Source organism: Agaribacterium haliotis, from assembly GCF_002312815.1.
Lineage (GTDB): Bacteria > Pseudomonadota > Gammaproteobacteria > Pseudomonadales > Cellvibrionaceae > Agaribacterium > Agaribacterium haliotis.
Genome location: NZ_NKQJ01000012.1, coordinates 1 through 115,343, shown reverse-complemented (window position 1 = coordinate 115,343; position 115,343 = coordinate 1). Strand labels below are relative to the sequence as shown.

The window sequence follows — 115,343 nt, the reverse complement described above, 5'->3', positions numbered from 1 at the left end:
ACGTGTTCGAGTTGGCCCGGGGTCAACACTGTTAACACATATCGGAGCGATGCCTTCAAGCTCGTGAGCTAAAACTTGGCGCAAGTTGTCAATACCGGCCTTGGATACAGAATACGCACACGAATAAGCTTTTGCGTCGCTTGCACAGGCATCCGTACTAAAAACAATGCGCCCATGCTCCGATTTCTTTAAAAGTGGCAGCAGAGCGCGGCAGAGCATAAATGGCGCTGTTAAGTTAACCTGCAACACCTTGGCCCAGGTTTCACTTTTGTAGTGCTCTACGGGCGTCCGTTGGCCCAGTTCGGCGGCGTTCAGTAACAGCCCGTCGAGTTGAGTAAATTCTTGTTCAAGTGCATCGGCCATAGCGCTGTAGTCGTCTGGCCCCGCGCTATCTAAACTCAAGCAATAAATAGCGGCTTGCGGCAGGCCCTCCTCTTCAATTTCGTCGTAGAGCTCTTCTAATTTTGCGTTGCTGCGCCCGTGCAGAATCACTGTCGCCCCCGCTCTTGCGTAGCTAAGAGCTGCTTGGCGGCCAATACCTTCGGTGGCGCCGGTTACAAGAATGACTTTGTCAGTGAGCAGCCCGGCGCGAGGTGCGTAGTCTGCGGGAATGGTGTGGCTGGTCATAAATAAGCTAAAAATATTTTGATGTTTGTTGGAGCGTTTCGAAACACGAGTGCGTCGTTTTTGTCTTGAGTCGGTCAGCGCAGATAACTAGAGGTAGCGTTGTACGATGGGCCAGATTTCGTCGGCGCTATCGACATAATGGTCGGCTTGCCATTGGCGGCTATCCTCGTCAGCGGGAATATAACCGTAGTTGACGGCAATCGTCTTCATACCGGCATTGCGCCCACATTCAATATCGCGCAAGTGATCACCTATATAGATCGCTTCAAACGGTTCGCAGCCAGTTTGTTTACAGGCCAGATACAGTGATTCGGGATGGGGCTTGCGCTGCTGAACGTGCTCGGGGGCCAATACACAGCTGGGTTCGCTGGCAAAACGAAACTGCTTTACCAGTGGTTCGGTCAAAGGCCAGGGTTTATTGGTTACTATGCCCCAGGCGAGCCCTCGGCTTTGCAGGCTGTCGATAAGCTGTTCTATACCGGCAAATGGCGTAGTGTGTTGATTGAGCTTAGCCATGTAGTGTTCTAACAGGCGCTGGCGCAGGGGCTCGATACGCTTGTCGTTATCGTTGAGTTCGTAGCCGGCTTTGACCAGTGCATAAGAGCCTTCACTGACAATGTTGCGCGCAATGTTCAGGGCAAGGGGCTCGAGGCCATCTTCTTGCATAATACTGGCAAGCGCTGCGCTCAAGTCCTGTGCGGTATCGAGCAGGGTGCCGTCCAAATCAAAAAAAACTGCTCTTAAAGCCATTTAATAAGTCTCTTTTCGTGCGCGGAGCACGTAGTTTACGCTGCTGTCTTCGGCGTTGAGGTAGAAGCTTTGCGAGAGCGCCCGATAACTTATGCCACTGATATCTTCAACGCAAAGCCCGGCTTGGCGAAGCCAGCAACAGAGCTCGGCCGGCTGAATAAACTTGCTGTATTCGTGCGTGCCTTTGGGCAATAGCTTGAGCATGTACTCGGCGCCGAGAATGGCAAAGGCATAAGCTTTTGGGTTGCGGTTAATGGTCGAGAAATACAGGTAGCCGCCGGGCTTGACCAGGGCGCTGCAGGCTTTAATGGTCGACAGCGGATCGGGTACGTGCTCAAGCATTTCCATGCAGGTCAATACATCAAACTGTTCGGCGTGCTGTTCGGCAAAGTCTTCAGCGGAGCATTGCTGGTAGTTAATGTCGAGCTGGCTTTCGAGCGCGTGTAAGCGGGCGACTTCAAGCGGCGCGCCGCCCATGTCGAGCCCGCAGACTTTAGCCCCGCGCTGGGCCAACGCCTCGCTGAGCAGGCCGCCACCACAGCCGATATCGATAATACGTCGGCCCGCGACGGGGCTGCCCGCATCGACATAATTAGCTCTGACGGGGTTCATTTGATGCAGAGGCTTGAATTCGCCTTCCGGGTCCCACCAGCGACTCGCCATACGTTCAAATTTGCGAATTTCTTGAGGGTCGACGTTTTGTGCGCTCGAGTCAGACATTGACGACTTTCTCTCTCCATTGTTGAGCGGTATTGACTAGCTGTTCTTGATTGATACGTGTGAGCACGCCGTTTTCTAGCAGCCTCTGACCCGCGACCCAAACATCACTCGCGCGGCAGTGACTGTAGACAATTTGGCTGACCGGATTATACATAGGCTGTTGAGCGAGACCGCTTAAGTCAATAGCACATATATCCGCCGCCTTGCCTAGCTCCAGCGAACCGCAGACTTTGTCCAGGCCCAGCGCTTTAGCGCCGGCCATGGTGGCCATGTAGAGCGCCTGGTGAGCGTGTACGGCGCTGGCGTTACCACTTTCAACTTTGGCTAACAGCGCCGCTTGGCGCATCTCGCTGAGCATATTTAGGCCGTTATTACTCGCAGCGCCATCGGTGCCGAGCGCGACGTTGACGCCCGCGTCGAGCAGCCGAGTGACTGGGCAGGCGCCGCTGGCAAGCTTCATATTTGAGTTCGGGCAGTGGATAACATGCGCACCGCTGTTTTGTAGCAGTGTTATATCCCCGTCATCGACTTGTGTCATGTGCACACACTGGCTCAGCGGCGATAACAGTCCCAGCTCGGCGAGCCGTTGACTGGGCCTCATGCCGCTGTGCTTGAGGGCTTGCTCGACTTCGTCAGCGGTTTCGTGCAGGTGAATTTGTAAAGGTATTTGCAGCTCTTCGGCAAGTGTTACCACCTTGCGCAAGCTTTCATCGCCAACGGTATAGGGGGCGTGGGGGCCAAACGCGACGCCGATGCGATCAGACGAGCGGTAGCGATCGTGCAAGCTCAAGCCCTTGTGTATCGCTTCTTCAGGCCCGGATGCCCAAGCGGTGGCGAAATCGAGAATGGGGAAGGCAAGCTGGGCGCGAATACCGCTTTCCCGAGCGACTTCTGCTGCCACTTCGGGGAAAAAGTACATGTCACTAAAGCAGCTGGTGCCACTTAATAACATTTCGGCAATGGCTAATTCGGTGCCGTCGCGGACAAACGCCTCACTGAGCAAACGCGCTTCGGCCGGCCAAATGTGTTGTTCAAGCCAGGGTTGTAGTTGCAGGTCATCGGCGTAGCCGCGCAACAAACTCATGGCAGCGTGGCCGTGAGCGTTAACTAGGCCAGGTATCAACACGTGCTGTTCTAGCTCAACCAACTCGTTCACATGGTAGCGTTTGGCTAATTCTGACTGCAGAACAATGTCGATGATCTTGCCTTGGTTTATAATCAGCGCGCTGTTCTCAAGGGTGCGCCCTGTGGGAACAACGGGAATGATCCAGCTGGCGCTGACGGCGAGGTCGACTTGGTTCAAGCTCATGGCTGTCGGACTGTCTCTACTGCGTGAAGGCCCGCAAGTATACCTGAATGTTTAATGTGAGCGCGCTTCATGTCCAAGGTTATTGCTTTTAAACGCCCCAGTCCCAAAGACAAACACAAAGGCAAAACACTCTGCCGCAGTGGTTTTCACAAGTGGAAGGTTGAGACCGAGCAAAAATTTGACGTTAAACAGGGCAAGTTGGTGACGGTACTGCTCTGTACACGCTGTGGTGAACGCAAACATAAGTTAATTTGATGACTACTGAAAAAAAAGAAACAACCGGGCTTGGTGAGGATTTAAATCAAGGTCTTAATCGCGAGTGCGCCAAAATACCGTGGGCCGAGCTGCAGCGCTTTTTTGCCTCGGGTATTGCTGTGCAAGTTGATAAAAGTCTTGATCTGATTGAGGTCGCAGCGCTGATCCACCAAGACCGGGCGAGCGAGGTAGAGCGCTTAATGAATGATGGGCTGCTGGCCCAGGTCAGCGATACTCAAGCTCAGGCCTGGTTTGATCAACAGGCAGAGGTTTGGGCCATTGTCATCAAGCCCTGGGTACTTGTGCAAGGCATATAGTGCCGAGCATAAGCCCTCGTTGGGCGCCGCTTGGCGGCAAGCTTCAAGGCAGCTCTTGGTCTGCTGTGCTATATAGAATTAGGTCGTTTCTTTATAAGCGGCGAGTAATTCAGTGCGGGAGTAGCCAGGCGCAATGTCGCGTTTTAATCATCGGGGCAGCGATGCATCGCCCCCAAATCAATCGGATAAAGTGCTTGCAGGCGGTACAAATACCGATGAGATAGCGCAAGCCTCGGCCGCTATCTGGAATTGGGATTTGCTGAAAGGCGTGCTGTCCATCAGCGACGCGCTAGCGACAATGCTCGGTTACCGTGTTGCTGAGCTATTGCCGCTGGGGGCACGGCTCCGCTCGGAACTTTGTCACCCCGAAGATAGGCAAGCACACCAGCTCAGTTTAGATACAGCCCTGAAAAGTGGTGCCTACCAGTGTGAGCTGCGTATGCAGCACAAACTAGGGCACTGGCTTTATGTCAGTGAAAGTGCTGTTGTCAGCAAGCGAGATGAGCAAGGTCAAGCCATACATATTATCGGCTCTGTGCTCGATATCAGCGCTCGTGTGCAGCAGCAGAGGGCCTTGCTGCGCCACCGGGATCTGTTTGAAATCATGAGTGAGCACGGCCGCATAGGTGGCTGGGAGCTCGATCTTGTTGCGCAAAGTATCTACTGGTCGCCGATGACCCGGCGTATTCACGAGGTTGACGATAACTTCGTGCCCGAAGTCGAGACTGCCATTAATTTTTATAAAGCGGGGCAAAGCCGAGATACCATACGTCACTTGGTTGATATTGGTATCAATCAAGGCAAACCCTGGAGTGTTGAGCTGCAGCTGGTGACCGCAAAAGGCCGAGAGATTTGGGTTGCTGCCACCGGCGCGGCAGAGTTTGACCAAGGCCGCTGTGTTCGACTCTACGGCTCGTTTCAAGATATCGATGAACGCAAACGCACTGAGCGTGCGATTTTTGAAGCCAAGGAGCAGGCCGAGCAAGCAGCGCGCGCGAAAAGCGAGTTTTTAGCGATGATGAGTCACGAGATTCGTACACCGTTAAATGGCGTGCTGGGCATGCTGAGCCTGTTGCAGCGCAGCAACTTAGACTCCGAACAGCAGCGAAAAGCTCACATCGCGCGCAATAGTGCAGAGAGCCTGCTGCAAATAATTAACGACATCCTCGATTTCACCAAGGTTGATGCTGGTCATCTCGACTTGGTTGACAAAGATTTTGACTTAAGCAACTTACTCGACGACGTATGTGCGGGTATGGCGCTTCGCGCTGCGGAGAAAAAACTAGAGCTGGTGATCGACCAGTGTGAAGTAGAACAAAGCTTGGTGCGCGGCGATGAAGGGCGCCTGCGCCAGGTCTTGGTTAACTTAATAGGCAACGCGATTAAATTTACCGCTGAGGGTGAAATTCTGCTGCGTGCGCGCCTCAACCGAGCCGGGCAGAGTTTGCTGCTCGATATCGATGTCTGCGACACAGGCATAGGCATTGCTAAAGCTCAGCAAGCACACTTGTTTCAGCCTTTTACGCAAGTAGACAGTTCGCTGACACGAGCCTACGGAGGCACAGGGCTGGGTTTGGCAATCAGCTACAAGCTGTGTCGCTTAATGGGCGGCGATCTCAGTGTCGATAGCGAAGAGGGCAGTGGTGCAACCTTTAGTTTCAGTGTTGAGCTAAGAGCTGCCGAGCTCGAGAGCAAAACGCAGGCTCAGGTCGACTTGCAGCTGTGTGATGTGCTGTTAATTCTTGCCAACCCGCGTGCGCGATCGACCCTGGAGCGTCAATTTGGTCTGTGGGGAGCCAGTGTTACCGCGGCGGATTCTTATGAGCTGGGCCTGGCTCTGGCGACTGCGATGGGGCGCAAACAGCCTTATGCGTTGGTCTTGGTTGAGGGCAGTTTAAATGACGGCAGTGCGGAAGCGTTTGCTTACAAGTTTCGCCAGATTGAGTTTTTAAAAAGCTCGCCGCTGGTATTGCTTAACCCCATCAACGACGGCTTTGCTGAAAAGCACCTCGAGGCGATGGGCTATCGCATGCACCTGCCCAAGCCAATTACTCGCCGCGACCTGCACAAAGCGCTTGCCTTGATTGATCTAAGCGCGCCAACCCTGCTGAGCCCGGAGTCAACAAGCAGTTTTGATGAAAACATCCTGCTCGTGGAAGACAATCACGTCAATCAAGAGGTTGCGCTGATGATGCTCGAAGACCTGGGCAAGAGTGCAACGGTTGCGCAAAATGGTCGCGAGGCCCTGGGTTTGATGCAGGGCGCAGACGAGCACAGGCCCTATACGATGGTGCTGATGGACTGTCAGATGCCGGTGATGGATGGTTATGAGGCAACCAAAGCTATTCGCGGCGGTGAGGCCGGCGAGCGCTACCGCCGCGTACCGATATTAGCGATGACCGCCAACGCAATGAAAGGCGACAAAGAGAAGTGCCTAAACAGCGGCATGGATGATTATCTGGCGAAACCATTTGATGAACAAGAGCTTGCTGAGTTGATCTCGCGCTGGTCAACACCCGCTTCAATACATGACTGACCTGTCATTAGTTACTTGGGTGTGTGCCTCGCCGTCATAACACCCGCCGCCACTGCATCGACACCACGTTTATATGCTTTCTCTTGTTAGATAAATCCAGCACAATAATGATAAGCTATGAGGTACATAGGTTTTTATAGCTGTTGTTAATTTAGCTGCCAGCTTATAGTGAATTCACTGTTTCTTACCACGAAGTCTAGGAGTTTAAGATGTTGCAGAACAAAGAAGGTCAGCGTGTTCCCGTTTGTGCTTTTCCCGTGCGAGTTAACAATGAATGGCAGCAGTGGACAAGCGATGGCTTGTTTGCAGGAAAAAAAGTCATTGTCTTTGCGTTGCCCGGCGCTTTTACGCCAACCTGTTCGTCAACGCACCTGCCGCGTTACAACGAGCTTGCGCCAGTGTTTAAGCAACACGGTATTGACGAGATTATCTGTTTAAGTGTCAATGACACCTTTGTTATGAATTCGTGGGCCGGTGATCAACAGGCTGACAATATCCGTTTTCTGCCCGATGGCAATGGTGATTTTAGCGAGGGCATGGGCCTGTTGGTCGATAAGAGTGATATAGGTTTTGGCAAGCGCAGCTGGCGCTACTCTATGCTTGTGAACGACGGCGTGATTGAAAAAATGTTTATTGAGCCCGAAGAACCAGGCGATCCGTTTAAGGTAAGTGACGCCGACACCATGCTGAATTATCTGGCGCCTGAAGCCAAGCTTCCCGCTCGTATCTCGCTGTTCACCAAGCCGGGTTGTCCGCACTGCTCACGTGCAAAGGATGCTCTGGCTGCCAGGGGGTTGAAGTACGAGGTCATCGAGCTCGGTCACGATGGTCTCAGCTATAGCTCGCTTGCTGCCGTGACCGGGCAGGGCACAACCCCTCAGGTTTATGTCGATGGTCAACGTATCGGCGGCGCTGATGAGCTTGAAGCCTGGCTCGCCGAGAACAATTAAACACGCTGCGATTCTCCCGAGTAAAAAGCCGGCAGCGGCTGCGCTGCCGGCTTTTTACTGTGCCGGGCTCTGGCTATAATGTCATTTTTTTAATGGGGTTAGGGGCCTGCAATGGCGAAATCTTTACAAGAGCAACTGATGGGCGCAGGCCTGATCGATCAAAAAAAAGCCAAAAAAATCAAAAAAGATCAGAGCAAACAAGCCCATGCCAAGGTCAAGGCCGGGCTTAATCAAGAGAGTGATGCCCAGCGCAACGCGCGCGAAGCTCAAAAGCAAAAGCAGCAAAAAGATAGAGAGTTAAACGCCGCGAAGAAAGCAGAAGCGGAGCAAAAGGCCATCTTTGCTCAAGTTAAGCAACTGGTCAATCACTACAAAATTAAAGACCGCAAAGGCGAGTTGGAGTTTAATTTTGTCGATGGTTCGACGGTTAAAAAACTCTTGTTAAACCGCGATAGTTTTGAAAAGTGCAGCCGGGGATTAATCAGTGTTGTGAGCCTGGATGGCCGCTATGAGCTGGTGCCAAGACCCATCGCTGAAAAAATTCGCGAGCGCATGCCGGAACTAATCATCGTTGATAATTATCGAGCGAAAGAGTCGGCTGGCACTAACGTTGCCGCCACTGGCACTGCGTCGCCGGAAAGCGATGCAGGTGAAATAAGTGACGAGGATTATTACGCGCAGTTTGAGATCCCTGATGATTTAATGTGGTAAAACCTGGGTTCGCAGTGTGTTGGCCTAGCTTTGTCTGGCTTTAGCTTAAGTAAGAGAGCTTAAGTTTAGTGCCCAGGTTTTAGTATTTTTAGTTGTTTTTAGTTGTTTCTTTGACTTCTTACAGCTCGTATCGGCGTATTTGCGCTAGTCTCGTTAGCCTTTCAGTAAAAAAGAGTTGAGGCTTCATTGGCGTTTTCATTAAAACAAGCGATTGCTGCGACGCCCACGCCTTTGGCGGGCCTTGCTCTTGGTATTGTGGCTTTAGGTTTTGTTGTCGAGCGGCGCCTTGCGCTTAGCGCAGCTTATCGTGCCTCTGCCGAAGGGTTTGTGCAACACAGCGCCGCGCTGATTTCGACGGCGCTAATTGCTTTGATCGTTATTAAGTTTCTACTTAAACCTCGTTTGTTGAGCAGTGAGTTAGCACACCCAATTATCGGTAGCGTGGTGCCGACCCTGGCCATGAGCTTGATGTTAATCTCCGCCGCAGTCGGGCATTTTTGGCCCTGGCTTGCGGTGGAATTGTGGTATAGCGCAGTCTTTTTACACTTGCTTTTGCTGCTAATTTTTTTGTGGCATCAGCTGCGCGGTTTTTTATTGAACAATATGGTGCCGAGCTGGTTTGTACCGCCTATTGGTGTGGCCGTAGCGGGTTTGACTTGCCCGAGTCCGGCCGAGCAGGAGCTGGCGCGATACATAGTCTATTTTGCGATGGCTTGTTTTGTTGTCATGATGGTACCCATGCTTCACCGCTTAATTTTTGCCGAAGAAGTGGTTGATGCGGCCAAACCGACCATCGCCGTATTGGCCGCGCCGGCAAGTCTACTGCTTGCAGCATATTTAAATGTTGAACCTGAGCCGTCTTTGGTCTTGGTGAGCTCTCTGCTCGGTATTGCCCTGCTGATGACCTGCTTAATTTATCTCGCATTTTTCCATTTGTTGCGCCTGCCATTTAGTCCGGCCTATTCAGCGTTTACCTTTCCAATGGTGATCAGCGCCAGTGCTCTGCAAGCCGCTGCGGCCTATGTGCATACTAAAAACCCAGCCGAAGCCGAGCTCTTGCAGGTGTTGGCGGATATCGAGTTGTTAATCGCCGTCGCTGTAGTTGTTTATGTGGCTGTGCTTTATTTAAGAGCTTTTTGCCTGCAACTTAGCCGTGGTTTAAGTTTTGAACCCAAGTGAAGGCTTTAACAAAAGATTTAGTGTTGATAAAAAGCTAGTAACAGTAGCGACTCGCTGTATCCGCTTTGCGGTCTCAACGCGAGTTTTATCTCTGATATCTGCTTTTAGTCATTAGAGGATTAACTGGGGGTGGTTCGATGTTAGTGAAAAAAATAGTGGTGTTGTTATCACTGTTGCTGGTTTGCAGTGTCAGTATTGCTCAAAGCTCGGTGTGGAAAGTCGAAAAACCTGGCAGGGTTTTGTACCTTGCGGGCACGATGCATTTATTAGAAGCGAGTGATCACCCGTTACCGTCTTCTTATGAAAAGGCCTATGCCGCCGCAAGCGTTGTGGTGTTCGAAACGGATCTGACTCAGGCAAATAGTGCCGAGGCTCAAATGAAGATAATGCAGGCACTGATGGCCAGGCCTGGAAAGACGCTTGAACAAGTACTCAAAGCTAAGACTTACCGCGCAGTTGAAAACTATTTTTCCGAACGGGCTTTACCGCTGGCTTCGTTCACGGGTTTGAGCGCTTCGGGTTTGAGTTTGACAATGATTTCACTCGAATTGCAGCGCCTGGGCTATCAGGCGGCTTTTGGTGTTGATCAGTATTTTCAGGACAAGGCAATCAATGATAATAAGATAAGCATGTCTTTAGAGAGCTTGGATTTTCAAATTGGCATGCTGGCTAATTTGGGAGAGGGCAAGGAGGATGAGATCATTGAATATACCCTGTCCGATTTGGCTCGTCTCCCCGCCTATGTTGCCGATCTAAAGGCAGCGTGGCGCAAAGGTGATTTAGCGGGCATCGAAAAAGAGAGTATTGTCGAGCTGCGAGAGCAATTCCCTGACATCTATAGGCGGCTACTACTTGAACGAAACCAGCACTGGCTGCCTCAGATTCACGCGATGTTAAATACTCAAGAGGTCGAGTTGGTACTTGTTGGCGCTGCCCACCTAGCAGGCAGCGACGGCTTACTTCAGGCCTTAGAGCGTTCGGGAGCCAAGCTCACTCAAATGCCTTAGAGTATTTGCCTGCTTTCGACGGGCCTCATTATTCCTCTTAGTGAGACCCGTTACTTTAACAGCTTGCCCTAAGGTGGCTGCAAAGAGCATAAAATAATACTTATTAGAATGCTTACAGCGCGGCAATTTTTTCTTTTTGTTCGCCAAGCTTGGCAAAAGCACTTTCCTGCTCTGCCAAACGATCGCGCTCTTTCTGCACAACTTCAGCCGGCGCATTATCAACAAACTTCGCGTTGCTGAGTTTGCCTTTCAGGCCGCCGATATTTTTCTCAAGCTTGGCCAGTTCTTTATCCAAACGGGCAAGCTCGGCGTCTTTATCGATCAGGCCGGCAAGTGGAACATGAACTTCTAAGTCACCAACCAAAGCTGTCGCAGAAAGCGGTGCTTGTTCACCGCTGCTTACCCAGGTGACGCTTTCGAGCGAAGCAAGTTTGCTCAAAAACGCTTCGTTGCTTTCGAGGCGGCGTTTGTCTTCGCCTGAACCATTAACAAAATAAACATTCAGCTGTTTGGAAGGGCTAACATTCATTTCGCCGCGAATACCGCGAATACCGACAATGACATTTTGCAGCCATTCAACATCGGCGAGGGCTTGCTCGTCAATCTTCGACTCGTCGGCCTCGGGGTAGGGTGCAAGCATCAGCGTATCACCTTCAGCGCCAGCCAGGGGTTTAACACGCTGCCAGATTTCCTCGGTAATAAATGGCATTAGCGGATGAGCCAGACGCAAAGTGGCTTCCAGTACACGCACCAGTGTCTGACGAGTACCGCGCTGAACCGCTTCGCTGGCATTCTCATTCCACAGCACTGGCTTGGTCAGCTCAAGGTACCAATCGCAGTAATCTTTCCAGATAAAGTCGTACAGAGCCTGACTGGCAAGGTCGAGACGATAGCTGCGGAAGCCTTCGTGAACAGCTTTTTCAGCTTGCTGCAGCTTGGCCATAATCCAGCGATCAGCCAGAGTCAGTTCTACTTCACCACCGTCCTGACCGCAGTCTTTATCTTCGGTGTTCATAAACACGTAGTTCGACGCGTTCCACAGCTTGTTACAGAAGTTGCGGAAACCTTCGATACGGCCAACGTCGAAGTTGATGTCGCGACCGGTAGAGGCGAGTGAATAATAGGTGTAACGCAGGGCGTCAGTTCCGTAACCGGCGATGCCGTCCGGGAACTCTTTGCGTGTTTGTTTTTCGATTTTGGTCTTGAGCTTCGGCACCTGCATGCCTGCGGTGCGTTTTTGTACAAGACTCTCAAGGTCGATACCGTCGATCAGATCGATCGGGTCGAGTACGTTGCCCTTGGACTTCGACATTTTCTGACCGTGACTGTCACGCACCAGACCATGCACATAAACCGTGTCAAAGGGCACTTCTTTTTTGAAGTACAGGGTCAGCATAATCATGCGTGCAACCCAGAAGAAAATAATATCGAAACCAGTCACCAGTACTGAAGACGGGTGGAAGGTCTTTAGGAAGTCGGTATCTTCCGGCCAACCGAGGGTACCGAAAGTCCACAGGCCCGAGCTAAACCAGGTATCGAGAACGTCGTCGTCCTGCTTTAATACAACGTCATCGGCAATGCTGTATTTAGCGCGAACATCTTGTTCGTCACGGCCAACATAAACTTTGCCGTCTTCGTCATACCAAGCCGGAATACGGTGACCCCACCACAGCTGACGGCTGATGCACCAATCCTGAATATCGCGCATCCACGAGAAATACATATTCTCGTACTGCTTCGGTACAAAATTAATATCGCCACCCTCAACCGCTTTAATCGCTTCGTCGGCCAAAGGCTGGGTTTTTACATACCATTGGTTAGTCAGGTAAGGCTCAATCACAACACCGCTGCGGTCGCCGCGCGGAACTTTTAATTTGTGATCGTCGATTTTCTCGAGCAGGCCGAGCTCTTCCAGGTCGGCAACAATCTTCTTACGCGCATCAAAACGATCGAGGCCCTGATAAGCTTCAGGCACACTCTTGTTCATGGTGGCGTCGTCGGTGAAGACGTTGATCATCGGCAGGTCGTGACGCTGGCCAACTTCGTAATCGTTAAAGTCATGCGCAGGGGTGATCTTCACACAGCCGGTACCGAACTCTGCATCGACGTAGTCGTCGGCAATAATTGGAATTTCACGGTCGGTTAAAGGCAGTTTAATAAACTTGCCAACGAGATCTTTGTAGCGCTCATCTTCAGGATTCACCGCAACCGCAGTATCACCGAGCATAGTTTCAGGACGAGTGGTTGCGACAACGAGGTGACCACTGCCATCGGCAAGCGGATAGCGGAAGTGCCACATATGGCCGTTTTCTTCTTCGCTAATGACCTCAAGGTCGGAAATTGCAGTGTGCAGTTTCGGATCCCAGTTTACGAGGCGCTTGCCGCGATAAATCAGGTCGTCTTCGTAGAGACGAATAAATACTTCTTGTACGGCTTTATAAAAACCTTCATCCATCGTGAAGCGCTCGCGGCTCCAGTCCGGAGAGGCGCCGAGGCGGCGCAGCTGACGGCAGATATTGCCACCGCTTTCTTCTTTCCACTTCCATACACGGTCGATGAATTTGTCGCGACCGAGTTCGTGGCGATTGGTGCCTTCGGCATCAAGCAGGCGCTCAACAACCATTTGCGTGGCGATGCCCGCGTGGTCAGTACCGACTTGCCACAGGGTATTGCAGCCTTTCATACGGTGGTAACGAATCAGCGCATCCATGATGCTTTCCTGGAAACCGTGACCCATGTGCAGGCTGCCTGTCACATTTGGTGGGGGGATCATGATGCTGTAGGGCTCTCCTTCACCACTTGGGGCGAAGTAGTTTTTCTCTTCCCATTGCTGATACCACTTGCTTTCAATCGAGGAGGGCTGGTAGGTCTTGTCCATCGTGTACTGACTTTTTAAATGTAATTTAAGCGTAAATAGTTAACACAGGCGACGCCTCTGGCGTTTACCTGCAAAAAAACGGGAAATTATAGCACGGCCTAGCGCATGTGCTGCCGGGCTGTGTTGCAGATTTATCGCAAATTTCTAGCTGTTAATCTGCAGCAAAGCCCCCATTTGTAGAGCTTAGTTTGGCGTTGGCAGTTGCATCCAGGCGTCTAAGAAGCGCGCTTGAAGCTGTTCACTATCATTTGCGCTGGTTTGCATCCATAGGCACGCAAGGGTCTCGGCGTCGGGTAAGGCTGCTTTGGCGCCTTGCTGAAGTTGTTGCATCTGATATTGCATGCGCAGGTTGCGGTCACTCTCTGGGCTTTCGTTGCCGGCGAGAACTTCTGCCTGAATGCACAAAAGGCGTACATCGTCCACATTGTTTTCAGTCGCTGGTTGCGCATTGAGCCAAGTTATCAGGGCATTGCGGGCCGTTTTGGGCAGCTCCGAGTTTGCCGCGAGTGTCTCTTTGAAATCGTGCAGTTTTTGTTTGTCTTCAGTCGCCTCGGCGAGTTGATTGGCCTGCTGCTTGAGCTCAAACATTTTTTGCCAGTGGTGCAGCTGTTTACTGTGTTTGTCTTGGTTTAGGCGCTGCTCAATGTTTGAGCATGCTGTGTTAAAGGCGGCCTGGAGCTGGCGCTCAGAGCGGCCATCTGCGTGTTCAATCGTTTGAAATTGTTGTTGCAGGGCATCGAGTTCCTGGCTCTTTTTAAGCAGGGCCTCGGCGTCGAGCTCTAGCCATGTTTTGATTTCATCAATTAATGCTTGAGCTTGCTGGCGCGCCTCTTTCTCTGCTTGTTTTTTATCGTCGCGTTCGGCATTGCGGCGCTCAAAAATACGATCGCAAAGCGCGCGAAATTCCGCCCATAATTGGCGCTCATCGCGCTGCGCGCAGCGGCCCAGCTTTTGCCATTGCTTTTGAAAAAACTGGGCTTTGTCGATGGCGCCGGCCAGGTCTTCTTGTTCCACCATTGGCGCAAGCGCTTTTATTAGTCGCTCTTTTTCAGCTTTGTTCTGTGCCCACCACTCGTTCAGCTGTTGCTGAATAGGCTCAATGGCAAGCTTAAATACTTGTTGCAATTGCTTGTGTTGCTCGCGCGGTAGTGGGCGCAAGGCGCGTTCACTTTGTCTGGCGTTGTTCAGTAATTTCTCTACCGCTGACCAGTCGGCGCGCTGCCAGTCATATTGCTGATAATAAGTTTGCAGCTGTTCGCTTAAGGCTTGGTGCTCTTTGGCTTTTTGCTGGCGTTCGGCATCAAGCTCGCCGTAGTGTTTTTTGCAAACCTCGTAAGCTTGGTCTGCTTTTTCTTTAAACGTTTCCCACAGTTCTTGATACTGACCGTCACTGCCTTTGCTCAGGCTTTTCCATTGGTTTTGCAGCTGGCGAATTTTCTCGGCTTGTTGCTCAGCGTTTAACGGTTGTTCCGCCAGAGCACCAATCTGTTCACACAGCGCTTCTAATTTGGGGCGCGTAGTGTAGGCGTGCCAGTCGGCGAGCTTGCTTAATTCCTGTTCGACTTTTTCTATTTGTTTGCTTAAGTAGCGAGAGTAGGGCCCAAACGTTTTTGTGTACTTTTCTAGCTCGCGTTCAGCTTCATGGTGCAGCGCGTTGGCGCGTTTTAGCTGGCCGTTGCGCGCGGCGCTACCGCATTTACGCAGGGTTTTTAAAAGCTCGTCTTCGGCGGCGTGCTTCAGCTTTAATTGCTTTTTTTGTTCTTGTTTGGCTTGTTTTTGCTCAAGCTCTTTGGCAGCCGAAGCTTGCAGGTCTTCGCTGTCGCTTGTCTCGGCGGTGTTGTCGTGCGCTGTTTGTTGCGCGGTCTCGGCGTTTTCTTGTTGCTGTTGTTGAGCAAGCTTGGCGGTCTCATTTACCTGTTGCTGCGCCTCGAGCTCTTCTGCCGTGCTCAAGGTGTTTTGACATTGCTTAATTAGCTCGTCGATGTGCTGCTCGCTGGTGCCGGCTATGCCTAACGCTTGCAGTTGGCTAAAGCGCCGCTGTAAGCGCTCAAGTTCTGCGCGGTAGTCTTTGCCAAAGCTTCGTTTTGTGTGAGATTCCAGCTCTGCGATCAATTTTTGAATATTGGCCTGGTGCTGGGTGTTTTTTTTCTGTTCGCTTTTAATGGCGTCCAGTTTGTCGCGAACCTGGCGGAAGTGCTGCTTGTCATGGTTGCGCAGGTGTTTTTCGAGTTGACGCAGCAAGTCGTAGTTATTGACTTGCTCAATTAATACCGTGCGCTGCGCGCCAGCGTTGCTCAGGCACAATTCGTAGCACGTTTGTTCGGTGAGTTTTTCAACGCAGCGACGAGCCGGTTCGTCATTTTTACAAAGCGCGTAAATGGCGAGTTTTTGCTCAGTTTTTTCCAGGCCTTGACCCACAAAGTCGGCAGTTAGCTCGCCGCTGTCAATCTTGTTGGCGAGTATCTTGCGAGCATGTTTTTGTTGTGCGCCGCTTGTGCAGCTGTGCTCGAGTAGCGTTTGATCACTGAGAGGTTCAACCGGGGCGACAGTTTGTTTAGCTGTCTGGGGCTTGGCTGTTGTCGTTTGAACAGTTTTTTGCCCGAATAGTCGCTTGAGTAGTTTCATTGGCGTAAAGCAGCGTTAGTAAAAGTGAGCACGAAGCATACTTATTCTTTTCGGGCTTTCCAATACTTCACTGCTTTAGTCGCTTTTTGTTTGCTTCTCTTGTATGCGCTGTAACAGCAACTCGCGCAAACGGCGCTCGATTACGGGCATAAATTCAGTCACAAGCTGGTCGATGACTTCGTCATGATCGTGATTGACAGTTTTTTCCGCGATATTGAGTTCGCTATAGTTGTTGGCTTGCTGCCCTTGAATCTCGTTGATGATGTCCCGGTGTTTGCCCAGGCGTTCGCGAATATGCGGCGGTAAAAAAGGGTTTTCTTCCGCGGCGGGGCGGGCATCGCTGCTGCTTTTGGCGGCTTTGTTTATAGCGCCAAATGTGGTGGTGACACTTCGGGCGATTGGGCTCATTGCTTGGCTGGCATCGTCAAATATAGATACTTGTGTTTGCAGATCACCGTCAGGGCCGGTTTTTTGTATGTGGGGGGGCATAGCGAGCTTGTCGTCTTGAGTTTTAGCTGGCCCGCCCCGCGCAACAAGATCGGGTGCCTCGTCGGCTGATTCGGCGCGAGCTAGGCTGTCCAGATCGAGCTCGTCTTTATCTGCGCGAGTGAGCCGCTCGAGTTCGGATTCGAGTTCGGCGTCGAGGCGTGCCTTTTGCTCGTCTGTAGTTTCGTCTGCAGGCTCTAATTCCAGCTCGAGGTTTTGTTCTTCAAATGCGCCTTGTGTGGCGAAGCTGTTGTCACCATCTTCACTGTTGTCGGCAACCGCTGTCAGCGTAGGAATGGCATCAATATCGGCGTCGCTGCCGAGAAAATCTCGGATGGATTCAAGCTCTTGCAGCAGCTCATCTTTGGAAGGTTTGTTTTTGCTCATCTAAACGTGTGGTCCCTGCGCGAAGTGATGTTATAAAGCTCGCCGACACGCAACAGTTTGTTGCTGCCTGGTGCGCACACGGCCGTGTGTGGCGTCGGGCTTATTTGTTGATCATCGTGTCAGTGTTTGCGTTAGCCGCCCCGGTTAGAGGCTTGTTACTACTTTTATCTTACTGCAAGTTTAGTAATTCAGCTTGTTAGTCTCAATAGGGTAGCCGCGCTCTTTAAAAAAGCCGTAGTGTTTGCGGGAGGCTTGCAGCAGCGCTGGCTGTTGATTGACGACTTGCGCAAAGCGCTTGAAACGCGCAAACCACGGCGGCAATTGTGTGGCTAAGTTCAGCAGCACATCGTGGTGCTGCTCGCAGTCCGTTGCGCCGCAGCTGATGGCGATGGGCAGCTCGCCGAGTTCATCGTCGAGTTCACCGCCAACAATGGCATGAGGCAGATAGGCCTCGGGTTTAAAGCTCCAGAGTAAATCGTCGATTTGCTCGGCGTCGGCGGCGGAGTCAACGTGTACTAAAACACGGTTGCCCTGATTAACGGCTTTCTCAATCAGTCGGCAACTGAATAATAAACGCTGTTGCTCTTGTTCCGAGCTCAATATATAGAAACTAACTCTGGTCATTCTCTCTGGTCATTCTGTATTTTAATGCTGCTCTTATTTGTTGGTACGGCGCGTGTTTATTTACGCGTTTGCCAATAAATAGTTGATCAGCAGCTCAACGGGGCGCCCGCTTGCACCTTTGTTGCCGCCGCTGTTCCAGGCTGTGCCGGCAACATCCAGGTGAGCCCAGGCGTAGGCTTCAGTGAACTTGGCGAGGAAGCACGCGGCGGTAACGCTGCCCGCTTCGCGGCCACCGATATTAGCCATGTCGGCAAAGTTACTTTTCAACTGTTTGCCGTATTCGTCCCAAAGGGGCATTTGCCAGGCGCGATCACCTGTTTGCTCACCCGCTTCGAGCAGCTGCTCGGCGAGTTTTTGGTCGTTGGCGTAAAGGCCGCTGGCGTGGCTGCCCAGTGCAATGACACAGGCGCCGGTGAGTGTGGCAATGTCAATGACGGCTTTGGGTTTAAAACGCTCGGCGTAGGTCAGCGCGTCACAGAGAATCAAGCGGCCTTCGGCATCGGTGTTTAACACTTCAATGGTTTTGCCGCTCATTGAGGTGACAACGTCGCCGGGTTTGCTGGCATTGCCTGCAGGCATGTTTTCTGCGGCGGCAACTATGCCAACTACGTTCACTTTGGCATCCATAGCCGCCAGTGCTTTGATACAACCAAAAACGGATGCAGCGCCGCACATATCAAATTTCATTTCATCCATGCCGGCGCCGGGCTTAAGGCTAATGCCGCCGGTGTCAAAGGTGATGCCTTTGCCGACTAATACGCTGGGTTTACCCGTGCTTTTGCCTTTGTACTCAAATACGATAAAACGCGGCTCTTCGCTACTTGCTTTGGCGACCGATAAAAACGAGCCCATTTTAAGGCGCTCAATGGCTTTAAGGCCGAGTACTTTAACGCTGAGTTTACTTGAGCTCTGCGCAAGTTCTTTGGCTTTGTCACCGAGTATTGCCGGCGTGCAGTAGTTGCCGGGCAGGTTGCCGAGCTCGCGGCACAAGTTTAAGCCCGAAGCCAGGGCCTGGCCCTGCTGCAAGCCGCTGCGTAATTCGCGGGTTTGCTTGGTATTGTGGCTGGCCAGTACGACTCGCTTTAGATCGGGTGCGGGCGCGCTTTTACTGAGCGTGCTGTCGTAATTGTACGCCGCGTAGTCAAGGCTCTTGCTCAGCGCTGCAGCGAAGTGGCTGTCGCCGCCGAACAGGTCGATGGCGGCTTGGTCGGCAAATACCTGGATTTCTTTGCTTGGGCTTTTTACTAAAGCGGCTGCGGCCTGGCTTAACGACTGGTTTAATTTAACTGGCGCGACGGTTTCGCCGCCGACAGAAATAAGGCACAGATGCTGGATTTTGCCCTGCTCAAGCAAACTAAGTTGCTGGGGCTTGCCGTTTTTGAGTTTTTTCTGCTTTTGCAGCTGGCCAAAATAGCCTTCGGCCTTAAGGTCTAGCGCCTTACTTTGCTCGCCAAATTGTTTGCCGGCAGTGATAACAACCACGCTCTCGGCCTTAGTGCTATCAATGTTTAAGACCTTAGTGCTGTACACAAAACTCATACTTGTCTCCCTAAAGATTTAGCGGCGCAGCATACCACAGTGACTAAGCCCGATATAGAAAGTGTTTTAGCCATTTATTTTATAGGGCAGTGGCCCTAAAATAGCGCACGCTGCACGCTTGCTTCAGGGCCATCCGTTGATTATTTTTCGTTATCTCGCTAAAGAAGTGCTGGCCTCAATGTTTGCGGTTAGCCTGGTACTTTTACTGATTATTATCAGTGCTCGTTTTGTTAGTTATCTTGCCGAAGCCGCCGCCGGTGGTTTGGATGCCGGCATCTTGCTCACGCTTATGGCCTTTCGCCTACCTGCGTATCTTGAATTGATTCTCCCTTTGGGCCTGTTTATTGGCATTATGATGGCTTATGGGCGCATGTATATGGACAGTGAAATGACTGTGCTGAGCGCCTGTGGTGTGTCCGAAAATCGCCTGCTGTGTTACACCTTAATCACCGCATCGCTGGTTGCGGCGCTGGTGGCTATTTTTAGTTTACTGCTTGGCCCGGAAGGTGTTCGCGCTTCAGAAACACTGTTAGCTGAGCAGCGCAACCGCACCGATTTTGAGACGATTAAACCGGCTCGTTTTCACGAGCTGGATATTGGCTCGGGGGTTAGCTACGCCGAATCCATCAGCGCCGATAAAAAACGCTTGAGCAAGGTGTTTATGGCTCAGCTGCCGCCTGAGGGCAGCGGTGAAGCGCCGAGCATCGTTATGGCCGAAAGCGGTGAAACCATCGTCGATAGAGAGCTCGGGCGCAAATACCTGCTGTTAAAAAATGGCCGCCGTTATGTCGGCAGCCCCGGTGATGGCAATTATGAAGTGGTGGCTTTTGATGAGTTTGCCCAGCGCCTGCCGGATCAGGACTTCAGTGTAAAAGCGCAAAAAGACACCGACGCGATGACAACCGCCGCGCTGTGGCAGGCCGATAGTGCCGAGGCCAAGGCGGCGCTGCACTGGCGCTTGAGTTTGCCTGCGCTGGTTTTGGTGATTGCGTTGATGGCTGTGCCTCTGAGTCGCACGGCGCCGCGCAAAGGTCGCTATGGCAAGTTGGTGCCGGCGATTTTGTTGTACATGATTTACCTTGTGGCGGTCAATGCCGCGCGCGGTGCCAGTGAAAAGGGCGGTGACGCATCCATTGCAGCGCTGTGGCTCGTGCACTTTATATTTCTGGGGCTGGGTTTGTTGATGTTTTTTTGGCCGCGCTTGCGGCTGTTGGCGAAAACCAAAAATAACAAACATAGTGTGGCCGCTAGCGGAGAAAAGCAGTGAAACAGTTAAGTCGTTATGTCGGCCGGGTTGTGTTTGCGGCCATCGCCGTTGTACTGTTTGTGATTTTATCACTGGATTTAATTTCCGATCTGGTCGATCAGCTCGGTAATTTGCGGGGCAACTACGACCTCAAGGAAGCGATTATTTATGTGCTGCTTTATGTGCCGTCGAGCTGCTATGACTTTATTCCGCTGTCGGCGCTGGTCGGCTGTTTAATTGGCCTCGGCACTTTGGCAAGTTCCAGCGAACTTACCGTAATGCGTGCCGCCGGTGTCAGTGTCCGGCAGATTGTTTGGGTGGTGTTTAAGCCGGTACTGCTGGTGATTATCTGCGGCAGCTTGCTCGGCGAGTTTGTTGCGCCCTATACCGATCAATATGCCGATAGCCGCCGGGCGCTCGCTCAGGGCCATCAACGCGCTTTGCAAAGTGAAAAGGGCCTGTGGAGCAAAGAAGGGGACGAGTACATTCATATCAACGCCGTGCTGCCCAATGGCAAGCTCTACGGCATTACCCGCTTTAGTTTTGATGACGACGGGCGCTTGCTGTCGAGCAGTTTTGCCGATGCGGCAATCTATCAGGGCGATCACTGGTTTGAACAAGATGCGCAGCTGAGTCGTTTTGAAGGCAATCGTATTCAGACTAGCCGTCTCGACAGCCGTATTTGGCACAGTGAATTGAGCCCGGCGCTGCTGAATGTATTGGTGCTTAAGCCCGACGAATTGCCGATGAAAAAGCTCTATGACTACAGTGTTTATCTCGAAAAACAAGAAGTTGACGCCAGTGAATACCGCCTCGCTTTTTGGCAAAAGGCCCTGCAACCGCTGGCGACACTGAGCCTGGTTGTTATAGCAATATCGTTTATTCTCGGCCCGTTGCGCCAGGTGACTATGGGTTTTCGGGTGTTTGTTGGGGTGCTGGTGGGTTTGATTTTTCAAACCTCTCAAAAATTGCTTGGGCCTACCTCGATTATTATGGGTTTTTCACCGGCCTACGCGGTGCTGGTGCCGATACTTTGTTGTTTTATTTTTGGCTGGATATTGCTCAGGCGGGCGAACTGACCGCTTTTGAATGCTGCCAGTTATTAATCTCACTTTGTCCTAACTCAGCTACCTTTAGCTAGCTGGACCACTCGGGTATTGCTGATTCTGTCGTGCAGGCAGCAGCCATCTTTGTCGATCAGTGCCCAAAGCCAACCCAAACCAAAGGCGGCCAAGCCTAAAAAACCGGCGAGCGCGCGAATTAAGCAGGTGCTTAGTGTGAGTGTTTTGCCGTCTGCGCGCTTTAATTTTAGCCGCCAAGCCTTCATCGCGACGGTTTGTCCCACTCTGAGCCAAAAAAAACAATAAAAACCCAACACGCTTATCAGCCAGCCCAGTTGAACAATAAGGCCACCTGCGTTCGGCTGGAAATCTTTGGCTTCGCTGCCGAGTACGGCGGTAAAAATAAAAGTGACCAGGGCAAAATAGAGCAGGCTGACTGCGCACAAAATAAGGCTGTCGTAGAGTGTTGCGCACAGGCGTTTCCAGAGCTTGGCATTGCTCGGTTCGGGCGTCGGGGCGCCTTTTTGCTCGGTGGTTTTTTTGTCGCTCATAATGCTTTCAGTGAGATGCGTGGGCGCACATAGTAAAAAAAAACACAGCAAAGCGGGAGGCCTAATATTAAGAGCCCTATTAGGTTTGAAATAATGGGGCGGGGCTGCACTGAGCTGAGCCCGCGAGAATAGGCTTGGCTGCGCTTAGTTAAAGTGATAGCTGAATTTCAGTTCAACTTCGTCAGGGCCGAGACTAAGTGCGTAGTTATTGATATCGAAAAGGGCCGGGTTGTCTTTATTTGACGCTGCTGCAGTGTTTTCCGATCGCCCTTTGAGCGGGTTGAACTTGTCGATGCTCAGTTGCATTAACTTGCGCACAGCAGCGAAACCATTTAAGTGTACTTTGCGGTAGTTGCTTAACCAGAGCCTGTTTGCGTTTTGCTGAGCCGGGCTCAAGCTGTCATCACGCATCGCCTCGGCGCTTAAAAAGAGCTGCTCGTTATCCATTAACTGGGTTGGCGTTAGCGAAGCCGTGTTGCTGGAGTCTGTATGGTCAAAAGCAAAGCCAAGCGGGCTTAAGCAAAACAAGCTGATTAGAGCCAGCTGCTGTAGAGCACTGGTCAGCATTTTTTGTAGAGCTCGGCAAAGCATGTGTTTTCCTCAAAGAGTTGATGCTTTTATGCTCGGCCAAAACCCTGTTCAAAAAAAGAGCAGTACTTATATCGCTTTCTTCTTTGTTGTTCGCTCAAGGTGAGATCTTTGTCACGTTTTTCTTTGTCTTTTGTTATGCTTATGGCTGGCGAGGCTTTCGGCCGAAGTTCTTACTAACTTTTAGGGCAGTGCCGAGATTCGCTGGCACGTTTTATATTCTTTTGCTGTTTCGTGTGGCGTGTAAATATACGTATTTGATCTAACTTATTGTTGTACTTAAGCCCGGTTTTTAATGCAAATCCGATATAAGACGAGCGTCTTATTTTGTTATTTGTTTGTAAAAATCTTGCACGGCCTGGTTGTCAGCTTGGTAACTTGTGAGCTTGACGGTATAGCTTGAGCCATCTTCTTCGATATGACGAATTTGAGCGATTTGATAATTGAGTTCGGGCAGCAGGGTGATAAAGCTTTGTTTTTTATCGGGCTGATTAATGCGCTGCAGTTCAACACTCTGATAGCTTGTGCCGTTAAGTTTGTATTCGCCAGGCCCTATCACTTCAAATTGCAGATCTTTGACGCGGCTGTCTTTGGCAAATACTAGCTTGAATGTGTTTTTGCCTGCGGCCAACTCCTGTTGTAATTTAAGTTGGTAGAGCGAGGGGTCGAGAGTGCCTTCAACAAGGGCAAAATCCTTGTTTTTGTGTTTTTTGTCACTGCGGCGATAGTGGGCAAGTTGGGCTTGCCAGTCAAAGTCGATGCTTTGCTTGCTTTTTTTACCGAATACCTTGCGCTCGTAAACGTAGCGTTCGGGTTTGATGGCGCCGTTCTCAATAGAAAACTCACTGAGTTCGCGAATATAACCAAGAAAATTTGATGCATTAGCGCTTAAGCGCCAACCGTTGTCGCTTTGCTGGAGTTCGCGGGTGAGCTTTATGTTTAAACCGCTGTGTTTGCCTTCGTAGACGGCAGTAAACAGCGCAGGCTTGTCGCTGGCTGCTACATTTGCGCTGGTGAGGCACAGGCTGGCAAAACTTAAAAGCAGAGAAAAACGAAGATAAAGCGGTATAGTAAAAAGGCGCATAAATAATTTACTTGTGCTGATGTCCATGCAAGTTTGGCGTGTTCTAACTGAATTGTCGATGAACACTAGCTTGTTATCGTAAAAGGCTTGGCAAGTGCTGCGAGCGGATTAAACTGGGCCGGTTTTTTAACCTTTCTTTTGTCAATCAAGTGAGCCAGGTGAATTAAGTTCATGATCATTTTAAAGCACAGGCAAATTGCGAGCTTTCTATATATGTTGTTGTTTTTTGTTGTGGCAAGCGCAGCCCGTGGGGAGGCAGCATCACCTGGGCTTGAGTTGTATGACAAGTTGATTCAGGGGGCAATGGTTCGCGGTAAAACTGACGCCAGCGAGCTTGAAGTTCTCGGGCATACATTGAAACCGGACGAGCAGGGGCGCTTTGTTTTTGGTCTTGGTCGCGATGCAAAGCCGAGCTTGAAAATCAAACTTATCGACGCATCGGGTGCTGCGCTAAGCAGGGAATATGCTGTTGAGCAGCGCCAATACAGTGTGCAGCGCATTGACGGTGTTGAAAAAAAGTATGTTGAGCCGCCCGCTGAGGTGTTGGCGCGTATAAAAGATGAAGCTGCACGCGTGCGCCAGGCTCGCACGCTAAACAGAGATGATCGCGCGTACCAACAGAGTTTTATTTGGCCATCGGCGGGGCGAATTAGCGGTGTTTACGGTTCCCAGCGCGTTTTTAACGGCGTGCCCAAACGCCCCCACTTTGGCGTTGATGTGGCCGCGCCAACAGGTACAGCGGTGCTGGCGCCAGCTGATGGTTTGGTGAGTTTTGCCGATGCCGACCTTTATTATTCCGGTGGTACCTTAATTGTCGATCACGGCCGCGGCATTAGCTCAACATTTATTCACCTGAGCAAGTTGCACGTCAAAGACGGCGATAAAGTTAAGCAGGGGCAGCTGCTTGCCGAAATCGGCGCCACGGGGCGAGTGACCGGGCCCCACCTCGACTGGCGCATGAATTGGTTTGATCAGCGCCTGGATCCTGCGCTGTTGTTGGCGCCTGTTACGATGGGGCAAAGCGTGGGGCCGGTGGAGTAGCGGCGCTCATAAGTGTACAATCGCCGCTTTTGCGCCGAGTTGGCTTATGATCGATAAAAGTTTACTTAGTATTTTGGTTTGTCCTGTGACCAAAGCTCCCGTTGAGCTGGATGCAGATAAGGCTGAGCTCGTCTGTGTCGCCAGTGGTCTTGCCTACCCGATTCGCGACGGTATTCCGGTCATGCTTGAGTCCGAAGCTCGAGTGTTGAGTGACGAAGAAAAAGCCCAGTTTAAACACTAAGCACTTTGCGCACGGAGAGCCCGATGTCAGAGCCCAGCATATTCAGCCGTATTATGGCCGGTGAGATTCCGGCCGATATTCTCTACGAAGACGAAGACTGCATTTGCATCAACGATATTCAGCCTCAGGCACCGACTCATGTGCTGATTATTCCGCGCAAAGCGATAGCGCGCCTGGCGGATGCAACGGCGGAAGATAAAGCGTTACTTGGTGCACTGATGCTGCGTGTTGGCGATATCGCGCGCAAGCTCGGTGTCGACGATGCCTTTCGTGTGTGCATCAACAATGGTGAGCGCGCCGGTCAAACGGTGTTCCACTTACATATTCATCTACTTGCCGGAAAGAGCTTTAGTGAAGGCTCTTTGTCGATGCAGTAACTATTTAACTAAGAGTATTAGAACAATCAATGAAAAGCGCTGAGATTCGCCAGGCTTTCCTGGATTATTTCCAGTCTCAAGGTCACCAGGTGGTAGCCAGTTCTTCGCTGGTGCCGGGCAATGACCCGACTTTGCTGTTTACCAATGCCGGCATGGTGCAGTTTAAGGATGTGTTTCTCGGCAGCGATAAACGCAATTACAGCCGGGCGGCGAGCTCTCAGCGCTGTGTGCGCGCAGGGGGCAAACACAACGATCTGGAAAATGTCGGTTATACCGCGCGCCATCACACCTTTTTTGAAATGCTCGGCAATTTTAGTTTTGGCGATTATTTCAAGCGCGATGCCATTCGTTTTGCGTGGGAGTTTTTGACAAAAACCCTCGGCTTGCCTGAAGAGCGTTTGTGGGTGACGGTTCATATCAGCGACGATGAGGCCGCTGATATTTGGTTAAAAGAGATGGGGGTTAGTGCCGAGCGCTTTTCCCGTCTCGATGAAGATAACTTTTGGCAGATGGGGGATACCGGCCCCTGTGGTCCGAGTTCGGAGATTTTCTACGATCACGGTGCCGACGTACCAGGTGGCCCCCCGGGTTCTGAAAACGACGATCTAGACCGCTATATCGAGATATGGAACCTGGTGTTTATGCAGTATGAGCGCCAGTCCAGCGGTGAGCTTATTGCACTGCCTAAGCCGTCGGTGGATACCGGTATGGGGCTTGAGCGCATTGCTGCAGTGATGCAAGGTGTGCACAGCAACTACGAAATCGATTTGTTCCAGGCCCTGTTAAAAAGTGCGGCGAGCATTGTCGGCTGTCACGACCTTGAAGAAAAATCACTGCGTGTGATTGCCGATCATATTCGCTCGTGCTCATTTCTTGTGTGTGACGGGGTCTTGCCTTCGAATGAGGGGCGCGGCTACGTTTTGCGCCGCATTATTCGCAGGGCCATTCGCCACGGCAATAAACTTGGCCAGAAAGAATTATTTTTTCACAAGCTTGTCGGCGAGCTGGTTGTGCAAATGGGTGAGGCTTATCCAGAGCTTAAGGCGGCTCAGGCGCAGATTGAAAAAGTATTAAAAGCCGAAGAAGAGCAGTTTGCCAAAACCCTGGATAAAGGTATGGCTGTGCTCGAAAGTAAATTAAAAGATGTCGACGGCGATGTCATTCCCGGCGATGTGGTGTTTACGCTCTACGATACTTACGGTTTTCCGGTTGATTTGACCAACGATATCGCTCGTGAGCGCAAGCTCAGCCTCGATATGCCGGCGTATGAGCAGTTGATGGCCGAGCAAAAACAAAAGTCGAAAGAGGCCGGCGCGTTTAAAGTCGACTACACCGAAAACCTGCAGCTCGATGGCGATACGGAGTTTTCCGGTTATCGACAGCTTGAAGCTGATTCGCTTGTCGGCGCGCTTATTAAAGGTTCGGACAAAGTTGAAACATTAAGCGCCGGTGATGAGGCTGTTGTTGTGCTTCAGCAAACGCCTTTTTATGCAGAGTCCGGTGGTCAGGTTGGCGACAGCGGCTGGCTCAGCAGTGATGGCGGCGCGCGTTTTGAAGTGCTCGACTGTCAGAAAAGCGGTAGCAATCATTTGCATATCGGCCGTTTGCTCGAGGGCGAGCTCGCCGTGGGTGATACGGTGCATGCGCTAGTGGAGCCGGAAGTGCGCGCGTCCACCGCACGCAATCACAGCGCTACGCACTTGCTGCACGCCGCGCTTCGCGATGTGCTCGGCGAGCACGTTACGCAAAAAGGCTCGTTAAATGACAGTGAGCGCCTGCGTTTTGACTTTAGTCACTTTGAAGCGCTCAGCGCTGCTGAGCTTGAGCAAATTAGCGATATCGTCAACGATCAAATTCGCACAAATACGGCAGTAGAGACTGAGCTGTGCGATATGGACAGAGCCAAACAAAAAGGTGCGATGGCGCTGTTTGGTGAAAAGTATGGCGATGAAGTGCGCGTTTTAAGCATGGGCAAAGATAATTTTTCTGTCGAGCTTTGCGGTGGCACGCACGTTCTGCGCACCGGCGATATTGGTTATTTTCATATTGTTGCTGAAAGTGGTATTGCTGCGGGTGTGCGTCGTATTGAAGCGGTAACCGGCGAGCAGGCGCTCGCGCAGGTGAAGTCCTTGCAGCACAACAGTCAGGCGATTGCGGCCAAGCTTAAAGCGAGCCCGGATAAAATTATCGCCAAGCTCGATGGGCTTTTGACTCAGAACAAGGCGCTTGAAAAAGAATTGGCGCAACTTAAAGCTAAGTTAGCTTCGGCCTCGGCGGATCAGTGGCTGAGTGAGGCGACGGAAATCAAAGGCGTTAAACTATTGGTTAAAACCCTTGAAGGGGCCGATAACAAAGCGCTTCGAGATACGGTTGACAAGCTTAAAGACAAACTCGGCTGTTCTGCGGTGTTGTTGGCCGGAGTTAACGACGGCAAGATCGCTCTTGTGGCTGGTGTCAGCAAAGATGCGACCGGCAAGATAAAAGCTGGTGACCTTGTTAAACACGTCGCTGCGCAAGTTGGCGGCAAGGGCGGTGGTCGGCCCGATATGGCTCAAGGTGGCGGCAGTGATGTCGATGCGTTGCCCACGGCTATGGCTGGTGTCGCTGCTTGGTTTGAGGCGCTTTAGTCTCATTTCTCAGCTTGATGCTGAAGATTGGCAGCCTTTACTTAACTTTTTATAGCTTTTCGTGTTTAATTGGCGCCCATTTTTATGGGCGCCGCTGGTCTTTGCCGGCTTTGCGCAAGACCTGCCGTCTGATACGGCTTGCAAATATTGAGAAGCTCAGCGGATTAACAGACAAATGAGTTTGATTGTTCAGAAGTTCGGCGGCACCTCCGTCGGCACAGTAGAAAAGATTCAAAATGTCGCAAAAAAAGTAGCGGGATTTCGGGGTCAGGGTCACGATGTGGTGGTTGCGGTTTCAGCTATGAGTGGCGAAACCAATAAGCTGATCGGCATGGCTCACCAGATGCAGGCGCAGCCAGACCCGCGTGAAATGGATGTGTTAGTAAGCACCGGTGAGCAGGTGACCATTGCGCTTTTATGTATGGCGCTGAAAGATCTTGGTTACGATGCGCGTTCTTACACTGGTGGCCAGGTTCGTATTCTGACAGACAATTCGCACACCAAGGCGCGAATTCAGGAAATCGATGATCAGCACATTCACGCCGATTTAAAAGCTGGGCGTGTTGTTGTGGTTGCAGGTTTTCAGGGGGTTGATGAGTACGGCAACATTACCACGCTCGGCCGCGGCGGCTCCGATACAACCGGGGTTGCACTCGCTGCAGCTTTGCGCGCTGACGAGTGCCAAATTTATACCGACGTTGACGGTGTCTATACCACGGACCCCCGTGTTGTTCCGCGCGCACAGCGCCTGGAGCAAATTACTTTTGAAGAAATGCTTGAAATGGCGAGCCTCGGCTCGAAAGTACTACAGATCAGGGCGGTTGAGTTTGCCGGCAAATACAATGTGCCGCTGCGTGTGCTCTCTACGTTTGTTGACGGCCCCGGCACTCTGATCACTCTTGATGAGGAAAATTCGACTATGGAACAACCCGTTGTTTCCGGTATTGCGTTTAACCGCGATGAAGCCAAAGTTAGTGTGCTCGGCGTTCCCGATGCTCCCGGCGTAGCGGCACAAATTTTGTCGGCTGTTGGCGATGCCAACATTGAGATCGATGTGATTGTGCAGAATACGTCTGCAGATAAGCAGACCAATGATCTGACTTTTACGGTTAACCGTACCGAACTGGCAAAAGCAAAAGAAATTGTCGATAAAATTGCATCTGAATTAAACGCGGCCTCGGTTGAGGTTGACGATAGTATTACTAAAGTCAGTGTTGTTGGTGTGGGCATGCGCTCTCATGCCGGTGTGGCGTCGACCATGTTTAAAGCGCTGGCCGATGAAAATATTAATATTCAGATGATCAGTACTTCAGAAATTAAGATATCGGTTATCATCGATGAGCGTTATCTGGAGTTGGCTGTGCGTGCTTTGCACACCGCTTTTGGCCTTGATATGGAAGCAGAGGCTTAAGCAGCGGAGAGCTGCACAAGGGAAGCAGGGGGCCCTGGAACTGGCGCGGTTGGAGGAAAATCATAGGCCGTGCTACAACTAAATTAACCTCTGCTTGTTGAGACTCTACTCGCATGCAGTGATAGCACGGATGTGCTGGCCGGCTCAATTGGCCGCTGCGTTCAAAAAAGAACACAATTAAGGAGCCCCAGATGCTAATTCTGACTCGTCGTATTGGTGAAACCCTGATGGTCGGTGATGATGTCACTGTAACCGTGCTAGGTGTGAAAGGTAATCAGGTGCGTATTGGTGTGAATGCGCCCAAAGAAATTGCCGTTCACCGTGAAGAAATTTATCAGCGCATACAGGCTGAAAAGCAGGGTGGTCAGGGAAATAACGGTAACTCTTAAAGCTCTGTGGGGCAGGGTTTGTAGTCAAAATTTACACGTTCTGCCTGACATTTATTCAGCTTAAAAGTGACTTATAAAAAAAAGCTGATATCGCCAAAATATCCGTTGATCTTTTAATTTTTGCTGCTATTATTCGTGACCCTCTGAGGCGCTAGCCCAGTTTTGATGGAGAGGTGGCCGAGTGGCCGAAGGCGCTCCCCTGCTAAGGGAGTATACCCTAATCCGGTATCGAGGGTTCGAATCCCTCCCTCTCCGCCATTTTGATATGAATAAGGGCACCCCATCTTGGGTGCCCTTTTTCGTATTCACTCTCGATATTCCCACCGCCAGCGGTAATACCCCTCCCTTAATGGTCATCTTCTTTGGGTAGACCGTAATCTCCTTGATTACGGACGTTAATAGCGCCTTAGTTGCCTCTCGGTCTCCCTTGGCAATTACGTTGATGGCAGCTTCTGCAAATAAGCTTATGTGTCGTTGACCGAACTTCTTGATTGGGAGTGCTATTTTCTCTTTTAGGGATCGCTCCTCGGATTTGATCTGCTCGAGCTTTCTCTTAAAGCCTTCTAGTGTTTCTCGAGTGGTTTGGTCGAGGGTAAGTTGTTCCGTAGACAATAGCTCCAGCAGCGTCTTGTATTGCTTCTCGGTAGCTGCTGAGCTGACTTGGAGGCTAAGTAGGTGCTGCTTGTCTACTTTCACAGCAGCTTTGTGCTTGGCTTTAAGCGTAAGAACGTACTCCGAGAGGCAGTCCTCGCTCAATACTCTCTCGGCTACAGCTTCGACTACGGATTTTTCGATGAGTGGTTTAGGGATGTTTGGGCAGTTACAGCTTTTTGCATCTACCTTGATTTTTCGGTTGCACCGATAGTATTCATATTGACCACTTTTCCCGGTGATAACGACAAAGTTCGATTGGCATTCGCTGCATTTCACCAGCCCCGTAAGTAGTGACTTGCTTCTTTGTGCCTTAACCTCTCGTTGCTCTGGGGCCCGCGATTTAAGCCCCTTCTGAACTGAGTAGAAGGTGTCTTCATCAAGGATTTTGGGGTTCCGGTAGAAGATTGGAGCTATATCCTTATGCTTTTTGCGGAAATCGGGGCGGTATTCTCTTAGCCCTATGTATATGGGGTCAGTAAGAATGCGGTGAACGCTGTTGGTGGTCCAGTGGGACGAATTTGGCTTAACTCCTTTCTCATTTAAATGCTGTCCGATTCGTTTTACTCCAAAGGGCTGGCCGTGCGTCCCTTCAAGAGCTAGTCGAAATATCTCTTTTACAGCGGCAGCTTGGTCTTTTTGAATAACGAGGATTTTCTTCCCTTTAATCGCATCTGGTGCGGGTACAGACATATATCCGTAAGGAGCTCGACCTCCAGTAAAAAAGCCTTTTTCAACCGCGTCCGCCTTTCTATCAGATACCACTCTAGCGTTTTGTCGGCTTTGATGCTCATTAACGGATCCGAGCAGGCTCTTCATTAAATGTGCTGTGTCTGGATCGTCAGGAAGGTGTTCAGTAATTGAGTGAAATGATAGGCCAGAGTTCGTGATCACTTCATCGAAAATATGGCGGTTTTTTTCCTGTCTAGCGAATCGTGAAAGAGAGTAGACGACGACACCTTCGAAATTAACCTTCCCTAATTCAATATCAGCGAGCATTTGGTCCATGGTGGGTCTGTTTCCTCTGAACGCGGATTTTCCCTCTTCTATATAGTATTTAACGATCTGGTGGTCGTTTTGTTTTGCCCATCTCATAATGGCTATTTTCTGACCGTCGAGAGAGTCGTTTTCGTTGGCTTGTCTGGATGTGGAGACTCGGATGTAGGCGGCTAGTTTCATAGGTTGCCTCTTTGTATTAATTGATTGGTGGGGGCTAATTGAAATACTTTGATGGTGTTCGGCTTGATTCTCTCCTGTTGGTTACTTTTGACGTTAAGGGGATATAGCTTTTTTCGGCTGGTTTATGAGCGAAATTTGGTGAGGCGGGCCTATAGCGCATAGGTTGGTTTATTGTTCGGCGCAAGCTTTCCTCAGGGAGGTTTGTGGGCGCGCAATTTCTGAATTCGTACTGTGGGAGCGGTTGGCTCTTGTAGAGCGATACTCCTTTAAATCCTTTTAGGTGTTTACCAAGGTTGTGAACAAGCTTTCGGAGTGTTGGTGTGGGACCGATAAGCGTGCTCTCAATTTGTCCAATGTATAAGTGATCTATTTTTTGGTGAGAGTCATTGAGCCAATCGTTAATGACTCTCCATTGTTTTATGTGGACAGCTGTATTTGTACTGGCGTTTGAAGGCTTGATTTGAATGTGCGTGACTATATTCATTGGCTTTTTCCAGTACGTATTGGTCTTTCTGCAAGACTCAGTTCTTGGGTTTGTCAGGGGTGTCAATTGTTGTCGTCTCACTCGCTTTTGCAGAAATAAGAATCCGATTGAATTCGTGGATTATTTCCAAAAGGTGCAGATCGATTAGCTGGTGTGGGGCTTCCTGTCCACGAAGAAATTTGATGGAGATCGATGTTGATTCATTTAGCTCAAGCTTCATGGTGGCGTCCTCAATTTGAATTTTGGGAGTGCTTAGGCTCGTGCCATTACCGGGTCAGGCTATACTCGTGTTGAGGTGAATTAAACGGGTGCGGGAATATGCAGGCCTACATGGGGTTGAGTCGCGATTTATGTTAATAAGTGTAATAAAAACAATGGATTAGAAGGGTTTTTTGCCAATCCTTCTTGTGTGGTTCGTCTTAAAAAAATACCAAACTTATTTTGTTTTACTTAGAGTGGATCGCTATGAAGGATCGTGCTGTTAGATGTATTTCAACTATATTGTGGGTTCGTGAGTTGCAGGTGATGTTTGGCGGGGTGAGTCTCGGCGAGTTGGAGCGTCAGATATTGGCATGCCAAGGACGTGACATTAGCGACTTTTGGGTGAACTATTCAAAACGGTTTAGACATTACATCTCGGGGCGACGAACCCCAAGTAGCTCATTTATAGAATTTATGGAAGGCTTGGCGCCACGGTCTTCAGCAATCTTCGATCACCCCCTTTGGGATATTCTCCGGTCACCTATGGCAAGTGCAGATCAATTACATTTAATTCTACTTCGCTTAGCTCCTAATATTTATCGAAGAGTATTTCGTGGGAGCAAGCGTTCCGGGTGTGAGCTTAGGCGTATGATCCGTGGGGTTCCTTATTTTGAGGGTATTGGTAGAGAAAGTAGTTTGGACTCGCTGGCAGCTCTGCTTGTTTTGATAAGAGAGGCTGAGATTAATGACGATTATCCCAATTTTGTTGATGCTCAGTGGGAGGCCAGAGATTTAATTTCTCGTCTATCTTTAGTGCGTCATTTTAATGAAATTGCGGTTCAACTGAATGAGCTTGTGGATGCCCGTTTTTTACGCAGAACATTACCGTTCCCCCCTAGATTTCCATGCTCGTTCTTTGACGAAGATTCAGTCGGCCCTTTAGCCGTAGGCCCAAAATACAAACTAGATGTCATTTTAGTGTCAAAGCTTTTTCGAGATTCAATTCGAGAGTCGCCACACATTTACGCGACATGCGCGACAGGTCTGGAGGTGATTCAGGTGTTTCATGCGGCTAATTGGGCGACAAAGAGAGATGATAATTTACCCAAGATCAAAGAGGATCAGTTTGATCTGTTTCCTGCAGAGCTTAAATCTGAACGTAAAAGGGTTATTTATCAGTACAAGTATGGAAAATCGGATAAAGAGAAAGGTAAGCTGAAGAACTCTTATCGTCTTCAAGTTGAATCATTGGCTCGAGAGTACAACTTGAAAGGGATGTTGAGTTCTTGATCTCGGGTGTAGTTGCTCAGACCTAGTCGGACAGCTGAGGTTCGGTGTGTGGCAGCTGACCTGACAGTCGCGAATCGGCCAGAAGCGGACTATCACGGAATTCCCCAAAGCCGAAAGTGAGTGCCTGCTTTTCTAGAGGAGCTAAGAGTAAAAACACCACTAATCACTTACCAGAAGAATATCAGCAAACAAGGATGGAACTACCACCTTCGCGCCAACGATCATTATAGCGAGCCTTACCCCACTACAGCCAGCGCCGAACTTGCAGACAATACTCCGCGTATTTTGAGCCATGCAGTTTCGTTAAATACTCTTCTTCCATCGCCACCTGTATTTGAATCAATGCAATATCAAGCACCAAGATCGCTAAAGTAATGGAATTTGGAAGCAGAAGAAAATAACCAAGCGATATAAGAATGACACCCACAAAAATCGGATTTCGTGAACATTTGAATACACCACCTTGAACAAACTCCGTTTTCTGTTCATGATCTATTCCGATCCTCCAAGACGCCCCCATCTGCGATTGAGCAATCACAACCCACATTAAAGCAATAGTCATTACGCCCATACCCAACCATTGATAGACAGCCTTATTGACCAGCTCAATCGGCCCTATCAGTTGGTACACATCAGGAAGTAGCACAAAAACCATAAACACCCCAACAGACAACGGCGGAAGAATTTTAAAATAGACACCCGTAATCGACTCAGGCCCATCCTTTTGATTCAACTTAAATACGTTAATTCCAGTACTTTTTGAAACTGCATAGTTCCGCCACAAAACAGCGACACCGAAAAACACTACAAAATAGATTGACAAAAAACAGATAATCAATTGATTCATTTAACTACTCCCTCCCTATTAAGTAGGAGACTCCTTTACGATTATTTAGGTTCGTTTCGGTACATCCACTGGTACAAAACCGGAAGTACTAGCAGCGTTAAAATTGTCGATGAAATAATCCCGCCAATCACTACCGTTGCGAGCGGACGCTGCACTTCGGAACCAGTACCGGTATTCAAGGCCATGGGTACAAAACCTAGGCTAGCCACCAACGCGGTCATCAGAACCGGCCGCAAGCGTATCATGGCGCCTTCTATGATTGATTCATTTAGCCGCCCTGTTTCATGCCAGAGCTGACGAATAAAGGCGAGCATCACTAAGCCATTGAGGACGGCCACTCCGGAAAGTGCAATAAAACCAATACCTGCTGAGATAGACATCGGCATGCCACGTAAATATAAAGACAACACACCGCCCGTGAGCGCGAGCGGCACACCACTGAAAATAATCAAAGCATCTTTGAGCGAAGAAAATGCCATTACCAATATGCCGAGGATTACCAGAAGTGTAAGCGGCACGACGATAGACAATCGTTGGCTGGCAGACTCCAACTGCTCAAAAGTGCCACCGTAATCCAGCCAATACCCAGGAGGTATGTCCGCTTTTTCTCGAATAGCTTCCTGAACTTCTTTGACGAAGCTGCCCAGATCTCTACCCCGTACATTCGCAGTGACCACGATCCGGCGCTTGCCGTTCTCGCGACTAATTTGTGCCGGTGCAGGCGAGATATCTAAAATTGCGATTTCTTCCAGAGGAACATAGTCGCCGTTTTTGAGTGGGACAGGCAGAAACTTCAATCGATCAATATCTCGGCGCGTGGTCTCTGGCAAGCGTACAATGAGCTCAAAACGTCTATCGCCCTCATAGATAATGCCTGCGGATTCACCGCCAATGGCTGCGGAGACCCAGTCTTGCAGTTCAGCCACATTTAATCCATAGCGACCTAAGGCTGTGCGATTTGGAATAACCGAGAGCGTGGGCAAGCCGGTTACTTGCTCGACACGCGCGTCCGCTGCTCCTTCAATGTCATTCACAATCTTAAGCACGTCGTTTGCGGTCAAAAGTAACTGATCCAGATCATCACCAAACATCTTGATTCCCAGATCCGCGCGCACACCCGAAATTAATTCGTTGAAGCGCATTTGAATCGGTTGGGTAAACTCGTAGTTATTGCCCGGTAATTCTTCTAAAGCACGCTCCATCTCCTCAACAAGTTCATCCTTGGTTTTGGTGGTGTCTGGCCACTCACTTCTTGGTTTAAGGATCACAAAGTTATCCGCTACGTTGGGCGGCATTGGATCGGTTGCCACTTCCGCTGTTCCTATGCGTGCAAAGACTTTGTCCACTTCCTGAAAGGCTTTAATTTTCTGCTCAAGAATCTCCTGCATTTCCACAGCTTGCTCAAGGCCAGTGCCAGGTATACGCATAGCGTGCAGCGCTATGTCACCTTCGTTAAGTTGTGGAATAAACTCGGAACCTAAAGTCGAAGCCAGCCACAAACTAAGCACCACTAAACAGCTCGCGAAACTCACTACGGCCCAACGGAATTTAAGCGCAAGTTTAAGGAGCGGGCGGTAAGCCAATTTGGCCTTGGTGATGACAATACTTTCTTTTTCACTGATCTTTCCGTTCATAAACACGGCAACGGCAGCTGGAACAATTGTGAGCGAAAGTACCATAGCCGAAAGCAATGCCATGACGACGGTTGCAGCCATCGGGTGAAACATTTTTCCTTCAACCCCGGTGAGGCTGAATATTGGTATGTAAACGATGGTGATAATGGCCACACCAAACAAACTTGGGCGAATGACTTCTGAAGTTGCTTCAAAAACGGTGTTTAATCGTTCACGTAAATCTTGTTGGCCGTTTTTATGTTGGTGCTCGGCCAGGCGGCGAACACAGTTTTCAACAATAATCACGGCGCCGTCGACAATCAAACCAAAATCCAATGCGCCAAGACTCATTAAATTGGCCGATACCCCCGTTTTCACCATACCGGTAATGGTCATCAACATGGCTAAGGGAATGACCGTTGCTGTAATTAAAGCCGCGCGCAAGTTTCCTAATAGCAAAAACAGTACAACGATGACCAGTAGTGCTCCTTCCATCAAATTTTTGGAAACGGTGGTAATTGCTTTATCGACCAATGCCGTACGGTCGTACACCGCTTCAGCGACTACTCCCTCGGGCAAAGAGGCTTGTATATCATTGAGCTTGCTCGCGACATCTTGAGCGACCGTACGCGAATTAGCACCGATCAACATCATCGCAGTACCCAAAACGGTTTCTACACCGTCTCGTGTTGCGGCACCTGTACGCAACTCGTTACCAATACCTATATCGGCCACGTCTTTAACTTTAATAGGCACGGTGTCATGTTCGGTGATAATGACATTCCCAATGTCTTCGATCGAAGCAAGCTGGCCAGGTGAGCGCACCAGTAATTGTTGACCGTTACGCTCAATGTAGCCCGCACCGCGGTTGTCATTGTTGGTTTGTAGTGCTTGTACGACATCTTCGACACTGACCTTATAAACGAGCAACTTTGCGGGATCCGGCATCACGTGGTATTGCTTGTTGTATCCGCCAATACTGTTGACCTCAATAACACCTTTCACCTGCGCAAGCTGCGGTTTGATAATCCAGTCCTGGACTTCCCGCAATGCCGTTGCAGTATAGGGTTCGCCTGTGGCCATTTTGGCGTTGGGTTCGGCCTGAACTGTGTACATAAAGATCTCACCCAAGCCCGTAGAGATAGGCCCCATCTCAGGCTCAAGCCCCGGCGGTAGGACACTTTTTATTGCGCCAAGTCTGGCGTTTATCAAGTTGCGCGCAAAGTAAATGTCTGTACCTTCCTCAAACACCACGGTCACTTGCGACAAACCGTAACGTGAAAGTGAGCGTGTGTATGACAGATTGGGTAAGCCAGCTAACGCGGTTTCAACGGGATAGGTAATGCGTTGTTCCGATTCCAGTGGTGAGTAACCCGGTGCTGCCGTATTAATTTGCACCTGGACATTGGTGATATCTGGAACGGCATCAATAGGGAGCTTTTGATAACTCCACACACCGACACCAACGATGACAAAAATAAAACATAAAATTAGTAAGCGCCGCTCAATCGCGAGGCGCAAAATAGAATCCATCATATTGTGCCTCGATTAGTGTTCGTGTCCTGCTTCGGATTTTTCGATGTCAGCTTTTACCAAATAGCTATTTTCACTGACATAATGACTGTTCGCTTCAAGCCCATCGATAACTTCATAGAAATGATCATCACTTCTACCCAGTACAAGTGGTGTAAAGCGATATTCATCCCCCGCCTTAACAAACACACCCTGGCGCCCCCCCAGCGTTTGCACCGCATCTTTTACCACTGCCAAAGGAACCGAAAAGCGGCCGGTCTCTACATGTGCTTCTACCATTGAACCCGGAGATAAACCGTGATTGTTATTGGCCAGTTCAACGCGCGCCACCAGATAAGGGGATTCCATTGACGGTACAATATGGTCCACTGTGGATTCCACACTAGCATTGCTTGCTTGTACGTGAACCGATTGACCTTCGGTGACCGAAGACTGTTGCGCGGGATAAACACGGAGTTCCGCCCAAACCGTGTCAAAGTTGGCGATGGAAAACAGGACTTGGTCTTTTGTCACTTCACCGGTATTGGCGTGACGCTGAACAATTCGTCCAGCAATGGGTGAACGGATTGCATACGTTTTCAGGCTTTCATTGGATTCAATTTCAGCTAGTACATCACTGGTTTTTACACGATCTCCAAGCGTGACTTTGACTGACTTAACCATACCCTCAAAACGCGCGCGTACGTGGCTCAGTTGTTCGGGTGCTGACACGATCGCACCGTATACCGTAATAGTCTGATGAAGCTCTTGCGAACTCGCCATAGAGGTAACGATACCCACTTGTTTGGCCATTGAATCTTCTATACGGCTAGAATTAGCCTCACCGTGCCGGTGCTCATCTTCTTCTGCATGAGCACCGTGATCATGACCATGTCCACCATCATGATCCTCAAGGCCCTCGTGCTCGTGCTCGTGCTCGTGCTCGTCATGATCTCCTTCTTCATGGTGTAGTGCATGTTGTTCTGATCTTTCATGCTCGTGATCGTGATCTTCCTTCGACCAGACATTTAATGGAGAAATACTGAAGAACAGCATCTGGGAAAAGAGCGCAACATAAACCAATTCTTTCTTCTTAATTCTTTTGTTAGGGAACAATATTGGTAAGGTCTTCATTATATGTCTCCCTTTGTTTCTTCTTTTTTATCATGCACGTAATCATGATCATCATGGTGTTCTGACCCCTGGCCTTTGTGATCTATATGATCGTCGTGTTGCGCATAATCGCCTTCAGCATAACGTTCTTTGTGTTTTTCGGAATGCTCATATTTATGGCCATGGTCGTCTGCGGCGAAAGCAGACATATTGAAAGCAAAAATAAATACAGCCAGTAATGTGATAGATAAGGTTTTCATAGACATAGATTCCTAAGGCCTGATAAGGATCAGGCCTGAATAAAACGGTTTAGACACTAAGGGTTGAGTGCTTCACTTGTTAGCTTTTCAATGACAGCCTGACTTACGAGAGCTGTTGTGGCGGCATCGATAAGCGACTGCTTACTGGCGAGCAATTCTTTCTGGGCGGCGATTAAATCAAGGTAGCGATAACGCCCATTTTCGAAACCCTCTGTAGTCAGCTTGAGTGCTTTTTCCAAAGCGGGAATAGCAGATTTTTGGGTAAGATTAACGGCAGCAATACTTTGTTTTCTTAGCGACCAGCTCTCAAAAAGCCGTGCATGCAATTGTAGAAGTTGATCTTTTTTTGCGTAATCCACAGCATTCCGTTGAGCAAGTGCGGTCTCAACTTCGCCGCTGTTGCGCTTACCTGAGAACAGGGGGATAGAAAGCCCGGCGACAAATGCCGAATCCCCTGTTTCTTCAAGGCGTTTTATACCAACTCGCCAGCTTAAATCGCTGCTACCGTTCGCACGTGCTAGTGTTATCTGCGCATCTCTAATGCGCGCCTCACTAGCAAGTACCTGTATGGCGGGAGATTTTTGAACACGTGCGTAAAGCTGCTCAAAACTGGTGGTGGCTCCAAAATTAAAAAGACTGCCCTCCAGCACGTCAAAACTTACGCTAGTCTCACCCCAAAATCGTGCAAGCAAGATTTGTTGACGTTCAAATTTCGCCTGCAGTGCAGCGAGCCGAATCTCGGCCTGCGTGAGCGCCGCTTGGGCTCGCATCACTTCCGCTTCCGGTGTGGCGCCTCGTGCAGACCGTGTTTTCACTGTCTTCAGCAGTGATTGGGATAAGACCAAAGATTCTTCGGCCAATTGAATGTTGGCTTGCGTCGCCAGCCCTTCGATATAAAGCTCGGCTAATTTTCCGAGTACGTCGAGTGTTTCGGCTTGTTGCTCCCACTTGGCTTGATTCAAACGGGCATCCGCATAGGAAAGTCGCGCTTGGCGTTTGCCTCCGAGCTCGATCACTGATGACAGTGCGAGAGTAGTTTCCGCCGAATCAAAACCTTCATAGCCCTTTGAGCCAGCAAAATTTTCGACCTCTAACTCTAGCGCTAATGCTGGGCGTAAGGAGTTACTTTGTTTTTGCGCGGTCAATGCTTCTGTCGTGAAGCGGTATTGAAAAAGTTGAGGATTGTGCGCCAGAGTTAATGCCAGTGCTCGCTTTAGAGTTAGCGAGTCAAGGTTTTCTGTAGATAGAGCTGTAGCTGGATTACAGAGCAAAACCACAAGGCAGAACCAAGTGCACTTACACCTGGAAAGTAAGTTATTTCGCATGGAAAAGTCCTAATTAAAGTCGTGATTTCCGCTAGAGCGGGTCAATACATTAGTAAAAGGACTTAAGCTTTGGGGGGACGCAGAAAAGTTTCGATAATGTCTGTGATGGCGTTGTCAGAGTAATCTGGCACAGGAGAAGGTATCTTGTTTAAGTAAATGCGATCAAAAGCTAATGCTAAAGCCGGAGAGGAATGCCCTTGGCAATGACAACAATGGTGGCAATCATGCTCTCCGCTTTCATGTTGCGCAATAGAGTCCGTAAGAAGCTCGCCTTCTGGGTGCTGATGATCATCAAAAGTCAGATGCTCTAAGCCCGATTGGTGTGCCGCATGAATATCAGCCACACCTGCCGCTGACTGTACAGTCATAAGCAGGAGTAGTAGATAGGTAAAGGCACGTAATTTCACGGGATTCAAATCAGTTGAACTAGTTGATGAAGCCAGTATAGACTCTATAGCTAGTATAGAGTCAAGGATTTGATAGTGAAAATTGGTAGATTAGCTAAATCAAGCGGTTGCTCCATTCAGACCATTCGGTATTACGAAAAGGTGGGACTTATCGCAGCCTCCTCACGTACTGAGGGAAACTTTCGCCTTTACGATAGTTACACCCTTGAAAAACTTCAGTTTATTAAGCATTGCCGCTCTCTAGATTTGACCCTCAATGAAATCAAGCAGCTAATCGAACTAAAAAGTTCACCTGAATCAAATTGTGAAGAGGTCAACCACATAATCGACAACCACCTGCACCTTGTGGAGTCGCGTATCGAAGAACTTAAAAAGCTCCATCTTGATTTGAACGTCCTGAGGCATCGCTGCACGAGCCCAAAAAAGGTCGGGCAGTGTGGGATTTTAGAGGGTCTTGCTCCTGGCCTCATCTCCAAAAGCGGACCATCGAAAAATACACCTAGCGAATAAATCGGAGGACCGCTTTGGGTCGTTTAGCGACTGTCAGACCAGTTACCAACCTTTAATTCGGGAGCCATTGATTCAACATCGTGTCAAATCTATCGAAGTCTTGTTGGTGGAGCAGTGCGATTGGGATGAATGTTGGTTCAAGCCTACTCTCATCAATCTGCTGAATTGCTTCTAGTAATTCACCCTGTGATTTGTAGTCTAAAGGCCTTCCAGCCACTGCTGGGCTGATAATCTCTGAGGGGCTTACAAGCCAGTCAAGAATTTCCCACGAGGAATACCCTGTATTCAGGGCTCGTTTAAGGAGGTGTTGTATTTGAGGAAAGACTGAAAACTTTTCCTTACAGATCTGTTCTTTTGGAAACAACCTTCCTCCGTGTCGAACAACGTATAGTACGCTCTTCTCGTCGCACATGTTTTCAAGTAGGCTCGAGTCGTTTATAGCTAGCTCGAAGGTCCCTTTGGCTTGCCTTATAAACTCTGAAGAATTTAATAGGGTGCAAGATTCAATTAGTGCCCGCTGCCTCATGGCAAGCCTGTACATAAGCACCAATCTAGATTCTTGGATTGGATGAATTGGTAGTTCACTCAGAGTTTCAATGCAGAGGTCGATTCTATCTTTATCGGAGATGGCCATAGTTTCTTACCTGTTTGCACCGGAAGTCTCATTGCGGTGGCACTGCGGCTCGCATTGTTTGTGCCTCCGAGGGCGTGTACCTAAAATAGGTACACCTTGAAGTGTACCGATATTGGTACATGTGATCAAGATTGTACACCTCATTGTCGATGGCTTGGTGCCTATTCGTAGGGAAGGCTTTTGGGTGTACCGAAATTGGGTACACCAACTGGTGTACCGATAATGGTACGCATGATTAAGACCATCTCATCCGCCCGATATCAAAGCCTCATTTCATGGTTGAAGGAGGCTCGTGCGGCTAGAGGGTACAGCATGAGAGACCTTTCTGACATATTGGGGGAGAGCCATAGCTTGGTGCAGAAAGTTGAATGCCTAGAGAGAAGGTTGGATGTTTATGAATATGTTCAGTACTGTAAAGCGCTTGATATAGACCCTGAGCAAGGGTTAAAGCTCCTGAAATTCACAGAAGATTCAGGAGCTTAGGTCAATAAGAGGTGGTTGATGGACCTACTTTAAAGGAAGGTCAATATCGATCTCCCAGTGCCCATATTCATCCCATGCGCTCCGCCATCATTTGAAAACCCGGCATTTATGCCGGGTTTTTTTATTTCTGGCTCAAGGTAAATGTAAATGGCGCAGCAATAGTTACTGGCGCAGCGCTCCTATCTTATTTTCTGGTTTAGTCTGGGCTCAGCTTCGGCGGTAAATGCTCCGTTTGTCGTAATGTTAGCTTTTGGTGCATTTTTTGGCGCACAGAAACCCGCCTGCGTGGCACCGGTGCGTTATGCTGTGCACATCTTATATAAAGCGCGTTTAAGGCTGTTCGCAAGATTTGAGCTAGCTCATAAAAGCCTGAGTATCTCGGTGTACAGTTTTTCGACATGTTTGGCTGGTTTTTGCAGTGCAGAGAGCAAAGTATTAAATAATGTTGGACGGCTTTCGTTTTGAGCCCGGGTCGCAGGTAAGTACAAATTGCTTTTTGGCTTTGCCCTGCAAAAAAAATCGACACTATTTATCTTGCTTTGTACTGACCTAAAGCTTTGTCGCTCGAAAGTTCATCTTTCGGCATGCAATATGCTGGTGTTTCTGTGCTCTAGTGCACGTTTTTTGTTTTTGAAGATTGAAACAAGAACTAAATAATGTGTTGTTAGGCTGGGTTCTGGGCATGGAACTTGCCTTTAACGTGTGGCATACATTGCCATACTCAAGTTGGAAGAGGCTCTACTCAAGAGTAGAAGGGCAGATAGTGATGCGCAAATAAATGGCGCTACATCTATCTATTGTTTAGAGCTGCGATTAATTGAAGTTAAAGGAATCGATGTGGGTGACAACTTCATCAATAACAATCTGAATCACTTTTCGTTTGTGTACAGGTTGATAGATCTTTGTATTATTCAGTTTTCGATCTTGCTGTGTGTCTATTTATATGACGGCCGCTTTATCGAGGGTTATAACATTATTGCCTTAGTGGCGAATTGTAGTTTTTTACTTTTCGCTGAGAGCCTGCGTATTTACCGCAGCTGGCGCACGGGTTTTGCCAGCCGCCTGGCTCTTTATACCTTTGTTAGCTGGTTCTTTGCCTGTTTTTGTGTTGTTCTGTTTATCTTCTTTTTCAAGATTGCCGAGGACCTTTCGCGTATTGTTGTTGGCATGTGGTTAGTGCTAACGGTGTTTTTACTGGTCGCCTGGCGCATGGCGTTTCGCGCTTATCTTTTTCATCGCCGCAGCCAAGGTTATAACTGTCGTCGAGTGGCGATCTTTGGTATGGGTGAGCTCGGCGAGCGCCTGGCCGCGCAAATTCTTTCTCACCCAGAGACCGGCCTGCGTATTACGGCTGTCTACGATGATCGCAGCGCTAGCCGTTTGAACCCCGAATACGCATCGCTGTTAAGCGGCACGATTGACCAAGGTGTGCGCGCTGCCAAAGACAATAGCTTTGACGTGGTCTATGTCGCCCTGCCACTGGTGGCGCAAAAGCGCCTTGAAGGCCTGCTGCGCTCGCTCGGTGATAGTACGCTTGATGTTTACCTGGTTCCAGATTTCTTTACCTTTAACTTGGTTAATTCCAGCTTGAGCCACGTTGGCAACTTGCAGACTTTAAGTGTGTATCAGTCGCCGCTAAGTGGCCCGATGACGGCGATGAAGCGCCTGGAAGATATCGTTGGTTCACTATTGATTTTGTCGGTGATTTGTATACCGATGCTTGTTATCGCAGCGATGATTAAGCTGGATTCACGCGGGCCGGTTATCTTTAAGCAAAACCGTTATGGTGTCGATGGGCGCAAGATCAAAGTGTACAAATTCCGATCTATGCGGGTGCAGGATAACGGCCCGGTTGTGAAACAGGCAACTAAAAACGACGATCGAATTACCAAGCTTGGGGCGTTTTTGCGAAGAACCTCGCTCGATGAGTTGCCGCAATTCATTAATGTGCTGCAGGGTAAAATGTCCATTGTTGGGCCGCGCCCACACGCGGTTGCGCACAATGAAGAGTATCGCCGCATTATCGATTTCTATATGCTCCGCCACAAAGTCAAACCGGGTATTACTGGTTGGGCTCAAATCAATGGTTGGCGGGGCGAGACCGATACGCTCGAAAAGATGGAAAAACGCATCGAATTTGATATCGAGTACATTCGAAATTGGTCTTTGTTCTTTGATGTGAAAATTATCTTCATGACCTTATTCAAAGGTTTTGTTGGTAAAAACGCCTATTAGTGACGTAGATTGGCAGGCAATGTTGCCTTGGTTTAGACGCGCCGCGCTGGTTGTATCTATCGCAACATTGGCTGCTATTGCCGCGCCCGACAAGCAGCTTCTTGATCTTCTTGATGTCGAATTTCACGAACAGTTCACGCGTGTTTACGGCGAAAAGGCACACAAGCGTTTACAGCGTTGGAAGCGGCTAATTCGCGACAACAAAGATCAAGATGATTGGGTCAAGCTGCGCAAGGTCAATCATTTTTTTAACTCCAGCATGCGCTTTGTCAGCGATGAGCAGCACTGGCAACAAAATGACTACTGGGCAACGCCGATCGAGTTTATTGGTTCTCGCGGCGGAGACTGTGAAGACTTTAGCTTGGCAAAGTATTTCACTCTTAAAGCCATGGGGATGGACGTCGATAAGTTGCGTCTGATGTACGTTCGGGCACTAAATTATGATGAAGCCCACATGGTGCTTATTTATTCTGAGCGCCCGGCCGATGTGCCGCTGGTGTTAGATAACCTGGTCGCTGAGATTCGACCGGCAACACAGCGCAAGGATTTGAAGCCTATCTACAGCTTTAATGGTGACGGACTGTGGTTGGCAAAGGCGCGCGGCTTAGGAAAGAAAATGCGCGAGAAGGGTAGTGTGGCTCAATGGGATGATGTGATCGGCCGTATTGAGCGCGGTGAATTTAAACAGGCGAATTAAAGTGAGTGTTGATGAACCCGAATATCTCGGTTGTTCATCAGGGCTTAACAAAAGTTATGGGTATATTTAGGGCAAGTTTACGCACGCAGCTGAACATCATTCTTTTATTAATGATGTTGCTTAGCTTTCTTGCCAGTTTGTGGGTGAATGTCAGTTCTGTGCGTGGTTTTCTCGATGCGCAGCTGCAAGCTCATGCTCAGGATACGGCGACAAGCTTAGGTTTATCTTTGCAGCCTGCGCTGTTAAGCGGTGATGAGCCGGCTTTAAAAGCAACGGTAAATGCAATTTTTGATCGCGGATATTTTGAGAAAATCCGCCTGCTTGGTGTTGATGGCAACTTGTTGTACGAGCGCAGTTTGGCAGCGCGGCCCGAAGCCGTGCCCAGTTGGTTTATTGAGTTGTTTCCTCTTTCGGCTCCAGTGGCGACAACACAAATAAATACCGGCTGGACCATAGGTGGGGTACTGTCTGTGCAGGCTCACCCGGGCTTGGCGTATCGGCAGCTGTGGTTGTCGGCTTTGGATAGTGTGCATATGACCTTGGCGCTTTTTTGTTTTGCCCTGTTGGCGGCCTATCTGCTGTTAAGGCAGGTTTATAAGCCGATAGAAGCGGTAGTAGCCCAGAGTGAAGCGGTGGCCAGGCGAGAATTTATTCTAATCGAGCAACAGCCCCGGGCCAGGGAGCTGAGCAGCTTTGTGACGGCGATGAACACCATGGTTATACGCCTAAAAGGGGCCTTTGTTGACCTAAACCTTATTGCAGAGCAAGCAAAAAAGGACGCGTATGAAGATGTCACCACGCGCCTGGCGAACCGCAAAGCGTTTGATTTGCGTATGCAGGATGTGCTTGATCCGGGTGCGAGTGATTTTGGCTTCTTACTGTTGTTTCGCTTTGAGTTGTTAAAAGAGTTTAATTTAAGCCGCGGTTATGAAGCGGGCGATCGGATTTTACGAGCGTTAGTTGATTGCATTACTGAGAATGCAAAAAAGTTACCTGAAGCAGAGCTATTTCGCTTTTCTGGGTCGGAATTTGTACTGCTGGCGCCAGGTGTGAGTGAAAAAACTATTAGCGCTTGTGCCGAGGCAACACTGGCTTCACTTAAAAAGCTTGATGGTTTGCAGCAGAGCGCCTTTGGAGTGAAAGGTTTATCGGTGGGTATTAGCACCTTTAGTGCCGGGCAGGATTACAAACGTTTGCTGTACAACCTCGATATGGTGACGCTCGCGGCAGCCAGCGAGCCGGGTGGAATCAAGCTGCGCGCGCAAACCACACCGGGACAGGGCGCCTCAGAATTAAAGCAAGTAATCGAAGAAATTATCCAGCGCCCGCGTATGTGTGTGCGTTTGCAGGCTCAAGCGGTAGAGTCTTGCACGGGGCTCAGTTTGTTTGGCTGTGATATCTACGCCGCGTTTGTGGTGAATGGTGTTACTTACAACACCGCCGATGTGTTTGCTGCAGCGCAAGCTTACGGCCTTGCTAAGCAGCTCGATTTGGCTGTGTTAAAAAGTATTGCGCTAAAAGCTGAGCTGGTACAAAAATATGGTCAAGGCCGTTTGGCTTTTTGCTTAAGTCAAACAAGTTTGCACGACGCTGACTTTGTACAGCAACTTGCGCAGTTGTTTGAAGGCCAATATCAGCACTACGTCGTGTGTGTGAATGAACAGGCAATTATCAGCGGTCTCGACAGTGTCAGTTCGGCGCTCGAAAAATTGCGCTCCCTCGGTTTTGGTATATGCGTAAATCGTTTTGGCTCGAGCACGGAGTCGCTTAGGTATTTGGCAGCGGTGCGGCCGGATTTTGTTAGGCTTGATCCGGTTTTGACAAAAAATAACGATGTTTTGGATCACAATAAGCCGCTGTTAACGGCGCTTATTGCGTTAGCGCGCAGTATGCAAATTGCGGTGATTGCTCAGCGTGTTGAAGTGATTGGTGAGGCCGAGCGTTTAAAGCTGCTCGGTGTCGATGGTTTACAGGGCTTCTATATCGGTCGCCCGGAAAAAATTTAGCTTAACTGAAGTTTTAGGAGGCTTTAAATGAAAAAGTTGGCGTTTGCCTTGTGTGCATTGGCTTTGTCGGGAGCCGCGTTTGCGGATACTCAGGAAGATTTAGCCGCCGGAAAAAGTGTTGAACAGATCATTCAATCTGCACCTGAAGGTACTGATTTGGCCAGCCTTGTGGTCGAGGTGATCGAGCTGGATTCAACCAAAGTGGTTGAGGCGGTTCAAGCTGCAATTGCACTTGATTCGAGCTTGGCCGAGCGCATTATCTCCGCTGCTGTTGGTGCAGCACCCGGTGCAGCTCAGCAAATTGTCGATGCTGCTATTGCCATGGGGGTTGACCCGGATGTAGCCGTGGTGGCGGCGATTGCCGGTGGTGCCGACGCCGGTGCAATTATTGCGACGGCGGCCGGTGATACTATTTCAGGCAGTGAACCTCTTAACCGCAATGTTACGGTTGTTGAGGATCCGCTGGCAGGAGCAAGCCCCGAACCAACACCGCAGCCAAGCTCTGAACCAACACCGTTGCCGAGCGATGACCCGACACCGCAGCCAACACCGTTGCCGAGTGATGATCCGACGCCTCAGCCAACACCTCAGCCAAGTGATAGCCCTGATATTCCTGATCCGGGTGAGTCTCCGGTTTCGCCGAGTTAATTGATGGGAGATATATAGCCACTTTATTTGCAGCAAGAGAAATCATTTTTTTATAAGTGGTTATATGTTGGAAAGATCTGCATTTGTTGTTCTTTGTTTTACGCTTTGGTTTGCGCCTATTCCGCTGGGCGCAAACCGCCCTTGGGCTTGGGGTTTGGTGCAGTTGCTGATTGCGCTTACTACCGTGTTGCTTATTTTTAGTAAGAGCAAGCCGAAGTTTTGTGAGCTGTGCCGGGCAAATTTGCCAATTTTTGCTGCGCTTATTTTTGTACAGCTCTGGGTTGTATTGCAGATTGTCGGTGCCCAACTCGGTCTTGCCTGGTTGCCCGCCACGCTGGATGTGTCGGCGTCAATGTCGGCGCTAATTAAAGGCGTTAGTTTTATATTGTTTGTTTTATGTGTGTCGGTACTGCTCGATACACGTAAGCGCCAACGAATCGTGTTGCGAGTGTTGATGGCCTCTGGTCTAACTCAGGCGGTTTACGCAATATTTTTACAGTATTCGGGCCTGGACACTTCTTTGTTGGGCTACTCGGTACACGACAAAGCGCGGGGGTCATTTGTTTATCACAATCACTTGGCAAGCTATTTAGTGCTTTGTTTAAGTGCGAGCATTGGTTTTTTAGTTGGCAGCTTAAAGGGTTTTGAATCGAGTATTGCTCGAGTTCGCTTAAGTTCGTTTCTTGAAACACTGTTGAGTGAAAAATGGATTTTACGCGTGGCGATTATCATTATGGTGGTCGGCTTGATAATGACACGCTCGCGTATGGGCAATTCTGCGTTTTTTATTTCGGTATTGCTTGTTAGTTGCCTGGCGCTTGTTTTGATGCGGCGCCCGCCGGGCACATTAAAGTGGTTGGCTTTGAGCCTGGTTGTATTGGATGTACTGATTGTCGGCGCGTACTTTGGTGTTGAGAAGGTTAAACAACGCATTGAGCTGACCTCACTGCAGGGGGAAACCCGCGATGATGTTGTCAGTGCATCGATACCCTATATGCAGGATTACTGGTTTGGTGGCAGTGGCGCAGGCAGCTTTGGTTCTGTATTTCAGGCCTATCAGCCGACAAGTTTTGGTGGTTGGTATGATTACGCACACAATGAGTATGTGCAGTTTTTTGCTGAGCTCGGCCTGTTAAGTTTTATTGCTTTAGCGGCAATGGTGCTATACGTCGTTGCGAACGCACTTATTGCTTTAGCTAGAGAAAAGTCCGCGTATCGCTGCGGTTTGCACTTTGCGTGTTTAATGGCGGTATTCGCCAGTTTTTTACATGCGACGGTAGATTTTGTATTTCAAATCATGCCAAACGTCATGGTTTTGTTGGTGCTGATGTCGATGTCATTGTCGAACAACAAGTTGATAGCGAAGAAAAAAGGGAAAAAGAGAGGGGTTCGTGCCGTTAATTTCAGTTAACCCGATGAAGTCGACCACTCTGGGCGGAGTAGAGACCTTAATCCGTGAGTTGCAAAATGTTTATGGGCAAAGAGGTGAGCTTATCGAGCTGTACGAACACTCGTGCAGTAACGATGAATTTAAGCCAAACCCCAGTGTTCGCTACCTAAATTATGGGACCCGTGTTGGCCGTTTTCGTGTTCTTTCCAAGTTGGCGACAAAGCTGAAGCAGCGAAGGCTGCTAGATGAAGTATGTGTCGCTGGAAAAGACACGATTATTGTGTTGTTTCACCCGAATGATTTGCTGTATATGTCGGCGCGAGTGCGCAAACAGGCAAAAATAATATTGGTGCAAACCAATCGTTTGGATGTTTTTTTTGGGGCCCGGCTGGAACGCTGGGTGCTTGAGCATCGCGCTGGTGATGTTGATATTTTTACTGTCTATACCGACCAAGACAAACAACGTTTCCTGGACGATTACGGCCAGGTATTTGCTGAAATTAAGGTGATCCCCAGAGGCTGTAAGATTGATCGTGCGCAGCGCCTTCCTAAGCCATCCAAAAAAATCGTTGCCATTGCCCGAATATTTGAAGAGCAAAAAAACTTCCGCGGCATGGTCGAAATCATGCAGCTGCTCGGCGCTGATTTTCAGTTAGATATCTATGGCGGCGGCAGCGACGATGAGCTCAAGGCTTTACAGCGCTTGCTTGAAGGCGCAAGTAACGTTGCTTATAAAGGCGTAAGCGTAGATGTGCAAAAAACGCTCGCCGACTACTCCGTGTTTATGATGACCTCGCATTTCGAAGGTTTTGGTCAAAGTTTGATCGAGGCTAGGAGCCAGGGTCTGCCGATCGTGGCTTATAACAGCTTTGATGCGCTTAGTTGGGTTGTTGAGCACGGTAAGACAGGCTTTATTGTTCCACCCGGTGATGCCAAATTGTTTGCACAGAAGCTAGAGCAAGCCAGCTCGCCTGAGTTATATGCGCAGCTAAGTTCTGCAGCGTTGGAAAAAGCCAAAGAAACGGACCGCAATGTTGTTGCTGCCTTGTGGGCAGAGCTATTTGGGAGCGGGAATGACTAAAAGCATTCAGTTATGCTTGTTTTTTGCTCTATGTGTTGCAATTCCGTTTGAAAATACCGCGCTTGCAGCAATAGGAGGTGTTTTTACTGCACCGCTGTCTATTGTTTTAATTCCTGCTTTGCTGGTATTTGTATTTCTTAATCGTAATGCGTTAGCTGCTGGAGATATTTGGTTAATAAAAGTTTTTCTGCTGCTGCTAATGAGTTCGGTGGTAATGCTGGCGTTTTGGCTTCCTGATTACGATATAGATTTTTTGTTAGATAGAGGTGTTAGGTTTATTTTACTTGCACTTCCAACAATTGTTGTTTACCTGTTCTGTGTGGCACTGCGTTTAGATTTGCTTGAAAAGGGAATAGTTGTTGTGTTTTCGGTTGTTGCAGCAATTTATCTTCTAAATCTCCTTGTTCCTTCCGCCGTGAACAACGTATCACCTTTACAGCATACTCCAGCGTTAGCTCCACACCGTATGCGAGGTTTTACCCTTGAGGCAAGTACGTTTGGTTTCCAGTTTACCGTGGCTTTCTTGCTTTTTTCATCTGTAAAAAAGATCAGCCCATTTGTTGCTTTTGCCCTGTTGTTTCTACTGTGTGCGCCAATTACGTCAAAAGGAACCATGGTATGCATTGGGGTTGCCGGCTTTGTTGCGTTTTCTCATTGTTATGTGCGAGTGACGCCAGCAGTTAAAATTGCAGTGACATCATTTATGCTCGTGGCGCTAGTGTCCATTGTTAGCGGGCCTTTAGCTGAAATGTTTCATTCGTCAATATATAAGTATGGATCTGTGGGTACTCGCTCTGCCGTGATTCTCCTACCGCTTGTCTCGTTGGTTCACTTTCCTTTGGGCGTGGGTTTTTTTGGCTTTCTTCCCGCTTTTTATGAGTATGGCCCGCTCTCTGTCGATTTTCTCGATATGCTGTTCCCAAATGTCATGAACTTTGATGAGGTTTTCTATTATTTTATCCCGGGCAATACAATAGGAGTGAGTACCAAATCATTTTTTATGGATTGGTTTCTTTACGGCGGTTTGATTTTTTTGATTGCTTACTATAAGGCTGCCCGGTTTTTATTTTTGGGTGTTGGACGGATGTATTCTTTTCCGTGCTTGACGCTTCTGGTTTTTGTTGTTTTGGCGACCACGTTTTTTGTGCCGGTTGACGGGAGGCTCATCGCCCCCTTGGCAGTGGCCTATTTGGTAAGAATGATTCGTGAAAACAGTCGTCAGGCGATCTGAAGTTTTAGTATTTATTAAGGATAAGGTGAGTAGTAATGATAGCGGAACATAAAACGCAGTGGTGTTCGCACTTGGATCGGTTAAAGGCGATGCATGCGGATATCGCAAAATTGTGTGAAGGAAAGAAAGTAGCGTATGTCGATCTTCCATTTCACTACAATGTTGGCGACCTGCTGATCTATTTGGGCACCGAACAGTTCTTGGCTGATTATAATGTTGATGTTCGCTATCGCGCTTTTTCAAAGCATATTAACCACAAGCGCTTGGCTGAGTGTGAGGTTATCCTGTTTCACGGTGGTGGGAATTTTGGTGATATATATATCAAACACCAAGAATTCAGAGAGTCTGTGATTAAGCGCTATCCGAATAAGCGTATTGTCATGTTGCCAGCGACAATACATTACAAGTCAGATGCTGCACATGCCAAAAGCAAGGCCATTCATTCACAACACCAAGACCTTCATATCTTTTTGAGAGATGTCAAAAGTGAAAAGATTGCTGAGGGCTTCTCAGATAACATCACTTTGATGCCTGATATGGCGCACAGCCTTCATCCGATAGTCGAGGCTTGTGAGGTTGAAGATCTGGCTTTGGACAAATGTAAGATCTTAAATATGCGTCGAATTGACGTCGAAGCAAAATCAGTCGGTGATGTCGGTATTAAAAAACGAAGTTTCGACTGGGACTCAATAGTTTCCTCATGGGATCAGATTCTGTATCACTTGGCTACCAGGGCTGAGATGTTTAGTCGATTTAAAGGGGGGGATGCTTTAGTCAAGTTGTGGAAGCGTCAGGCAAATACCTTAGTTTTTCGTTCGGTTTTCTATTTCAACTCGTTTAATTTGGTCTATACGGATCGTATGCACGGTCTCATTCTTTCTTATCTTCTGGGTAAGAACGTTAAGCTGATTGATAACTCTTACGGTAAAAATTATTCATATTACGAGCTTTGGCTTAAGGAATCTGAGCTGATTGAGCAGGTAGGTAATGAAGCTAAGTAAAGCGGATGTTGTAGCTGCTTATTCTTTGCTGGTTGCGCTTGTGCGCATACTTAGTGGGCCGTTGACAATTCTTGTTGTCAGCGCGCTACTGAGCGTCGAAGAAATGGGCTTTTATTATACGTTTTATTCGTTTGTGACCATGGCCGTACTTTTTGAAGTGGGTGTTGGTTATGTGCTTAAGCTTTTTTACAGTCATGAAGTGCGCTTTGATGAGGGCGGTAAGCTCGATCATGATTGCCTGCAGAGCATTAATCGTATCTACCGTTTCTCAATGCAATGGTATGTGTTAGTTGTGCTCGCATACTGCTTTAGCGTTAGCGCCTTTGGCTGGTTTTACTTTGCTGATTATGAAGGGGATATCCACTGGCAGTTGCCGTTTTTTTTAATGGTACTTATGAATGGTGCGCGTATATTTCTAAATGTTTTTGATTCTTATTTGGATGGTGTGCAGTACCAAGAATTGGCCAACTCCATACGCTTAGTGAACACCCTGGTGTCGGCTGTTGCGCTTTGGCTCTTTATCTATTTGGACTTTGGCTTGATGGCTTTAGCCTTGTCGCAACTGGCTTCAGTGATATCTATTATCGTGATGTTGTGTCTTTATCAGGAAAAAACCTTTGCCTATGTGCGCTCAGGTTTGCCGATTGAGTATTCATTCCGGCGTCAGTTTAAAGAGATTTTCCCTTTGTTTGGTAAAACTAGCTTGGTATGGTTCTTTGGTTATTTTTTCTGGAACGGCTTTACCTTGGTGGCATTTCGCGCCGGTGGTGCCGAGTTTGCTGGCCGGGTTGGTTTGTCCGTTTCAATTGCGCGCGGCGGTTTTGATGTTGCCAGCTCTTTTTTGAATAATCAGCGTACGATGTTTGCCAATTGGGTGGCCAATGATCAGTTATCTAAAGCGATGTCAGTATTTAAGAAGTATTTTGCTGTGTCTGTTTTGGTGTTGTTAGGTGGTTATGGCGCTTTCTTTTCGTTGTATTATATCCTCCCAGACTTCTATATATTTGAGAAGTTGGTGAATAAAGAGCAGCTGGCGATGCTGTTTTTATTTTATTTTATTACCCTTGTTACAAGCAGCTTAAATAATTTCGTTCGCGCCTATAAGGTCGAGCCATTCGTATGGCTATCACTTTATGGGGCGTTTATGGTTCCCTTCACGTTTTGGCTCAGTTTGCATGCGGGTCTGGCTAATGTCTTTGTGATGCCGGCCCTTGTTTTGCTGCTTACCTTGGTTGTTTCTTTGCGTACGTTTTATAAGCGGGTGTATCGTCATGTCTGATCAGGTCGTTTCGGTTGTGCTTCCAGTGTATAACGTCGAGTCATATCTTGAGCAATGTCTCGATTCGGTACTAGATCAGAGCTACCGAAATTATGAGTTAATCTGCATTAATGACGGCTCTACTGACCAATCCTTAGCGCTATTGGAAAAATACCTTCCGTTGTTTGAAGGGCGTATGTGTATTCATAGTCAAGCGAATGCTGGCCTGGCAGCTGCCAGAAATAAAGGGCTTGATCTTGCTTCCGGTACGTTTGTTTACTTTCTTGATAGTGATGACTGGATTGACAGGGAGACGCTTGCAACGTGTGTTCGAACTATTAGTGTTGAGTCGGCGGATCTCGTGGTTTTTAACGCTGAAGCTTTTTGTGAGCTTGATGATGTTGAAGACATTGATCTGCACAGTTATCAGCGCAACTTGCCTAAGTCTCTTTATGGTCGTGACGGTATTTTTGTTGATACCCTAAAGCGTAGTTATATTGCTCAATCTTGTTGTTATATGTATCGGCGTTCTTCATTTGAGGCGCTGCGTTTTATCCCTGGCATTCTTCATGAGGATCACTACTTCTCAACGATTTTATTTATTGAGAGTGCTAAAACCGCCGTACTAAAAGATGAGTTTTTTAAACGCCGCATACGTGCAGGCTCTATCACAACTCAGAAGAAATCTCTGCGCCACGCCGAAGGTTATTATATTACTGCCAAGGCGCTTCATAAGCGCTATCAGGAAAAGATCTACGGCGCCACACTCAAGGCGCCTTTTCGGCAGTATCTCAATCTTCTGTTGCAGCACGGAATTAAAGCTGAATATCAGTTTTATCAGCAAAACAACCGGTCAATGCCTATAACAAGGAAAGCCGAGTTAATACGTATGTTTGCCGGTCTGCTTGATGCCAAGACCACGCTGCTACTTTGTTGTGCGCCATTATTTTATCGGGTTAAATCGCTTTTGGTGTCTCGTAATGCTTCTGCAAAAAAGGAGGCGCTCGGTGGTGTCTAGTTCATCAAACCAAGGAGAGCAAACTCTCGGTTCTGCAGAATGTTTGCGATTTAGTATTGTTGTGCCTGTCTACAACAATCTTGCGGGTGTCAGTCGAATTGTAGAATGGTTTGTTAAACAGCAATTGCATGCTCGTTCTGTTGAGCTGGTGATCGTCGATGACGGTTCAAAACCTGCGGCCGAACCTGAATTGGCGCCAGGTGTTCGTTATTTTTATCAAGAGAATACCGGTGTTTCCGGCGCGCGTAACTTCGGCCTTGAGCAGTCGCTAGGTGAGTATGTTTGTTTTCTTGACTCTGATGATACCTACGACGATAAATTTATTGATATTTTTGAACAGGCTGTTGAGGCCGGTGAGTTTGATATGCTGGTTTCACCGGCATGTTATGTTTCGGCCTCTGGCAAAGCACCCAGGTCACATCAGCTTCAGCGTGGTTTGTGCTCCTCAGATGATTTTTTAAATGCGTATTTTAGGAAACTGGCTGATGCTCATGTGTGCTCTATCTTACTTCGCCGTCAGTTTTTGTTAGGTACGGGGCTGAAATTTGACCGACAACTTTATTTGTCTGAGGATATTTACTTTATTATTTGTTGTGCGGCGCAGGCGGAGAAAATCTTTGTTGAGAGCGAAGTCTATTTTAACTACTTTTTGGTTGAAGGTTCGGCTACAAATCGCTTAGCTACCGAAAAGGTGTTGAATCATTTTTCTTCATTTTCTGCTATTTTAAATTTGCCTGTCTCTAGCTCTCTTGTCAAAGCAAGAAATTATTTTGTCGCGACAATGTACGTGCACTTTTTGATAAAGCTTCTTTCTAACAAAACCAATAGTCAAATAGTCATTGATCAAACCGTTTCAAAAAAGAGTATGTTGAGCGCGCCTATGATTTTTAGTCTTAGTCTTCGCGGTGTGTTTGTGATGTTTATGCGCTTGATTTCGCTGTTTCCAGATTCAATTTGGCGTCGAAGTTTGGCTTTTTTATGTCGTCCTGCAGTTAAGTCTGTATCGACAGGTGTCGGGTAAGGGGTTAGGGCGTTTATATGAAAGTGTTGCACGTTGCTGAAACCATAAAAGGTGGGGTTGAAACGTATTTGCGCCAACTGTGTGATTGTCAGCAGCGCAATGGTATCGAGCCTTATCTGTTGTGTAATGAAAACGTCTCTTGGTTGGATGCATCAAAACAAATAAGTTTTTCTAGAGAGGCTCGTGGGCTAAGAGCGCTGTGGCAGCTTGCTAAAAGCTATAGGCGTGCGCTGCGTGATTTTGACGTCGATGTGATTCATCTGCACGGGACGTTTGCGGGCTTGATTGGGCGCCTGCCAACAATGAGCCCCGCTAATAAGCCTCTTATTTATTGTGCTCACGGTTGGGCTTACGATCGCGGCGATGGCCTTTTCCGATATGCGTATATGGCCGTTGAGTGGAGCTTGTCTTTTTTATGTGATTCAGTTGTGGCTATATCGGCACACGATGCGGATGCTTATGTAGGCGCCAAAAATAAACTGAGCCTGATTGAAAATGCAGTGGTTGATTTGTACCCAAGTCCACCGGCTCAGCCTTCGCGCAAAACACTGTTGTTTGTCGGCCGGTTGGATAGACAAAAAGGTGTGGATTTGCTGCTTCAGGCCTATGCCAATCACGACTTCGATTTTGAGTTGCTGGTAGTTGGTGAGGCTGTGCTTGGCGATATTGAGCTGGGGCAGGTTCCTGACGGTGTCAAATTCCTTGGGTGGTTGGATCAAGATGAGTTTATTGCACTTTACTCTGAAGTTTCTGCTCTTATTGCCCCTTCTCGCTGGGAGGGTTTTGGCCTGGTGGCGATCGAGGCAATGTCAGCATCCAAAACTATTTTGGCTGCTAACGTTGGCGGCTTAACGCGTTTAGTTGATGGCTCGGGTGGTTATTTGTTTGACAGTACTTACGAGGGCGTCGCCGCTGCGCTTAAACACTTTGATGCACTAAGTTGTGAAGAGTTGGCACTTGCCGGTCAAAAAGCCAGGGCGTTCTATGAAACAAATTATCGTATTGAGCGCTTAGAGCTGGAGTTAAGGCAGCTCTATCAGCAGCTATTGAAACAGAGCACTTCAATGGCGTAGTCATTTTGTTACTTGTCGGTGCACTAAGTATGGCTTGTCTTATTTTGGTGCGCTGATGTTGATAAAGGGTTTGTTGCTAGCAGCTGCTGGCTTTAAAATATGCGTAGTTTTATTTTGTTTTTGCAGAAACATTCTATTAGCTGCCAATTTCGAACGAAAGGGGTGCCAAATCATCGTTCTGTCATAGTTCTAGGTTTTGGTGTGATAATTGCGTTTCTGGTTTGTGCTCCCAAAGCGTGTTGCAAGCATGAAGTTAGTAGTCAGTTTTAAACTGGTTGGTATTTATTTTAGTTTAAAGTTTGATTGGCCGTGGTGCCGTCATGGAGGGAGGAGTGTATGAAGACACTTAATAAGTTTTCGTTAATAGGCTTGGCATCAGTTATGGTGAGCCCGGCAGTATTCGCTGAAAAATTCGAGCCAGCGCCGGTTGATATTTCCGGGTCATTAAAACTGGTGCCTACGGTCGAGTTTGGTCTCGAGTACGATGACAATATCTATAGTGAAGAGCGTGATCCCACGGGCTCGGGTATTTATGTAGTCGAACCCGATTTCGCCCTGGGTACGGATGATGGCGTTAACCGCTATGGCGTGCGTTATAAGCTCAAGTCCGGTACGGTCGAGGCGAGCTCGGCTGATAATTACCTTGATCACCGCTTGAGTGGCCTCGCTCATATTGAGCCTAACGACAAGAATCGAATCGACGTAAATCTAGCCTACGACAAGCTGCACGAAGATCGTGGTACGGGTTTGTCCGAAGGGCGCCCAGGTGCGATTGATCGCCCCGTTGAGTATGATGCGAAGTCGGCCAACGCGGCTTATCAATACGGTGCACTCAGCTCGAAGGCTCGCGTCGGCGGTTCCGTCGGCTTTTACTCTAAGGAATATACAAACTTTCGTCAGTACTCAGCCATTCGCGACTTCGATCAAAACAGCGTTGGTCTCAATTTTGAGTACAGTATCGGCGATGCAACGTCGTTAACGCTCGACGGCAGTACCGCCGATATTCGCTACCCTCACATTGGCACTGAGGAGCCCAGCCGCGATAGTACGGACAACCGGGCTTTGATTGGTTTGAAGTGGGATATTACCGGCAAAACAACGGGTAAAGCGAAGGTCGGTTATCAGGTCAAAGATTTTGATGCGGCCGAGCGTAAGGACTTTTCAGGTGCAGCTGTAGATGTATCGTTGAGCTGGGAGCCGCGCACGTACTCAACCATTGACTTTAAGCTTGGTCAGGTGTCGAAAGATCCAACCACTGTTGGTGACTACATTGAAGAGCGATATGTGTTGATAGGCTGGAACCATGGTTGGACCCCGAGAATATCAACAGATGTGCAGGCATCGTATGCGGACGAGGAATACGTTGGAAATCTTGACCGCCACGATGATACAACTGGCGCGACGCTCGCGTTGAACTATGCCTTTGCTCGCTGGCTTACTGCGGGCCTGTCTTATGACTATACCAACAAAGATTCAAATGTTGACGATATTCCATTTGATAAGAACGTATACAAGTTGATGGTCACGGCTGGTTTGTAATGCGTTTATTTGTTTTATGTTTGTTATTGTCTTGGTGTTTATCACTCAGTGCACAACCCTTAAGCAGCAGTGATTATGTCTTGGGTGTTGGCGATTCAATTCAGGTGCTGGTTTACGATGAACCTGATTTGACCATTGAAACCATTATCGGAGATGACGGCGATATAAACTTCCCGTTTTTAGGTGATATCCCTATTAGCGGTAAGACAACCGCTCAGGTTCAGCAGATAATCACGCAAGGATTATTGGGTGACTATCTGCTGGAGCCCTCCGTACAGGTACTTATTGTATCGTACCGCCCGTTCTATATTCACGGTGAAGTAAAATCACCAGGCGCCTATGCTTATCACCCCGGTCTCACCGTAGACCAGGCAATTGCGCTTGCCGGCGGGCTGACAGAGAGAGCCTCTGAGCAAAAAATCTTTATCAAACATGAGCTGAACGGCGAGACGGTGATAGATAAAGTCGACTTAACGTATGTGCTTTCCCCTGGCGATACAGTAACTATTAAGCAAAGCTTCTTTTAGCCACCAATTTGGCCTGATTTTTTATGCAAGAGTCTAGTAAAAAACAGCCAGAAGTAGTCGATTTGATTGCTTACTGGAACATAGTCTTGAAGTACAAGTTTCAAATACTTGGTTTTGCCTGTTTCAGTACCTTATTGGCGGCAATCTTTATTGTTGGTATGGACCCTGTTTATAGGGCCACATCATCGATTTTGTTGAAAGCTGACCAGGAGAAAGCTGTATCCATTGAGGATGTTTATACTCTTGATACAACTCGTAAAGAGTATTTTTTGACTCAATATGAAATACTAAAATCAAACAGTGTTGCCGAAGTTGTGGTTGATCGTGTTGATCTTGGCAGCTGGCAGGAATATCAACCAAAGCAAAAACAAGGCCTGCTTGCGAGAGGTAAAGAGTTTATCCGTTCGTTCTTGCCCAAGCCCGAGGCACAAGAGCAAGATGAAGAGCTGCAAGCTCGAATTGAAAAAGTTCGTTTGATACATGCTTTTAGAAAAAACCTATCTATATCTCCTGTACGTAAAACGCAGTTGGTAAGGGTTAGTTTTGAAGCTAAGAACCCGCGTTTAGCGGCGCTTGTTGCCAATGCTGTGGGTGAGGTATATATCGAACATCAGCTTGAGGCCCGACTGTCGGTCAACAAGAAGGCGGTAGGGTGGCTCGGTGAGCGCCTTGATCAGTTGCGAAGTAGCTTGGATAGCTCTGAAGAACAGCTGCAAGCGTTTCGCGAGAAGGAAGGCTTAATTGATATTGAAGGTGTTAGTAGCATTGTTGCGGACGAGCTTGAAGGATTATCTCAGAATTATCTCGAAGCCAGAAAGCGCCGTATTCAAGCCGAGAGCGTGTATTTATTAGTTCGAGCAAATGACGGCCCGTTAGATACTGCCGAATTATCTAGCTTGGCGGAAATAAGCAACCATCCTCTAATTCGTGAAATTAGACGCGCAGAGATTAGTGCCGAAAAGCGTGTTTCTGAGCTTTCTCAACGCTACGGTCCCAAACACCCAAAGCTAATTGCCGCAAAAGCTGAGTTGGCTGCGGTTAATTTGAACCTGGAAAATCAAGTGGCCAAGCTTGTCAAAGGCATACAAAAAGAGCTGGCTGCTGCTCGAGAACGTGAAAATCGTCTATTGGCTCAATTAAATGCGGCGAAAGATGAGTATCAAGTGGTGAGCTCAAAGGAGTCTGCTTATTTGAAACTGAAGCGAGAAGTTGATACCAATCGAGAGTTATACAATACATTCTTATCTCGCTTTAAAGAGACAGACATCACCACAAATTTTGAAAGCCAGCATGCCAATATTCTTGATCTGGCTGAATTGCCTACTATTCCGGTTAAGCCAAAGAAAAAGAAATTAATCGTTGTTGTGTTTGTGATAACGGCCTGTCTTGCCATTGGTATTGCCATCTTACTTGAGTCTTTGAATGACAGCTTTAGAAGTGCTGCTCAGGTAGAAGAGTTACTAGGTTTAAGGTTTTTAGGTTTGTTGCCTATATTGCCTGTAAAAAAGAAGCAGGTGCTGGATACTCATCTTTATTTCGATGAAAAATACAAAGATTTTGCCGAGTCGGTTAGAACGATGCGAACAGGGTTTGTCCTTTCGCATTTAGGGCTTGAGCACAAGGTTGTCTCGATTACATCGTCGCTACCGGGCGAGGGGAAATCGACGACCGCTACTAATATTGCTTTTGCGATGGCTCAGATGGAGAAGACTGTACTTATTGAAGCTGATATGCGAAAACCGAGTTTTAATAAATTGTTTTCTCTCCCTCCTTACCAGATTGGCCTTTCAAACATCATTTCTGGTACTGAAGCTCTTGAAGAATGTATATATAAGGATGAGCGCTCTGGGCTTGATGTTATATCTGCTGGCCATATTCCACCCAACCCTCTAGAGCTTCTATCTTCAGTTGAATTTAAGCAGCTATTAGAGCGTTTAAAGAAAGATTATGAGCGCATCATTATCGATACGGCCCCAACTCAAGCTGTTAGTGATGCACTCGTTGTTGCTAAGCTTTCTGATTCTCTGATCTATGTTGTTAAGGCGAATTCAACCAAGCAAGCGTTGGTCAAACAAGGTATTGGTAGGTTGTTGGAAGTGGGGGCTAAAATTGATGGCGTGGTACTAAATCAAGTAGACACGAGGATAAAGGGGCGATCCAACGGGTATCACGGTTATTATGATTCTTATCATTATGGCCAGGAAGCCAATTCAAAGAAAAGTTAAGTTGTCTGTTTGTAGGTTGACATGATAGATCTTCACTCGCACTTTTTAGCGGGTATTGACGATGGAGCGTCAACCCTCGACGACTCAGTCGCAATGTTGAGAATGGCTGAGGAGCAAGGGGTTACCCAGTTATTAGCTACGCCCCATATTCACCCAGGTCGCTTTGATAATTCTATCAAAAATATTGTGGCTGCGTTTGAAGCCTTGTATGAGCGCGTCAAAAAGGAACGTCTTAATCTTAAGCTTGGTTTTGCGGCGGAGGTGCGCCTGTGTCCGGAGCTTATGCCAATGCTCGCAAATGAGTGCCTACCTTTTGTAGGCACCTTTCAAGCAGATAAGAAAGTTCTATTGCTTGAGTTTCCACACACTCATATTCCTCCGGGAACTGAGCGTATGGTTGATTGGCTACAAGGTAAAGGTGTCTTACCGCTGCTTGCTCACCCAGAAAGAAATCAGGAAGCTTGTGAATTACCTTCGGTGCTTACACCGTTTATGCAGCGCGAATGTATGCTTCAGTTAACCGCAAGCTCTTTATTAGGGCAATTTGGTTTAGCTTCCGAACAGCTCGCTTGGCAGTTACTGGAATCGGGAAGGGAGGTTGTGGTTGCCTCAGACATGCATAACCTGGGCAAGCGTGCCCCGCGAATGAAAGAGGCCTACGAGCTAGTTTCTCAGCGCCTAGGTCTTGCTTATGCACAGCGGGTTTTTATTGATCTTCCCGCGCGTCTAATTAACACTAACCCGAGTGTTAGATCCGTGTTTTCATGAAGCGATATTGTTCCGTATTGATTAAGCTATTAGCCCTTGGCTTGTCTTTGTATGTCGTCTTTTGTGCGTTCTCTTATGGTGTCGGAAATATTTACTATTTGAAGCTTGATGCCTACTTAGATCGCTGGCAGCGAAACAAGATGCCGACAAGGGACGAGCTGGACGACGCATTGGATGCCGGAAAAAAAATGCTGCGATGGCACTCAGATAACCCTGTTTATTTATCTGCATTAGCAAAGCTCCATGAATGGAGGGCATATAAAAGCTATGCTGCGCCAGAAATTTCAGTTAAGGAGCAGCTGCAAGCGTTGAGCTTTTATAAGCAGGCTACTTCTCGAAAGCGTGCCTGGCCTGATAACTGGATTGCTATGGCTAGGATTAAGGCTCAGCTTGGAGAGTTTGATTTAGAGTTCATGCGTTATGTCGAGCTTTCTGACAGTTACGGCCCTTTTAATTATGCTGTAAATAATGGTTTGGCTAAAATTCAGGTTCGATACTTTGATGTTCTTCCCGCTGATTTTTATTCATATGGCATCAAACATATTTCGCGCGTGTTAGACAACAACCGCTATCGCTACGCTCTACTCAAATACTCTCAATCCCTTGGTCGCAGCTCTATTGTTTGTACTGTCGCCAAAATTAATGAAGTCGAACGAGCTGTTGACAGTTCTATTTGTCAGGCACGCTCTTTGGAATGAGTATTGCTTGGTGTTATTTTCATCGAATACATAAATTGATCATATGTAGTCTATATGGTCTCAAATAATCTCTAGTACCTGGGTTTGTGTTTACAAGGAGTCAAAGGGTGACGTTTCGTAAGGATATCAACGGGCTTAGGGCGATCGCGGTCTTAACTGTCGTTATTTTTCATTTCGAACCAAATTGGCTGCCGGGCGGCTTTGTCGGTGTTGACGTTTTTTTTGTTATTTCCGGCTTCTTAATGACTGGGATTATATTTAGAGGCTTAGAGAAGGCAAACTTCTCGATTTTGTCTTTTTATGTAGCGCGCGCCAATAGGATTATTCCAGCTTTAGCTGTACTTTGTATAACGATGCTGGTTTTGGGGTGGATGATTCTCACGCCGAATGAGTACAGTACATTGGCTACTCATGTTGCAAGTAGTATTAGTTTTGTATCAAATATCGTTTATTGGAGTGAAGCAGGGTATTTTGACGCTGCGTCAAAAGAAAAGTGGCTCTTGCACACTTGGTCGTTATCTGCTGAGTGGCAGTTTTATATTCTTTACCCCCTTGTTTTGCTTGCGCTTAATCGATTGATGAGCTTAAAGTCGATTAAGCAATTAATCTGTATTGCGACAGTGTTAGGTTTTTGTTTTGCTGTCATTGCAAGTATCAAGTGGCCAAACCCTTCTTATTATTTGTTGCCGACGCGAGCTTGGGAGATGCTGTTAGGTGGGTGTGCGTTTTTATTTCCGCTAAGCCTGAGCCCCCAAATGAGACCGTGGCTGGAACGAATTGGCTTATCACTTATTCTGCTGTCAAGCTTTCTTTTAGATGAACATATACCTTGGCCCGGTTATTGGGCTTTCCTTCCTACCTTTGGTGCGTTTTTACTTATTCAGGCGCAGCGACAGGACTCTTGGTTAACGGCGAATCCCCTTTCTCAGAAGTTAGGTCTGTGGTCGTATTCAATTTACCTCTGGCATTGGCCGTTGGTTGTTATGATTTATCATTTCTCGCTTGGTCAGACCTACGTATATTTAGCAATTCTATTGTCAGTTGGTTTGGGGTGGTTGAGCTATGAATTGGTTGAGCGACGAAGCCTTAAAAAGATTACGAGTTGGTTTGGCTTGTTCACAATTAAGCCTGTACTTATGTCGGCGGCGCTCGTTCTGCTTTGTTCGATAGTGTATTTTGATGACGGTTTGGCGCATTCGTGGCGCCGGGGCGCGTCAACGCCTCAAGCCAAATTTATTTTGTATTATCAAGACAACAATACGATAGCTAAGCGCTACGACGCGGCGTGGCTAAAATGCAACACCTACCTAGCTCTGAGAGATTCCTCTACCTTAGAGACCGACCCATCTTGCGTCACTTCAAGAGGTGAAGGTGGCGTGTTTTTATGGGGGGATTCTCATGCGGAAGCGCTGTCACTCGGTTTGCGTACGGCTTTGTCTGAAAAAGGGGTTCCGTTTTACCAGAAAACATCCTCGGGTTGTCGCGCGTCTTTAAAGCCTCTGCCCCAAGAGACTGAAATGGCTAAGCGTGCATGCGACTATTCGAATAAATATGCCTTAGACAGCATTGCGAACTTAAAGCCTGATGTGGTTGTTATTGCTCAACGTAATCAGCATGATCAAACGGATTGGCTTTCTCTAGTGCAGCACCTAAAAAACCTAGGTGTTGGTGAGGTTATTGTGGTGGGGCCAACACCTCAGTGGAGTCCTTCTCTTCCCAGGGTATTAACTAAACCTATTCACTGGCAAAAAGACGATTTATATATTGCTGATAAAGGCTTTGACACGCCGGTTTATGACACAGATTTAGTGATGAGAAAGCGCCAGGGAAATAATGACTTATACTACGTGTCGCTTCTAGATTCTTTATGTTATGAACAGGAAGATGAGCTCTTTTGTAGGGCACGCTTTGAGGGCGGGGCGATTATTGCGCGTGACTACGGTCACTTAAGTGAGCAGGGCTCTGTTTATGTGGCAAACAATATATTAGTGCCTGCTCTGTCAAAAGTATTGAATTAGATTTGTCTTGTTTTTATTCAGCTTCTATGTCTTAGCCTAAGACTGTACCTATTTGGGCACAGCTTAACACTAGTCTGAAAGATCATTTTTCCTGCCCCTATCTTGCTTTATGTTGATGTTGTTTTTATTTGCGCCGATCTCACTTTTATGGCGCTCATTTATTCAAAAAAAGTGACATTCATCACAATATTGCTGGATATCTGACCGGGCTGGACATAAAATGCTCGCGCCGCATGACTCTCTCTATGTGGGCAATTGATTATTTTAATTAACTAAGGAGATGTGACAGTGATGTTATCTCGTGCTCTTTGCTTTTTCTTACTTCTACCTATATCCATTGCGGTTTCCAGCCAGTCCTATGCTTCTGATGCTCGTGCCAATATAATTTTTCTAATGGATGCTTCTGGCAGCGTTGGGGAAGAGGCCTTTGAGGACGAAAAACGCTTTGTGGCCAACCTCGCGTCATCCTTTGATTATCGAAAGGTAAATGTGGGTATTGTGCGTTTCTCAACGGGCGCTGATATTTTGCATTCCCTTGGTGATACACAAAGTGCTATTGCAGTAGAAGCTGCAGTTTTAGGTGCGAGCTATACAAAGGGCTCTACGTTTACCCGTACCGCGCTACAAACCGCTATGAAACAGTTTGATACCTATAGCGGTGACGAGAGTATGCGCTTTGTGGTTTTAGTCTCCGATGGCAACCCTTATCCTTCAAATACTCAAGACGTTTGCGATCTGAAAGACGATTTAAATGATCGATCAATTACAACACTTGGTTTATTGGTCGGTGACAATATCAACCTGCAAAAGCTTTCTTGTATTACTGACTATGAGAAGCTCATACCCGTTAAAGATTTTGGTGCCCTTGTAGATATTTCTTCAGATGGAAGTATTCCTAGTGGTCTGGCGGTGCTTCGAGACTTTGATCTGGATAGTGTCTTGAATAAAGACGAGTTACTTATCGATACTGATAATGACGGTCTGCCCAATTATATTGATAGTGATGACGATGGTGACGGCGTTTTAACTTTCGAAGAGGACTACAATGCCAATGGCAACCTGAATGATGACGACACAGATAGAGATGGTATAGCGGAATATCTAGATGCTGAAGTAACTGAGCCGATGGTAACCGCCAACGCCGGCCCAGATCAAATCGTGTTAGATCAAGTTCAGTTAGATGGGAGTGCCTCTACGGTTTTATCTGGTCTTGAAACAGCATCATTTACGTGGTTGATTGAGCAGAGTTGCGCCGACGGCGATTATTGCGAAGCCCCTTTTGAGCTTGTAGGTCAGGCGGTGACAGTCGACTTTGTTATGCAGGGTCACTATACCGTTACCCTAACTGTGGAGTCTGACGGATATAGCCATTCTGATAGTGCCGCTTTGGCGGTGTACGGTATGGCGTATAGCCCTGAGTACGTTGCTCAACTGAAAAAGAAACTCAAGAAATCTCGCTCCAAAGTTAAAGCGTTACGTGAAAAAATTAAAAAGTTAAAAGCTCGCATACAAGATCTGAAGAGCCGACTTCACGATGCTTTAGCTGATTGATTTATTAAGTGTCGCCAAAATTACGCTCATAACTGTATGCGCCTGACGTGCCAATAGCCATTTCTAAGAGCCAGCAACATACCGTTGTTGGCTCTTTTTTGTTTATTATTGGTGCGTGCTTGTTTAATGTGGGGCATTACTCTTAATCCATTAGCAAGAGAGATGTTATTTTTTCATCTTCTTTCTATTTATTTGTTAGTACATTCTTCATTCACTATGATTGGTCGCTCATCTCTGCTAATAATAGGGGCCCCTTCAATTATTGCAGAGATTTGTTATGGACCTGCCTGTCGAAGAGATGTCTTATGCTCAAGTTAAAGCGCTTTCTGCCAGTGTGTTTCGCCCAGGGTTTGTCTATGCATTGGCGTATCGTGACCATCCATTGGCAGGTGGTGGTGGCAATTTTATTTACATGCCAGGGGATTTTAGTCAGCTGGTAAAAGTAGACCCTTTGGAAGGTGTCTACGTTCGCTTAAATGAAGATAGTGATGCTGAGCGGGGAGTTCTAGTGCGACAGTATCACGGTGCCATTTGCCCCCATTGGTTTGGGGCTAGAGGGCAGGATGAATTCAATGATTCAGCTGCCATCTATGCAGCGAATGACTTCGCAGCTCATAGTGCTCGGCCCTTACGTTTTCAGAATAAAACCTACTACGTCGGACGCGCGTCGTTTGATATACAGGCCTTTTCTACAAGCTGGTTCTCGGAAGGTTATTGCCTTATCAAGTTTGACGGTTTTGCTGAGGATAAGAACTATGCGCTGCGTGTTCTCGGTACAGATAGCTACCTATCTACAGTACGTTTAGCGAAACCTTTTATTGCCAATATTGGTATATTTGGCACACCTACAAAAAACGAAGAAATTGAAGGTGTGGGAGTTGTCTTATCAGGTAATTCAACAGAAACACGCTTAAGTTCGGGCTCTTTTGACTATCTTTCCGTTCAGGGTTTTCGAACGGCTCTGAAGTTTAACGATCATTGCTGGAAAATTACGTTTAATAATGCGCGTCTTGGTTGGGGGATAATTGAAACGCCAAATTCTATTCAGGATTTTGGTGAGTCGATGATTTTTCGTGACTGTTTTTTCTACGATACGTCCGGTGAGTTTAGTGAGTTTCGCCGAGGGGAATGGAAATTCTTTGGTTGCTCTTTTGATAATGCGCCAATTCGAGCTTCCAACGATGTAATTTTAGATGTCTACGGTGGTCATTTTGAAAACCCTAAAAGCAAAAGTGAAGCACCGATGTTTGCCGAAGCCTATAACGAAGCGACAATTCGTTTAGACGGTACCTGGGTCGGTTTAAATAATCGTGCCGTTAAAGCACCTCCTTTTTTGTGTATGACCAAGCCTGGGTTGCCTGTTGGTATATCCTTTCATAATTGTAAGTGGATCTGCTACGACCAGTATGATGTGGTTGAGGGTGGCGCCAATGGTGGTGAACTGAATCATCAGTTTTTAGTTGATGGCGGTGGCAGGGTTACAGCTAGAGGCTGGAATTTTTTAAATTGGCGTGATTGGCTAGCAATACCGATGTCTGTGAGTAGTAATGTGTTAGTCAACGCCGATTTTGCTTCCGGCGATTTAACTGGTTGGGCACAAGCCATTGCACACCTTAATGGTGTTGGGACATTTGATGTTGAGATTACTAAGTCTAGTGGTAAGGGCGGCACGCCCTGTGCCGAGCTCATTGCTACATGTCAGTCCGGGCAGGCTTATGGTGGAACCATACAGCAAAGTGTTTCGGTAAGGCCGGGCGAGCAAATAGCAGGTGGTATTTGGCTGAAAAATAATTGGGATGCATCGAATAATGCAGGTTTACTGATCGTATCGATTGTATATAAAGATGCCCAAGGTGTTGTTGTCAATGAAATTCGCTATGCACCTTATACCAAGATGCTTTCTGACTGGACTTATCGGCGTGTGGGTGGGATTGTGCCGGTTGGTGCTGTTTCGGCAGCTTTAAGGGTCGAAGTACACGCAAACATTGGGCAGCGACATGTAACCGCATGGGTCGATGAGGCTCACTTGTCTGTTATGCCTTTGTAGTTGGTTGTGCTGGAGCTTTTATATTTTGCTGAAGAAAGCCCTCCTATCTGTTTTAGGGGCGTGATGCATGGCTTTAATGGCTTTTGCCATTGGCTGTTCGAGCAATACATAGCACAAGTGCCCAGACACTACTGATAAACCGGTTAAAGCTGCGATAAATACATAACCGTGCTCGGCAAGCCCGAATTTACTCAGAATAATTGAGCATATAACCAAAGCGAAGGGGTGGAATAGGTACAGGGAATAAGAAGAGTCGCCGCAAGCTTTAAGTATTTTCCAGGCTGATTGCTCCCTGTGTTTCTGAAAAACAGGTTCAAGCGACAGCATGCCGACAAAGAAAAGCAGGGCCGGTAGCCCGTAAGCTGCGACCCTGGGCAGATAATCGTGATTTTGGTTGACCAAAATTATCATGGTGCAGGCGAAGAAAATAAGGCTAACGCCAAGTGCCCGGTGCTTGATTGATGCATTGGCGAGGCTTAAATAGGCAAAAATACCAAAAGCAAATTCAAGCAAGAAGGGGCTGGTGATAAACGCTAGCACTTCGTTTTTCGATGCGCTTATTAATCCGAGGCCGGCCAGAGCAACTAAAATAAGCGCCGGAAACAAATAGCGTTTGGGCGGTACAAGGCTTAGGCAAGTGCAAAAAATAAAATAAAAAAAGAATTCAAAACTCAAGGTCCAGCCGTTGTTAATAAGATATTTATCTTCAGTTGGGAAGAGCAAGTACGAAGCGAGTATGTTTGTGCTACCGCCAGAACTATTTACTTTGTCTGGCATAATGAAATAAATAACAAGTGCAAAGCTGGTAAGTAACCAGTAAATGGGAATGATTCGCCTAATGCGCGCTTGTATAAAGCTGATTGGGCTAATTCGCTTTTGGGCTACTGTGTGGCACATAATGTAGCCCGAGATAATAAAAAAAAGATCTACCCCGACACCGCCGATATGAAACCACGATAGGGGGGCGTCGCCATATTGTTTCCCTTTTAATGCGGCGTGATGGACTACAACAAGAAAGGCGGCGATGGCTCGCATGTACTGAACCGAATAAATCATGCAAATGTACTCATTACAGTTGGCAAATCGGTGCATAGATGAGCTTGAGGAAGCCTAATAAACTCGGCTCTCAAGCTCATTTAAGAGTGATTTTGCCATACTATGAGTGCATTGTTTAGGGTTTTATCTTGCCAGTGTATTTATTGTTGTCTGTTGTCTAATTGGTTTGTCACTGTTTTACTTGTGAAAGGCCTTATACCAGGCAACAAATTTTTCTATGCCTTGGTAAATATCGACACTCGGTTGATGGCCTGTAGCACTGACGAGGGCGTCTATATCGGCATAGGTGCGCTGTACGTCGCCGGCTTGCATGGGCAGCAGAATTTTTTCGGCTTTTTTGCCGCAGGCCTGCTCAATGGCGTCAATAAAAGTGGCTAATTCTATCGGGTTGTTGTTGCCGATATTGTAAAGCCGATAGGGCGCGGTGCTTGTTGCCGGGTTGTTAAGTGGGTCTTGAGCATTGGCCTTGGGAATTACATCTTGAATGCGCACGATGCCTTCGACGATGTCGTCGATGTAGGTGAAGTCGCGCTGCATTTTTCCCTGATTAAATACCTTGATCGGTTTGTTGTTTAAGATCGCTTCGGTGAATAGCCACGGCGCCATGTCGGGCCTGCCGGCGGGGCCGTAGACGGTGAAAAAGCGCAGGCCGGTTGTGGCGATGTTGTAGAGATTGGAGTACGAATGCGCCATCAGTTCATTGGATTTTTTTGTCGCCGCGTACAGGGATACCGGGTGGTCGACGGCATCGCTTTCACTAAAGGGGATCTTGGGGTTCATGCCGTACACAGAGCTCGACGAGGCGTACACCAGGTGCTCAACGTCGTGGTGGCGACAGCCTTCAAGTATGCTCATTGTGCCAACAAGGTTGCTGTCGACGTAGTCAAAAGGCGCTTCGATGGAGTAGCGCACGCCAGCTTGTGCACCTAAGTGGATGACACGCTGGAACTTTTCTTTGGCAAACAAAGCCTGCATGGCTGCGCGATCGGCGAGGTCTATACGCGCTTCGCGAAAGTTGCTCTGATTTTGTAATTTATCTAGGCGATACTGCTTTAGACGCGGTAGGTAGTAGCTGTTTAAGTTGTCGAGGCCAACAACTTCGTGCTCGCTGTCGAGTAGGCGCTGGCAGGTCGCAGCACCAATAAAGCCGGCTGCGCCGGTGACAAGGTATTTCATATCGCTCTATCTAAGTTTGTCTATTCGCGGTTGCCATAATAACAGGCATGTTTTTCTATATGCTGCTGATAACCAGCGCTTGTGTTGGTTTTAGTACGACTTATTTTGCCGCCTTGATGGCGTTAAATACGCTTACGAAGCTGCGGGCGTTGTTTTGTATTTGCTCAAGGCTCATGCCCGCTCGATACAAAGCACTTCCGAGACCAAAGCCGGCGGCGCCGATATCCATATAAAGCTTCATGCTTTCTGGCGTCGGATTGATGCCGCCAACAGGCAGGCACAGCGTTGAACTGGGAAGCACCGATTTTAGTGCTTTAAAACCCTCAACGCCGATCTGGCTAATCGGAAAGAGTTTCAGCCCGCTGGCGCCGGCCGCCAGCGCGGCAAACGCTTCTGTTGGTGTCACCACACCGGGTAGGCACACACAGGCGGCGCTGCGGGCGTGTTTGACAACGGCCTCATTATAATTGGGCGTGACGATGAGTTTGGCACCGGTAGCGATAACTGCGTCTGCTTGCTCTGAATTTGTGACGGTGCCTGCACCAACTAGGTAGTCATCGCCGAAGTGCTCGACAAGCAGGCGAATCGAGCTGAGCGCATCGGGGCTGTTTAGCGGCACCTCGATCATTGTGAAACCTTCATCAATTAAGATCTTGGCCACATCGAGCACTTCGCTGCTTTTAACGCCGCGCAAAATGGCGATAAGTGGCAGCTGTTTATTCATATCAAAGCTGGTCATGATTGTGATTCCTTAATTAGCCTTTGCATGCCGGCTAGAAAGCAGTCGTTGCCGTTGATGATGTCGCTGTCCAGGCCTCGGTGCTTGCAGGCCAGCTGGTAGCGCTGGCTGAGCTTGCTGCTGCCAACAATATAGTAGTGCTTGGCTTTTGCTGTTTTGAGCTCGTTGCCAATTAGCATGCCGCTTAAATAGTCGGGTGCTGTTTTTTCATCGAGCTGTTTAAAGAGCCGGTGGGTCCATGTTCTAAATAGGCAATTGCTGAGTTGCTCGGTCGCCAGGCCATCGTCAAGCCCCTTAAAAAACGCGCTGTTGTGCTGGCCGAGTTCGCTCAGCTCTAAACCTTTGCCAAGTAGCATGTGCTGGCTGATGACAGCGAACAATTCACCGCTTAAATAACTGGAGAATGTTTGAATTTTGTTGCCGCGAATGTGCGCGTGTTTACTGTGTGTGCCGGGCAAAATGGCGTGAAATTCGCGGCTTTGACAGAGCTCGTCGAGGCCCAGCAGTTGTACCTCTTCACCGCGCATTACATCGTAGATATCGCTTTGCTGTTTGTGGCGTACGCCAGGCATGATCCGCGCCTCAGGCCCCCAAGGCAGTTGAAAACAATGAGCCTTTTGCGCCAATTCGCTGCAGCCGGCGGCGGTGTCGACGTACTGGACATTGACCCAACCTTTGGCAGAGCCGACCATGCCGGCCATGTAGACCGGTAAATGTTGGTAGTGCGCGCCGAGCCAGGTGTGCAGTGAGCCTTGCAAGGCTTCGGCAAATGCGCCGTTTTCGACCTTGAGCAGGCCGAGCTCGAGCTCGATGTCGTTCAGCACGCGGCCCGCATCGTTTACAGCAAAGGCGCGGAAATTACTTGTACCCCAATCGACGATGAGCCTGTCAGGCTGTTCACTAGGCATAGTTACTCATATTGTGTCTGTTTGTGTCGGCTTGTTTATATCAGGCGTAGTTGTGTGGCCAGTACTTAGCAAAAAGCGGCTTAGTTTGCTTGCAGATGTAGCGAAAGGCTAGTTTTTTTGCGCCTCTCGGCCAGTCTTTTGCCTACTTTGTGGGCGCTTTTGGCTCACTTTAGGGCAAAGATCCGTTAGAATACCGCGCCCTTGCGCTGCTGTTGTAGCACTTATTGCTTTTGCTTGCGGTTGAGCTTCGATAAAACCGGAGCTTGATCTTGGTAAGCGCCGACAATAGAACACAAGTATTGAGCGCAAGTCTCACGTGAAAACCAGGGTAGCTATGGCCGACAGTAACTTTGTCAATGACATCAATAAGCGACGCACGTTTGCGATTATCTCTCACCCTGATGCCGCCCAGCCTTTCAACGCTTAAAACCACCTTTCATTGCACACCACAATCACATCTCTACGTACTGAATTTAAAGGCTTTTTGTCTTTTTCTCGTTTCTTTGCTTTTCAATGATGTTCAAGCGTAACCTCGGAAAGTGTGTACAAACTTGAGTACAAATTCCGTTTTAGAGGTCTTTGGCGAAAATTCCATGACACAAATCTGGCTGTAGGCCTTGTGTTTACTGGATTTAACGTAAATAGTACTACCGTTAAAAAGAGTCTCTTTTTTTGGTAAATATTTTCTTCTGTACCAAATTACAAAATTTAATGAAGGGATTTATTGTTGGTGTATTTTTTTGCTTTAGCGTTTATTTTTGAAGGTGCTTGAACCATGTCTCTACGCTCAACGTTTTACTGTGCTTGAACCCATTGCAACGATCACCAACGTGGGCAATGACAGAACGCTTTTTGCTTTTATGGATTCGTACATTCATGACGATTAGCGTCCTGGGGCGGGACGCCGGTTTGGTTTCCTCAATAGGAACTGAATTAGTCCACCAATTACTTTAGTAAGCCAATGCGGGTCTATGCTTACGCAGGAGCTTCGGAACACTGTTTGTCAGAAGCTAGCAGAAGCTCGGTTGACAATTGGCACTGATAAAACAGTGTTTCAGTAGGCTTTGACGCAATAGGAGTCTTAATTGTTGGTTGCTCACTTGGCAAAAGAAATCTTCGTGATATGCGGGTTATCTACTTGAGCTTCAATTGCCGCGATCTCATCCAGCATCACTAAGCGCTCAGTATCTTTCACTTCTACTTTTATGCATTCCTCTCTAGTATTATTGAGAACAGTATCTTTCGCGATACAATCAATTACCTCCTTGGATTTTAGTGTTAATCTAATCGGGTATTGATAGGTGCAGGCGATCTCAATATAGTCATAATCTTGGCATGAAATCATCTATTTTTCCTTGTCCAAAATAGTTATTGCTTTCGGTATTGTTTTGGCGTCATACCGACATACTTACCAAAAGTCTTTGTAAAAGCGCGTTCTGATTCATAGCCGATTTTAAGTGCAATATCATCAACAGGTAGCTTAGTGTTCCTGAGCATTTCCTTCGCCCGTTGAATACGCAGTTGCGATAGATAGGCAAACATCGTTTCACCAACCAGGTCTTTAAACTGTTTGGCAAAAGCCGCTCGCGACATTCCCACCTGGCTGGCTAATCGTTCTATTGTCCATGATTCTTCTGGGGATCGATGAATGAGCTCCAAGGCCTTTGAGATACGCTTGTCATCAAGTGCCATAAGAAAGGAGTTTTTCTCCTGACGCCCGAAGTTAATCCTTATCAACTCAATCAAAACCACTTCGGTCAGTTTATTCACAATGAGTTCAGTTCCAGGATTCTGAGCCATATATTCGGCACTGAGCTGGTCAAAGGTGCTTTTTAGCCACGGGTGCTGATGCAGTTCTTCTTCACGCACAATCGTGCGCTGAGGAAAAATACTTTTCAAAGGTGTGAGCGTATCGTCATCAAAACTGCAATAGCCACATAACAAAAGTGTACTATCACTTGTAGCCGCAGATTTACCTATCGGCTGCTCACTCGTCAACACATGATCGATGCCTGGCCCGATAAAGATCAAGTCACCAGGGCCTAGCAATTCAGTCCTATCACCGACTGTTGCCCAACAATGCCCACGTCGGACCATATGAAAGCCCGCGTTTGACGAGCCATTAAATTCTTTTGTCCAAGGCGCTTCTACCTGACTACAAAAGTAGACGCTACCACTGACGCGTAATGATTTAAGAATATCACTGAGAATTTCCACAACATTTCATCTCCTGCCGTTCGCCACATCGAAAAACATCAAAGATATAAAGCAAAAATAAAATAATAGACGTTCTGTGTAAGAAATCAATACTTTTGTGCATTGTTAGTAACTACCAAAAGTCCATAATGAACACATCAAGACGAAACAAACAACACACAGATCAGAACACCAGCAGGAGATAGACGACGACAATGAAACAACCAAATAAGATCACAGTTTACAGCAAAGGCTACTGCCCCTTTTGCAAAATGGCGAAAGCAACGCTTAATAAACTAGGGCTGCGCTTCGAAGAATTGGATATTACGAACAACGCCCAGCTTGAACATGAGATGAAGCAGCGTAGCAAGCGAAGAACCGTGCCTCAAATATTCATAAATGAACAGCATATTGGCGGCAATGACGATCTGCAAACAGCTTTTAGAAGCGGCGAATTAGCACGGATTCTAGAAAGACATTCAACCGCAGCTTAACCCGTAAACATTGATACACCCTAAACACCCTAAACACCCTAAACTTGAAATGGAAGGTAAAACGCATGACTACAAATACTGCAACACATTTAACTGATAAGAACTTATCACAAACAACACGTTCATTGGACCTCACTATCTCTCGAATCGGCGACCAAGCACTTCGCTACTCAGTGGTGGTCGTATTGGCATGGATTGGTGCCATGAAGTTTTCGGCTTATGAAGCCGGCGCGATTCAAGGACTCGTTGCGTCAAGTCCGCTCACATCATGGCTGTATAACGTATTTAGTGTTCAAGGAGCTTCCAACCTAATTGGTACAGTTGAGCTGGTAACGGCTGCGGCCATCTTATTAGCACCCTTGCATCGACAAATTGCTATTGCGGGAAGCTTAGCAGCGATAGCAACCTTTACGGTGACATCAAGCTTCTTGCTAACGGCTCCGGTTTGGGAAGCGAGCTTGGGTGGCTTTCCGGCACTGAACGTCGTGCCAGGTCAGTTTCTCTTAAAAGATATTGTCTTGCTAGCAGCTGCCATATCCTTACTAGGAAAAGCACTTCGCTACAGTAAATAAGCAATTAATCCATCCATGAAAGGCACTAGCGATAGTGCCTTGTTTAACTCAGCTATAGGAAAACACGCTTCCTAAAGCGCGTAAATAACTGGAAATAACCATAAGTGAGTAAAGCATGACTGAAGAATATGATTATGACTTATTCGTGATAGGCGCCGGATCAGGTGGCGTACGCGCAGCGAGAATGGCCGCGTCGGCTGGTGCCAAGGTAGCCATTGCCGAAGAAAAATACCTAGGCGGTACTTGTGTTAATGTGGGTTGTGTCCCTAAAAAACTGTTCGTGTATGCATCACATTGGTCAGAGGAATTTGTAGATGCTGCTGGGTTTGGTTGGGAATTAGGTGAGCATCGTTTCAATTGGTCTACGTTACTACAACGTAAAAATAAAGAGATCGAAAGGCTTAACGGCATCTATCAAAACTTGTTAGAAAATGCAGGCGTGACTATCGTTTGGGGTCGTGCACGATTAACCTCTGCAAATAGTATTGAGGTAGATGGTAAAACCATCACGGCCCAAAAAATACTGGTGACCGTCGGTGCGACGCCAAGTGTGCCTGAGTTCCCTGGTTCAGAGCATGTGATCAGCTCAGATCAAGTGTTCTATTTACCTGAACTTCCCAAAAAGATTGTGATTGTCGGTGGTGGCTATATTGCTGTTGAGTTTGCAGGCATTATGAATGGCTTAGGTGTTGAAACGCACTTGATTTATCGTGGCGATAAACTCTTAAAGAACTTCGACCAGCCTACCGCGCAATTTGCTGCAAAGGAAATGCAAAAAAAAGGCGTCAACATTCACTATTCTACCAATATTACGAAAATCGACAGGCAGTCTGACGGTTCATTGAGTTGCTCACTAGATAATGGTCAAAGCATAGTGGCAGGCCAGGTGATGTATGCCACGGGTAGACGCTCACTAACCAACGATTTAGGCATCGAAAAAGTGGGGCTGATGACTCGAAATAACGCCACTATCGAAACCAATGAGCAATTCCAAACTTCAATCCCATCCATTTATGCCTTAGGCGATGTGATTGGAACACCGGAGTTGACGCCTGTTGCCACGGCGCAAGCCATGGTCTTTGTTAACCAGCAGTATGGCGATGGCACGCGCACCATTAGCTACGACAATATTCCTACCGCCATTTTTTGCCAACCCAATATTGGAACGGTAGGTTTGTCTGAAGAAGCATTGAAGGCGAAGGGCGTGGCAGTCGATGTCTACCAATCAGAATTTAAACACCTCAAGCACACCCTATCTGGTAGTGATGAACGTGTATTGATGCGTATGCTTGTCGACAAAGGCACACAGAAGGTGCTCGGCATGCACATGGTTGGGCCGGGTGCGGGCGAAGTTATTCAAGGTTTTGCCGTCGCGGTAAAAGCGGGCCTTACCAAAGATCAATTTGACGCCACTATTGGCATCCACCCGACAATGGCTGAAGAGTTTGTCACACTCAGGGATATTAGCTACTCGGTTTAAAACTACTTGGTTTAAAACTACAGGTTTCAAGGGCACAAGAAAATGAAAAACAAAGTTGAATTCGTTAGCAACGGTGTCACCTTGCGAGGCATGCTGGAGTCTCCTGATCAAAATGTCTCCAATTACGCACTATTTGCGCACTGCTTTACATGCGGCAAAGACATCGCGGCGGCCTCCAGAATAGCGAGAGCCCTGACTGAAAAAGGCATTGCCGTATTACGCTTTGATTTTACCGGCCTGGGGAACAGTGACGGTGATTTTTCTAACACCAACTACTCATCCAATGTAGAGGACCTAAAAGCAGCAGCGGACTTTCTGAAGCTGAATTACCGCGCCCCGAGCTTATTGATTGGCCATAGCTTGGGAGGGGCTGCGGTCTTATCTGTCGCCCATCAACTACCTGAAGTCAAAGCAATTGCGACGATAGGTGCCCCGCATGAAGCTCAGCACGTTGTTCACAACTTTGCCGCAGATGTCGACACGATCAACCAAGAAGGTCAGGCCGAAGTAACATTGGGCTTTAGAAAGTTTGTGATCAAAAAGCAGTTTATTGATGATGTCGCTCAATCAGAATCCAAGATTGGCAGTCTTAAAAAAGCCTTGTTGGTGATGCACTCACCGATGGATAGTACCGTTAACATCGCCGAGGCAGAAAAAATCTACAAAGATGCCAAGCACCCTAAGAGCTTTGTAAGCTTAGATAATGCGGATCATTTGGTATCCAATAAGGGCGATGCCGACTATATTGCCACCACCATTGCGGCATGGGCTAGCCGATATATCGAATTGCCCACGGAAGAACGCGTCTCCAAAGACGTCCACAAAGGCCATGTTTATGTTGAAGAGAAAGACCATAAATTCGCTCAGAATGTGTACAGTGACAGTCATCACTGGCTAGCAGATGAGCCGACGACCGTCGGAGGCAATAACTCAGGGCCAGACCCTTATGAGCACTTGCTTGCGGCGTTGGGTACGTGCACATCGATGACCATTCGGATGTATGCAAATAGAAAGAAGTGGCCATTAGAAAACATAGGGATCAATTTGTATCATGAGCGAAGCTACAATAAAGACTGTCAGCAGTGTGATGAAGCCCCGCAGCAAATCGACTATTTGAATCGCGAAATCACCTTGGAAGGCGATTTAGATAATGAGCAGCGTGAAAAGCTACTAGAGATTGCCGACAAATGCCCTGTACATAAAACCTTGCATGAGCATTTAGTGGTAAACACTAAACTAGGCGAACGTTAGCACGCACCAGAACAACAAAGAAGGAGAATTATAAGCATGGCCATTCCAATTCCTAATCGCCCGAGTGGATATTTACTCGGTGACCCAGCAGCCGCCATCACGTTAGATGCGTTTATCGACATTCAGTGCCCGCATTCTCGTCAAGCCTGGCCTACTTTATTGGCAGTTATGGAGCACTATCAAGACAAACCGGTGAGCTTGAGGGTGCATTTGATAACGCTGAGCAACCATCGGCAGGCTTGGGATGTAAGCTTAGGATTATTTGCCCTCGCAGACGGTGACGCCCGCAAGTTTTACGACTTCGCTACTTATGTGTACGAGCGGCAAGAGCAGTTTTATAACGCGCCATTCTTGCACAAAACCCATGATGACTTACGGCAATTCGTGGCCGATCTGGCTCAGGCGCATTCAGACGTAAATCGAGACGCATTCCTAAAAAAAATGGTCTCTCACGATATTTACATCGATGCCCGAACCCCCATACGATATGCAGCTACTAAATCCGTCTGGGCGACACCCACCTTCTTTGTTAATAATGGCGATAAGGTGTCTGTTGACCACAGCTCTACATTAGACAATTGGAAGGAATTGATTGATCCATTGCTCAGCTTGTAGATCAAGCCTGAACTATTGCGTATGAATTTAGTTGCTTGGGAAGGAGTGTTGTTTGAAGCTGTTTGAAGGTTGGTGAGTATGCAATTGCCCGTATCAGCCCTAAATTCTTGATAGTAAAGTTGCAGGTCAATAAAAAGCCCTAATGGCCGGTGAGGGTTCATTAGGGCTATTTACAATATGGTGGAGGCTTAGGACGCCGGTTCGGTTCCCGCAATAGCAATTGAATCAGTCCATCAATAGCTTGAGTAAGCTCGTGAGGGTTTGTGCTTACGCAGGAGCTTCGGAGTTTGATTTGTTAGAAGCTAGCAGAAACTCGGTTGACAATTGGTCTTGCTCGGGCACTTCACCATTCAACGAAATTTGATATCTCATTGTCTTATAGCTTTTCTCCCGTTTGTTGAACATTCGTTGCAATATAGGGAGCGAGCAATCGACATAATCGTATATGGTAACACGGTCTTTACCATCCGACTCTCGGTGAATACGCCCCGCATACTGAGCCAGTGGACCCTTCCAGGCAAAGGGCAACGCAAGGAATAGCGTATCTACCAGGCTGTTGAAAAAACCTAAAAGTGCGACAATAGCGTAGTTTCCAATTTGGGCCAAAGATAATGCGCGGCGATTCGATTAATCAGGGTGAGCTTTTCAGCTATGTGAGCCAGGAGTCTCGGATTCCAGAGACCCATCCAATCCGTAAAGTGCGCAAAATCGTTGATGCGGCATTGGCAGAGATCGAGCCAGCCTTCGATGATATGTACTCTTCGGTTGGCAGGCCATCCATTCCACCCGAGCAGCTCATACGGGTAATGTTACTCCAAATATTCTTCACCATTCGATCAGAGCGACAGCTGGTTGAGCGGCTCGACTACGATTTGATGTTCCGTTGGTTTGTAGGTCTGGGTATGGATGATCGCGCCTGGAATCATTCGGTATTCTCTAAAAATCGTGATCGTTTATGTCAGGCAGTATCGATGAGCTGTTCTTTTCGGCCATTAAGAAGCAGGCGTATGCCAAGCAGCTCACGTCCCGCGACCATTTTTCAGTGGATGGTACTCTGCTGAAAGTCAGTGCATCCATGAAGTCCTTTAAGCCCAAAGAAAGTGCTGATGATCACGATGATGATGGAGAAATTTCCATAGTCAAAGCGCAGCAACAAGACTCACGCTTCCACTACGGATGCTGATACCAAGCTGTTCAGAAAAAGCGACGGCAAGGAATCCCGCGTGTGCCACATGGGGCATCTGCTGACAGAAAATCGCAATGGATTGATCGTGGAGGCCGAGGTTTCTGAAGCGGGAACACGGCAAGAATGGGATGCAGGCAGGACCATGCTGGCTGCGCAGGGAACACGCCCAGGCATGACCGTCGGCGCTGATCGGGGCTACGATACGGGCGAGTTTGTAGACGGATGCAGGGGGTTATCGATCACACACCATGTTGCACAGAAGTCTGTCCGAAGTGCAATTGATGGCAGGACGACAAATACGTGGGGCTATCGGATCAGCCAGTTAAAACGAAAGCGGATTGAAGAATGCTTTGGCTTGATGCGCAAATTACGCCATGTGGGCCGGGCGAAGACTGCCTGGATTTTCTGATTTAAGGCAGCGGCCTACAATATTACGAGATTGAAAGGGTTGTTGGCTTGAAATTGAGAGAGAATGACCCGCATGTGGGAAATTTTTGCGATATGTCGATCAAATAATCGTCAAAAATTTATTTATCCCAAGATTGCGCTTCGAAAATTTGAATCATGTATGTCCCGAAGGAATTTGATAGTTGATTGAAAATTTTCACTGGGACGGTAATTTTGGAGTCTGTAACATATTCTGTGTAACTGCCATTTAGTTAAATATGTTTTTCGAGGCGGTGATACTTAGGTTGTTGAAAGGCTTGAGCCGTATGAGGAGAGACTATCAAGTACGGTTCTTAGGAGCGATGGTGTGGCAACACACTGTCCTTACCCGACAAAAGCTCATATCGGTGTGGATGCAAAACGAGGTCTGGTGCTCAGCTTCACCACAAGGCCTGCCTGCCAATGCTAACTATCTAAACCAACTGCCAAAGCTCCTTCATGTTAATGAAGCATTTGTATCGGCAGACTCGGGCTACCGAGGCGCAGAAAAGCGTTTAGAAACAAAAATAATAAAGTCGATTGGTTAGTGACTGAGATGCCTAGCAAGATACGCGTTTGGAAGAAGCGCCCTTGTAAAAATAAGCAGACAATCAGAAGAGAATACTTAAAGGCGAATATCAGAGCAAAAGTCGAGCATCCGTTTAGAATTTTGAAATGTCAGTTCGGGTTCTGCAAAGGTCTGTGTAAAAATGACAACAAGCTCGCTGTGTTGTTTGCTCTTGGAAATCTACTGCGAGTGGAGCAGATGATACGGTCTGCGCGGGAATAGTCAGTCCTGATGCCGCCCAGCCTTTCAACGCTTAAAACCACCTTTCATTGCACACCACAATCACATCCCTACGTACTGAATTTAAAGGCTTTTTGTCTTTTTCTCGTTTCTTTGCTTTTCAATGATGTTCAAGCGTAACCTCGGAAAGTGTGTACAAACTTGAGTACAAATTCCGTTTTTGAGGCCATTGGCGAAATTTCCATGACACAAATCTGGCTCTAGGCCTTGTGGTTACTGGTTTTTTACCAATACTTACCTATATTTTTTATGCCGAAAATCGAGAAATGATGGTAAGGCGTTCGCGATTATTTCTAGTTTATTGTGTTTAACGTTTTGATGTTAGGTGGTCTATAGTTTTGACTTTATATGCAAATATTAAACATAAATGCCAATCGTCTGTTCATTTGTCTTGCATAACGGCGCTAACTAAAAGGAAAAAACGGGATTTCGTGCTACTTTTATGTCTTTTTGTGTGATGTCGTGAAGATTCATTTTCTTTATTATACTTTCATAAACTTAATAGGAGAATACAATGAAACCAATCGCATTAGTAACAGGCACATCTACAGGTTTAGGTATTGCGCTTAGTGTTCAGCTCGCGCAACAAGGTTATGAGGTTTACGCAACAATGCGTAATGTCTCCAAATCGCAAGCATTATTAGATGCTGCCAAAGACGCAGGTGTGACCCTAAATGTACTAGCGCTTGACGTGCAAAATAATGAGACCATCACCGAAAGTGTTGAGCACATCATTGCTAAGCATGGTCACATTGATTTACTCATAAACAATGCAGGAGCGGGGTGTGTTCGCACAACTGAACATGCGACTGAGGCAGAAATTAATTGGGTAATGGATGTTAACTTTCATGGTGTAGTTCGTTGCACTAAAGCAGTGTTACCACATATGCGTCGCGCAAAGCAGGGGAAAATTATTAATATCGGTTCAGTTGGTGGTTTAGTTGGACAACCATTTAGTGATATTTATTGTGCAGCAAAATTCGCTGTGGAAGGGTACACAGAAGCTTTGGCTAGTTATATAACACCTAGTTTTGGTATTCAATTTTGTTGTGTTGAACCTGGCGGTATTGCCACAGAATTTGCGAATAACGTCATTGCTCAATTGCAATCAAATGGTGAAATGCCTAGCGATGAGTACAAACCTGTTTTTGATGCTTTTTTGGCAAGCGGTGCGGGCTCTGAACGAGGAGACTTGTATCAAAGCCCTGAGCAAGTGGCGGAAGTAGTGATAACAACGGCGTTAAAAGAGCAGCTACCACTACGTATACGCACATCTGCCTGGGGGGAACAATTTACAGCGCTAAAAACCCAAGCAGATCCAAGTGGGTTAAAGCAATTGGCATTAGTACAACAAACATTTGGGTAAATTAGAGTGACAAACTCAGTTTTACACTTTGAACATATTAGTGATTATTTAACCTCGGCTGGGTTTGCTGCGTCTAATCATCCACTCGTAGCTGTGATGAAACTAAGTGCGCTGCAATTATCTAAGCGCACTCCTAGTTTTGATAAAGGAGTGCAGCTATCGGGAGGTTTTTATTATCTTGCTTTAAAGCGGGTTATCAAGGGGCAGTTATTCTATGGGCGCACTGAGTATGATTGTCAAACCGGCACCTTAATAGCTATGGCACCTAATCAAGCAATGTCCACTTATGATGTGACGATTGAGGGTGATGCCTATGTCTTAATGTTACATCCAGATTATGTACGAGGGCATCCTCTAGAGTTGTTACTTAATGAATGTGGCTTTTTTCATTATCAAGTCAATGAAGCTTTGCATGTCTCACCGTCTGAACAAGCTATATTGCAGCAGTTGTTTAATGCATTAGAACATGAGCTACAAGGAGGCTACGACAATACCAGTCGCGCTATTATTTTATCGCAAATTATGGCGTTTATGCATTACTGCCAGCGTTTTTATCGGCGTCAGTTTATCCAGCGCAGTGAACTACAAGGTGATTGGCACAGTCGCTTAGTAAGCTTGCTAGATGTACATTATTCAAATAAAAACCAATACGTTGAATTGCCTGATTTACAGCATCTTTGTAGGCAAATGCAAGTGTCTGCGCGTTATTTAACAGATGCGTTAAAAGAGCAGACGGGGCAAAGTGCGAAAGCATGTATTCAAAACTACCTGATTAATAAAGCAAAAAGCTTATTACTGGCAAGCAACCAAAGCATAAGCGAAGTGGCGTATGAACTAGGGTATGAAGATGCTGGTTACTTTACCCGCATATTTAAAAGTAAAACAGGGAAAACACCTAAACAGTTTCGTGAATCTATGCGGTTTAGACATTAATTTTTTCAGAGTTGTCGTTCTATCTTTATTGTGTAGCTATATCTGGGTAATCCGTAATGAGTACATTTAAATTCATTTTCAATGAAGTAGTATTAAAATGAATGCCTTAACAAACAAACAAAGCGTTATTTTTTTGGGAGCGACTGGTGCTGTGGGTTCAGTTGTTTTTAATCGTGTTTTAGGATTTTCTGAAGTAACGGATGTGTTGGCATTGGGGAGAAGAACAATTAATTTTGAAAAAACTATGGCAAATGTCCAGTCCAAAGTCATAGATATTCATAACACCAACACTTATGCCGCTTATATCAAAGGCTATACTACGGCAATTTGCACACTTGGGGTTGGTGAACCTTCAAAATTATCAAAAGCTGACTTTATTAAAATTGATAAAACAGCTGTTTTAGCATTTGCAAAAGCTTGCAAGTCTAAGGGGGTAAAGCATTTTCAACTACTCTCTTCTGTTGGAGTTAGTAAACATTCGCGAAATTTTTATCTTCGAACAAAAGGAGAGTTGGTGGATGAGTTGGTTCGGTTGGGTTTTGAAAGATTGAGCGTTTTTGAGCCATCCATGATTTTAACACCTCAAAATAGATATGGTTATACTCAAGCCTTAACCCTCTTCGTTTGGCCAAAACTTGACTTTATTTTTCAAGGAAAGCGTCGTAAATATAGAGGAATAAAAGTAGAACTATTAGGCAATGCCATTGCCAACAATATTTTACAGGTCAAAAGTGGTGTCGAACACCTCCAATACGATGAATTTATCTCACTACAGTAATTCTATATCAAAGATGATGAAAATAAAAAAAGCTGTTATGAAAATTATAAATACAGATATACTTTTGCACCGTAATTGAGTAGCCAAAAAATTTCAGGCTACCCTAATATAATTCCCACGTTACTTTCGATATCGGCTAGTAGATATTTTGGTTCTATTCCAGCGCGCGCACGAAAAACCAGACCTTGTCTCAAATCAAACATTAGCCTAGCTCTAATTTTTGAAGGAAAGGTATCAGGCAAAACTCCTCTGGCTTTTTCTAGTTCGAAGCGCCTTGCTAGCCTTTCGTCTGTGTCAAAAATAGCACGCTTAAGCAACGCCTCTACTCCTACCAGTTCTCCAGAAACCGTTGCAACACATGAGCTTAGAAAGCAACCTTTGGCACCACTAATACTCATTGTGCTATATTCTACTACCTCATAAAAGAATTTTCGTACTGCAGTTTCAATATCAGGTTCTGTCTCAAACACTTCTAAAGGTTTGCATGCTTTTCGGTTGGCATAGAAATCAATAGCCTCCATGAAAAGCTGACGCTTATCGCCAAACACCCCATAAAGACTTGGGCCGCTGATATTCATTGCCGCTGTCAGATCTTTCATGGAGGCACCGTCATAACCTTGTTTCCAAAAAACATGCATGGCAGCAGATAGAGCTTCGTCCCTGTCAAACTCTCTAGGTCGCCCTGTTCTTTTTTCTTTCATTAATCTTCTATTTATCTCTTACTAATTTTACTCATAGTAACATATCATTCAGTTTAAATGTAGAATTGAATTAAAAATTTAAAATGCATAAAAAACAATACCTTATAAAAAGTTTTGTATCGAATGATACAATACTATTGAGATGCGTTACTTTTTATGGTTATATATCGATCGATACAAAACACGAAGGGTTTAAAAATGACAGATATCAAGTTAAAAGCGGGTACAGTTGCGCCAACTATTACAGTCCCAACTATTGAAGGAGGAAGTGTAGATCTTTTTTCTCTATCAGGTGATGAGCGATGGAAAATGGTTGTTGTATATAGAGGCAAGCATTGTCCCATTTGTACCGATTATTTAAAGACACTTAATGATTATACAGCTGCGTTTGACGCGGCGGGGGTTGATATCATTGCGGTTTCTGCTGACTCTCTAGAACGAGCACAGGAGCAAATCAACAAAGTTAACCCTTCTTTTACTGTGGGTTACGACCTGAAACTTGAACAGATGAGGAAGCTAGGGCTATACATCTCTGAACCTCGTTCACCCCAAGAATCCGACAGAGCATTTGCTGAGCCCGGCCTTTTCATTATGAATGAAGAAGGAAAAATACAGGTTATTGATATTTCAAATACGCCTTTCACTCGCCCAGATTTTAAAACCATTTTGATGGGGATAAATTTTGTTCGAAATCCAGAAAATAACTACCCAATAAGAGGAACTTTATAATGAGTTCTTATACTGCAAGTGAATTAGAAATCAAAGCGGTTATAGACAATCTTATAAATACAGCGACCAATTATGACGTAGAAACGCTTGAGGAGATCTATCACAACGACTTACAAGTTTACATGCTTGGCATGACGGGAGAATTGCAAATTGCAAATAAAGAGATCTTTACTTCCTTATTTTCGAAAAAAAGAGATGCTGGAGACCCACCAATGAACACATGGTCTGAGCTTCACAAAATTGATGTGAAAAATGACTCAGCACATGTTTTATTGTCTCGTAAGAATGATTTATCAGGTACGCCCATGAAACTTCATCTAAGCATAGATCTTCAAAAATCAGCAGGCAGATGGCAAGTCATTAGGGAAGTCATCTTTCTCTTTCCTGAAACAACTTATAACACAGAAAGCAACAATAAAAGCGAGAATACGCATGTCTAGTAAAATACAGAAAATTGCCTATTGGGTTTCAACCGGAATCATTTTATTTCTATTAAGTTGGGCCGCAGGGTCTTACCACATTATTCACGATACTCAAGCTGGCTATTTTGAAGCGTTCGGTTACCCAACATATCTTGTTTATCCCCTCGCTTGGTTGAAAATAATTGCTGTTTTGGTCATTGTGAGTCATAGATATAATGATCTTAGAGATATGGTCTACGCTGCCTATTTCCTAAATATGATTTTAGCATTGGTTGGGCATATTATTTACGGGGATTTCTACGGTCATGCTTTGGTTGGCCTAATTGTAATGCCAATATCTTACTTATTAGGGAATCAAGTGAGAGGTCGGCCGAGTAAGAATTTCTTTGGACGCTGGACAAATTAAAATAGCTCTGGGAATGTAGCTTTCTTACTTAAGTAGGGGCTGCATTTTTCTTCTTCAAGCTATTGCGTTTGATGATTTGCACTAGAAGTTTGGGGTAAATATTTAAGTGAGCACAATCACTTACGTGGAGAATCATGACAAGCAAGAATAAACCTATTACTTTTTAAACCAAGATACAAGATGATCCACTAGGGCTCTAACTCTTGCTGTTAAATGTCGGTTTTCAGGATATACAACATATAATCCCATTGGTTCCACCTCCATATCTTCGAATAGCAATTCTAGCTCACCCGATTTGACATGATGTTCTACGGCGTAATACGGTCCAATTCCAATGCCTAAAGCACCAATAGACATATTGGTAATTGCCCGCGGAGAGTCTGTATTAAAAGTTCCGGATACTGGGTAAGAGACGATTTGGCCATCGATATTAAAGTGCCAATTTTTCGAATCATTGGAGCTGCGAAAAAGAAGGCAGTTATGATGAATTAGCTCTCTAGGATGTGAGGGACGGCCATTTAAACTCAGATAATCTGGAGAAGCAAAAAATACTACCCGCATATCCTTTAGTTTACGCGCTATTAAATTCGAGTCTTGTAGTTTACCAAATCTTATCGCAATATCGACGCCCTTTTCCACTACGGCAATATGACTATCTGATAAGAGTAATTCAACTCTTACTTCTTTGTGCTGCTTTTGGAAAGCGAGCAACGGCTCTATCAATTCTTTGCTTCCAAACCCCGTAGATGCTGTCAATCGAATCGACCCAGAAAGCTCTTTTTGGCGGTGCTGTATCAAGTCTTCTAGTTCATCAAACTGTTCTAGCATAGGTAAGCAACGCTCATAGTAAGCGCGCCCTGTTTCAGTTAATGTCACGCTGCGTGTAGTTCGATAAAAAAGTTGTGCATCCAGTCTGCTTTCAAGTTGTCGGACATACTTACTTGCTAGCTTAGTACTCAGGTTCGATTGCTTTGCCCCTTGAGTAAAGGATGTATGGCGCGCCACATTAACAAATACACGCATTGCTTCAATAGTGTCCATATAACTTTCCCTTCTGAATCTCAAAGTCGCCATTATCTATAAAATGTACATTATCTTTGTATGAATAGGTAGATTATATCCTACTTAAAACCTTATATACTCATTTCATACACAAACAAATCAGCTTAGGAGTCCACAATGTCAAATGGCATTCGTATTCACAGTTTTCCATTGTCGGGGCACGCACACCGCGTGGAATTATTTGCAAGCATTGCCCGTATTAAACACGAAATTATTCATGTTGATCTTCCATCTGGTGAGCACAAAAAGGAGCCATTTTTAAGGCTAAACCCTTTAGGGCAAGTTCCAGTCATTGAGGACGGCGAGGTTGTCATCAGCGATTCAAATGCCATTCTTGTTTACTTGGCTCGTCGATATGCTCCAGACTTTTTTCCTTCAGACCCAGTGCTAGAAGCAGAAGTGCAAAAGTATTTAACACTAGCTGCTGGTGAGATAGCTTTTGGCCCAGCTGCTGCCCGTCTGATTACAGTTTTTAATGCGCCATTGGATGCTCATTTTTGCCAAGTTATTGCTGAAAAGGCACTGACCAAACTCAATACTCTAATTGGAACCAAAGACTTTTTGGTTGATGGTAGACCAACTATTGCAGATATCGCCGTCTATTCATACGTGGCTCATGCACCTGAAGGAAACATTTCGCTAGACAAGTACCCGAATATACTACGCCTGCTAAGCAATATTGAGAATCTTGATGGTTTCAAAGCGATGCCTCGCACCGCTGTTGGGCTTTATGCCTAGCATGAGTGTTTGGCGTTAGAGTCGTTAAGATAAGACAGCTAATACAAGAGCTGAATAAGTTAGAGTAGTTAAGCGAAGGGCCATTGAGAGATTTAGTCAGCAGGTAGTGACACTCACTTACTTAAGTGCCACTACCTGATTTTGAATCAATTTCCATTTCATGATTGATAATAATAGGAGCAGCGCCGCAAAGATTCCTATTAATTTAAAAACTATGAAGCACGCCAATAAACTAACGGAAGACACAAGAGGTTTTATGTCTGATTCATCTTATCATCCTGGAGAACTAGCCGCTCAAGATAAAGCGGGAACCAGAGGTGTCGCTGCTGAACTTGCGGTGGGTAAGCATAGTGCCCTTAGTTTTGCTTCTGGTCATGACGTGTTTTTAGCTGCTCAGTCATTTGCCGCGCTCGCCAGTGTTGATTTGAAAAATGAGTCTGTATGGGTAACTCCTTTATTTGGCCAATCAGGTGATTTGGCAGCTATATCAGAAAAGGAAATAGCTATCTCTAGAGACTGTATTCCAAATTTAGACATGCTTAATTTTATAGAGCCTGGTACGCCATTGTCCTTGCTAGGTATAGATCTAAACCGAAGAATTAGGCACCGAATTAACGGATATACTATTGCAGGAGGAGACAACGGTAAACATAGTGTTTCTTTGCAAGTTACTGAATACACACCTAATTGTCCTAAGTACATTAATCGTCGAGATATAATTCCAGCTTCAGACGGCACGCCTTCGTTAAACAAAAATGCTAGGGCTGAAACTCGTACAAGGCTTACAGAGGATGATCAAACATTTGTCCGAAAAATGGATACCTTATGGATAGGTACTTACGCACCAGGCATAGGTGCTGACTGCAATCATAGAGGAGGCAAACCTGGTTTTATTCGAGTCATATCGCCCTCCACAATAGAGTGGCCAGAGTATAGAGGGAATGGAACGTTTTTCACCTCTGGCAATCTGGAATCTTATGATAGAGCTGGGGTGACACTCGTTGATTTTGAGTCTGGCAGCATTATTCAAATGACTGGTCGTGCAACGGTCGACTGGGAGCACGATGGCTGTTACGAGGGAGCTTCAAGAAAAATAGTTTTTCACATTACAAATTTGGTTCGAATGAATGAGATAACCAATCATCGTTGGAAGCGTTTAGATTATTCGCCATACAATCCTGTAGTGTCAGGTACAGGAAACGTCGACACTGAAAGTGAATACCCACAAGTGGCAACCTTGGCTAAAATCGTTGACGAAACCGAAAATGTTAAAACGTTTCGTTTTGTGATACCGAGACGTATCTCATTTCTTCCGGGACAATATGCAACTTTTGAGTTTAATAATATTCCCGGTGGTGAGGCTATCGAAGTTCGCACTTGGACGCTTTCGGAAACACCCAATAGTATTAACGGTGATAACACATTAGATATTACCGTAAAACGTATGCCAAATGGATTGGTAACAAATTGGCTACATGACTATGCAGAAGTTGGGATGGAGGTCAAGTTACTTGGTATTCAAGGTGAGATGACTGCGGTGTCCGTTGATGAAAATACGCAAAAGCCTACAGTGCCTAAGCACTTATTGCTATTGAGTGCAGGTATTGGTATTACACCTAACCTAGCAATGATTCGAGGGATTGGAGCCTTTTCGTTGCAAGACCAAACCGACATAACCATGATTCACATAGAAAGATATGAAAAAGATCTTATTAGTCAATCAGAGCTGCTTCGACGTTCAAAACAGTATCCCCACTTCCAATACATCCATGTGATCAGCAGTAAAGAGGGTCGTTTAACAAAAGGGGCTTTGAAAAAAATGGTGCCAAATACTGCTAGCCAGCAAGCATATGTATGTGGACCAACACAATTTATGAGAGATATGACAGAATACTTGGTCTCAATAGGCGTTCCTGCTGGACAGGTTCATACTGAGAGTTTTGAGTTCTAGTTTAATAATTACAATTGCTTTTATACATGCTGATCTTCTGAACAAATCATGCATCTTTCTGACCATCAACAAGTGATGAATCAGGCGATGATAGCTTTACATTGATTTTCAGGAGAATGCAGATGACAGCAGTAGCGCACCAGGTAACCCCTTTTCTAACATCTTACGAAGTGATGGCTCGTTACCACATTAGCTATACGACGCTCTGGCGAAGAATAAAAGATGGCAGCTTGCCGCAACCTCGTATCAACCGAAATACACGAAACAAGCTGTGGCACATTGAAGACCTAGAAGAGTATGAGAAGAAAGAGGACTGAGCCTCTTTCTTTTATTTTATTGTCCGAAACGCCAGTTGAATGGAAAGCCTGTCGGCTCGATGATGGTCTCTAGCTGTTGATACCAAACGTCGTAAGCATGACGCATTTCATCCAGGTACTGATATTGGTTGTAGATAGCATCCAACCCTTTTTTGCTGTGGCCAATCATCAACTCGGCAACTTCTTGCGTCGTGATGGCAGACATTCGCGTTCGCATCGTTCTGCGAAGATCGTGCATAGACCAGTGTTCCATCTCAATACCGAGCGATCTGCGAGCCCAGATTTTCACATTGTTAGGAATAGTGGTATCAAAGCCATTTGTGGCAAGCTCTTCTTGTCCGTTCGCGGGAAACAAGTAAGTTGATTTGCTCATCTGCATCGCCAGTTCAATCAGATCGATAGCGGGTTTAATTAGTGGCCTCATGATCGGCGCTCCAATTTTCTCACCTTGTTTGCGGATCTCTATGGGCACTGTCCACATTGCAGATTGCAAGTCAAAGTGATGCTTTTCAGCTTGAATGAGTTCGCCCTTGCGCCCTCCCAATAAGAGAAGCAGTTTTATGTAGATGCGATTCTTCTCAGTGATTTTTGACTCATGCAAATAGCGCCAAAGTATCCTGATTTCGTTGTCGTTTAGCACCCGAGTTCGTTTGCCTTTCTTACCGCCGACCTTTTTTGCAGTGATCCCAGCGGCAGCGTTAATTTCCAAAATTTGTTCATCAATCAGCCAGTCATAAAACTTATGCAGCACAGACACTAGGCGTTCTGTGTTTGAAGGGGACGACTCCGAAACCTCACGAAGACAGTTTCTTAAGGACAATTCATTGATGTCAGTTAATGGGTACTTGCCAAGTCGGGGCAGCAAATATATTTCACTGCTGCGTTTTTGGTAGTGCCACGTTTTCTCCTTTAGCCCTTGCTTACCGGCAGAGTCTATCCAGTCTCGAAAAATCGATTCGAAGCTTTGATTGGCAGAATACTTGGCCCGTTCCTGCTGTAGGTAGAGCTTGGGGTTTCTGCCCTGGTCGAGTACCGCCCTTAACCTATCCAGCTCATTCCTGGCTTCAGCAAGCTTCATAAGTGGGTAAGTACCTATGTCTACCCGCTGTTGCTTGCCATCGAAACGATAACGAAACTGAAAGACAATTTTGCCCTTGGGTGATACCCGAGCACTTAGCCCGTCTCGGTCAGCTTTTACTACGGTTTCTTTTGCTTCTTTATTTAACCTGGCATCGAGCCAGCTAACTGATAACGCCATGTTATAAGCCCAGCCCTAGTTTTGATTTTAATGATTGTTTACGTGATTCTGCTTTGGGTTCTGGCGCTGTACTCACAGAAGTAATTTCAACTTCTGGTGCATGGCCATCCACCGGTACAGATGTCGTGGATAGATTGGGTTGGCTCATGTGAATTAAGCCAAAGGTGGCCAGCATCCGCAGACGCTCAGCACGTTCCCGTGGTGGCGTCTTTTCCAATTCTTTGAGCAGTTCAGGGTGGCTCCCTGGGGGAATGTTGACGACAACTCTCATGATCATGCCCCATAAAACCAGAAGCCTCGGACGTTCGCCAAAACAGACTGTTCCGGCACGATGATCTTGCTTCGTGAAAAAATCTCCTTGGCCGCTTCCTTATAAGCCATGGCTCCACCTCCGGCGATCAATACCAAGTCCGCATTGATGCTTTCGTCACGCATGGATTGGCGCATGGCTGTAAGAGCAACAGGCGCTACCTTTTTCATGGCAGCATTCAGATAAGGTGAAATATCGACTTTTTCTCCAAATAGCAGGACCTGTAAGTCGCCGGTTCTCATGGCTTTTTCAAGTCGATCCATACCTACTTTGGCACCGTGATCTTCCGAAATCAGCTTATCAATAGTTTCCAGTAGCACGGACATTGCCTGAAGACTGGTTCCTGATGAGCTGTAGCGAATTTCTCCGGCCTCAAGGGCAACCCAATCAACAGAAAAAAAGCCTGGATCTATGACGACGACGCGACCTTCTTCAATCAAGCCCAAATCTCCACCCGTTTGAACCAGATCCATATAGGCACCGGCAGGCTGCGGCAGCACTTTGACGTCATGAACTGTGATGCTGCGCTTAGGCGTCACTTGATGGACACCTTGTAAACGCTGCACAAGGTCAGACTTACGTTGTGGTTCATGAAACTGGGAAACCGGTAATCCAGTGACAACCAAATCGATGGATTCTGTTTCAGCCATTAACAAGGCGGCATGAAAAAGCGCCTTGTAGGTTTTTGTGGTCGGATATTCCGGGTGAAGCTCTCGTTCCCAGCCTTGAAGGCGTCCAGCAGGAACACCAGCGGCCCAACGCTCATTATCGACAGACACATACAAACAAGTGTCATCATCGCCTCCACCGATACGCTCTGGCATACGATCCGCAGGACCGGCACCCGCAGGCAGAATAATGGTTTTCGGTTCACTGCCTGATTGGCCAATTGCCAGCTTCAGGTTTGAGTAACCGATATCTACGCCTAGTACAAACATACTTATCTCCTGTGCACTCAAAGTGCTCTAACGGTTTTCAATCAACCGCACTGGCCACGCTTGGGCATTTCCAAGTGCTCTGGCGGTTCACTCAAATGTCATTATCAGGATTCGGTGCACTGGCGGTGGGCAGAAAGGTGACAAATCCTTTCATCTATCTGCCTATTGCATTTTCGCAAAAGTATGAGAATAGGCTCTGTTTGGCGGCGGATGACCTAGTCAATAAAATCGAGACGCCAAACGTCGTTTGCATTCTGGCCTGAACTCGCCAAACGGTTTGTATCTTCATGACGATACGTCTTTTTAGGCGTTTTTAAGTGAAATCGGGCTGTATCCCTTGTCAGGTATGGGATTGCGCGAGTTGATTTATATCGAGACGCCAAACAGTGATTGTTACGGCAGTTTTACGTTTGGCGTTTCGATCCAAAAGCCAAACGGATAGTGGTTTTGGCTTTTGGGGTTAATTGGATGGGGAAATTGGTTTGGTAGAAATCGTCAATGAACAATGGAAAGCAGAGGTATCAGATTTACTTCAGCAAGAAACGGACAGGCTAAAAGCGCTGGCACGAGCTGAAGTTGATGACTTTTGGGTTACCCATTACAAGGTTCGTGAGAATGCGCCCTTTAAAGACTGGGGTCTGCTTGGTGTCCGTATCAGAGACTTTAAGTATGGCTTTGGCATCGAGTGGTACATCAACAGTTTTCACGGTCAACGAGGCAAGCGCGTGGTCTTTAGCAAGGGACTGCGTATTTCAAAGACGAAGCTGAGATACTCATTTTTGGACTGCCAAGGTCTAGCCAAAGAATGGGAGTTAGCGCTGGCCATGGAGAAAGAGGAATTCTTCAGTGATATTCGACGCCAAGTTGATAAGCTCAACATGCTGCGTCGCAGAGTGAATGCCTATTGAGTTAACTGCGCTACTTCACTCGCGGCAACTGGTCCCAGCGTGTTGTGTAGGCGGGAGACAAATGCTCTCGCTTCATCGACCAATCTTTCTTCGTTCCTTGTCCAGCAAAGAAAACCTTTCCGGCACCACTTTGGTTAATGGTGTCCAATACAGACATTAACTGTTGGCTATTAGAGCGGGTCGATACGTCATCGAATAGTCCTGGTTGAAACATGCCTGGATCGTAAAAGTCAGACAGCATGACGCCCGCTTTGGCATAACGAAAACCATCCTTCCAAATTCGCTTGAGTAAGTGATTGGCCAGCTCGATAAAATCCCGCGTATCGCAACTGGGGATCAGTAACTCGCCCGATGCGGAATTGCTGTACTGCGGCTCGTTGTCCTTAAAGGGGCTGGTTCGTATAAACACGGTCATCACTTTGGCTTGCTGCTGTTCTTTGCGTAGCTTCTCAGTGGCGCGGGTTGCGTACTCACATACGGCCTCACGTAACAATTCAAATTGCGTTACTTTTGCGCCAAATGAACGGCTACAGACGATTTGTTTTTTAGTTGGCGGGATCTCTTCAAGTTCAATGCACGACTCACCATTGAGCTCTCTGACGGTTCTTTCTAAAACCACCGAAAACTGGTCTCTGATGGCTCTAGGAGAGGCATTGGCGAGGTCTAAGGCTGTGGTGATACCCAACGCATTTAAACGCTTAGAAAGCCGTCTACCAACGCCCCAAACATCAACAACCGGAACTAATGCGAGCAATCGACGTTGCCGTTCTGGATTGGTCAGGTCTACAACGCCCTGAGTGGCTGGATACTTTTTAGCGGCATGGTTTGCCAGTTTGGCGAGTGTTTTAGTCGGTGCAATCCCTACACAGACGGTGATCCCAATCCAGTGGCCTATGCGCTCTCGCACTTGTTGTCCGAACTCGACAAGAGATATGGCAGACTCAATACCGGTTAAGTCCAAAAACGCTTCGTCAATGGAGTAGACCTCTACTCGTGGTGCCATCTCCTCCAAAGTGCGCATCACTCGACTGCTCAAATCTGCGTACAGCGCGTAATTGGACGAGAATGACAAAATACCATGGCGCTGCATTTCAGCTTTGATTTGAAAAACGGGTACGCCCATTTTAATACCGAGTAACTTAGCTTCACGCGAGCGTGCAACCACGCAGCCGTCATTGTTGGACAGCACCACAACCGGCGTATCTTTTAAATCAGGACGAAACAGCTTCTCACAACTGGCGTAAAAGTTGTTGCAGTCCACCAAGGCAAATACAGGCATGGGATAGTCACGACTTACGGCGCATGTTTCGCACCACATTGGTGACCACACCAAATATCTCTAACTCTGTCCCTTCGGGAATATGGATGGGTTCATACGCCCGGTTTCTTGGGATCAGCTTGACGCACGGCCTTAGTTGAAGCTCCTTTACCGTGAGTTCACCATGGATGCCAGCGATGACAATGTCACCGTGTTCTGCTTGGACAGAGCGATCAACCACCAGAATATCATCTGGGTGAATCCCGGCATCAATCATAGAATCACCTTCAACACGCACAAAGAACGTTGCAGCCGGTCGTTTGATGCAAAGCTCGTTAAGGTCGAGCGTTTGCTCAACATAATCCTGCGCTGGTGAGGGAAAACCAGCAGAAACACGTTCCATGAACAATGGAATACGAAGGCGCTTGGCTTTGATGAAGGCAAGTGCGCCGCTACGGCCTATCAGCGAGACACTCATGACGAACCTCGAAAAATCACAATTAATACTGTTTGTTTATACAGTATCTAATGCTATGCTGATTTCTACAAGTAAAATTGTAGGTAAAACTGTAGTTGTTCGAGTAAGACGTTGTGTCGTGGGTGATTTCTTTTTTGTGGTGAAAAACTTGATGTGGGGGGATCGCTCGCCCTCGTCAAAGCCTGCAAGGCTTGGACAATACTGCTTCTGCCTACTGCTCTTGTTTCTGTTACTGATCCTGTTACTGCTACTGGTTAACGCATGGGTTAGGTAACCGTCAGACAAGGCTTGTTGAACCCTTTGCAAAGGGTTTAAAAACAGTTAGTAAAATTCTGCTTCGTATTGAATTTACTGGCTTAAAGCGAAGTCAGGAGCATCATTAAAATACTCAGTCAAACTCAGTCAAACTCAGTTAAAGCCTTTTTCAACCGTTTGAAAAGGGGTTGGCTAAGCCATACGTAAAGGGTATCGGTAAGGGTTACCTAAAGGGTTTAGCTAAGGCTTTCTGAAAGGCTTATCCAAAGCCTTCATACATGGGTTCACCCAGTAGAAAGATTAAAAAAACGCTGAGGTATTCAAGGTGCATTTTGAAAAACCTGTGGCACAGTGAAATAACCCAAAGCGAACAATAGAATTGAAGAGGAACCATCAATGACAAGAGCCCCTGCGCCATTTCCGCTAGAGCGCCTCGCGGATATCCCAGAAAGACCAGAAGATTTTAGATTGCTGGAGCGTATTCCATTAACGCGTGAGCCGCAGTCCTGGCCACTTGAACTTTCTCCTATGGTAGGCGATGAACAGCCAATGGTGCTGCTCGATACAGAGACAACCGGACTGTCTGCCGATGATGAGTCCATTATTGAGCTTGGTATGGTTAAGGTGCTTTACAGCCCCTCTGCTCAGCGGATTGTGTCGATTGTTGATGTGATCAGCTTGTACGAAGATCCCGGCAAGCCAATCCCCGAGCTGATTACCGAGTTAACCGGTATCACCGATGAGATGGTGCAAGGCCAGCACATTGATGATTCACTGGTAACGAGTTGGTTATCCGATGATCCGCTGGTGGTTGCACACAATTCGCAGTTTGATCGTCCTTTCTTTGAAAAGCGGTTTGCTGCATTAGGCCATCTATCTTGGGCCTGTTCAGCCAGTGGCATAGATTGGAAGGCGCTGGGTTTTGAAAGTCGAAAGCTTGAGTACCTGCTGCTTCGCTTAGGTTGGTTCTATGAAGGACACCGAGCTGCAACCGATTGTTTGGCGATGGCCTGGTTGTTTCATTTGTTGCCCGAGTCCGTTGCAAACTTGTTGTCTGAAGCAGACAGGCGAACTGTGTTAGTTCGTGCGTTTGGTGCGCCGTTTGACGTAAAGGACTATTTAAAAGAGCGTGGTTACCGCTGGCATGACGGTGTTAAAGGTGCCAACAAACATTGGTGGCGCGAAATCAGCGAAGACGAGTTGCCGCTGGAGCAAACTTACCTAGATGATTTGTACCATCGTGGCTCAGAACATGCCCACTATGACTACAAAGATGCCCGCAATCGATTTAAAGCTTTGTAGCTATAAGGTAAGCCTTGCATATTTTAAAACCTCTGGAAAATGGAAAGTGAACTCATGGTTTAACCAATAAGAGGAATCTTTCCATGTACCAAGACACCTACATTGAATACTGGGGCGAAATCTTCGTCTCTGCCCGCATCATTGAATTTGGCATCACGTTCGAGCGCTTTCTTAAAGATCCATGGAAGCATTTGATGTCCTGTGGCCAAGAGTCTGCCCCAGACGCGATTGCTGAAGGGATGCTGCCATTGCTACCAGCCCAGGCAGAAGTTGCTAGGCGTGTTCGAGAGAATGAATTGCGTCAGTTGGCATTCCAGCGTGAGCTTCTAACAAGGCCAGAAAAGAAACATTCGAACAATGTCAAGCCAATTTTTATAGCCAACAAGACGACTTGTTGATACTATGAGACCTAATGAAAAAAAGTAGGTTGCTTGATGGCATTCAATCGATGGCTTCCTAGTTTTAAATGATTAGGGCTTGTCCCAGATGGATTGAGAGGCTGACAGTGCAAGACAACACTGGACTTGAAGAGCTTAGCCAAGCACAGAGAGAACGACTCGCTCATATTGATTTCACTTTGTTATTTAAAGGTGAAGCTGGGCGTAGTTATTTAACCGAGCGATTTAGCGTAGCGCCGTCTGTGGCAACACAAGATTTTGCGCGGTACAAAGAGTTGGCTCCTAACAACGTTATGTATGACGAAAAGCGCAGAGTGCACTTGAAGACGAGCGCATTCCAGCCGTTGTTTGATTATGACGTTGTTCGAACTCTTGCGACGATAAGCCAAGGGTTCGGTGATGGCTTTCTTGGCAAGGTCAGGCCACCTATGGCTTGTGAAGCACCATTCCATCTCAATAAGCCGAAATTGGAAGTTGTAGCGGCTATTAGTGAAGCCATACATAAGCGCGCTGTGATTAATATTGAGTACACCTCATTGTCGAGTGGTCATGGGAGCAGGCAAATAGTTCCTCATACCTTGATTGACAATGGCTTGAGATGGCATGTCCGAGCATTCGATAGAAAGCATAGAGAATTTAGGGATTTTGTTTTAACCAGAATAAGTGAAGTTGAGTTGTTAGAGGATGAGGTTAACGACGAAGTTGAGACTCTTCAGTGGGATAAGCAATGGAACCGAATCGTTGAGCTAGAGCTGATACCTCATCCAAAACTAGCACATCCAGAAGCTGTATCGATGGACTACGCAATGGAAAACAATAGGTTGCGTGTAGAGATAAGAGCTGCGTTCGCTGGATATTTACTGCGTTTATGGAATATCGATTGTTCAAAGAATTGTAAGAGCAATGGGCGAGAGTTCCATTTAGCACTTAAAAATCCAGAAGCACTATACGGCGTTGACAATGCTGCACTCGCTCCTGGATATAGCGAATCGTGAGATGAATTTATGAATATAAAAGAATATTTAGGCGATCTTATCGGAGGCAGTTTATTGATAACTGAATCTAGAATAATCGCAGAATCACTACTGAAAAAACTTCCAGAAGATGAGTGGAAGTCGCTGATCGTTGAGCAAAATGTTCTTCAGAAAAAATCCGGTCAGACGGCTATTCGTTATGCCAGAACAATCCGTTGGCGTATTGAAGGCCTGGGTGATGAGTTTATGACTGATCTTTTAGCCGCGAGTGAACGTGCCTATGTCCAAATGCTGATGATGTCATTACTCATTCATTCTCCGGTTGTCGCTGATTTTATGCGACTTACCTTAGCCGAAGCTCGTCGCACCTATAAACCCTCTTTAACCGCTGATGCATGGTCTGAGTTTTATGACACGAGAGTGCGGGCATATGCCGAGCTTGGCGGTTTTTCTGACTCAACTGTCAAAAAAATGGGTAACAACGCAATTAAGGCACTGGTTGATAGTGGCTACCTGAGTGATAGCAGGACAAAGAAAATACAACCTGTTTACCTAATGCCAGAAGTTAAAGACTGGTTAGTTCGTCTGGGCCGGGAAGATTTGATTGAGGTAATGGAGTGCACAATATGAAGGCTCTTCAGACCAGGCTTGATCTGATACTGGAACGAATTGAAAGCCCTAAGTTTTTGAAAAACGATGGCTTGGGCAATGAAATTGGATTTTGGGTATTTGACTATCCAGCCAAGTATGAACTGCTTGTACGAGAGCACATTAAGCACGTTGACGAAAAACTCAACAAGCGTGGTTACCGCTTTGTCCATCTCAATATTTTTGAAGTCTTGATAGATATGCTTGAGGAGCGAGGCCTTTTCGACCGAGCTTGCCAGCGTGAATTGCAAGTCGGTGTTGATGGCCTTCGAAAAACACTAGCCGGGCCTCTGAGCCAAGAGAAAGTGGCAAGGTATATCGCGGACAAATATAAGCCATCAGAACTTGAGTTTGTGTTGCTGTCAGGCTTAGGCAGTGCGTGGCCTCTTATCCGAGGACATGAGTTACTTAGTGCTCTGCAAGACGTTATGGGTAGCACGCCATTAGTGCTTTTCTATCCGGGTGAATATAGCGGAAGGGATTTGCATCCTTTCGGCATGATCGAATCTAAAAACTACTATCGCGCCTTCAAGCTTGTGCCTGAAGACGGTAAAAAAAATTAAGAGCAGGGAGCCTCCCGAATGAAAATTGAACAGATTTTTTCCAAGAAGTTGACGCGTGATATTAACGGCGTTGTTAAAGCTGAACAGAAAGACAATGACAGTGTGTATGTCGAACTTGATGAGTATGTTGTTACCCGAGAGTTAGATAGACACTTTCGTGCATTTTTTGAGGCTTACGTCCCATCTGTGACGCAAAGCGGCGCATCAATGTCAGGTAAAATTGGTGTGTGGATCTCTGGCTTCTTTGGTTCGGGTAAGTCTCACTTCCTGAAAATTTTGTCTTACCTCCTAGAAAATAAATCTGTCGAAAAGGATGGACAAGGCCGCCAAGCATTTGAGTTTTTTAAAGACAAAATCAACGATGCCATGCTGTTGGCCGATATCCAAAACGCTGTTACAAAAGATACAGACGTTATTCTTTTTAACATCGATTCACGAGCCAATACGGATGACCGAGAAAATGCCATTCTTAAGGTCTTCCTCAAAGTCTTTAATGAGCGTGTAGGATACTGCGCTGATTTTCCTCATATTGCGCACTTAGAACGCGAGCTTGATAAGCGTAATCAATACATGTCTTTCAAGGACAAATTTGCTGAGTTGACTCAATCAACTTGGGAAAAGGAGCGTGACGCCTATGACTTCTATCGAGACGAACTTTCAGAAGCACTCGCTCATGCCAGTGAGCAATCATTAGAGTCTGCCAAAGCGTGGGTTGAACAGGTTGAAAACAATTTCCCGCTAGATATCCGAAACTTCTGTAAGTGGGTTAATGAATACTTAGATCGAACTGGGGATCGTAACCTTCTTTTCTTAGTCGATGAAGTCGGTCAGTTTATCGGTAAGAACACACAAATGATGTTGAAGCTTCAGACCATTACTGAAGATCTTGGCACATATTGTGGTGGCAGAGCTTGGGTCGTTGTTACCTCTCAGGCAGACATTGATGCTGCCATTGGTGGTATGGATAAGCGCGATGGCGAGGACTTCTCTAAAATTCAAGGGCGTTTTAGTACCCGCTTGCAGCTGTCGAGCTCGAATACCTCGGAAGTTATTCAAAAGCGTTTGTTGTCCAAAACGGAAGAAGCTCGTACACATCTCATCGATGTCTTTGCTGAAAAGGGCGATATTCTTCGTAACCAGCTGACATTTGATAAAACGACAACCGCGTCTCTAAAGGGTTACACCGACGCTCCGTCTTTCGTGGACAACTATCCGTTTGTGCCTTATCACTACACGCTGGTTCAAAAAGTGTTTGAGTCAATTCGAACAAAAGGCGCGACGGGTAAGCACTTAGCCATGGGTGAGCGTTCATTACTTGATGCTTTCCAATCAGCTGCAAAACAGATGAAGGACTCTGGCCTTGATGTATTAATCCCGTTTTACAGTTTCTATGCACCGATTGAAAGCTTTTTGGAGCCAGCGGTTAAGCGAACGATTGACCAAGCCTGTGAGTTGGATTCCTTAACAGAATTCGATGGCAAGATTCTAAAAACTCTTTTCTTGATCCGTTATGTGGACGTTGTCAAAAGCACACTAGACAACCTTGTAACGCTGTCAATTGATCGAATCGATGCAGATAAAATTGCGCTGCGTAAACAAATTGAAGAGAGCTTAAATCGTCTTGAACGCCAATTGCTGATTGCGCGTAATGGTGATGAATTTATCTTCCTGACCAACGAAGAAAAAGAGATCGAAAACGAGATCCGCCACACTGACGTTGAAATGTCTGAGGTCTCTAACAAGCTTTCAGCAATCGTATTTGACGGTATTTTGAAAGGTAATCGTGCCTATCGTTACCCGATTAATAAGCAAGACTTTGCGGTGAGCCGTTTTTGCAATGGTCATCCAAAAGATGGCACCGCGCTGGAAGACCTAGTCATTAAAGTCATTTCACCTTTGGATTCGCACTTTGAAAATTACTCCCACGATCAAGCGTGCATCAATCATACGCTTGAGGCTGATGGGTGCGTGCTCGTCAAGCTGGGCGAACATAAGCGTCTTTGGGATGACCTGACAACCTTTATAAAAACTGACCGATTCTTAAAACAAAATTCAGGACAGCGACCAGAGCAAGAACACCTTCTCCGCGAAAAGCAGATGGAAAATATTGAGCGTGAAAAACGCTTAAGAACGGATTTTGAAGCTTTGTTCGCCGAGGCGGACGTTTACGCTATCGGCACAAAACTACCGAAGAAATCAGCAACGCCAAGTGCCATCGTCGAAGAAGCATACAAATACGTTATCGAAAACACCTTCGCTAAATTGAATATGCTCAAGGCAACGCCTGGTGAAGTTTTGCGTGAGCTACAGGCCGTTCTTGTTGCTGATGATATTGCTCAGATTGGACTGGATCTTCAAGCGGATGAATGTAACCCAGATGCTACGCGTGAGGTTGAGCAGTACGTAACGCTAAAAGTCGAGCGTAATGAGCCTGTTTACTTACGTGACATCGTTGCCCGCTTCGGCAAGCGCCCATATGGCTGGCCAGACAATGAAATCTTATTGCTCACTGCAAGGCTGGGCTTGGCTGGAAAGGTATCTTTTAGTACCCAAGGCACAGATCTGGCGTTGAAAAAAGCTTACGAGCCGTTTACCAGCGTGCGTAAACGCGGCGAGATCCGTGTACATAAAATCAGGCAACATGACGAGCGCCAAATTAAAAAGGCTGCTGGTCTTGTTAAAGAGATCTTTTCAAAAACCTTTACCGGCTCTGGTGAAAAGGAGCTCTACGAATTAGTGCGCGATGAATTACTGGCTTGGAATGAAGAGCTTAAATCATTCAGAACCAAGTCACAGACAGGCCATTTCCCAGGTAAATCTCAAATTGACGATGGTCTTGCATTGGTCGCGGGTATTCTTGAGCAAACTTCAAGCTTCGCCCTTATCGCCCGATTCTTAGAAGACGCTGATGCCCTTGAAGAGTTTGCTGAGGACTTTGAGGATCTTGATGACTTCTACAACAGCCAATTTCAAACTTGGCAAGCCCTTGCGGGCGCATTGAACGAGAAGTTTAAGGCCAATAGACCCGCGTTAGAAAAAGACAGTGAAGCATTAAAAGCGCTCACTGAATTAGAACGCATTTACAATATGCCCTCACCGTATGAGCAGCTGCGCCATATTAATCCGCTTATCGAGCAGGTGGCAAAAGTTAACTCAACATTGGTTGAAGAAAAACGCACTCATGCCTTAGAGCGTGTTGATCTGCGCATCGGACGTGTAAAAGAAGCGCTAGCTGAAGCTCATGCACCGTCTGAACTACAGAACCAAGCACTGCGCCCGTTACAAATGTGCAGACAGCGCATTGAAGCGACCTCTTCAATACCACAAATTATCAGTGAGCAAACTGAAGCGGAAGGTTACGAGGACGAAGCTTATGAGTTGCTGAATGGCTTTATCGAAGATCAACGCAAAAAAGCTGAAGCTGAGCAAAGACGTCGTGAACTCGAACAGAAGAAACGCGAAGAGGAAGCAGCGAAAGCCGGTAAAGCAGCTCCAGCACCTGAGCCAGCCCCTGAACCAGTGCAGCCACAGCCGGTTGCAAAACGTACCGTAACGATTAACCCAACCGATGCCATGGCTAAGTCAGTAACAACCGGATTCATTGAAAGTGAAGACGAAGTTGATGCCTATCTTGCCGCTTTAAGAGAGCAGCTGATTGCTGCGGTCAAAGCTGGCGACCGCGTACGAATTAAGTAAGGGGCTTATTATGATCAAAAGAATAAGCGTTAGCGCATTCAAATCGTTAGTTGATTTTGAGTTAAACCTTGACTCGAAGTTTAACTGCATCATTGGTTTAAACGGTGCAGGGAAAAGTTCGGTTTTACAATTATTTAGCTATGTATCTGCACTTATTGAAGGGAAAATTGACCGTTGGTTAAGTGAAAGAGGTTGGGAAGAAAAAGATGTGGCTTCTCATTTCTTCCCCACACGAGAAACGTTTGACCTTGTACTCGATATTGAGCTTTCAGATAAGCAATTGCGTTGGGAAGCCACTTACAACTGGAAAAGAGGCCTGTGTACAAGTGAGACACTAACGGATTTAGCCAATGGTCATCAGCTTCTACGTCTATATCAGGGAAGACTTAAAACTAAGCGTGACACTATTCCGGATCTTATTTTCAAATATTCAGGTTCAATATTGTCTGCTTTGGATGATTCAGCTTTACCGCAAGAAGCCGTCATTTTCCGAAATTTTATGACTAATATCGATAGCCATGACCTTTTATCGCCTAAGGTTATGCGTTCAGGTCGTTTTGCATCTGAAGGAAAAATAGGTAGTGCTGGTGAGTACTTGATTAGTTATATACACAAGCTTGATAAGAATTCACAAGACATACTATTAAAGAACCTATATGGCTATTTCCCTCAAGTTGTGAAAATAGAAACTAAAACTGAGTTAAATGGCACATTAAGCTTGTTGCTAACAGAGCGGTTTTATAATGATGATGGTTATTACACTGATGTTGTAACTAATGCCAAGCATATCAACGATGGCATGTTGCGTATTTTAATCATACTGGCGAGTCAAAGAACTAGTTCGAAATTCCAGCAATTTGATGAAGTTGAGAATGGTGTTAACTCTGAAATAACCGAAAAACTGGTCGAGGCATTCATAAACTCACCTCAACAGGTGTTAATTACAACACATAGCCCAATGGTGTTGAATTATATAGAAGATGAATTAGCTAAGAGCTCTATAACTCTTGTATATAAAAATAAACAAGGACATACCAAAGCAACAAAATTGTTTGCTTTGCCATCTCTGACTAAGAAGCTTAATTCGCTGGCTCCTGGCGATGCCATGCTTGACGTGTACCTCAAAGATGCCGCTGAAGAAGCTGAACTTCTGGCAAATTCCTCAGAGTTGAGTCGGTAGGTTCATTATGATTACAAGCATCTTGGTAACAGGTGAAGGTAGCTCAGATATGGGGGGATCAAATAATGGTCATTCAATATCTAGTGGGGCATCTTACAATCTTGGTCCAATGGCATTGTTGGCTGTTCGTTTATTGCGAAATATTTTACCTACTTGGAACGAAGACTACTTAGATTTTCAATCACCAACTGATTGGATTACCTGTATTTCTGGTAATGAGTTGGCACGTCAGGCAAAGAATGTTCGCAAACATCGACCAAGTAAAAAGTTAAAAAAAGGCTTCATTGAGCATGCTAATAGAGCAACAACAATGGCTGGTTATGCAAAAGACAATGGACACCAGTTGGCGTTCTATTTTCACGATACTGATAAGTCTGATTTTACTGACTTACATCAATCTATCACCTTAGGTTTTAATGGTGTTGATGGTGTCGGAGGGATACCTATGATCCCCAAGCCAACTTCAGAGGCATGGTTGATATGTGGACGTAAGTCAGACCCATATGCTCATTGCGCTACGTTAGAAACGCAATTGTCAGGTAATGATGCTGCGTCAGCTCAAAATGCTCCCAAGAAAGTGTTAGCTCAGTTGCTAGGTCTAGAGGTGGGCGTAGAGCCAACAACAGAGCAACAATATGCAGAGGCTGAGTTGATAGATGTCACGCGTATCAACATGCCAAGCTACAACCAATTTAAAACAGATTTAACCAGTGCCATCGAAGTCATTTGTGGTCATGGAACAGCGAGAACATAATGAATACTGCAAAACTTAAAAAATATGCTCCCCAAGCAAGACGTGAATTTATCTCAGCTGTTTCAAAGCAATTAAATCAACTGGGGATTTACAGTGACAAGCAAATTTCTGACGTTAAAGAGCAAGGTTCTGTTCTTTCTATCGAAGGAAAAGCCTTTCCAATAGGTATAAAAACAGCGAGAGAACGTTTAGTCAGAAAACTTAAGACTTTCGGTTATGCACAACTTATCGAACAAGTAGCCTATACCTGGTTCAACCGTCTGTGTGCTATTCGCTATATGGAAATCCATGACTATCTAGGCCACGGTTTTCGTGTTTTGTCGCACCCAGACAACCCTAAAGGCTTTGAAATTATCGACCATGCCCAAGACGCTGCGGATGAACTCGGATTAGATAGAGCTCGCATTGTTGAACTCAAGCTTGCGGGCAACAAAGACGAAGAGCTGTATCGTGAACTGCTGTTAGGCCAGTGCCATAAGCTTCATGAAGCGATGCCTTTCTTATTTGACGCATTGGACGATGAAACCGAGCTTCTTCTACCAGACAACCTAACACGTACCGACTCAATTCTGCGTGGATTGGTAGACAGCATTCCTGAAGAGGACTGGCAACAAGTCGAAGTGATTGGTTGGCTTTACCAGTTTTACATTTCTGAAAAGAAAGATCAGGTAATGGGTAAGGTGGTCAAGAGTGAAGACATCCCTGCCGCCACCCAGCTATTTACACCCAACTGGATTGTGAAGTACCTGGTACAAAACTCAGTCGGTCGCCAATGGCTGCAAACCTACCCAGACTCTGCCATTAAAACGCAGATGGAATACTACATTGAGCCTGCTGAACAATCTGACGAAGTTAACCAACAGCTAAAGGCTATTACGCCAGAATCTATTGAACCTGAAACCATCAAAGTACTTGACCCAGCTTGTGGTTCGGGCCACATATTGATTGAAGCCTATAACGTGCTAAAAGCCATCTACGAGGAGCGTGGTTTCCGCTCTCGTGACATTCCAAAGATGATTCTGGAGAACAACCTCTACGGCCTAGACATTGATGATCGTGCAGCGCAGTTATCTGGCTTTGCGCTGATGATGATGGCTAGAGATGACGATAAGCGTATTTTTACCCGTAACGTGCGACTCAATGTACTGTCATTGCAGGAAAGTAACCATATCGACCTGCCGACCTTATGGAAAGCACTCAACCTATCGGGAAGTTGGCAAAGCGGCACATCACAAGGACTGTTCTCTGACGAAGAGCAAGATTTAAGCTTGTTCAATGCAGACAACCGCTACCAACTGCTGAAGCGAACGTTGGCAAGATTTACTCAGGCCAAAACCTTTGGTTCTTTGGTTGATGTACCAAGCGATGAGTATGATCAACTAAGAGAGCTACTTAGCACACTTGTCGAGCTGCAAGAATCAGGTGACTCAATGCAAAAGCCTGCGGCGAAGCAATTGATTGAAATTGTTCATCAGGCTTTGGTTTTATCTATTCGTTACGATGCTGTTATTGCGAATCCTCCCTATATGGGAAGTAAAAGCATGAACTCTCAGTTGAAAAAACTCGCAAAAGATGACTATGCAAACAGCAAGGCAGATTTGTATGCCATCTTTATGGAGAGAGGTTTTAGCTTGCTCAATGAAAGAGGATTTAATGCCCAAATTAACATGCACTCATGGATGTTCATAACTAGCTTTGAAGAACTAAGACGTCGAATTTTGCAATACAAACGTATAGTTACTATGGCTCATCTAGGGGCAAGAGCGTTTAGTCAAATTGGTGGAGAGGTAGTTCAAACAACAGCTTGGATTATTAACAATACATACATAAATAGTTACAAGCCTGTATTTTATCGTCTTGTCGATGGTGATGAGAATGAAAAGAAAATCAGCCTTTTGAATCGGAATAATGAGCATAGCACGATAGAACAAGAAAACCTTACGAAGTTGCCAGGTTCTCCTGTTGCATACTGGGCAAGCTTGGATTTTATCAAATTAATGGAAAATGCTGACTTATTGGATGCGCGAGCGGTTAAAGGGCTTGATACCAATGGTAATATTGATTTATTCCTCAAACGTTGGCATGAAATAGATATAAATAAATTTAGTGAATTTGCTAACGATAGTAAAAAATCAGTCTGGTACCCTATCGCTAAAGGAGGAGAATTCAGAAAGTGGTATGGAAATAATGAATACGTTATTAATTATGAAAATGACGGTCAAGCATTAAAGGCCAATAAGGCAAACTTGAGAAATATGGATAAATATTTTCAAGAAGGTGCTACGTGGACCGTGGTTTCAACAGCAGGATTTGCGGTTAGATATTTACCTAGAGGATTTACTTTTGATCAAGGTGGATCTGGAATATTTGTAAGCACTAACGACAGATATTCGATATGGGATGTTCTATCAAGCCTTAATTCTTCAATTGTGTACGGAGTTGCTAAATTACTTTGCCCAACTTTGAATTATACAACGGGTGATGTTAGAAAATTTCCTATTTGGAAGTTTGAATGTTTAGAAGAAGTAACCAAAGAGTTAGTCGATATTCATAAAAAGGATTGGGATTCGTCAGAAGTTTCATGGGGTTTCCAGAGAAATGCGCTTTTAGATGAAGTGGCCGAGACCAATATAGAGTGCTCTTTGGAGAAATGCCTGACTAAACAGTCTGAGTTAGTCAGTAGGGCAATTGAGTTAGAGACTCTAAATAATAAAGTCATTGAGAAATCTTTTGATAATGTTGAAAAGGAAAACATGCTTGATGTATCAAATATTACGATGCTTGTTAATCCTTTGTATTCATTTGGGTCAAAAAGTGTTGATGATTTTAAACCATTGTCAAAGTCAAAAATAATATCAGAATTAATATCGTACTCCATGGGGTGTATGATGGGGAGGTTTTCTCTTTCGAGGAAAGGTCTTGTATTTGCTGGGTCAGCAGGTCGTGAATTTGATGAGCTTTTAATTGATGGTGCTTATGAGGGTTTTATTCCCGATGAAGATGGAATTATTCCGTTAACTGATAGAGAGTGGTTTAAAGATGATGCTACCAACCGATTCCGCGAGTTTGTTCAGGTTGTTTGGGGTGAGGAACACTTACAAGAAAATCTCGATTTTGTTGCCGAGTCACTGTGCTTAAATGCCATAAAGCCCAAGAAATCAGAATCAGCGCTTGAGACGATTCGCCGTTATTTATCGACTCAGTTCTATAAAGATCACCTGAAGACTTACAAAAAACGCCCTATTTATTGGCTATTTAGCTCAGGCAAACAGAAGGCTTTTGAGTGCCTGGTTTACCTGCACCGTTACAACGAGGGCACGCTTTCGCGTATGCGTACCGAGTATGTCACCCCGTTACTAGGCAAATACGATGCTTATGCAGAGCAACTTGAGAAGCAGATTGAAACGGCAGACTCGACCAGTGAAGCGAACCGCTTCAAGAAAGAGTTAGATGCTTTAATCAAGAAACAGGTTGAGCTACGAGAGTTTGATGACAAGCTAAAACACTACGCAGATATGCGTATTTCACTGGAGCTTGATGATGGTGTGAAAGTGAATTACGGCAAGTTTGGTGATCTGTTGGCTGATGTTAAGGCCATTACCGGTTCAGCCCCGGAGGTTAACTAATGCAGATTAGCGAACTGGCACAAGGTGTCGCTGCCAAACTCGAACAAAGCCGCATTGTGTTTTGGTACGACCCAGAGCAAAGCTTTACTGAAGAGCTTGAGCATTTAGCTAACGCCCTATCTATTGCAAAAGAAGGGCTTGCAAAAGAAACAGGCGATAAAGCGGTAGATATAACTGCCAGGGTACTGCCAAATGATTTGACCATACTCAATATGGGCAATGAATCCGTATTAGCAGTGAAAAAACGCATAGAAGTGGATGAGCCTGAAGCTAAATTCCTTATCTATTTTCCAAGTGCTGAACCAGAGCCTGACCGTGATTGGTTGCTAGACGTGCGTTTGTACAGCGAGCAGTTTTTTGCTGATCACAGCTCCATGCTGCTTAATGAGCTGGGTATCCCGAAAATGGCGCTACGCACGCACATTCGTAAGCGCCAGAGCTTTTTTGCCAATAAACAGCGCATAGCCGGTTTAAAAAAGTGGGTGACTGAGAACGAAGACGAACTGTCGTTAGACAGGAAGATGATGGCAGTGGTTGTAAAAGCTGATTCTGCGTCTTTGTCGGACATTCTGCTTGGGTTACTTCGCGCTTATTCCACGGCGCTAGACGCGCCCGCCGCTGGCGCTGACGGCTTATATGAAGATGAAAGCCTTGGCCAGCCCGATGCCTTTAAACAAGTGTGGAGCCAGCTAGGAAAGTTTGATCTTGAGACCTCACTCTGGGCATATCTGAGTGAGGGTTTTGGCTATACAGTCGAAGAGCCAACCTTCTCAGACTTCGTGTTGAAATTATTCTGTACTGAATTCTGGAGCCAAATTGAAGGTGTTGAACGCGATTGGTTGCTTAACAATGTTCTAAAAAGCGCATCAGGCCGGGCGACAGCCTTGGCGTTTATGGTGAGCTGGCGCGACAGCCGCTCTTTCGCCGCTTACTACGAAAGAATCTCTAAGGTGCTTAGCCAACAGTTGGAAATTTCGACTCGTGCTGGCCAGTACCATCCGGTTGAGCTTATCGAATGCGAAACGTTCGAGGCTGTGGAACAGGCCATAATCCGTGGTTTAGTTCGTGATTTGCTCGATAGCAGTAAAGCGCTAGACCGGGTTCAGTTTGATACGGTCTTATCAAGACGTCTTGCTAGCCACTGGACATTGTCACGCAAAGAATACTTCGCAATTTATGAAGCTATCCGCAACGCTGAAGAGTTAATGCACTTGCGAAATCGCTATGTGGACGGGTTCCACTTTGATAACGCGAAAGCAATGTACGACGCCTATACCACAGACATTTATCGTTTTGACCAGGCTTACCGTTTGTTCAATGAGCATGTGCACTCTGTATTGAGTAAAGGTGCAGACATACTGCGTCAGCTCGACGACGAAGTCGAAAGCATTTATACCAACTGGTACTTATATGAGCTTGGCCTTGCATGGGATCGTCACTTGGCCAATCAAAAATTACTTGAAAAGTGGCAGATTTCTGGCGTACCGCACCAGTATGACTTTTATGAAAAAGAAGTTCGCACACGACTGAGTCTGAAACAGACAAAACGAGTGTTTGTGATCATCTCTGATGCCCTGCGTTTTGAAATTGCGAATGAGCTTGGCGCTATCATTAACAACGAGAAGCGATTTAAAGCTGAGGTGTCTACGCAGTTGGGTGTTTTGCCGAGTTATACCCAACTTGGGATGGCGGCATTATTGCCTCATAAAGCACTCAGTTACCAGCCAGAACAAGGCACGGCTGTTTATGTGGATGGTATTTCTTCACAGGGTTTAGACAACCGCAACGCCATCCTACAAAAAGTAGGTGGTATGGCGGTGAGCTCTAAGGAGCTGATGAGCTGGAGTAACCAGGAGGGGCGTGACAAGGTTCGAGACGTAGAAGTAGTTTATATCTATCACGATACCATTGATGCGATTGGTGATAAGGCAGCAACTGAAGAGAAAACGTTTGAAGCCTGTCGTAGTGCCATTGAAGAGCTAAAAGACCTCGTTGGGCGGGTCATCAACCGTCTAAACGGCAGCCGAGTTGTGATCACTGCTGACCATGGCTTCCTTTTCCAACAAAAAGCACTTGTAGCGGCTGACAAAACCTCGTTGAAAACCAAACCTGCTGGCGCGATAGAAGCCAAGAAACGTTATATCGTTGGTAATAACTTGCCTTCAGATGAAGCCTGTTGGAAAGGCTCAATTAACGATACGGCTCATGGCTCTAGTGATACCGAGTTCCTGCTTCCAAAAGCGGCTCAACGCTTCCACTTCGTTGGTGGTGCCAAGTTTGTGCACGGCGGAGCGATGCTACAGGAAGTCTGCGTACCGGTACTGCATGTGCGCGAGCTGCAAAAAGAACAAGCAGCAAAACATGAGAAACAACCGGTAGGTGTTGTTGCAGCCACTCAGCCCATCAAATTAGTAAACAATATCGACAAGGTCAGATTTATTCAGACAGACCCTGTAGGCGAGCGTTTTGTCGCACGGTTGTTGGATGTCTATATCGTCGATGCACAAGGTAATGAAGTATCCAGTCGTGAAACGATTAACTTTGATAGCGTGAGTAAAGTGATGGATGAACGTACTCGCGAAGCTAGGTTAAAGCTTATTGGCTCTCAATTCGACAGGAACGCTCAATACACATTAGTACTTGAGAATGCGGAAATGAGAACCCGTTATAGCCAATACGCGGTAACCATTGATTTGGCATTCCAAGATGATTTTTTCTAAGGCGCTGGGGTGAAACATGACAACTGATTTTTCACAAGATCATAAAGACGAAAAAAATCAGATGCAAAGCGCCGATTTAGACGCATTGCTCAACCAATATTTTAAAGGCCGTGTCGTTCGAAAAGATCTGACAAAGCAATTGAAAGAAGGCGCTAACGTCCCTGTCTATGTGCTTGAGTATTTACTAGGCATGTATTGTGCGTCCGATGACGACGAAGTTGTAATGCAAGGCCTTGATAATGTGAAAAAAATCTTGGCTGAGAACTATGTCCGACCAGATGAAGCGGAGAAAGTGAAGTCACTGATCCGTGAACGCGGCACGTTTAAAATCATCGACAAAGTAAGCGTTAAGCTCAATCAGAAAAAAGACGTCTATGAAGCTGCGTTGTCTAACTTGGGGATCAAGGATGCCCTTGTACCGACCAAAATAGTACAAGACAACGAAAAATTATTAACTGGCGGTATCTGGTGCATTATTACCGTGCAGTATTTCTTTGAGGAAGGTCAGAAGACATCACCTTTCTCCATTATGAGTTTAAAACCGATACAAATGCCGTCCATGAACATGGATGAGGTGTTTTCAACCAGAAGATATTTTAGTACCGATCAGTGGATGGATGTGTTGCTTCGTTCCGTGGGTATGGAGCCAACCAACTTAGAGCATCGGGTGAAGTGGCATCTTATTACTCGCATGATCCCATTCGTTGAAAACAACTACAACGTTTGTGAGCTCGGACCAAGAGGGACAGGTAAAAGCCATGTCTACAAAGAGTGCTCACCAAACTCATTGCTTGTCTCGGGTGGACAAACAACTGTGGCGAACTTGTTCTATAACATGAGCTCGCGCCAAGTTGGGTTGGTCGGAATGTGGGATGTTGTCGCCTTTGATGAAGTAGCGGGTATTAACTTTAAAGACAAAGACGGCGTCCAAATAATGAAAGATTATATGGCGTCAGGGTCTTTTGCCCGTGGTCGTGATTCAATCGAAGCGAAGGCTTCCATGGTATTCGTCGGTAACATCAATCAAAGCGTTGAGACACTGGTGAAGACCAGTCATCTGTTGGCACCTTTTCCTGATGCCATGATTGACACTGCTTTTTTTGACCGTTTCCATTCCTATATTCCTGGATGGGAAATACCGAAGATGCGTCCTGAGTTTTTCACCAATAGTTACGGATTAATCACAGACTATCTTGCTGAATACATGCGTGAAATGCGCAAAAGAAGTTTTGCGGACGCTATCGATAAGTTCTTCAAACTCGGTAATAACCTTAATCAGCGTGATGTAATTGCTGTACGCAGAACGGTTTCGGGCTTGTTAAAGCTTCTACACCCCGACGCACAGTACACAAAAGATGATGTAAGAGCCTGCCTGACCTATGCGCTGGAAACTAGACGTAGAGTCAAAGAGCAATTGAAAAAGCTTGGCGGAATGGAATTTTTTGATGTGCACTTTAGCTACATCGATAACGATTCATTAGAAGAATTCTTCGTCAATGTACCGGAACAAGGTGGCAGCAAGCTAATTCCTGAGGGCTTACCTCGCGCTGGTGTCGTGCACTTGGTTACTCAGGGAAGCACTGGGCAGCTTGGGTTATATCGCTATGAAACCCAGATGATGGCTGGTTCTGGTAAACACTCAGTGTCTGGCCTTGGTTCGAATACCGCAGCGAAAGAAGCTGTGCGTGTTGGCTTTGATTATTTCAAAGGTAACCTGAATAGAATAAGTGCGTCGGCGAAGTTTTCTGATCATGAGTATCACCTCCATGTTGTTGAGCTCCACAATACGGGGCCAAGTACAAAGTCATCGCTCGCTGCATTAATTGCGTTCTGTTCAATTCTGATGAACCGACCGATTCAAGAGCAGATGGTTGTTTTGGGTGAGATGACTTTAGGTGGTGTTGTAAATCCTGTTCAAGATCTTGCAGGCAGTCTTCAGTTAGCTATGGACAGTGGCGCAAAGCGTATTTTGCTCCCAATGGCCTCAGCCTCAGATATTCCAACGGTTCCTGCTGAGTTGTTTTCAAAATTCCAGATCAGCTTTTATGCAGATCCCGTCGATGCCGTGTTTAAGGCGCTTGGGGTTAATTGATTAGGTGTCGTTTGACGCGCCATTTTATGGAGTAATTACAGGTATGTTTACCAAAGCTCGTTTCTTTAAATGTGCATTGCAGGTAAATCCGGCAGGATACATAAAATATCGTGGGCAACAGCAGAGCATCACGGAAGATGAATATAACCAAAATCTGCTTGCGGCATCACTGGAAGCGGGCATAGAGGTCATTGGATTAGCTGATCATGGTTCAGTAGATGGTGTTGATAAAATCCGCAATCTTTTTGTTGAGAATGGGATTGTTGTTTTCCCCGGCTTTGAGATTGCGTCAAGTGAGAAAATTCACTTTGTTTGTCTGTTTGATGAAAACAAAACTTCGCAAGAACTTGAACGGATTTTGGGGCGTCTAGATTTACTTGATCCAGAGGAAGGTATATTGCCGACCAACCTCACAGCAATTCAGCTGATTGATAAAGTGAATGAGATAGGTGGATTTATCTTTGCCGCACACTGCATAAATGATGATGGTGTGCTCAGTCGAAAGATGAACCATGTTTGGAAACATGAAGGGTTGATGGCAGCTCAGATACCAGGTGACAAGTCGATTGAAGATCTTAAAGGAATAGAAAATGATTTCTACCGTAAGGTCTTCCTCAACAAAGATCCTAACTATAAGCGCGAGCGCGAAATGGCTGCTATTAACTCCTCAGACGTTGCAAAACCAGAGGATATCAAAGCATCGGGTGCTTCTTGTTTGATTAAAATGACCAACCCTTGCTTTGCTTCCTTTAAGCAAGCCTTTTTAGATGCAGGTTCAAGAGTTCGTTTGAACTCAGATAAGCCAGAAAGCTATGCTTCGGCAATTGAGCGTATTCGATTTGTTGGTGGTTATCTGGATAGCGTCGATATTGAACTATCGGACCATCTCAATGCTGTGATTGGTGGTCGTGGAACTGGTAAGTCAACCTTGTTGGAATGTATTCGCTATGCTTTCGGATTAGAACCTAAAACACCTAACGCAATCAAACAGCACAAAAGTGTCATTGATACTAACCTTGGGAAAGAACGAGGTTTAGTTGAAATTACGTTGCGTTCATCAGTTATGCACGGTCGCAGATTCAAAGTAAGCCGAAAACACGGTAGTGATCCGGTAGTGGTTGACTCCCAAGGAAATATATCCCCCTATCTTCCAACGGATCTTTTGCCTGGTATAGAGCTTTACGGGCAAAACGAAATCTATGAAATGACACGAGATGAACAAAGTCGTAATCAGCTCATCGAACGTTTTCTTGAGGGCGAACATGAAAAGTTTGATGCAGATATCACTGACGTTTTAGCAAAGTTAAAAGATAATCGAGAATCCATCAAGCGAGTCCTAGGTCAGAAAGATGACATTGAAGCAGAGGTCGAGCGCTTACCTAAGTTATTGGATCAGGCAAAACAGTATCAAGCATTAGGTATAGATGAAAAGCTGGAGCTTATTCCTAAACTTGAAAAAGAAAAACAGTTGAATGGTCAGATTGGTGAGGATGTTGCGAGCGTCCAACTGGCTATCGATGCGCTCAAAAACAGTTTGCCAGACGCGGTTTCGCATAATAAGTGCAATTGGTAATTGAGAAGCCAGCTGATAGAGTCTGCGCTTCTCCCGACCAAGAGA

At 46.5% G+C, this 115,343-nt stretch carries 96 protein-coding genes, 1 tRNA gene and 3 pseudogenes (1 of these 100 running past the window's edge); 67 read left to right on the top strand and 33 right to left on the bottom strand.

Features of this window, described 5'->3' with window-relative positions; all coding sequences use genetic code 11:
* The 4 genes from CFK45_RS14565 to CFK45_RS14550 form a co-directional block, all read right to left on the bottom strand.
* A protein-coding gene (locus CFK45_RS14565; RefSeq protein ID WP_096087172.1) for a YciK family oxidoreductase crosses the window boundary here: on the bottom strand, positions 1 to 627 show its 5' portion. 144 nt of this gene lie to the left of the window's left edge; only the first 627 of its 771 coding nucleotides appear in the window; its start codon is at positions 625 to 627; its stop codon lies off the left edge, out of view.
* Positions 628 to 714: 87 nt separating this feature from the next.
* Positions 715 to 1,377: an HAD family hydrolase gene (locus CFK45_RS14560; RefSeq protein ID WP_096087171.1), complete on the bottom strand. Its 663-nt coding sequence runs from the start codon at positions 1,375 to 1,377 to the stop codon at positions 715 to 717.
* Positions 1,378 to 2,097 carry a bifunctional 2-polyprenyl-6-hydroxyphenol methylase/3-demethylubiquinol 3-O-methyltransferase UbiG gene (gene ubiG / locus CFK45_RS14555; RefSeq protein ID WP_096087170.1) on the bottom strand — a complete coding sequence of 240 codons (720 nt, stop codon included), beginning with the start codon at positions 2,095 to 2,097 and terminating at the stop codon, positions 1,378 to 1,380. It abuts the gene before it with no gap.
* On the bottom strand, positions 2,090 to 3,406 hold the full coding sequence (locus CFK45_RS14550; RefSeq protein WP_096087169.1) for a TRZ/ATZ family hydrolase: 1,317 nt from the start codon (positions 3,404 to 3,406) through the stop codon (positions 2,090 to 2,092). Before CFK45_RS14550 ends, ubiG begins: the two co-directional genes overlap by 8 nt.
* Positions 3,407 to 3,475: 69 nt before the next feature.
* Here CFK45_RS14550 and CFK45_RS14545 point away from each other — a divergent pair, with 69 nt between their 5' ends.
* From CFK45_RS14545 to CFK45_RS14515, 7 genes are all read left to right on the top strand, one after another.
* Positions 3,476 to 3,661, top strand: coding sequence for a hypothetical protein (locus CFK45_RS14545; protein ID WP_096087168.1), 186 nt, complete (start codon positions 3,476 to 3,478; stop codon positions 3,659 to 3,661).
* Positions 3,661 to 3,978, top strand: coding sequence for a DUF2288 domain-containing protein (locus CFK45_RS14540; protein ID WP_096087167.1), 318 nt, complete (start codon positions 3,661 to 3,663; stop codon positions 3,976 to 3,978). Before CFK45_RS14545 ends, CFK45_RS14540 begins: the two co-directional genes overlap by 1 nt.
* A gap of 133 nt (positions 3,979 to 4,111) precedes the next feature.
* Positions 4,112 to 6,514 carry an ATP-binding protein gene (locus CFK45_RS14535; RefSeq protein ID WP_096087166.1) on the top strand — a complete coding sequence of 801 codons (2,403 nt, stop codon included), beginning with the start codon at positions 4,112 to 4,114 and terminating at the stop codon, positions 6,512 to 6,514.
* Positions 6,515 to 6,723: 209 nt separating this feature from the next.
* Complete coding sequence (locus CFK45_RS14530) at positions 6,724 to 7,464, top strand: glutathione peroxidase (RefSeq protein ID WP_096087165.1); 741 nt, start codon at positions 6,724 to 6,726, stop codon at positions 7,462 to 7,464.
* A gap of 111 nt (positions 7,465 to 7,575) precedes the next feature.
* Positions 7,576 to 8,175: a DUF2058 domain-containing protein gene (locus tag CFK45_RS14525; protein WP_096087164.1), complete on the top strand. Its 600-nt coding sequence runs from the start codon at positions 7,576 to 7,578 to the stop codon at positions 8,173 to 8,175.
* Positions 8,176 to 8,361: 186 nt separating this feature from the next.
* Positions 8,362 to 9,354 carry a TDT family transporter gene (locus tag CFK45_RS14520; protein WP_096087163.1) on the top strand — a complete coding sequence of 331 codons (993 nt, stop codon included), beginning with the start codon at positions 8,362 to 8,364 and terminating at the stop codon, positions 9,352 to 9,354.
* A 137-nt stretch (positions 9,355 to 9,491) separates the two neighbouring features.
* Positions 9,492 to 10,361, top strand: a complete 870-nt coding sequence (locus CFK45_RS14515; RefSeq protein ID WP_096087162.1) for a TraB/GumN family protein — start codon at positions 9,492 to 9,494, stop codon at positions 10,359 to 10,361.
* A gap of 112 nt (positions 10,362 to 10,473) precedes the next feature.
* Here CFK45_RS14515 and CFK45_RS14510 read toward each other — a convergent pair whose 3' ends face one another.
* From CFK45_RS14510 to CFK45_RS14490, 5 genes are all read right to left on the bottom strand, one after another.
* Positions 10,474 to 13,239: a valine--tRNA ligase gene (locus tag CFK45_RS14510; protein ID WP_096087161.1), complete on the bottom strand. Its 2,766-nt coding sequence runs from the start codon at positions 13,237 to 13,239 to the stop codon at positions 10,474 to 10,476.
* A gap of 183 nt (positions 13,240 to 13,422) precedes the next feature.
* On the bottom strand, positions 13,423 to 15,864 hold the full coding sequence (locus CFK45_RS14505) for a DUF349 domain-containing protein (RefSeq protein WP_096087160.1): 2,442 nt from the start codon (positions 15,862 to 15,864) through the stop codon (positions 13,423 to 13,425).
* A 75-nt stretch (positions 15,865 to 15,939) separates the two neighbouring features.
* Positions 15,940 to 16,737 carry a hypothetical protein gene (locus CFK45_RS14500; RefSeq protein WP_096087159.1) on the bottom strand — a complete coding sequence of 266 codons (798 nt, stop codon included), beginning with the start codon at positions 16,735 to 16,737 and terminating at the stop codon, positions 15,940 to 15,942.
* A 180-nt stretch (positions 16,738 to 16,917) separates the two neighbouring features.
* Complete coding sequence (locus tag CFK45_RS14495; RefSeq protein ID WP_096087158.1) at positions 16,918 to 17,361, bottom strand: DNA polymerase III subunit chi; 444 nt, start codon at positions 17,359 to 17,361, stop codon at positions 16,918 to 16,920.
* 60 nt (positions 17,362 to 17,421) lie between these two features.
* Entirely contained in the window at positions 17,422 to 18,900 is a 1,479-nt protein-coding gene (locus CFK45_RS14490; RefSeq protein WP_096087157.1) for a leucyl aminopeptidase, read from the bottom strand.
* A 136-nt stretch (positions 18,901 to 19,036) separates the two neighbouring features.
* Between CFK45_RS14490 and lptF the strand changes: the two genes are divergently transcribed.
* Together lptF and lptG are read left to right on the top strand one after the other, a co-directional pair.
* Positions 19,037 to 20,167 carry an LPS export ABC transporter permease LptF gene (gene lptF, locus CFK45_RS14485; protein WP_096087156.1) on the top strand — a complete coding sequence of 377 codons (1,131 nt, stop codon included), beginning with the start codon at positions 19,037 to 19,039 and terminating at the stop codon, positions 20,165 to 20,167.
* Positions 20,164 to 21,225, top strand: coding sequence for an LPS export ABC transporter permease LptG (gene lptG / locus CFK45_RS14480; protein ID WP_096087155.1), 1,062 nt, complete (start codon positions 20,164 to 20,166; stop codon positions 21,223 to 21,225). The genes lptF and lptG overlap by 4 nt, the downstream gene beginning before the upstream one ends.
* Positions 21,226 to 21,269: 44 nt before the next feature.
* On the opposite strand, the gene CFK45_RS14475 is transcribed toward lptG, so the two are convergent.
* The 3 genes from CFK45_RS14475 to CFK45_RS14460 form a co-directional block, all read right to left on the bottom strand.
* Positions 21,270 to 21,758 (bottom strand): RDD family protein, encoded by a 489-nt coding sequence (locus CFK45_RS14475; RefSeq protein WP_096087154.1) that lies wholly within the window; start codon positions 21,756 to 21,758, stop codon positions 21,270 to 21,272.
* Positions 21,759 to 21,902: 144 nt separating this feature from the next.
* Complete coding sequence (locus CFK45_RS14470; protein WP_143247606.1) at positions 21,903 to 22,349, bottom strand: hypothetical protein; 447 nt, start codon at positions 22,347 to 22,349, stop codon at positions 21,903 to 21,905.
* 319 nt (positions 22,350 to 22,668) lie between these two features.
* Complete coding sequence (locus tag CFK45_RS14460) at positions 22,669 to 23,430, bottom strand: DUF3108 domain-containing protein (protein ID WP_158224717.1); 762 nt, start codon at positions 23,428 to 23,430, stop codon at positions 22,669 to 22,671.
* A gap of 171 nt (positions 23,431 to 23,601) precedes the next feature.
* On the opposite strand from CFK45_RS14460, the gene CFK45_RS14455 reads away from it, so the two are divergent.
* The 7 genes from CFK45_RS14455 (at position 23,602) to CFK45_RS14425 (ending at position 29,774) form a co-directional block, all read left to right on the top strand.
* Positions 23,602 to 24,471 carry a M23 family metallopeptidase gene (locus CFK45_RS14455; RefSeq protein ID WP_204378485.1) on the top strand — a complete coding sequence of 290 codons (870 nt, stop codon included), beginning with the start codon at positions 23,602 to 23,604 and terminating at the stop codon, positions 24,469 to 24,471.
* Between the two features lie 46 nt (positions 24,472 to 24,517).
* A complete protein-coding gene (locus CFK45_RS14450; RefSeq protein WP_096087150.1) occupies positions 24,518 to 24,712 on the top strand; it encodes a Trm112 family protein in 195 nt (64 codons plus the stop codon).
* Positions 24,713 to 24,735: 23 nt separating this feature from the next.
* The gene (locus tag CFK45_RS14445; protein ID WP_096087149.1) at positions 24,736 to 25,089 is read left to right on the top strand and encodes a histidine triad nucleotide-binding protein; all 354 of its coding nucleotides are present in this window, start codon (positions 24,736 to 24,738) and stop codon (positions 25,087 to 25,089) included.
* A gap of 29 nt (positions 25,090 to 25,118) precedes the next feature.
* Positions 25,119 to 27,716 (top strand): alanine--tRNA ligase, encoded by a 2,598-nt coding sequence (alaS, locus tag CFK45_RS14440; RefSeq protein ID WP_096087148.1) that lies wholly within the window; start codon positions 25,119 to 25,121, stop codon positions 27,714 to 27,716.
* A 175-nt stretch (positions 27,717 to 27,891) separates the two neighbouring features.
* Positions 27,892 to 29,127 carry an aspartate kinase gene (locus CFK45_RS14435; protein WP_096087147.1) on the top strand — a complete coding sequence of 412 codons (1,236 nt, stop codon included), beginning with the start codon at positions 27,892 to 27,894 and terminating at the stop codon, positions 29,125 to 29,127.
* Between the two features lie 191 nt (positions 29,128 to 29,318).
* The gene (gene csrA, locus CFK45_RS14430; RefSeq protein WP_096087146.1) at positions 29,319 to 29,516 is read left to right on the top strand and encodes a carbon storage regulator CsrA; all 198 of its coding nucleotides are present in this window, start codon (positions 29,319 to 29,321) and stop codon (positions 29,514 to 29,516) included.
* Between the two features lie 167 nt (positions 29,517 to 29,683).
* Positions 29,684 to 29,774: transfer RNA gene (locus CFK45_RS14425), tRNA-Ser, on the top strand.
* Between the two features lie 522 nt (positions 29,775 to 30,296).
* Here the strand turns inward: CFK45_RS14425 and CFK45_RS18925 are convergent.
* Positions 30,297 to 31,346 (bottom strand): annotated as a pseudogene (locus CFK45_RS18925) (recombinase family protein); the annotation flags it as partial.
* A 949-nt stretch (positions 31,347 to 32,295) separates the two neighbouring features.
* On the opposite strand from CFK45_RS18925, the gene CFK45_RS18360 reads away from it, so the two are divergent.
* On the top strand, positions 32,296 to 33,321 hold the full coding sequence (locus tag CFK45_RS18360; protein ID WP_143247605.1) for a hypothetical protein: 1,026 nt from the start codon (positions 32,296 to 32,298) through the stop codon (positions 33,319 to 33,321).
* A gap of 244 nt (positions 33,322 to 33,565) precedes the next feature.
* On the opposite strand, the gene CFK45_RS14400 is transcribed toward CFK45_RS18360, so the two are convergent.
* The 6 genes from CFK45_RS14400 to CFK45_RS14375 form a co-directional block, all read right to left on the bottom strand.
* Entirely contained in the window at positions 33,566 to 34,168 is a 603-nt protein-coding gene (locus tag CFK45_RS14400; protein WP_096087143.1) for a methyltransferase family protein, read from the bottom strand.
* Positions 34,169 to 34,209: 41 nt separating this feature from the next.
* Positions 34,210 to 37,317 (bottom strand): efflux RND transporter permease subunit, encoded by a 3,108-nt coding sequence (locus CFK45_RS14395; RefSeq protein WP_096087142.1) that lies wholly within the window; start codon positions 37,315 to 37,317, stop codon positions 34,210 to 34,212.
* A gap of 12 nt (positions 37,318 to 37,329) precedes the next feature.
* Positions 37,330 to 38,427, bottom strand: a complete 1,098-nt coding sequence (locus CFK45_RS14390; protein WP_096087141.1) for an efflux RND transporter periplasmic adaptor subunit — start codon at positions 38,425 to 38,427, stop codon at positions 37,330 to 37,332.
* Entirely contained in the window at positions 38,427 to 38,666 is a 240-nt protein-coding gene (locus CFK45_RS14385; protein ID WP_239923698.1) for a hypothetical protein, read from the bottom strand. The genes CFK45_RS14390 and CFK45_RS14385 overlap by 1 nt, the downstream gene beginning before the upstream one ends.
* A 56-nt stretch (positions 38,667 to 38,722) precedes the next feature.
* Entirely contained in the window at positions 38,723 to 39,991 is a 1,269-nt protein-coding gene (locus CFK45_RS14380) for a TolC family protein (protein WP_096087139.1), read from the bottom strand.
* A gap of 62 nt (positions 39,992 to 40,053) precedes the next feature.
* Positions 40,054 to 40,335, bottom strand: a complete 282-nt coding sequence (locus tag CFK45_RS14375; protein ID WP_239923696.1) for a hypothetical protein — start codon at positions 40,333 to 40,335, stop codon at positions 40,054 to 40,056.
* Between the two features lie 138 nt (positions 40,336 to 40,473).
* On the opposite strand from CFK45_RS14375, the gene cadR reads away from it, so the two are divergent.
* Entirely contained in the window at positions 40,474 to 40,908 is a 435-nt protein-coding gene (gene cadR / locus CFK45_RS14370) for a Cd(II)/Pb(II)-responsive transcriptional regulator (RefSeq protein ID WP_096087137.1), read from the top strand.
* A gap of 52 nt (positions 40,909 to 40,960) precedes the next feature.
* Here the strand turns inward: cadR and CFK45_RS14365 are convergent, their stop codons facing one another.
* Entirely contained in the window at positions 40,961 to 41,542 is a 582-nt protein-coding gene (locus CFK45_RS14365) for a hypothetical protein (protein ID WP_096087136.1), read from the bottom strand.
* 222 nt (positions 41,543 to 41,764) lie between these two features.
* Between CFK45_RS14365 and CFK45_RS18835 the strand changes: the two genes are divergently transcribed.
* The 21 genes from CFK45_RS18835 to CFK45_RS14255 all read left to right on the top strand — a co-directional run bounded on the left by CFK45_RS18835 (position 41,765) and on the right by CFK45_RS14255 (position 68,057).
* Positions 41,765 to 42,025: a helix-turn-helix domain-containing protein gene (locus CFK45_RS18835; protein ID WP_349677399.1), complete on the top strand. Its 261-nt coding sequence runs from the start codon at positions 41,765 to 41,767 to the stop codon at positions 42,023 to 42,025.
* Positions 42,026 to 42,727: 702 nt separating this feature from the next.
* On the top strand, positions 42,728 to 44,260 hold the full coding sequence (locus CFK45_RS14350; protein WP_204378484.1) for an undecaprenyl-phosphate glucose phosphotransferase: 1,533 nt from the start codon (positions 42,728 to 42,730) through the stop codon (positions 44,258 to 44,260).
* Positions 44,261 to 44,279: 19 nt separating this feature from the next.
* A complete protein-coding gene (locus CFK45_RS14345; protein ID WP_096087133.1) occupies positions 44,280 to 44,957 on the top strand; it encodes a transglutaminase-like cysteine peptidase in 678 nt (225 codons plus the stop codon).
* 11 nt (positions 44,958 to 44,968) lie between these two features.
* On the top strand, positions 44,969 to 46,963 hold the full coding sequence (locus tag CFK45_RS14340; RefSeq protein ID WP_096087132.1) for a bifunctional diguanylate cyclase/phosphodiesterase: 1,995 nt from the start codon (positions 44,969 to 44,971) through the stop codon (positions 46,961 to 46,963).
* Between the two features lie 27 nt (positions 46,964 to 46,990).
* Positions 46,991 to 47,611 carry a hypothetical protein gene (locus CFK45_RS18510; RefSeq protein WP_096087131.1) on the top strand — a complete coding sequence of 207 codons (621 nt, stop codon included), beginning with the start codon at positions 46,991 to 46,993 and terminating at the stop codon, positions 47,609 to 47,611.
* A gap of 64 nt (positions 47,612 to 47,675) precedes the next feature.
* A complete protein-coding gene (locus CFK45_RS14330; protein ID WP_096087130.1) occupies positions 47,676 to 49,022 on the top strand; it encodes an O-antigen ligase family protein in 1,347 nt (448 codons plus the stop codon).
* Positions 49,003 to 50,082, top strand: coding sequence for a glycosyltransferase (locus tag CFK45_RS14325; protein ID WP_143247604.1), 1,080 nt, complete (start codon positions 49,003 to 49,005; stop codon positions 50,080 to 50,082). Before CFK45_RS14330 ends, CFK45_RS14325 begins: the two co-directional genes overlap by 20 nt.
* On the top strand, positions 50,075 to 51,313 hold the full coding sequence (locus tag CFK45_RS14320; RefSeq protein ID WP_096087128.1) for a hypothetical protein: 1,239 nt from the start codon (positions 50,075 to 50,077) through the stop codon (positions 51,311 to 51,313). The genes CFK45_RS14325 and CFK45_RS14320 overlap by 8 nt, the downstream gene beginning before the upstream one ends.
* Before the next feature lie 35 nt (positions 51,314 to 51,348).
* Positions 51,349 to 52,314 carry a polysaccharide pyruvyl transferase family protein gene (locus tag CFK45_RS14315; protein WP_096087127.1) on the top strand — a complete coding sequence of 322 codons (966 nt, stop codon included), beginning with the start codon at positions 51,349 to 51,351 and terminating at the stop codon, positions 52,312 to 52,314.
* Positions 52,315 to 52,486: 172 nt separating this feature from the next.
* Positions 52,487 to 53,593, top strand: a complete 1,107-nt coding sequence (locus tag CFK45_RS14310) for an MATE family efflux transporter (protein ID WP_158224716.1) — start codon at positions 52,487 to 52,489, stop codon at positions 53,591 to 53,593.
* The gene (locus tag CFK45_RS14305; RefSeq protein WP_096087125.1) at positions 53,586 to 54,590 is read left to right on the top strand and encodes a glycosyltransferase family 2 protein; all 1,005 of its coding nucleotides are present in this window, start codon (positions 53,586 to 53,588) and stop codon (positions 54,588 to 54,590) included. Before CFK45_RS14310 ends, CFK45_RS14305 begins: the two co-directional genes overlap by 8 nt.
* The gene (locus tag CFK45_RS14300; RefSeq protein WP_158224715.1) at positions 54,583 to 55,611 is read left to right on the top strand and encodes a glycosyltransferase family 2 protein; all 1,029 of its coding nucleotides are present in this window, start codon (positions 54,583 to 54,585) and stop codon (positions 55,609 to 55,611) included. The genes CFK45_RS14305 and CFK45_RS14300 overlap by 8 nt, the downstream gene beginning before the upstream one ends.
* Before the next feature lie 17 nt (positions 55,612 to 55,628).
* Positions 55,629 to 56,684, top strand: a complete 1,056-nt coding sequence (locus CFK45_RS14295) for a glycosyltransferase family 4 protein (protein ID WP_096087123.1) — start codon at positions 55,629 to 55,631, stop codon at positions 56,682 to 56,684.
* 336 nt (positions 56,685 to 57,020) lie between these two features.
* A complete protein-coding gene (locus tag CFK45_RS14290; protein WP_096087122.1) occupies positions 57,021 to 58,223 on the top strand; it encodes an outer membrane beta-barrel protein in 1,203 nt (400 codons plus the stop codon).
* Complete coding sequence (locus tag CFK45_RS14285) at positions 58,223 to 58,750, top strand: polysaccharide biosynthesis/export family protein (RefSeq protein WP_096087121.1); 528 nt, start codon at positions 58,223 to 58,225, stop codon at positions 58,748 to 58,750. The genes CFK45_RS14290 and CFK45_RS14285 overlap by 1 nt, the downstream gene beginning before the upstream one ends.
* Before the next feature lie 23 nt (positions 58,751 to 58,773).
* A complete protein-coding gene (locus CFK45_RS14280; RefSeq protein ID WP_096087120.1) occupies positions 58,774 to 60,975 on the top strand; it encodes a GumC family protein in 2,202 nt (733 codons plus the stop codon).
* A 21-nt stretch (positions 60,976 to 60,996) separates the two neighbouring features.
* Positions 60,997 to 61,743 carry a tyrosine-protein phosphatase gene (locus tag CFK45_RS14275; RefSeq protein ID WP_143247602.1) on the top strand — a complete coding sequence of 249 codons (747 nt, stop codon included), beginning with the start codon at positions 60,997 to 60,999 and terminating at the stop codon, positions 61,741 to 61,743.
* Between the two features lie 17 nt (positions 61,744 to 61,760).
* Complete coding sequence (locus CFK45_RS14270) at positions 61,761 to 62,441, top strand: hypothetical protein (RefSeq protein WP_143247601.1); 681 nt, start codon at positions 61,761 to 61,763, stop codon at positions 62,439 to 62,441.
* 107 nt (positions 62,442 to 62,548) lie between these two features.
* Entirely contained in the window at positions 62,549 to 64,459 is a 1,911-nt protein-coding gene (locus CFK45_RS14265; RefSeq protein ID WP_096087117.1) for an acyltransferase family protein, read from the top strand.
* A gap of 291 nt (positions 64,460 to 64,750) precedes the next feature.
* A complete protein-coding gene (locus CFK45_RS14260) occupies positions 64,751 to 66,010 on the top strand; it encodes a VWA domain-containing protein (protein WP_096087116.1) in 1,260 nt (419 codons plus the stop codon).
* 277 nt (positions 66,011 to 66,287) lie between these two features.
* A complete protein-coding gene (locus CFK45_RS14255) occupies positions 66,288 to 68,057 on the top strand; it encodes a hypothetical protein (RefSeq protein WP_096087115.1) in 1,770 nt (589 codons plus the stop codon).
* A gap of 18 nt (positions 68,058 to 68,075) precedes the next feature.
* On the opposite strand, the gene CFK45_RS14250 is transcribed toward CFK45_RS14255, so the two are convergent.
* From CFK45_RS14250 to CFK45_RS14220, 6 genes are all read right to left on the bottom strand, one after another.
* Entirely contained in the window at positions 68,076 to 69,113 is a 1,038-nt protein-coding gene (locus CFK45_RS14250) for an acyltransferase family protein (protein WP_158224714.1), read from the bottom strand.
* Positions 69,114 to 69,290: 177 nt separating this feature from the next.
* Complete coding sequence (locus CFK45_RS14245) at positions 69,291 to 70,289, bottom strand: NAD-dependent epimerase (RefSeq protein WP_096087113.1); 999 nt, start codon at positions 70,287 to 70,289, stop codon at positions 69,291 to 69,293.
* A 100-nt stretch (positions 70,290 to 70,389) separates the two neighbouring features.
* A complete protein-coding gene (locus CFK45_RS14240) occupies positions 70,390 to 71,028 on the bottom strand; it encodes a 2-dehydro-3-deoxy-6-phosphogalactonate aldolase (protein ID WP_096087112.1) in 639 nt (212 codons plus the stop codon).
* Positions 71,025 to 71,936 (bottom strand): 2-dehydro-3-deoxygalactonokinase, encoded by a 912-nt coding sequence (locus tag CFK45_RS14235; protein ID WP_096087111.1) that lies wholly within the window; start codon positions 71,934 to 71,936, stop codon positions 71,025 to 71,027. The genes CFK45_RS14240 and CFK45_RS14235 overlap by 4 nt, the downstream gene beginning before the upstream one ends.
* 1,096 nt (positions 71,937 to 73,032) lie before the next feature.
* On the bottom strand, positions 73,033 to 73,281 hold the full coding sequence (locus tag CFK45_RS14225; RefSeq protein WP_096087109.1) for a Rho-binding antiterminator: 249 nt from the start codon (positions 73,279 to 73,281) through the stop codon (positions 73,033 to 73,035).
* 23 nt (positions 73,282 to 73,304) lie between these two features.
* Entirely contained in the window at positions 73,305 to 74,153 is an 849-nt protein-coding gene (locus CFK45_RS14220) for an AraC family transcriptional regulator (protein WP_096087108.1), read from the bottom strand.
* Between the two features lie 194 nt (positions 74,154 to 74,347).
* Between CFK45_RS14220 and grxC the strand changes: the two genes are divergently transcribed.
* The 10 genes and pseudogenes from grxC to CFK45_RS14165 all read left to right on the top strand — a co-directional run bounded on the left by grxC (position 74,348) and on the right by CFK45_RS14165 (position 84,041).
* The gene (grxC, locus tag CFK45_RS14215; RefSeq protein ID WP_096087107.1) at positions 74,348 to 74,626 is read left to right on the top strand and encodes a glutaredoxin 3; all 279 of its coding nucleotides are present in this window, start codon (positions 74,348 to 74,350) and stop codon (positions 74,624 to 74,626) included.
* Between the two features lie 65 nt (positions 74,627 to 74,691).
* Positions 74,692 to 75,198: a YkgB family protein gene (locus CFK45_RS14210; RefSeq protein ID WP_096087106.1), complete on the top strand. Its 507-nt coding sequence runs from the start codon at positions 74,692 to 74,694 to the stop codon at positions 75,196 to 75,198.
* A gap of 115 nt (positions 75,199 to 75,313) precedes the next feature.
* On the top strand, positions 75,314 to 76,678 hold the full coding sequence (gorA, locus tag CFK45_RS14205; RefSeq protein WP_096087105.1) for a glutathione-disulfide reductase: 1,365 nt from the start codon (positions 75,314 to 75,316) through the stop codon (positions 76,676 to 76,678).
* Between the two features lie 42 nt (positions 76,679 to 76,720).
* Entirely contained in the window at positions 76,721 to 77,929 is a 1,209-nt protein-coding gene (locus CFK45_RS14200) for a bifunctional alpha/beta hydrolase/OsmC family protein (RefSeq protein WP_096087104.1), read from the top strand.
* Positions 77,930 to 77,965: 36 nt separating this feature from the next.
* Entirely contained in the window at positions 77,966 to 78,544 is a 579-nt protein-coding gene (locus tag CFK45_RS14195) for a DsbA family protein (protein ID WP_096087103.1), read from the top strand.
* Positions 78,545 to 79,155: 611 nt separating this feature from the next.
* Positions 79,156 to 80,139: pseudogene (locus CFK45_RS14185) on the top strand (IS5 family transposase).
* Between the two features lie 372 nt (positions 80,140 to 80,511).
* Positions 80,512 to 80,946: pseudogene (locus CFK45_RS18750) on the top strand (transposase); the annotation flags it as partial.
* 532 nt (positions 80,947 to 81,478) lie between these two features.
* Complete coding sequence (locus tag CFK45_RS14175; RefSeq protein ID WP_095500507.1) at positions 81,479 to 82,330, top strand: SDR family oxidoreductase; 852 nt, start codon at positions 81,479 to 81,481, stop codon at positions 82,328 to 82,330.
* A gap of 6 nt (positions 82,331 to 82,336) precedes the next feature.
* Complete coding sequence (locus tag CFK45_RS14170) at positions 82,337 to 83,263, top strand: helix-turn-helix domain-containing protein (protein ID WP_095500508.1); 927 nt, start codon at positions 82,337 to 82,339, stop codon at positions 83,261 to 83,263.
* Positions 83,264 to 83,360: 97 nt separating this feature from the next.
* The gene (locus CFK45_RS14165; protein ID WP_095500509.1) at positions 83,361 to 84,041 is read left to right on the top strand and encodes an NAD(P)H-binding protein; all 681 of its coding nucleotides are present in this window, start codon (positions 83,361 to 83,363) and stop codon (positions 84,039 to 84,041) included.
* Between the two features lie 98 nt (positions 84,042 to 84,139).
* Here the strand turns inward: CFK45_RS14165 and CFK45_RS14160 are convergent, their stop codons facing one another.
* Complete coding sequence (locus CFK45_RS14160) at positions 84,140 to 84,742, bottom strand: TetR/AcrR family transcriptional regulator (protein WP_095500510.1); 603 nt, start codon at positions 84,740 to 84,742, stop codon at positions 84,140 to 84,142.
* Between the two features lie 198 nt (positions 84,743 to 84,940).
* On the opposite strand from CFK45_RS14160, the gene CFK45_RS14155 reads away from it, so the two are divergent.
* The 3 genes from CFK45_RS14155 to CFK45_RS14145 are packed head-to-tail and all read left to right on the top strand — an operon-like array spanning position 84,941 to position 86,299.
* On the top strand, positions 84,941 to 85,471 hold the full coding sequence (locus CFK45_RS14155; protein WP_095500511.1) for a peroxiredoxin-like family protein: 531 nt from the start codon (positions 84,941 to 84,943) through the stop codon (positions 85,469 to 85,471).
* The gene (locus CFK45_RS14150; protein ID WP_095500512.1) at positions 85,471 to 85,911 is read left to right on the top strand and encodes a nuclear transport factor 2 family protein; all 441 of its coding nucleotides are present in this window, start codon (positions 85,471 to 85,473) and stop codon (positions 85,909 to 85,911) included. Before CFK45_RS14155 ends, CFK45_RS14150 begins: the two co-directional genes overlap by 1 nt.
* On the top strand, positions 85,904 to 86,299 hold the full coding sequence (locus CFK45_RS14145; RefSeq protein WP_095500513.1) for a DoxX family protein: 396 nt from the start codon (positions 85,904 to 85,906) through the stop codon (positions 86,297 to 86,299). Before CFK45_RS14150 ends, CFK45_RS14145 begins: the two co-directional genes overlap by 8 nt.
* Before the next feature lie 156 nt (positions 86,300 to 86,455).
* Here CFK45_RS14145 and CFK45_RS14140 read toward each other — a convergent pair whose 3' ends face one another.
* The gene (locus tag CFK45_RS14140; protein ID WP_095500514.1) at positions 86,456 to 87,340 is read right to left on the bottom strand and encodes a LysR family transcriptional regulator; all 885 of its coding nucleotides are present in this window, start codon (positions 87,338 to 87,340) and stop codon (positions 86,456 to 86,458) included.
* Between the two features lie 138 nt (positions 87,341 to 87,478).
* Between CFK45_RS14140 and CFK45_RS14135 the strand changes: the two genes are divergently transcribed.
* The gene (locus CFK45_RS14135) at positions 87,479 to 88,099 is read left to right on the top strand and encodes a glutathione S-transferase family protein (protein WP_095500515.1); all 621 of its coding nucleotides are present in this window, start codon (positions 87,479 to 87,481) and stop codon (positions 88,097 to 88,099) included.
* Positions 88,100 to 88,355: 256 nt separating this feature from the next.
* Positions 88,356 to 90,050 carry an FAD-binding oxidoreductase gene (locus tag CFK45_RS14130; protein ID WP_096087211.1) on the top strand — a complete coding sequence of 565 codons (1,695 nt, stop codon included), beginning with the start codon at positions 88,356 to 88,358 and terminating at the stop codon, positions 90,048 to 90,050.
* A gap of 333 nt (positions 90,051 to 90,383) precedes the next feature.
* Here CFK45_RS14130 and CFK45_RS14120 read toward each other — a convergent pair whose 3' ends face one another.
* From CFK45_RS14120 to CFK45_RS14110, 3 genes are read right to left on the bottom strand one after another with little or no spacing between them, the layout of a single operon-like run.
* Positions 90,384 to 91,625 carry a tyrosine-type recombinase/integrase gene (locus CFK45_RS14120; protein WP_096087101.1) on the bottom strand — a complete coding sequence of 414 codons (1,242 nt, stop codon included), beginning with the start codon at positions 91,623 to 91,625 and terminating at the stop codon, positions 90,384 to 90,386.
* A 1-nt stretch (position 91,626) separates the two neighbouring features.
* Positions 91,627 to 91,896, bottom strand: a complete 270-nt coding sequence (locus CFK45_RS14115; protein WP_087726346.1) for a hypothetical protein — start codon at positions 91,894 to 91,896, stop codon at positions 91,627 to 91,629.
* A gap of 2 nt (positions 91,897 to 91,898) precedes the next feature.
* Complete coding sequence (locus CFK45_RS14110) at positions 91,899 to 92,873, bottom strand: ParM/StbA family protein (RefSeq protein ID WP_096087099.1); 975 nt, start codon at positions 92,871 to 92,873, stop codon at positions 91,899 to 91,901.
* Positions 92,874 to 93,355: 482 nt separating this feature from the next.
* Between CFK45_RS14110 and mobI the strand changes: the two genes are divergently transcribed.
* Complete coding sequence (gene mobI, locus CFK45_RS14105; RefSeq protein WP_201284758.1) at positions 93,356 to 93,781, top strand: conjugative transfer protein MobI(A/C); 426 nt, start codon at positions 93,356 to 93,358, stop codon at positions 93,779 to 93,781.
* A gap of 10 nt (positions 93,782 to 93,791) precedes the next feature.
* On the opposite strand, the gene umuC is transcribed toward mobI, so the two are convergent.
* A complete protein-coding gene (gene umuC / locus CFK45_RS14100; RefSeq protein ID WP_096087098.1) occupies positions 93,792 to 95,060 on the bottom strand; it encodes a translesion error-prone DNA polymerase V subunit UmuC in 1,269 nt (422 codons plus the stop codon).
* A 7-nt stretch (positions 95,061 to 95,067) separates the two neighbouring features.
* A complete protein-coding gene (gene umuD, locus CFK45_RS14095; protein WP_032479288.1) occupies positions 95,068 to 95,517 on the bottom strand; it encodes a translesion error-prone DNA polymerase V autoproteolytic subunit in 450 nt (149 codons plus the stop codon).
* Positions 95,518 to 96,168: 651 nt separating this feature from the next.
* Between umuD and CFK45_RS14090 the strand changes: the two genes are divergently transcribed.
* The 12 genes from CFK45_RS14090 to CFK45_RS14035 all read left to right on the top strand — a co-directional run bounded on the left by CFK45_RS14090 (position 96,169) and on the right by CFK45_RS14035 (position 115,298).
* Complete coding sequence (locus CFK45_RS14090; RefSeq protein ID WP_095498764.1) at positions 96,169 to 97,074, top strand: 3'-5' exonuclease; 906 nt, start codon at positions 96,169 to 96,171, stop codon at positions 97,072 to 97,074.
* 83 nt (positions 97,075 to 97,157) lie between these two features.
* Positions 97,158 to 97,472 (top strand): hypothetical protein, encoded by a 315-nt coding sequence (locus CFK45_RS14085; RefSeq protein ID WP_096087097.1) that lies wholly within the window; start codon positions 97,158 to 97,160, stop codon positions 97,470 to 97,472.
* Positions 97,473 to 97,579: 107 nt separating this feature from the next.
* Positions 97,580 to 98,467, top strand: a complete 888-nt coding sequence (locus CFK45_RS14080) for a WYL domain-containing protein (protein WP_001901419.1) — start codon at positions 97,580 to 97,582, stop codon at positions 98,465 to 98,467.
* Between the two features lie 9 nt (positions 98,468 to 98,476).
* The gene (locus CFK45_RS14075; RefSeq protein WP_096087096.1) at positions 98,477 to 99,076 is read left to right on the top strand and encodes a DUF1819 family protein; all 600 of its coding nucleotides are present in this window, start codon (positions 98,477 to 98,479) and stop codon (positions 99,074 to 99,076) included.
* Positions 99,073 to 99,657, top strand: a complete 585-nt coding sequence (locus CFK45_RS14070; protein WP_010129448.1) for a DUF1788 domain-containing protein — start codon at positions 99,073 to 99,075, stop codon at positions 99,655 to 99,657. Before CFK45_RS14075 ends, CFK45_RS14070 begins: the two co-directional genes overlap by 4 nt.
* An 18-nt stretch (positions 99,658 to 99,675) precedes the next feature.
* Positions 99,676 to 103,353: a BREX system P-loop protein BrxC gene (gene brxC / locus CFK45_RS14065; RefSeq protein WP_096087095.1), complete on the top strand. Its 3,678-nt coding sequence runs from the start codon at positions 99,676 to 99,678 to the stop codon at positions 103,351 to 103,353.
* Between the two features lie 10 nt (positions 103,354 to 103,363).
* Positions 103,364 to 104,533 (top strand): AAA family ATPase, encoded by a 1,170-nt coding sequence (locus tag CFK45_RS14060; RefSeq protein WP_096087094.1) that lies wholly within the window; start codon positions 103,364 to 103,366, stop codon positions 104,531 to 104,533.
* Between the two features lie 7 nt (positions 104,534 to 104,540).
* Positions 104,541 to 105,287: a hypothetical protein gene (locus CFK45_RS18355; protein WP_143247599.1), complete on the top strand. Its 747-nt coding sequence runs from the start codon at positions 104,541 to 104,543 to the stop codon at positions 105,285 to 105,287.
* A complete protein-coding gene (gene pglX / locus CFK45_RS14050) occupies positions 105,287 to 108,913 on the top strand; it encodes a BREX-1 system adenine-specific DNA-methyltransferase PglX (RefSeq protein WP_096087092.1) in 3,627 nt (1,208 codons plus the stop codon). The genes CFK45_RS18355 and pglX overlap by 1 nt, the downstream gene beginning before the upstream one ends.
* Positions 108,913 to 111,633, top strand: a complete 2,721-nt coding sequence (gene pglZ / locus CFK45_RS14045) for a BREX-1 system phosphatase PglZ type A (protein ID WP_096087091.1) — start codon at positions 108,913 to 108,915, stop codon at positions 111,631 to 111,633. Before pglX ends, pglZ begins: the two co-directional genes overlap by 1 nt.
* Before the next feature lie 61 nt (positions 111,634 to 111,694).
* A complete protein-coding gene (gene brxL, locus CFK45_RS14040) occupies positions 111,695 to 113,725 on the top strand; it encodes a protease Lon-related BREX system protein BrxL (protein ID WP_204378487.1) in 2,031 nt (676 codons plus the stop codon).
* Between the two features lie 43 nt (positions 113,726 to 113,768).
* On the top strand, positions 113,769 to 115,298 hold the full coding sequence (locus tag CFK45_RS14035; protein ID WP_239923695.1) for an AAA family ATPase: 1,530 nt from the start codon (positions 113,769 to 113,771) through the stop codon (positions 115,296 to 115,298).
* Positions 115,299 to 115,343: the final 45 nt, after the last annotated feature.

Excerpts from the sequence above, each read along its gene's own strand:
- CFK45_RS14560 (WP_096087171.1), bottom strand. The coding sequence starts at position 1,377 with ATGGCTTTAAGAGCAGTTTTTTTTGATTTGGACGGCACCCTGCTCGAT.
- ubiG (WP_096087170.1), bottom strand. The coding sequence starts at position 2,097 with ATGTCTGACTCGAGCGCACAAAACGTCGACCCTCAAGAAATTCGCAAA.
- CFK45_RS14550 (WP_096087169.1), bottom strand. The coding sequence starts at position 3,406 with ATGAGCTTGAACCAAGTCGACCTCGCCGTCAGCGCCAGCTGGATCATT.
- CFK45_RS14545 (WP_096087168.1), top strand. The coding sequence starts at position 3,476 with ATGTCCAAGGTTATTGCTTTTAAACGCCCCAGTCCCAAAGACAAACAC.
- CFK45_RS14540 (WP_096087167.1), top strand. The coding sequence starts at position 3,661 with ATGACTACTGAAAAAAAAGAAACAACCGGGCTTGGTGAGGATTTAAAT.
- CFK45_RS14535 (WP_096087166.1), top strand. The coding sequence starts at position 4,112 with ATGTCGCGTTTTAATCATCGGGGCAGCGATGCATCGCCCCCAAATCAA.
- CFK45_RS14530 (WP_096087165.1), top strand. The coding sequence starts at position 6,724 with ATGTTGCAGAACAAAGAAGGTCAGCGTGTTCCCGTTTGTGCTTTTCCC.
- CFK45_RS14525 (WP_096087164.1), top strand. The coding sequence starts at position 7,576 with ATGGCGAAATCTTTACAAGAGCAACTGATGGGCGCAGGCCTGATCGAT.
- CFK45_RS14515 (WP_096087162.1), top strand. The coding sequence starts at position 9,492 with ATGTTAGTGAAAAAAATAGTGGTGTTGTTATCACTGTTGCTGGTTTGC.
- CFK45_RS14510 (WP_096087161.1), bottom strand. The coding sequence starts at position 13,239 with ATGGACAAGACCTACCAGCCCTCCTCGATTGAAAGCAAGTGGTATCAG.
- CFK45_RS14505 (WP_096087160.1), bottom strand. The coding sequence starts at position 15,864 with ATGAAACTACTCAAGCGACTATTCGGGCAAAAAACTGTTCAAACGACA.
- CFK45_RS14500 (WP_096087159.1), bottom strand. The coding sequence starts at position 16,737 with ATGAGCAAAAACAAACCTTCCAAAGATGAGCTGCTGCAAGAGCTTGAA.
- CFK45_RS14495 (WP_096087158.1), bottom strand. The coding sequence starts at position 17,361 with ATGACCAGAGTTAGTTTCTATATATTGAGCTCGGAACAAGAGCAACAG.
- CFK45_RS14490 (WP_096087157.1), bottom strand. The coding sequence starts at position 18,900 with ATGAGTTTTGTGTACAGCACTAAGGTCTTAAACATTGATAGCACTAAG.
- CFK45_RS14475 (WP_096087154.1), bottom strand. The coding sequence starts at position 21,758 with ATGAGCGACAAAAAAACCACCGAGCAAAAAGGCGCCCCGACGCCCGAA.
- CFK45_RS14470 (WP_143247606.1), bottom strand. The coding sequence starts at position 22,349 with ATGCTTTGCCGAGCTCTACAAAAAATGCTGACCAGTGCTCTACAGCAG.
- CFK45_RS14460 (WP_158224717.1), bottom strand. The coding sequence starts at position 23,430 with ATGCGCCTTTTTACTATACCGCTTTATCTTCGTTTTTCTCTGCTTTTA.
- CFK45_RS14455 (WP_204378485.1), top strand. The coding sequence starts at position 23,602 with ATGATCATTTTAAAGCACAGGCAAATTGCGAGCTTTCTATATATGTTG.
- CFK45_RS14450 (WP_096087150.1), top strand. The coding sequence starts at position 24,518 with ATGATCGATAAAAGTTTACTTAGTATTTTGGTTTGTCCTGTGACCAAA.
- CFK45_RS14445 (WP_096087149.1), top strand. The coding sequence starts at position 24,736 with ATGTCAGAGCCCAGCATATTCAGCCGTATTATGGCCGGTGAGATTCCG.
- alaS (WP_096087148.1), top strand. The coding sequence starts at position 25,119 with ATGAAAAGCGCTGAGATTCGCCAGGCTTTCCTGGATTATTTCCAGTCT.
- CFK45_RS14435 (WP_096087147.1), top strand. The coding sequence starts at position 27,892 with ATGAGTTTGATTGTTCAGAAGTTCGGCGGCACCTCCGTCGGCACAGTA.
- csrA (WP_096087146.1), top strand. The coding sequence starts at position 29,319 with ATGCTAATTCTGACTCGTCGTATTGGTGAAACCCTGATGGTCGGTGAT.
- CFK45_RS18360 (WP_143247605.1), top strand. The coding sequence starts at position 32,296 with ATGAAGGATCGTGCTGTTAGATGTATTTCAACTATATTGTGGGTTCGT.
- CFK45_RS14400 (WP_096087143.1), bottom strand. The coding sequence starts at position 34,168 with ATGAATCAATTGATTATCTGTTTTTTGTCAATCTATTTTGTAGTGTTT.
- CFK45_RS14395 (WP_096087142.1), bottom strand. The coding sequence starts at position 37,317 with ATGATGGATTCTATTTTGCGCCTCGCGATTGAGCGGCGCTTACTAATT.
- CFK45_RS14390 (WP_096087141.1), bottom strand. The coding sequence starts at position 38,427 with ATGAAGACCTTACCAATATTGTTCCCTAACAAAAGAATTAAGAAGAAA.
- CFK45_RS14385 (WP_239923698.1), bottom strand. The coding sequence starts at position 38,666 with ATGAAAACCTTATCTATCACATTACTGGCTGTATTTATTTTTGCTTTC.
- CFK45_RS14380 (WP_096087139.1), bottom strand. The coding sequence starts at position 39,991 with ATGCGAAATAACTTACTTTCCAGGTGTAAGTGCACTTGGTTCTGCCTT.
- CFK45_RS14365 (WP_096087136.1), bottom strand. The coding sequence starts at position 41,542 with ATGGCCATCTCCGATAAAGATAGAATCGACCTCTGCATTGAAACTCTG.
- CFK45_RS18835 (WP_349677399.1), top strand. The coding sequence starts at position 41,765 with ATGGTACGCATGATTAAGACCATCTCATCCGCCCGATATCAAAGCCTC.
- CFK45_RS14345 (WP_096087133.1), top strand. The coding sequence starts at position 44,280 with ATGTTGCCTTGGTTTAGACGCGCCGCGCTGGTTGTATCTATCGCAACA.
- CFK45_RS14340 (WP_096087132.1), top strand. The coding sequence starts at position 44,969 with ATGAACCCGAATATCTCGGTTGTTCATCAGGGCTTAACAAAAGTTATG.
- CFK45_RS18510 (WP_096087131.1), top strand. The coding sequence starts at position 46,991 with ATGAAAAAGTTGGCGTTTGCCTTGTGTGCATTGGCTTTGTCGGGAGCC.
- CFK45_RS14330 (WP_096087130.1), top strand. The coding sequence starts at position 47,676 with ATGTTGGAAAGATCTGCATTTGTTGTTCTTTGTTTTACGCTTTGGTTT.
- CFK45_RS14320 (WP_096087128.1), top strand. The coding sequence starts at position 50,075 with ATGACTAAAAGCATTCAGTTATGCTTGTTTTTTGCTCTATGTGTTGCA.
- CFK45_RS14315 (WP_096087127.1), top strand. The coding sequence starts at position 51,349 with ATGATAGCGGAACATAAAACGCAGTGGTGTTCGCACTTGGATCGGTTA.
- CFK45_RS14305 (WP_096087125.1), top strand. The coding sequence starts at position 53,586 with ATGTCTGATCAGGTCGTTTCGGTTGTGCTTCCAGTGTATAACGTCGAG.
- CFK45_RS14295 (WP_096087123.1), top strand. The coding sequence starts at position 55,629 with ATGAAAGTGTTGCACGTTGCTGAAACCATAAAAGGTGGGGTTGAAACG.
- CFK45_RS14290 (WP_096087122.1), top strand. The coding sequence starts at position 57,021 with ATGAAGACACTTAATAAGTTTTCGTTAATAGGCTTGGCATCAGTTATG.
- CFK45_RS14285 (WP_096087121.1), top strand. The coding sequence starts at position 58,223 with ATGCGTTTATTTGTTTTATGTTTGTTATTGTCTTGGTGTTTATCACTC.
- CFK45_RS14280 (WP_096087120.1), top strand. The coding sequence starts at position 58,774 with ATGCAAGAGTCTAGTAAAAAACAGCCAGAAGTAGTCGATTTGATTGCT.
- CFK45_RS14275 (WP_143247602.1), top strand. The coding sequence starts at position 60,997 with ATGATAGATCTTCACTCGCACTTTTTAGCGGGTATTGACGATGGAGCG.
- CFK45_RS14260 (WP_096087116.1), top strand. The coding sequence starts at position 64,751 with ATGTTATCTCGTGCTCTTTGCTTTTTCTTACTTCTACCTATATCCATT.
- CFK45_RS14255 (WP_096087115.1), top strand. The coding sequence starts at position 66,288 with ATGGACCTGCCTGTCGAAGAGATGTCTTATGCTCAAGTTAAAGCGCTT.
- CFK45_RS14250 (WP_158224714.1), bottom strand. The coding sequence starts at position 69,113 with ATGATTTATTCGGTTCAGTACATGCGAGCCATCGCCGCCTTTCTTGTT.
- CFK45_RS14245 (WP_096087113.1), bottom strand. The coding sequence starts at position 70,289 with ATGAAATACCTTGTCACCGGCGCAGCCGGCTTTATTGGTGCTGCGACC.
- CFK45_RS14240 (WP_096087112.1), bottom strand. The coding sequence starts at position 71,028 with ATGACCAGCTTTGATATGAATAAACAGCTGCCACTTATCGCCATTTTG.
- CFK45_RS14235 (WP_096087111.1), bottom strand. The coding sequence starts at position 71,936 with ATGCCTAGTGAACAGCCTGACAGGCTCATCGTCGATTGGGGTACAAGT.
- CFK45_RS14225 (WP_096087109.1), bottom strand. The coding sequence starts at position 73,281 with ATGATTTCATGCCAAGATTATGACTATATTGAGATCGCCTGCACCTAT.
- grxC (WP_096087107.1), top strand. The coding sequence starts at position 74,348 with ATGAAACAACCAAATAAGATCACAGTTTACAGCAAAGGCTACTGCCCC.
- CFK45_RS14210 (WP_096087106.1), top strand. The coding sequence starts at position 74,692 with ATGACTACAAATACTGCAACACATTTAACTGATAAGAACTTATCACAA.
- gorA (WP_096087105.1), top strand. The coding sequence starts at position 75,314 with ATGACTGAAGAATATGATTATGACTTATTCGTGATAGGCGCCGGATCA.
- CFK45_RS14200 (WP_096087104.1), top strand. The coding sequence starts at position 76,721 with ATGAAAAACAAAGTTGAATTCGTTAGCAACGGTGTCACCTTGCGAGGC.
- CFK45_RS14195 (WP_096087103.1), top strand. The coding sequence starts at position 77,966 with ATGGCCATTCCAATTCCTAATCGCCCGAGTGGATATTTACTCGGTGAC.
- CFK45_RS14175 (WP_095500507.1), top strand. The coding sequence starts at position 81,479 with ATGAAACCAATCGCATTAGTAACAGGCACATCTACAGGTTTAGGTATT.
- CFK45_RS14165 (WP_095500509.1), top strand. The coding sequence starts at position 83,361 with ATGAATGCCTTAACAAACAAACAAAGCGTTATTTTTTTGGGAGCGACT.
- CFK45_RS14160 (WP_095500510.1), bottom strand. The coding sequence starts at position 84,742 with ATGAAAGAAAAAAGAACAGGGCGACCTAGAGAGTTTGACAGGGACGAA.
- CFK45_RS14155 (WP_095500511.1), top strand. The coding sequence starts at position 84,941 with ATGACAGATATCAAGTTAAAAGCGGGTACAGTTGCGCCAACTATTACA.
- CFK45_RS14150 (WP_095500512.1), top strand. The coding sequence starts at position 85,471 with ATGAGTTCTTATACTGCAAGTGAATTAGAAATCAAAGCGGTTATAGAC.
- CFK45_RS14145 (WP_095500513.1), top strand. The coding sequence starts at position 85,904 with ATGTCTAGTAAAATACAGAAAATTGCCTATTGGGTTTCAACCGGAATC.
- CFK45_RS14140 (WP_095500514.1), bottom strand. The coding sequence starts at position 87,340 with ATGGACACTATTGAAGCAATGCGTGTATTTGTTAATGTGGCGCGCCAT.
- CFK45_RS14135 (WP_095500515.1), top strand. The coding sequence starts at position 87,479 with ATGTCAAATGGCATTCGTATTCACAGTTTTCCATTGTCGGGGCACGCA.
- CFK45_RS14130 (WP_096087211.1), top strand. The coding sequence starts at position 88,356 with ATGTCTGATTCATCTTATCATCCTGGAGAACTAGCCGCTCAAGATAAA.
- CFK45_RS14120 (WP_096087101.1), bottom strand. The coding sequence starts at position 91,625 with ATGGCGTTATCAGTTAGCTGGCTCGATGCCAGGTTAAATAAAGAAGCA.
- CFK45_RS14115 (WP_087726346.1), bottom strand. The coding sequence starts at position 91,896 with ATGAGAGTTGTCGTCAACATTCCCCCAGGGAGCCACCCTGAACTGCTC.
- CFK45_RS14110 (WP_096087099.1), bottom strand. The coding sequence starts at position 92,873 with ATGTTTGTACTAGGCGTAGATATCGGTTACTCAAACCTGAAGCTGGCA.
- umuC (WP_096087098.1), bottom strand. The coding sequence starts at position 95,060 with ATGCCTGTATTTGCCTTGGTGGACTGCAACAACTTTTACGCCAGTTGT.
- umuD (WP_032479288.1), bottom strand. The coding sequence starts at position 95,517 with ATGAGTGTCTCGCTGATAGGCCGTAGCGGCGCACTTGCCTTCATCAAA.
- CFK45_RS14090 (WP_095498764.1), top strand. The coding sequence starts at position 96,169 with ATGACAAGAGCCCCTGCGCCATTTCCGCTAGAGCGCCTCGCGGATATC.
- CFK45_RS14085 (WP_096087097.1), top strand. The coding sequence starts at position 97,158 with ATGTACCAAGACACCTACATTGAATACTGGGGCGAAATCTTCGTCTCT.
- CFK45_RS14075 (WP_096087096.1), top strand. The coding sequence starts at position 98,477 with ATGAATATAAAAGAATATTTAGGCGATCTTATCGGAGGCAGTTTATTG.
- CFK45_RS14070 (WP_010129448.1), top strand. The coding sequence starts at position 99,073 with ATGAAGGCTCTTCAGACCAGGCTTGATCTGATACTGGAACGAATTGAA.
- brxC (WP_096087095.1), top strand. The coding sequence starts at position 99,676 with ATGAAAATTGAACAGATTTTTTCCAAGAAGTTGACGCGTGATATTAAC.
- CFK45_RS14060 (WP_096087094.1), top strand. The coding sequence starts at position 103,364 with ATGATCAAAAGAATAAGCGTTAGCGCATTCAAATCGTTAGTTGATTTT.
- CFK45_RS18355 (WP_143247599.1), top strand. The coding sequence starts at position 104,541 with ATGATTACAAGCATCTTGGTAACAGGTGAAGGTAGCTCAGATATGGGG.
- pglX (WP_096087092.1), top strand. The coding sequence starts at position 105,287 with ATGAATACTGCAAAACTTAAAAAATATGCTCCCCAAGCAAGACGTGAA.
- pglZ (WP_096087091.1), top strand. The coding sequence starts at position 108,913 with ATGCAGATTAGCGAACTGGCACAAGGTGTCGCTGCCAAACTCGAACAA.
- brxL (WP_204378487.1), top strand. The coding sequence starts at position 111,695 with ATGCAAAGCGCCGATTTAGACGCATTGCTCAACCAATATTTTAAAGGC.
- CFK45_RS14035 (WP_239923695.1), top strand. The coding sequence starts at position 113,769 with ATGTTTACCAAAGCTCGTTTCTTTAAATGTGCATTGCAGGTAAATCCG.